This window comes from Streptomyces sp. NPDC059897 (assembly GCF_042730865.1).
Taxonomy (GTDB): domain Bacteria; phylum Actinomycetota; class Actinomycetes; order Streptomycetales; family Streptomycetaceae; genus Streptomyces.
Genome location: NZ_JBHWKQ010000005.1, coordinates 55348 through 166309 on the forward strand (window position 1 = coordinate 55348; position 110962 = coordinate 166309).

Below are 110962 nucleotides of genomic sequence, written 5' to 3' on the forward strand. Positions count from 1 at the left end.
CACGCTGCACGCGGCGGGCCTGGAGGACCACGTGGTCGCGCTCGTCGGGAAGTCGCCGCTGGCCGCGAAGGCGTGGGGCGGCAAGCTCGGGCTCGTCTTCATCGACGGCGGGCACACCGACGAGCACGCCACCGCCGACTACGAGGGCTGGGCCCCGCACGTCGCCGAGGGCGGCCTCCTCGTCATCCACGACGTCTTCCCGGTGAAGCACGACGAGTGGACGGGGCAGGCGCCGTACCGCGTGTACCAGCGGGCACTCGCGTCCGGCGCGTTCACCGAGGTCTCCGAGTGCGACTCGCTGCGCGTCCTGCGTCGAAGTGGCGCCGGGATCTGAGCGCGCGGTTAAGGTCGGAAACGTGTCGTATGTAGGTCCGGAACCCGATGGCTTCGATCCCGATGGGTGGGACGGCCGGGGCGGGGCGCCAAGCCGCCGCTTCGGCGGGCGTCCCATCCTCGTCACCTTCGCCGCGCTGGTGCCCACGGCGCTCGCGGCGTGGCTGGTGTGGCAGGTCGTGAGCGGTCCGGGTGACAGCGAACCGCCGAAGGTGCTGCCCGCGCCCGGCCAGTCCTCGACCGGCTCGCCGTCGCAGGACGGCTCACAGGACGGCTCACAGGACGCGAAGGCGTCGGGCGCGGCCCCGTCGAAGTCCGAGGGGTCGAAGTCCCCGGAGCGGTCCGCCTCCCCGTCGAAGTCGAAGGCGGAGAAGGCCTCCCCGAAGCCCGCCGGCGGCTCGGGCCCCCTCAAGGGCAAGGTCGTCGTCATCGACCCCGGCCACAACCCGGGCAACTTCAAGCACACCACCGAGATCAACCGTTCCGTGAACGTGGGCAACGGCTCCAAGGAGTGCGACACCACGGGTACGTCGACGAACGCCGGCTACACCGAGGCCCGGTTCACGCTGGACGTCGCGAAGCGCATGCGGACGGTCCTCGAACGCCAGGGCGCGACCGTGCAATTGACCCAGAGCGGCGACCGCGCCTGGGGCCCCTGCGTCGACGAGCGCGCGGAGATCGGCAACACCGCGAAGGCCGACGCCGTCGTCTCCGTGCACGCGGACGGCTCGGGCGAGGGCAACCGCGGCTTCCATGTGATCCTTCCCGCATCCGTGCGCGCCGGAGCCGCCGACACCACCCCGATCGTGAAGCCCTCGCGGGACCTCGGTGAGCGGATCGCGGGCAACTACCTGAAGGCCACGGGCCAGGCCCCGTCGAACTACGTCGGCGGCGGCACGGGCCTCGACACCCGCAGTGACCTGGGCGGACTCAACCTTTCCAAGGTTCCGAAGGTCTTCGTCGAGTGTGGCAACATGCGGGACTCGCAGGACGTCGAGCGACTGACCTCGGACGCCTGGCGACAGAAGGCGGCGCAGGGCATCTCCGAGGGAATCGTGAGTTTCCTCGACGGGTAAATGTCACCCTGTGGATCTCGGCAGACACTCCCCGGACCCGGGCGATAGTGTCCTCCGTAGGATGTGGGGCCACCCCTGCGCATTGCGCCGCCTCCACCGATGACCTGACGACTGACGAAGGACTTGAAGTGAATATCCGCTCCCTCACTCGAGGCGACGGCGTGGTGATCGGAGCAGCGGTATTGCTGTTGATCGCCTCGTTCCTCGACATCTACTCCGTCGACGGGGCGCCCGACAGCGTCGAGTTCCCGAACTCCTGGGAGAGCGGCCCGGTTCTCATGAGCGTGGTGCTCGCGGGCATCATCGGCGCCGCGCTCATCGTGGTCGGCCGTGGTACGCCACAGCCCCGCAAGGTCGCGGGCATCGACCTCGGCCAGTTCGGCATCGCGGCCACGGTGCTGGCGGCGTGGGCGGCGCTCGGCAACATCTTCGACCCGGCCGGCGGCATCGACAACGTCGGCAGCGGCGCCTCCGCCTCCGACGGCCCGACCGCCGGCATCGGCCTCATCCTGGCCCTCGTCGCCACGCTGGTCATGGCCGTCGCCGCCATCGCCACGCCCCTGGTCCCGGCCCTCAAGGGCGCCCTCCTCGGTGCCCCGCGCCCGCAGCAGCCGCAGCCCTACGGTGGCCAGCCGCAGCAGGGTTACGGCTACCCCGGCGCCCAGCAGCAGCCCGGTGGCCCCGGCCAGCAGCAGCCCTACGGCGCGCAGCAGCCCGGTGGCCCGGGTCAGCAGCAGCCGTACGGCGGCCAGCCGCAGCAGCAGGGCGCTCCGGCGCCGCAGGCCGCCGCGCAGCCGCCGGCCGCGGACTTCTCGCCGTTCTGGTTCGCCGTGCCGGTGCCGCGTCCGCTCTTCGCGGAGGACGGCTCGCAGGCCCAGATCGCGGAACTGGCGCCCGGTACCTGGTACTTGGCGGTCGAGCAGCGGGGCCCCGGCCTCGTCGCCCAGACGCAGGACGGCCGCCGCGGCGTCCTCCAGGACACCTCGGGGATCCAGCGCGGCTGACCCACCCGCTGCACGGGGATCAAGCAGCTCAAGGCCCCTCGCCCGTCTTCCGGGCGAGGGGCCTTTCGCGTACAGTCGCGCACCGGAAGCTGAACTGACGGGTCATCAGTTACGTCGTCGTCGGTTACGTCATCGGTTATGGGGGCGCGCATGCGGCTCGGAATCGCACTCGGCTACTGGGGTCGCGGGCCGAACCCCGATCACCTTCAACTCGTTCGGGATGCCGAGGAGTTGGGCTACGACTCGGTGTGGACGGCGGAGTCCTGGGGCAGCGACGCGTTCACCCCGCTCACCTGGTTCGCCGCGCACACCTCGCGGATCCGGCTCGGCACGGCCATCGCGCAGATGGCCGCCCGCTCCCCCACCACGACCGCGATGCACGCGCTCACCCTGGACCATCTCTCGGGCGGCCGGATGATGCTCGGCATGGGGCTCTCCGGGCCGCAGGTCGTGGAGGGCTGGTACGGGCGCCCGTTCCCCCGCTCCCCGCTCACGGCCACCCGCGAGTATGTGGACGTCGTACGGCAGGTGCTGCGGCGCGAGGGGCCCGTCGAGGTCGACGGGCGGTTCCACGCGCATCCGTACCGGGGCGAGGACGGCACCGGGCTCGGCAAGGCGCTGAAGCCCATCACGCACCCCTTGCGCTCCGACCTTCCCATCCTGCTCGGCGCGGAGGGCCCGAAGAACATCGCGCAGACCACGCGGATCGCGGACGGCTGGCTGCCGCTGTACTGGTCGCCGACGCGGACGGACGTGTACGAGGCGTCGCTGACCGACCTGCCGGAAGGCTTCACCATCGCGCCCATGGCCCGCGCGAAGGTCTGCGACGACGTCGCCGAGGGACTGCTCCCGGTGAAGGCGATGCTCGGCTTCTACATCGGCGGCATGGGCCACGCGACCCGCAACTTCCACGCCGACCTCATGGCGCGCATGGGGTACGAGGCCGAGGCCCGGCACATCCAGGACCTGTTCGCCGAGGGGCGCAGGGAGGAGGCCGTGCTCGCCGTGCCGGACGCGTTCGCCGACGAGATCTCGCTCGTGGGGCCGCGTGAGCGGATCGCGGAGCGCCTGGAGCTGTGGCGCAAGGGCCCGGTGACCGACCTGCTGGTCCTGTCCCCTGACCCGCACACGATGCGCGTCCTCGCGGAGCTGAACTCGTAGACCCCTACGACCCCTTGGTGAGCTGTGAGGCCGACGGGACCTTGTTCGTCACCTCGGCGCCCGCGCTCTTGCCCGCGTCCTTGACGCCGTTGATGACGTCGTCGAAGGAGGAGGTCACGTCGCCGAGGCCCTCGCCCTTGCGGAGCTTGGTCGACAGGCCCTTCAGCGACGCGATGCCGGCCGTCAGCGGCCCGACCGCCTTCGAGAGGGTCGGGTCGCCCTTGGCGTTCTTGGTCGCGGCGTTCAAGCGGTTGTACGTGAACGCGCCCGCGAGGCCCGCCTTGATCAGCGCGAACTTGCGGCCGTCCGCGCCCGCCTTGAACTTGCCCGCACGGTACGGCTTCACGATCCACTGGTAGGTGGCCCCCGCCGCGAGCCCCGCGTTCGCCGCGAACCGGGTCTTGGCGAACTTCTGCTTCTCGGCCTTCGTGGTGGCGCTCGCCGAGGCGCTCGACGACGCCTTGGTCGCGGACGCCGAGTCGCTGTCGGAGCCGCACGCGGTCGTGCCCGCGAGCAGCGCGCCGCACAGCAGCACGGCCGTGAGCATGCGTCGTACGGGAAGAAGAGAGGAACGGGTTACCACCGACTGCCTCCGTGTCTCGAGTGGCACTCGTGGCAGCGTCACCCGGCCGCTGCGCATGCGCCACTTGAGGGAGCCCGTACGGGTTTCACCAGGGCCGTGGCGGCAACCCGGAAGGACATGTCTGCGAATCGGCATTACCGAGGGACCAACGAGGCCGCCCGGATCGTGGCGATCGTCGCCGATGTCCTGGCACTGATCCTGGGCCTGTGGATCGTGATGTACCTGTTCGACGCCAATCGCGGCAACGACCTGGTGCAGATCGTCCACGACGCGTCCGCGTGGCTGGCCGGCTGGTCCCATGACCTGTTCACGTTCGACGCGGCCTGGGCCCGTGTGGTCGCCGGCTACGGCCTCGCGGCCGTCGTCTACCTGTTCGTCGGCCACGCGGTGGCGAACCGGCTCCGCCGCTACTAGCAGCAGTCCGGTTCGACGCCCGTAGGCAGCAGCTGGCCGCCGAACACGGAGCAGGTGGCCTCGTCGCCGCCGAGGGCCGCCACCGCGAGCAGCACCGAGCCCGCGGTCCACGTGGTCAGTTCCTCCGGCCAGATCGCCTGGTCGTCGAACACGTAGCCCGTCCAGTACAGGCCGGTCTTCGGGTCGCGCAGGTGCTGGATGTCCTGGAGGATCTCCAGCGCCCAGTCGGACTCGCCCATCGCCCAGAGCGCGAGGGCGAGTTCGGCGCTCTCGCCGCCCGTCACCCACGGGTTGGGGTCCACGCAGCGCACACCGAGGCCGGGGACGACGAAGGTGTCCCAGGACTCCTGGATGCGGGCCTTCGCCTCGGCGCCGCGCAGGGCGCCGCCGAGGACCGGGTAGTACCAGTCCATCGAGTAGCGGCTCTTGTCGAGGAACCGCTCGGGGTGGCTGCGGATGGCGTGCCCGAGCGCGCCGAGCGCCAACTCCCAGTCGGGCTGCGGCTCTTCGCGCTGCTCGGCGATGGCGAGCGCGCAGCGCAGGGCGTGATGGACGGACGAACTGCCGGTCAGGAGCGCGTCGTTGACGGGCGTGCCGTCGTCCTCGCGCTTCCAGCCGATCTGGCCGCCGGGCTGCTGGAGGCGGAGCACGAACTCCGTCGCCGCGCACACGGCGGGCCACATGCGGTCGAGGAAGGCGTCGTCACCGGTGGACAGGTAGTGGTGCCAGACGCCGACGGCGAGGTAGGCCACGAAGTTGGACTCGCGGCCGCGGTCCGTCACGTCGTCCGGGTCGCCGTCGCGGTAGGCGGCGTACCAGGAGCCGTCCTCGCGCTGGTGCCTGGCCAGCCACGCGTAGGCCCGCTCGGCGGCCTCGTGCTCGCCGGCCACGTCGAGCGCCATGGCGGCCTCGGTGTGGTCCCACGGGTCGAGGTGGTGCCCGCGGAACCACGGGATGGCCCCGTCGGCGCGCTGCACGGCGAGTATCCCGGCGACGGTCTGCGCGGCCTGATCCGCCGTCAGCACGCCGGGCAGTACGAGGAGTTCGGTCCGCTCCGGGCTGCTCACTCAGCGGCCCCGTCGGCCTTCGGCAGGTGCGGCTTCGTGGCGTACGCGACGAAGCTCTTGCCGACGACGGGGTTGAGGAGCCCTTCGGCGACCCGCGTGAGCGCGGGCTTCTTCATGATGTCCCAGACCAGGAGCTTGTGGTACGCCTTCACCGGCAGCGCCTTGTCGTTGTCGACGCCGAACGCGCACTTGAGCCACCAGTACGGGGCGTGCAGCGCGTGCGCGTGGTGCGTGCCGTACGGCTTGAGCCCGGCCTCGCGCATCTTGCCGAGGAGTTCGTCGGCCTTGTAGATGCGGATGTGGCCGCCCTCGACCTCGTGGTACTCGTCGGAGAGCGCCCAGCAGACCTTCTCGGGGCCGTAGCGCGGCACGGTGACCGCGATCCGGCCGCCCGGCTTCAGCACCCGCACCATCTCGGCGAGCACACCCTTGTCGTCGGGGATGTGCTCCATGACCTCGCTGATGATGACGACGTCGAACGACTCGTCGGGGAAGGGGAGTTGGAGCGCGTCACCCTCCATGGCCGTCGCGGTGGCGCCCGCGGGGGCCTCGCCGGCCTCCTTCATCGCGGCGAACCACTTGGCGACCTCGGCGATCTCTTCCTTGTTCTGGTCCAGCGCCACGACCTGCGCCCCGCGCCGGTAGCACTCGAACGCGTGCCGTCCGGCCCCGCACCCGAGATCGAGGACGCGGTCGCCCGCGGCGAGCGGGAAACGGGTGAAGTCGACGGTCAGCACGTGGCCCTGCTTTCCTGGGGGGTTTCGGTGACAACTTCGGTGCGTGCGGGCCCGGTCGGCCGCGGCGCGGCCCCCATCGCCTCGCGGTAGAGCTCTGCGGTGCCCTGCGCGGCACGGGCCCAGGTGAAGCGTTCCAGGACGCGGGCGCGGCCGTCGGCGCCGAGCCGGGCGCGCAGTTCACGGTCGCCGAGCAGCCGGGCGAGGGCCCCGGCGAGCGCCCCCGCGTCGCCGGTCGGCACGGCCAGGCAGGTCTCGCCGTCACGGCCCGCGACCTCGGGGATCGCGCCGCCGGTGGTGGCGACGAGCGGGGTGCCTGTGGCCATGGCCTCTGCGGCGGGCAGCGAGAAACCCTCGTAGAGGGAGGGCACGCAGGCGACCTGCGCCGAGCGGACGAGGTCGACCAGTTCCTGGTCGGTGATGCCCTTGACGAACTCGACGGCGCCTTCGAGCCCGTAACGCGCGATGGCCTGCGCGACCGGGCCCTCCTCGGGGCGCTTGCCGACGACGACGAGGTGCGCGTCCGGCTGCTCGGCCCGCACCTTGGCGAGCGCCTCGACGAGGAAGACGAGGCCCTTGAGCGGGACGTCGGCGCTGGAGGTCGTCACGATCCGGCCCGGCACCTCGGGCACCGCCGGATTCGGCGAGAACAGGTCGGTGTCGGCGCCGATGTGCACGACGTTGATCCGCCCGGGACGCACGCCCAGGTGCTGGACGATCTCGTCGCGGGACGTACCGGAGACCGTGACCACGGACGGCAGGCGGCGCGCGACCCGCTTCTGCATGCGCGTGAACGCATACCAGCGGCGCTTGGACATCCGCTGTCGCCAGTTCTCGGCGGCGTCCAGCTCCAGCTGCCGGTCCACGGTGATCGGGTGGTGGATGGTGGTGACGAGCGGGCCGCCGATGTCCCCCAACAGGCCGTACCCGAGCGTCTGGTTGTCGTGCACGACGTCGAACTCGCCGCGTCTGGCCCGCAGATGGCGGCGGGCGCGCAGCGAGAACGTCAGCGGCTCCGGAAAGCCGCCGGTCCACATGGTGCCGACCTCGAGGGCGTCGACCCAGTCGCGGTACTCGTCGCGCTTGGGTGTACGAAAGGGGTCGGGGCTGCGGTACAGGTCGAGACTCGGCAGCTCGGTGAGCGAGAGCCCCTCCAGGTCCTCACCCTCGTCGAGCACGGGGTACGGCTGGGAGCCGATGACCTCGACGCGGTGCCCGAGCCGGACCAGCTCCCGCGAGAGGTGCCGGACGTACACGCCCTGACCACCGCAGAACGGGTTGCCTTTGTACGTGAGGAGAGCGATACGCAACGACTCCGCGGTCACTCCAGGCCACCCTTCTTCCTGCTTGCCCGTGGACACTACGTGGGGACGCTAATCTAGAACAAGTTTCAGACTTGATCGTTCAAGAGCATCGAATCTACCGGCTGGTAGCCGGGCCGTAAGGGGTGGATCAGGTGATTCACGCCACGGCCGGCCCCACGGGACACGGAAAGCTTTCTGATGACAGCTCCGGACGCGAGAACCACCACCCGCACGACCCCCGCGCTCACCGAGCGTCAGGAGGCCAGGCGCCGCCGCATCCTGCACGCGAGCGCGCAGCTCGCGGCGCGCGGCGGCTTCGACGCGGTGCAGATGCGGGAGGTCGCCGAGTCGTCCCAGGTCGCGCTCGGCACGCTGTACCGCTACTTCCCGAGCAAGGTGCACCTCCTGGTCGCCACCATGCAGGACCAGCTCCAGCACATGCACACGACGGTCCGCAAGCGGCCGCCGTCCGGCGACAGCCCCTCCGAGCGGGTCGCCGAGACGCTGATGCGCGCCTTCCGCGCGCTCCAGCGTGAGCCGCATCTGGCCGACGCCATGGTGCGGGCGCTGACCTTCGCGGACCGCAGCGTGAGCCCCGAGGTCGACCAGGTGTCCCGGCAGACCACGGCGATCATCCTCGACGCGATGGGGCTCGACGACCCGACCCCGGAGCAGCTGTCCGCGGTGCGGGTCATCGAGCACACGTGGCACTCCGCACTGATCACGTGGCTCTCCGGCCGCGCCTCCATCGCCCAGGTCAAGATCGACATCGAGATGGTGTGCCGGTTGATCGATCTGTCCGCTCCCCGCCAGCCCTGACCCGCACCGTGGTTGCGGCCGCGGGGCTCCGCCCCGGACCCCGCGCCTCAATCGCCGGCGGGGCTTGATTTACTCAACCGCCGCCGACAGCGGTTGATATTTCAGGCCCCGGCGGCGGTCTGTATTTCAAGCCCCTGCGGCGATTGAGCAGCGGGGTCCGGGGCGGAGCCCCGAGACGTCAACCACGGTGCGGGTCGCGATTCAGTCCTCCGGAGGGAAGACGACCTCCCCCGTGTCGGCCAGAGCCACCGTGATCGCCTCTACGGGGCACCCCTCCGCCGCCGCGAGGACCCGCTCGTTCGCGTCGCCGTCCGCCTCCACGGGGTGGGACTGCCGCGCGCTGTCGAGGCGGAATCCGTCCGGCGCCGTGTTCACGCACATCGCGGAGCCGATGCACACGCTCCGGTCGACCTCCACATGCCACCGGTCACCCATGCTCAGTTCGCCTCCGGCTCGTACCCCGCGGGCAGGTGGATCATCTTGTGCTCGAAGTACTCCCCGTACCCCTCGGGCCCGAACTCGCGGCCCAGGCCGGAGTTCTTGTAGCCGCCGAACGGCCCGAGCATGTCGAGGCTGAACGTGTTCACGCTGTACGTGCCCGTGCGCACCTGGCGCGCGATGTCGACGCCGTGCGCGGTGTCGGCGGTCCAGACGCTGCCGCTGAGGCCGTAGTCCGAGTCGTTGGCGATCTTGACGGCCTCGGCCTCGTCCCCGTACGGGAGCAGGCAGATGACCGGGCCGAAGATCTCCTCGCGGGCGATGCGCATGGAATTGTCGACGTCGCCGAAGAGGGTCGGCTCGACGTACCAGCCCTGCTCGAAGCCCTTCGGGACGCCGCCGCCGGTGAGGATCTTGGCGCCCTCGTCCTGGCCGATGCGGATGTAGTCGAGGGAGCGCTGCTGCTGGCGCTTCGCGACGAGCGGGCCGAGTTCGGTCGCCGGGTCGAGCGGGTCGCCGACCTTGAGCGCGGAGGCCGCGCCGGCGAAGGCGTCGGCGAACTCGTCGTAGCGCGAGCGCGGGACGAGGATGCGGGTCTGCGCCACACAGGCCTGCCCGTTGATCATCCAGGCGAAGGGGACGATGCCGGAGACCGCGGCGCTCGCGTCGGCGTCCTCCAGGATCACGGCCGCGGACTTGCCGCCGAGTTCGAGGGTGACGCGGGTGAGGTTGCGGGACGCGACCTCCATGACGCGCTTGCCCGCGGCGACGGACCCGGTGAAGGAGACCTTGTCGACGCCGGGGTGCCCGACCAGGTACTCGCTGACCTCGCGGTCGGCGGGCAGGATCGACAGCACGCCCTCCGGGAGCCCGGCCTCCGTGGCTATCTCGGCGAGGAGATACGCGTCGAGCGGGGTCTCCGGCGAGGTCTTGAGGATCACCGGGTTGCCGGCGAGCAGCGCGGGCGCGAGCTTCGCGGCGGCGGTGAACTGCGGGACGTTCCACGGCACGATCGCCGCGACGACGCCGACGGGCTCGCGGCGCACGAGGAGCTTGCCGAGGGCGCCGTCGCGCGTCTCCTCGTACGTGAAGTTCCGGGCGACGTTGATCGCGGAGTCCCAGACCATCATCGCGGCGAGCGCCTGCACCATGACGCCCGAGGTGTACGGGGTGCCGTTCTCGCTGCTGATGACGCGGGCGATCTCCTCGTGCCGGACCGCGAACGCGTCCTTGATCTTCGTGATGACCTCGATGCGCTCGTCGAGGCTCATCCGCGGCCAGGGGCCCTCCTCGAAGGCGCGGCGGGCGACGGCTACGGCCCGGTCGACATCGGCGGGCGCGGCGTGCGGCACCCGCCCGAAGACCTCGCCGGTGTGCGGCGAGACGACCTCGATGACCTCCTTGCCGAGCGGGTCGGTCAACTCCCCGCCGATGAACAGTTGCCCGTACTCAAAGAGCTCGGTCATGGCTGACATCCTCACGCACGACATTTCTGACGGTGTTTCAGAACTGATACCAGTTCTAGTTGCGATCCGGAAGGGTGGTGCGCACCCTGAAGGTGGTGTGCTCGGGCGACCATTGAAACGAGTTCTACAAGTTCCCGTACAGTGGCGGCAGTTCGGCTGGAGCGGCGGAGGGTGTCCGATGGCAGAGGCGACGCAGGTGACCGACCACAGCGGGGGCGTGCACAGCATGCGCGTACCGATCCCCGACAACCCGCTCGGCTACACCCTCGTCTACCTGGTCGACACCGACGCGGGCCCCGTCCTCATCGACACGGGCTGGGACGACCCGACGTCCTGGGACGCGCTGACGGCGGGCCTGACCGCCTGCGGCACGCGCGTCGAGGACCTCACCGGCGTCCTGATCACCCATCACCACCCCGACCACCACGGCCTGTCGGCGAAGGTGCGGGAGGCGTCCGGGGCCTGGATCGCGATGCACGAGGCGGACGTGGCGGTGGTCCGGCGCACTCGGGAGAACAAGCCGGCGCGCTGGTACGCGTACATGGTGGCCAAGCTGGTCGCGGCCGGTGCGCCCGAGGAGCACATCGCCCCGCTGATCGCGGCCCGCGACTCCGGGAAGCCCCGCCAACTGCCGGGCTTCTCCCCCGCGTTGCCGGACCGCACCATCACCCCCGGCGACCTCCTCGACCTGCCGGGCCGCAGGCTGCGCGCGATCTGGACGCCCGGCCACACCCCCGGGCACGTATGCCTGCATCTGGAGGAGGACCACCCCTCGGGCCGCGCGGGCAACGGCCGCCTCTTCTCCGGCGACCACATGCTGCCCGGCATCACCCCGCACATCGGCCTGTACGAGGACCCGGACGACGCCACCGTCACCGACCCGCTCGGCGACTACCTCGACTCGCTGGAGCGGGTGGGGCGGCTCGACCCGGCGGAGGTCCTCCCGGCGCACCAGCACACGTTCACCGACGCCCCGGCGCGGGTACGGGAGCTGCTCGACCACCACGAGGAACGCCTGACCGGCCTGCTCACCCTCCTCGCCGCCCCCCTCACCCCGTGGCAGCTCGCCGAACGCATGGAGTGGAACCGCCCGTGGGCCCAGATCCCGTACGGGTCGAGGACCATCGCGGTGTCGGAGGCGGAGGCCCACCTGCGCCGCCTCCAGAAGTCGGGCCGCGTGGAGCAGGTCCCGGGCAGCGATCCGGTGACGTATGTGGCGGCCCCGTGATTCGTTCGAATTAGCGTTCGATCATTGCCGGTGGGGATCGAAATCGCTCCGGGTACAGTAAGGACGTCGTCAGTACGTACGTACGAGGGGAAGCCGGTGCAAATCCGGCGCTGACCCGCAGCCGTGACAGCCGGAACGCCTCGTACGCACCTGCTCGGCTCAGGACCGTCGAGGAATACGGAGCCGGAGCCGCCCGGTACCTCCGTGTGCCGCGCCGCCCCGCTCCCCGCAGGGAGAGGCACCCGCCCCACCATGAACATTCGCCGTAGCGCCGCGCTCGTCGCCGCGACCGTCGCGATCGGCGCCGTGGGCGCGCAGGCCGCGAGCGCGGACGACGCCGTCAGTGCCTCCCCCTCGCCGAAGACGGCTCTCCCGTCGGGCCTCTACGGCAAGGGCGACCCCACGTACGACGGGGTGTGGCGGCAGTCCCTCGCGCTCGTCGCGCAGGACACGGTGGGTGTGAAGCCCGCGAAGAAGGCCGTCGAGTGGCTGGCCGGGCAGCAGTGCGAGGACGGCGGGTTCGCCGCCTTCCGCGCCGAGCCGGGCAAGGCCTGCGACAAGAAGACCAAGATCGACAGCAATGCCACCGCGGCCGCCGTCCAGGCGCTCGCCGCGGTCGGCGGCCGGGACGGCGAGGTCGCCTCCGCCGTCGCCCTGCTGAAGAAGAACCAGAACGCGGACGGCGGCTGGGGCTACAGCCTCGGCATGGACAGCGACGCGAACTCGACGTCCGTCGTGCTCGGCGCGCTCGCCGCGGCCGGCGAGGAGCCGTCCGAGGTGAAGTCCAGCAAGGGGAAGACCGGCGCCGACGCCCTCGCCGCGCTCGCCCTCCCCTGCTCCAAGGGCAAGGAGGGCGGCGCCCTCGCCTACCAGCCCGACAAGAAGGGCGAGCTCGCCGCGAACGCCGACGCCAGCGCCGCCGGTGTGCTCGGCGCCCTCGGCACCGGCTTCGCGCCCGGCAAGGGCAAGGCCCCGGACACGTACACCTGCGAGGACGGCAAGAGCACCGAGGCCGTGGCGCACAACGCCGCCGTCTACCTCCAGAACCAGCTCGACACCCACCTCTACCTGAAGTCCCAGCTGGCCGGCTCCACCGATCAGCCCGACTACGGCAACACCGCCGACGCGGTCACCGCCGTCGCCGCGGCCGAGGGCGTCAAGGCCACGAAGGACTCGTACGCCTGGCTGGAGAAGAACGCGGAGGACTGGGCCGCGCAGACCGGGCCCGCCGCCTACGCCGAGCTGATCTTCGCCGCGCACGCGACCGGCAACGACCCGCGCGACTTCGGCGGGACGGACCTGGTGAGCGCCCTCAACAAGACGGGCCCGGAGCCCGCCTCCGCCAAGTCCTCCGCTTCGGACTCCGACTCGGACTCGGACTCGGACGAGAAGAAGGACGACGGTGGCGGCGCCAACTGGTGGATCATCGGCGTGATGTTCATCGCCGCCGTGGGCGCCGGTTTCCTGCTCAGCGGCCGCAAGAAGCAGCAGCCGTGACCGCCCGCAGGTCGGCCGGGCCCGTCGGGCTCGTCCTCGCGCTGCTCGGCGCGCTGCTCGCCATGACCGTCGCCCCCGCGCAGGCGGCCGGATACCGGTACTGGTCGTTCTGGGAGCGGGACGGCAAGCAGGAGTGGACGTACGCGACGGCGGGCCCCTCGCAGACCAAGCCGGAGGACGGCGACGTACAGGGCTTCCGGTTCGCGGTGAGCGCGGACTCGAAGGACGCGAAGCAGCCGCGCAGCAGCGCCGGTTTCGACGCGATCTGCGAGGACACCCCCGCCGCCGACGGCAAGAAGCGCGTCGCGCTCGTCATCGACTTCGGCACGGGGGCCGACGCCCCGTCGGCGGAGACCCCGCCGAAGCCGCGCACCGCGTGCGCGCAGGTCGCCGAGGACGCGACCAGCGCCGACGCGCTCGCCGCCGTCGCGAAACCGCTGCGCTACGACAGCAGCGCGATGCTGTGCGCGATCTCGGGCTACCCGAAGTCGGGCTGCGGCGAGCAGGTCTCCAAGGAGACGTCCGGCAAGACGCCCTCGACGCCGTTCGCCTCGGACTCCGCCTCGCAGTCCGACGGCGACGACGACGGCGGCCCCTCGGTCGGACTCGTCGCGGGCATCGCCGTGGTCGTCGTGCTCGGTGTCGCGGCGGGCGTGCAGGCCCGACGCCGCCGCGGCTGACCCCGATGTCCGGTCGTACGCTGCGCGCCCCTCGGGCCCACCGCTCCAACTCGCTGCACCCGGGCGCCTGGTGGATCTGGGCGCTCGGCCTCGGCACGGCCGCGTCCCGCACCACGAACCCGCTGCTGCTCGCGCTGCTCATCGGCGTCGCCGGGTACGTGGTGGCGGCGCGCCGCACCGAGGCGCCGTGGGCGCGTTCGTACGGGGCGTTCGTGAAGCTGGCGCTCGCCGTGCTCGGCATCCGCCTCGTCTTCGCGACGCTGCTCGGCTCGGCGATCCCGGGCACCCACCTCCTGTTCACGCTCCCCGAAGTCCCGCTGCCGGACTGGGCGCAGGGCGTCCGGATCGGCGGCCCGGTCACCCTCGAAGGCCTCGTCTTCGCGCTCTACGACGGCCTGAAACTGGCCACCCTCCTCATCTGCGTGGGCGCCGCGAACGCGCTCGCCTCCCCGTCCCGGCTGCTCAAATCGCTGCCGGGCGCGCTGTACGAGGCGGGGGTCGCGGTCGTCGTGGCGATGACGTTCGCCCCGAACCTGGTCGCGGACGTCCGCAGGCTGCGGGCGGCCAGGCGCCTTCGCGGCCGCCCGGACCGCGGTCTGCGCGGGCTGCTCCAGGTCGGCCTGCCGGTCCTGGAGGGCGCGCTGGAACGCTCGGTCGCCCTGGCCGCCGCCATGGACGCGCGCGGCTACGGCCGCACCGCCGAGGTGCCGCCCGCCGTCCGCCGCGCGACGGCCGCGCTCACGCTGGGCGGCCTCATCGGGGTGTGCGCGGGAACGTACGGGCTGCTGGCGGCGTCCGGCTCCGGGTACGGCCTTCCGGTGCTCCTCGCGGGGGTGGCCGCCGCGCTCGGCGGGCTGTGGCTCGGCGGGCGGCGCACGGTCCGCACCCGCTACCGGCCCGATGTGTGGGGCGTCCGGGCCTGGCTCGTCGCGGCGTCAGGGGCGACGGCCGCGGCGACGATGATCTGGGCCGGAACACAGAACCCGGCGGCGCTGCAACCCCCCGTGGTCCCGCTCGCGGCGCCGGAGCTGCCGCTGTGGCCGGCGGCCGGCATCCTGCTCGGCCTGCTCCCGGCCTTCCTCGCACCCGTTCCGGACAAGCCCGTTCCCGACAAGCCGACGGAGGCGTCGTCGTCATGATCCGCTTCGAGGACGTCTCCGTGACGTACGACGGCGCGCAGGCGCCCACCGTCCACGGCATCCACCTCCACGTGCCCGAGGGCGAGTTGATGCTGCTCGCCGGCCCGTCCGGCGTCGGCAAGTCCACCCTCCTCGGAGCGGTGAGCGGTCTGGTCCCGCACTTCACCGGGGGCACGCTGGCCGGTCGCGTCACCGTGGCCGGCCGGGACACCCGTACGCACAAGCCGCGCGAACTCGCCGACGTCGTCGGCACGGTGGGCCAGGACCCGCTCGCGCACTTCGTGACGGACACGGTCGAGGACGAACTCGCGTACGGCATGGAGTCGTTGGGCCTCACGCCGCCGGTCATGCGCCGCCGTGTGGAGGAGACCCTCGACCTCCTCGGCCTCGCCGACCTGCGCGACCGCCCGATCTCCACGCTCTCGGGCGGCCAGCAGCAACGCGTCGCGATCGGCTCCGTCCTCACCCCGCACCCCCAGGTCCTCGTCCTCGACGAACCGACGTCCGCCCTCGACCCGGCAGCGGCGGAGGAGGTCCTCTCGGTCCTGCAACGCCTGGTCCACGACCTCGGCACGACGGTCCTGATGGCCGAACACCGCCTGGAACGGGTCATCCAGTACGCGGACCAGGTGGCGCTGCTGCCGGGCCCGGGCGAGCCGCTGCGGGTGGGCACCCCGTCCGAGATCATGGCGATCTCCCCTGTGTACCCCCCGGTGGTGGGCCTCGGCCGCTTGGCAGGCTGGGACCCGCTGCCTCTGACGGTGAGGAATGCACGCAGGGCAGCGGGGGCTCTCAAGGAACGGCTCCGACAAGGCCAGGTCCGGCAAATTCAAGCCCCTGCGGCGATTGAGCAGCGGGGCCCGGGGCAGAGCCCTGCGACCGCAACCACTCTGGCCGCAACGAAAAACCTCGGCGTAAGAAGAGGCCGCATCGAAGCCCTCCGCCACACAACCCTCCAGGTCACCACCGGCGAGGTGCTCGCCCTGATGGGCCGCAACGGCGCCGGAAAATCCACCCTCCTCTCGACCCTGGTCGGAATGATCAAGCCGACCTCCGGCACGGTCACGGTCGGCGGAGCCACCCCGCACAGGACCACCCCCCGCGACCTCATCCGCAAGGTCGGCCTCGTCCCCCAGGAACCCCGCGACCTGCTCTGCGCGGACACGGTGGCGGCGGAGTGCACCGCGGCGGACAAGGACGCGGACGCGGCGCCCGGCACCTGCCGCGCCCTGCTCACCGACCTGCTCCCGGGGATCGCCGACGACACCCACCCCCGCGATCTCTCGGAGGGCCAGCGCCTCACCCTGGCCCTGGCGATCGTGCTGACGGCGGCCCCGCCGCTGCTCCTCCTCGACGAACCGACGCGCGGCCTCGACTACGCGGCGAAGTCCCGGCTCGTCGCGATCCTGCGGAACCTCGCGGCCGAGGGCCATGCCATCGTCATGGCGACGCACGACGTGGAACTGGCGGCGGAGCTGACCCACCGCGTGGCGATCCTCGCGGACGGCGAGATCGTGGCGGACGGCCCCACCCCCGACATCGTCACGTCGTCCCCGTCCTTCGCCCCGCAGGTCGCGAAGATCCTGGCGCCGCAGCGCTGGCTCACGGTCTCCGAGGTACGGGAGGCGCTGGCATGACGACGGCCACGGGCCGCGCGAACCCCGTACGGCTCGGCCCCCGCTCCATCGCCGCGCTCCTCCTGGTCAGCGCGGTCGGCGTGGTCGGCATCGGCTGGCCGCTGATCACCGGCCCGGGGTCCGAGGTGAACGCGCACGCGGCGGACGCCCCGTGGCTGTTCGCGGCGCTGCTCGTGCTGCTGGTCGCCGTGGTCGCGGCGACGATCTCGGAGTCCGGGATGGGCCCCAAGGCGGTGGCGATGCTCGGCGTGCTGGCCGCCGCGGGGGCGGCGCTGCGGCCCATCGGCGCGGGGACGGCCGGCCTGGAGCCGATGTTCTTCCTGATGGTCCTGAGCGGCCGGGTCCTCGGTCCCGGCTTCGGCTTCGTCCTGGGTTCCCTCAGCATGTTCACCTCGGCGCTGCTGACCGGGGGCGTAGGGCCCTGGATGCCGTTCCAGATGCTGTCGATGGGCTGGTTCACGATGGGCGCGGGGCTGCTGCCGGGCGTCTGGTCGCTGCGCGGGCGGGCCGAGCGGGTCATGCTCGCCGCCTACGGCTTCCTGGCGGCGTTCGCGTACGGAACGATCATGAATCTGGCGGGCTGGCCGTTCATGAACGCGCTGGCCTCCTCCGTGGCGTACCAGCCGGACGCCGCGCTGCACGAGAACCTGGCCCGCTTCCTCGCCTACTGCGCGGCCACCTCGCTCGGCTGGGACCTGGGGCGGGCGGCACTCACCGTCGTCCTGACGCTGGTCGCCGGCGGCGCCGTCCTCAAGGCGCTGCGCCGGGCCACGCGGCGGGCGGCCTTCGAGGCCCAGGTCACATTCGAGGGCCCGCGGGCGTGAAGCCCCCCACATGACCCACGTCACGTACTAAGCGGGACCGTAGTCCCGTGGGGCGCCTCCCCTTGGTCACACAACGGACATTTACCCCACGCTGCACTACATCCGACTTTCCTTAGTAAACGGCGACATTGCTTACGCCCCCCGGTGTTTGTTTCTGTGGAGCAACCGCAAGGCACCAAGCCCTGCACCCCCCTGCCTCCCACGGAAGGTTCCGTTTTGACCGCCACGCTCCTGCGCCGCATCGCCACTCCGAAGAAGGCCATCGCCGGCGTCACCCTCGCCGCCGCCACGACCGGTTTCCTCTTCGCATCGGCCCCGGCCCAGGCCGCGTCGACGTCGGGTTCGGCGAAGGCCATCGCCCAGCAGAAGATCTCGAACTCGGCGGAGTTCAGCTGCTTCGACAAGATCGTGTCCCACGAGAGCGGCTGGAACCCGAACGCGACGAACGCCTCCACCGGCGCGTACGGCCTGGTCCAGGCGCTTCCGGCCAACAAGATGGCGTCCTCCGGCTCCGACTGGAAGACGAACCCGGAGACCCAGATCGACTGGGGCGTCAAGTACATGAACGACCGCTACGGCAGCGCGTGCGGCGCGTGGGCCCACTGGCAGTCCAACGGTTGGTACTGATCGCCTCCGGCGTTCTACCGGTTGCATCCGCTGCGGCGGTTTACATCAAGCCCCTGCGGCGATTGGGCAGGCGGAGTCGTGGTTGAGCCCTCGGGGCTCCGCCCCGGACCCCGCTCCTCAATCGCCGGAGGGGCTTGATTTGCTCACCCGCACCGGAGGAGCTTGATTTGCTCAGCCGGCCAGAGGCACCCGAAGGATCACAGCCGCTGGATGATCGTGCCCGTCGAGAGCGCTCCGCCCGCGCACATCGTGATCAGTGCGAACTCCTTGTCCCTGCGCTCCAGTTCATGCAGCGCCGACGTGATCAGCCGCGCCCCCGTCGCCCCCACGGGGTGACCGAGGGCGATCGCCCCGCCGTTCACGTTGACCTTCTCCAGGTCCTGCTCGAAGACCTGCGCCCAGCTCAACACCACTGACGCGAACGCCTCGTTGATCTCGACGACGTCGATGTCCTTCAAGGTCATCCCCGCCTTGCCGAGCACCGCCCGCGTCGCGTCGACCGGCCCGTCCAGGTGGTAGTGCGGGTCCGCTCCCACCAGCGCCTGCGCGACGATCCGCGCCCTGGGCCGCAGCTTCAGCGCCCGCGCCATCCGCTTCGACGCCCACATGATCGCGGACGCCCCGTCGGAGATCTGCGAGGAGTTGCCCGCCGTGTGCACGGCCGTCGGCATCACGGGCTTGAGCTTCGCGAGGCCCTCCATGCTCGTGTCGCGCAGCCCCTCGTCACGGTCGACGAGCCGCCACATGCCCTGCCCCGCGGCCTGCTCCTCCTCCGTGGTGGGCACCTGCACCGCGAACGTCTCGCGCTTGAACCGCTCCTCGGCCCACGCGGTGGCGGCCCGCTCCTGGGATATGAGGCCGAGCGAGTCCACGTTCTCCCGGGTCAACTCCCGCCTGCGCGCGATGCGTTCGGCCGCCTCGAACTGGTTGGGAAGGTCCACGTTCCACTCGTCGGGGAACGGCTTGCCGGGACCGTGCTTCGACCCCGACCCGAGCGGCACCCGTGACATCGCCTCGACGCCACAGCTGATCCCCACGTCGATGACGCCCGCCGCGATCATGTTGGCCGTCATGTGCGAGGCCTGCTGCGAGGAGCCGCACTGGCAGTCGACCGTCGTCGCGGCCGTCTCGTACGGCAGGCCCATCGTGAGCCACGCCGTGCGCGCCGGGTTCATCGACTGCTCGCCCGCGTGCGTGACCGTGCCGCCCACGATCTGCTCGACGCAGTCCGGCTGGATGGCGGTGCGGCCGAGGAGTTCCCGGTACGTCTCGCCCAGCAGGTAGGCGGGATGCAGATTGGCCAGCGCGCCGCCGCGCTTGCCGATCGGGGTGCGTACGGCTTCGACGATGACGGGCTCGGCTGCCATGACCTACGTCCTCTCCAGGATTCCCGGACCAGCGCGACCAGAACTGGACGAACCGCACGACGGACCCCGTGCGCACGAAACTAGAACGCGTACCAGTTCTGCTTGCAGTCTCATGGCCCTTACCCCCGGTACGCAAGGGGCGTGCACGCACAACGCACCGAACCGACACGACCGGGGGCCTTGCTACTTCTAGAACCCGTTATTACCTTCACAGCCACAACTGACGGATCGTCAGACCACCACGGGAGTGACTCCATGCCGTGCCCCGCGCTGCCCGACGGGTTCGACTTCACCGATCCCGACCTCCTCCAACACCGCATACCGCACCCGGAGTTCGCCGAGCTCAGGCAGGCCGAACCGGTCCGCTGGATCGAGCAGGAACACGGCATCTCCGGCTTCGACGACTCCGGCTACTGGGCCGTGACCCGACACGCGGACGTCAAATACGTCTCCACTCACCCGGAGATCTACTCGTCGAACATCAACACCGCCGTGATCCGCTTCAATTCGTCGATCGAGCGCGACCAGATCGACGTACAGAAGATGATCATGCTCAATATGGACCCGCCCGAGCACACCCGGGTGCGCCAGATAGTGCAGCGCGGGTTCACGCCGCGCGCCATCCGGTCCCTGGAGGAGAAGCTCCGCAACCGGGCCGGCGACATCGTCGCCAAGGCGGTCCAACAGGCGGGCCCCGACGGCTCGTTCGACTTCGTCACCAATGTCGCCGTCGAACTGCCGCTGCAGGCCATCGCCGAGCTCATCGGCATCGAGCAGAAGGACCGCTCCAAGGTCTTCGACTGGTCCAACAAGATGGTGGCGTACGACGACCCGGAGTACGCGATCACCGAGGAGATCGGCGCCGAGGCCGCCATGGAGATCGTCGGCTACGCGATGAACCTCGCGGCCGACCGCAAGAAGTGCCCGGCCAAGGACATCGTGACCCAGCTGGTCGCGGCCGAGGACGAGGGCAACCTGTCCTCCGACGAGTTCGGCTTCTTCGTGATCCTGCTCGCCGTCGCCGGCAACGAGACGACCCGCAACGCCATCACCCACGGCATGCACGCCTTCCTCACCCACCCCGACCAGTGGGAGCTCTACAAGCGGGAGCGGCCGAGCACCACGGCCGAGGAGATCGTGCGCTGGGCGACCCCTGTCGTCTCCTTCCAGCGGACCGCCACGCAGGACACCGAACTCGGCGGCCAGAAGATCAAGGCGGGCGACCGGGTCGGCCTCTTCTACTCCTCCGCCAATCACGACCCCGAGGTCTTCGAGAACCCGGACACCTTCGACATCACCCGCGACCCCAACCCGCACCTCGGCTTCGGGGGCGGCGGCCCGCACTTCTGCCTCGGGAAGTCCCTGGCCATCCTGGAGATCGACCTGATCTTCAACGCGCTGGCGGACGCGGTGCCGGATCTGCGTCTCGCGGGTGATCCGCGACGCCTGCGCGCGGCGTGGCTGAACGGAGTGAAGGAACTTCAGGTCGCCGCTGCCGGGGCCCCGACAGCACGTACGTGAGGCCGAACCCGGCCCCCACCACGACCGCCCCGCCCACCGCGTCGAGCACCCAGTGGTTCCCCGTCGCCACGATCGCGGACAGCGTGAACAAGGGGTGGAGAAGGCCGAGCGCCTTCATCCACCCCCTCGGCGCGAGGGCCACGATGACGACGCCGCACCACAGGGACCAGCCGAAGTGCAGCGAGGGCATCGCCGCGTACTGGTTGGTGACCGCGGTCAGCGTCCCGTAGTCCGGCTGGGAGAAGTCCTGCACGCCGTGGACCGTGTCGATGAAGCCCAGCGTGGGCATCAGGCGCGGCGGCGCGAGCGGGTACAGCCAGAAGCCGACGAGGGCCAGGACCGTCGCGAAACCGAGGGAGGCGCGCGCCCAGCGGAAGTCCGTGGGGCGGCGCACGTAGAGGACCGCGAGGACGGTCAGCGGCACCACAAAGTGAAAGGACGTGTAGTAAAAATCGAAGAAATCGCGGAGCCATCCGACCGATACGACCGCATGGTTCGCCCAGCGCTCGACGTCGATGTGCAGGAACCGCTCCAGTGAGTACACCTGCGCCCCGTGCTCCTCGGCTCGCTCCCTGCTGCCCGCCGCGACGATCCTGACCTGCTGGTACGCGAAGTATCCGACGCGGATCAGGAGCAGTTCGAGCAGCAGGTTGGGGCGGGAGAGCGCGCGCCGCCACACCGGCAGCAGGGGCACCCACGCCCAGCGCGCGGGGACCGGCTCCGGATAGGCGGTGGGACGCGCGGCGCCGAAGGCCGGGTCGGTGCGCCGCAGGAAGGGCACGGCGCAGGCCGCGGCGAGCACGGCGACCAGGACGAGGTTGTCCCGCAGCGGGGCGAGCACCGGCAGCTTCGGCAGGATCGCGGAGGCCGGGAGCGTCATCACCAGCACCACGGCGACCGGCCACACCGCCCGGTCGGCGGTCTTGGCCCCCATGCGGCCGACGACCGCGAACAGCACCCACAGGAGCTGGTGCTGCCAGGTCGTCGGGGACACCGCGACCGCGACACAGCCGGTGACCGCGACGGCGAGCAGCAGCTGCCCGTCGCGGGCGTACGCGATGGAACGGCGCAGGCCGAGCACGGCCACGGCGGCGCCGAGAGCCAGGAAGAGGGCGATCTCCAGCGGCCCCGACAGGCCCAGGCGCAGCAGCATGCCGTGCAGCGACTGGTTGGCGACGGCGGCCGGATCGGCGGCGAGCCCGGCGCCCGCCACATGATGCACCCAGTACGTCCACGAGTCCTGCGGCATCGCGAGCCACGCGACGCCGGTGCCCGCCGCGAAGGCGGCCCCCGTCGCGGCGGCGGCCCGTCTGCGGCCCGTGAACCAGAGGAGCGGGGCGAACAGCAGCACCGTCGGCTGGAGCGCGGCGGCGACGCCGATCAGGGCGCCGGACACCGCCTGCCCGCGCACCGCGAAGCAGCCGAGCAGCACGAGCAGGACCGGGAGGATGCTGGTCTGGCCGAGCGTGAAGGCGTTGCGCACCGGCAGCGACAGCATGAGCAGGCTGATCGCGACGGGCGCCGCGAACTGCGCGGTGCGCCGGGACACCGGCCGCGGCAGGGCGTGCGCGGCGACCACGCCGAGCGCGACGACCAGGGCCAGCGAGCCGAACGTCCAGCCCCAGCCCAGCGCTTGCTCCGCCGCGCGCGCGAGCGGCTTGAGGACGAGCCCCGCGAACGGGGGCCCGGTGAACCGGTCGGGCGCGTCGTACAGCGAGCCGCTGACGTGCAGCACCCCTTCGGGGCCGATCCAGGTCTCCAGATCGGTGAGGCGCTCGTCCGGAGGTGCGCTCAGCACCGCCACGAGTTGACGCGCGCCGAGCACGGCCGCGATCAGCCACAGGCCGGCGCGCAGCACGCCGAGCCGCCCCGTCACCGGATCCGTGGATCCCGGCGCCACTCCTCCGCGCTCCGCGTTCGCCACGCCTTTCGGACCTCCCGCTCAATCGGCCGGTTCACCGACATACACCGCACTCCCGGTAAGACGCAGGCAACTGCTCCTTCACCTGTCTGTCCACCGGGATTTGACGGATAGGCAGTGTCTTCGGCCACTTTGTCCCAGCCTTCACACGTGCGGTTCCGCGACATAGATCACAAGAATTTGCATCAGCACCGTGCGAAGGCTTCGACGTTTCCCCAGGCCGGAGGGGGTTTCCTCGCGTAGAGGAGTTAACTGAACACTACCCGTTACGGGCGAGGGCGCCCCTATGGTCGATGCGTCGGCCGTTCCGCGTGAACGGCCGTTGCTCTTGTCCCCGACGAAAGGAAGGCGAAGGACCCGTGTCCAGCGCTACTTCCATCGCCCCCGATACCAGCGGGTCCTTCGCCGCCACGAAGGACCGCACCTCATCCGAGCCCACCACCACCGACCCCGCGCTGGTCAAGCGCGCGGTCAAGGCGGCAGCCCTCGGCAACGCGATGGAGTGGTTCGACTTCGGCGTCTACGGCTATCTGACCGCGACGCTCGGGCACGTCTTCTTCCCCGCGGCATCGAGCACGGCCCAGGTCCTGTCGACGCTGGGCACCTTCGCCGCCGCCTTCCTCGTGCGCCCCATCGGCGGCGCCTTCTTCGGCCCGCTCGGCGACCGCATCGGCCGTCAGCGCGTCCTCGCCATCACCATGATCATGATGTCGGCGGGCACCTTCGCGATCGGCCTGATTCCGTCGCACGGCGCCATCGGCATCTGGGCGCCGGTGCTGCTGATCGTGGCGCGCATGGTGCAGGGCTTCTCGGCCGGTGGTGAGTACGGCGGCGCCTGCACGTTCATCGCCGAGTACGCGCCCGACAAGCGCCGCGGCTTCTTCGGCTCGTTCCTCGAGCTCGGCACCAACGCCGGTTACGTCGCCGGTGCCGCGCTCGCGACGGTGCTCACGACGACGATGGCCACCGACGACCTCTACAGCTGGGGCTGGCGCCTCCCGTTCCTGATCGCGGGCCCGCTCGGCCTGGTCGGTCTGTACGTCCGGATGAAGCTCGAGGAGACCCCGGCGTTCAAGAAGCTGGCGGACGAGGCCGAGGCGAAGGAGAAGTCCAACCCGAAGCCGAAGCTGAAGGAGATGTTCGTCGGCAACGCGAAGCCGATGTTCCTGTGCATCGCGCTGGTCCTGGTCTTCAACGTGACCGACTACATGCTGCTCTCCTACATGCCGACGTTCCTGAGCGAGGAACTGCACTACGACGCCACGCACGGCACGCTGATCCTCATCGGCGTGATGCTGCTGATGATGGCCGTGCAGCTCCCGATGGGCCTCGCCAACGACCGCTTCGGCCACCGCTGGGTGATCGGCATCGGCTGCGCCGGCTTCCTCGCGCTGTCAGTCCCCGCCCTCCTGCTGATCCAGCAGGGCTCCACGTGGGCGATCGCGCTCGGCCTGGCCGCGCTCGGTCTGCTGCTCGTCTCCTTCACCTCGTCGATGCCCTCGACGCTGCCCGCCCTGTTCGACACGAAGGTCCGCTACGGCTCGCTCGCCGTCAGCTTCAACCTGTCCGTCTCGATCTTCGGTGGTACGACGCCGCTGGTCGTGGCCTCGCTCATCGCGGCCACGGGCAACCTGATGATCCCGGCGTACTACATGATGGCCGCGGCCGTCATCGGCGGTATCGCGGTGTGGCGCATGAAGGAGTCGGCGGGCAAGCCGCTGCCGGGCTCGCCGCCGGCGGTGTGACGCACGCGTAGTCCTTGAAGAGCGGGCGGGTCCGGAGCGGTGAACATCCCTCCGGACCCGCCCGCTTTCGCGTTCCCGCTGCCTACGCTGACGGCCATGACGACTCAACCGGCACACCCTGAGCCCGAGTCCGCGGCCGCCGTCGACGCCTACCTCGCAGACCTCCTCGCCCCCGCCGACGAGGCCCTGGCCGGGGCCCTCGCCGACAGCGAGGCGGCGGGGCTGCCCGGCATCAACGTCTCGGCCACCAACGGAAAACTGCTGCACCTGATCGCCCGCGTCCAGGGCGCCCGCCGGATCCTGGAGATCGGCACGCTCGGCGGCTACAGCACGATCTGGCTGGCCCGCGCGCTGCCCGCCGACGGGACGCTGATCACCCTGGAGCACAGCGACCGGCACGCCGAGGTGGCCCGCGCCAACATCGCCCGCGCGGGCCTGGACAAGGTGGTCGAGGTCCGGGTCGGCGCGGCGCTCGACTCACTGCCCGGCCTCGCCTCCGAGGGCCGGGACTTCGACCTCGTCTTCATCGACGCGGACAAGGTCAACAACCCGCACTACCTGGAGTGGGCGCTGCGGATGACGCATCCGGGCAGCGTGATCGTCGTCGACAACGTGGTGCGTGGCGGGCGCGTGACGAACGCCGGCTCCACGGAGGGCGACGTCGTCGGCACCCGCGCCGCGCTCCAGTTCCTGGCGGACCATCCGAGGCTGGAGGCGACGGCGATCCAGACGGTGGGCGCCAAGGGACACGACGGCTTCGCGCTGGCCTACGTGAGTTCGTGACAGAAACCGACGTGCACGCTGCGCGGCCCGCTCCGGTCGGCCACGAGCACCTCGCCGGAGGAGCCGCGCGGCAGCGCCAGCACGCCCCCGTACGAGACGGCTTGTCCCATCTCCTGCTGCCCCCGGCCCTGCGGACCGAACCGGACCCGTACCTCGGACGCGGGGTCGTCCTGCGAGCCGCGCAGCCAGAACAGGACCCAGTCGCCCTCCGGGCCGCACCGGAACTCCAGGTGCACCCGCGACACGAACAGCCAGTCCTCGGGCGTGACGAGGCGGCACACGCCCGCGTCGCGGCCGACCCGCAGCACCTCGCCCGGCTCGCTGCGGGCCTCGGCCATGGCCATCGCGGCCGTCGCCCCCGAGTCGTCACCGGCCATGGTGGCCATGGTCAGTTCGAGCACCGCACTCCCCCCACCACCGTCGTGCCTACGTGGCTCGCAGCCTAGAGCGCCGCGAACCGCTCTGGGACACTTGGTTCATGACCGAACGCAAACCGCCCGGAGTCGGCTTCGAGTCATTCGTGGACAAGCAGATCCGCGACGCGGAACGACGCGGCGACTTCTCCTCGCTGCCCGGCGCGGGCAGGCCGCTCGATGCCTCGGCCGACTCCACGTACGACGAGAACTGGTGGATCAAGGGAAAGCTGGCCCGTGAGGGCTTCTCCGTCCTGCCGCCCTCGCTCGCGCTGCGCAAGGAGGCCGAGGACACCCTGGCGGCGCTGCCGAAGGCGCCGTCGGAACGGATCGTGCGCGACAGGCTCGCGGAGCTCAACGACAAGATCCGCGACATGATGTTCAAGCCGCCGCCGGGTCCGCCGCTCGGCCTGAAGCCGTACACGGCCGACGAGGTCGAGGAACTCGTGCGGGAGTGGCGGTCGGCGCGGTCGGGGCGCGAGTCGGCCTGAGAGGTCGCTGAGGCACGATGGACGCATGAGCATCGTGAAGATCAACGCACTCACCGTCCCGGACGAGCAGCGGGAGGTCCTCGAGAAGCGCTTCGGCGCGCGGGCCGGAGCCGTCGAGAGCTCCGACGGCTTCGAGTGGTTCGAGCTGCTGCGCCCGATCGAGGGCACCGACCAGTACCTCGTCTACACCCGCTGGCGCGACGAGGCCGCCTTCCAGGCCTGGATGGAGGGCCCCATGAAGGCGGCCCACCAGGGCCCGCAGGACGGCGACCGCCCGAAGCCGGCCGCGAGCGCCTCCACGGTCTGGTCCTTCGAGGTGGTCCAGCAGGCGGCCCCGAAGCGGTAGCACCTCCGGCGCCCTCACCCGGCCCGTGCTGCGGCCCCGTCGTCCCGACGCGGCGTCCCGACGCGGCGTCCCGACGCGGCGTTGGGAGCCCGGAGCCCGGAGCCCGGAGCCCGGAGCCCGGAGCCCGGAGCCCGGAGCCCGGAGCCCGGAGCCCGGAGCCCGGAGCCCGCGAGGAGCGTCGCCCACTTCCCACCCACCCGCCCCCTCCGGGGGCTCCCGCCCCAGCGGGGGCGGGGTCCCGGCGGGGGCGGGGTCCCAGCGGGGGCGGGGTCCCGGCGGGGGCGTCCCGAAGCGCGAGTCCCGGCGGGCGGGGTCCCGGCGGGGCCCTATGGGGGGCGGGCCCCCATAGGTAGAAGCCCAGAAGACCTCCAGAACCGGGGCATGCCCCCGGAAACATGCGTGCTCCCGGGAGCAGGACACGGCCCGCCGGGCGTGAGCCCAGAACAAGAGGGGCCCGCCAGGCGCGGAACGCCGAACCGCCAGACCACCAGCCGCTCAGGGCGCCGAACCTCCAGCCCACGGAGTCGGCCGCCAGGCGCACCGCATCCGCCCGCCGAGCGCCCGGCGTCCGCCGGTCATGGGCACGGCGACACCGGCCCGAGGCCCGGCAACCACCGCCACGGAACCAGCGACCACCCACCCGCAGCCCGGCAACCACCCGACGCACGCACAGCGTCCACCCACCCGAGGCCCGGCAACCACCCGCCACGGACACAGCGTCCACCCGCCCCCGCCGAACACACGGCACCCGCCCGCCGCGCACACGGCACCGCCCGCCGCCCGGCGGCCGGCCGCGCCACCGGGCACCCCGCAGCGGTACGCCGCGAGGTGCCCGGTGGGGGTGGCTCAGAGCTTCAGCAGGCGTTCCGCCGTCTCCCGGTAGTCCCGGAGGGCCAGGCGGAGGCGTTCCGTGTCCTCCGTCGAGCCCTGCCAGGACGTGCGCAGGGTGCGGCGGTGGCTCGCGAGGGTTTCGGTGAGGCGGGCCGTCAGGTCCTCCAGGACGTGGTCGGCCTCCTCCACCGAGGCGCGCGGCTCGTCGACGAAGCCGGAGAGCGCGTGCCGCAGCCGGCCTTCGAGTTCCTGGCGCTCGCCCGTGGGGACGAGGTCGCCGCGCCGTTCGCGCGCGATCCCCTGGTCGGCCGCGGCCGCACTGCCGGGATCCGGTCCGATCCCCTTGTCCGCCCCGGTCGGCCTCTCCGGGTGCAACGCGACCCCCTCGTCGTCCGCGACCCGCCTCGTGGGGGCCGCCGACCTCTCCGGGTCCACCGCGATCCCCTTGTCGACGCCGTCCGCCGCGGCGCGTTCGATGTCCGTCATGGGACTCAACTCCCCTTCGCCAGGCGGCCCTTGAACGCGCCGGGCCGCTTGTGTGTCGGGCGGGGCGCGGTGCGGGCGCGGGCCGTCGCGCGGTCCGGGCCGACCAGTTCGTCGAAGAGTGGCCGCGCCTCGACCATGGCCTCGCGCAGCTCCTCCGTCCCGGTCCCGCTGTCCTGCGTGTGGCCGGTACGGGCGTGCGCCGCGCGGTGCACGCGCCGGTACCCGTGGACGTGCGGCCCGTGGTGGACGGAGAGCGCGTCGAGCTGCTCGTCGTAGTGGGCGCCGTCCGGGAAGCCGCGTTCGTGCGCCAGGTCGCCGAGGAGCAGATCGGCCTCGGCGACGGCTTCGTCCGGGGACTCGACGAAGCGTTCCTGGGCGTCGGCCCAGCGCGCCAGATAGCGCTCGCGGGCGACGGGTTCCAGCGGCCGCTCGCGCAGCGCACCGTGCCGCTTCACGCGCTCGGCCAGCTCCCGCTCCGCCGCCCTGGCGTCACCGTCGTGCCGCGCCACGGTCCGCTCGTACTCGGGCCCGAAGCGGCGCCGCAGGCCGCGCCCGCCACGGGGCCCGGTCCGCGCGACGAAGATCCCCGCCGCGACCACGACGACGAGCCCCACCACGATCAGAGCGATGATCAAGCCTGTGGACATGACTGCCTTCCCTCAACTGTGGCTGTTCCACGCCGGGTTGCCCCGCCCGACGGGCTGAAACAGATCCGAACCGGCCACAGCGAAACCCGGTTGCGTCCGCCCGCCCCACCGGCCCCACCATGTCCCATGAACACCACGTCCTGGACCGTCTCCCCCGAGCCGTACGACTCCCCCGCGGCGACCGCGCTCTGGCGCGCGTACTACACGGAGATGAGCGACCGCTGGTACCTGCTGCACGAGGGGCACGTCACGGACCCGGTCGAGCTGGAGCGGGAGATCGCCGCCGAGTCAGGGAGCGAACTGGCGCCGCCGAGCGGCCGGTTGCTGCTCGCCCGGTACGCGGGGGAGCCCGCGGGGACGGCCGGCGTTCGGCTCGTGGCCGCGGACACCGCCGAGCTCACGCGCGTCTACGTACGCGAGGAGCTGCGCGGCAAGGGCGGCGCCGCGCTCCTCGTCGCCGCGGCCGAGGACGCCGCCCGCGCGCTCGGCGCCAGCGCGATCCGCCTCGACACCCGCGGCGACCTGGTGGAGGCCCGGGCCCTGTACGCGCGGCTCGGTTACGCGGAGACGGCGCCGCACAACGCCGACACGTACGCCGAGCACTGGTTCAGGAAGCCGCTGGCGCCGTCCCGGCCCGCGCGTGCGGCCGCTCCGCGTCCGAGCCGCACATCTCCGCGTTGAGGTCGGCGACCAGCTCGACGAGGTCGCGGGGCCGGTCCGGGCCCCACCAGTCGCCGAGCAGTTCGGCGAGGGACTCCTCGCGGGCCCGCCCGAGGCGTTCGGCGACCACCCGGCCCTCGTCGGTGAGGATCAGGTCGGGGCCCTCGCGCACGGCGAGGTGGCGCTCCTCGACCTGCCGGGCCGCGTCGAGGATCACGGGCAGCGGGATCGCCGTGTACTCGGCGAGGACGCCCGGCTCGGCCCACCCGTTGCGATGGGTGCGCAGGACCAGCCAGCTCGCCGCGGGCAGCAGGTCGTAGCCGGCCCTCGCGGTGATCTTCTCGTACACCTCGCGGCGCCCCTCGCGGCTGCCGAGCGTGGACAGGGCGCGCACCGCCTCGTCGTAGGAGGAGCGCTCGACGGGGTTGCTGGCGAGCGTCTCGGTGACGTCGGGCGCGGTGACCGAGCCGCGCAGCGGGTCCTCGTGCAGCAGCAGCGCGAGCGCGAAGGCGAGCAGCGTGACCGGGACGGCGTACAGGAAGACGTCCGTGATGGACGTGGAGTAGGCGTGGATCACCGGTGCCTGCAGATCCGGTGGCAGGGAGGCGATGCCGCGCGGGTCGGCGCCGAGCGAGTCCGGGGTGACGCCGGGTGGCAGCTGCCGGCCTGCGAGGGCGTCGCCGAGCTTGCTCGCGAGCTGGTTCGCGAAGATCGTGCCGAAGATCGCCACACCGAACGAGGCGCCGATGGACCGGAAGAACGTGGCGCCCGATGTGGCCACGCCCAGGTCCTCGTACGGGACGGCGTTCTGCACGATCAGGACCAGGACCTGCATGACGAGGCCGAGGCCCGCGCCGAAGACGAAGAAGTACAGGCTCATGATGCCGGTGGCCGTGTGCTCGTCCATGTTGTGCAGGAGCAGCAGCCCGATCATGGTGATGGCGGTGCCGGCGACCGGGAAGACCTTCCAGCGCCCGGTGCGGCTGACGACCTGCCCGGACAGCGTGGTCGACAGCAGGATGCCGAGGACCATCGGCAGCATGTGCACACCGGACATGGTCGGCGTGACGCCCTGCACGACCTGCAGGAACGTCGGCAGGTACGTCATCGCGCCGAACATCGCGAAGCCGATGACGAAGCTGATGACCGCCGACAGGGTGAAGGTGCGGACCCGGAACAGGCGCATCGGCAGGACCGGTTCCGCCGCCCTGAACTCGACGAACACGAAGGCGACTCCGAGGAGCACACCCAGGATCGCGAGCCCGATGATCTGCGGCGAGCCCCACGCCCACGTCGTGCCGCCGAGCGAGGCGACCAGGACGAGGCAGGTGGCGACGGACGCAACGAGGAACGTGCCGAGGTAGTCGATGCGGTGCTTGCGGGCGTGGACCGGGATGTGCAGGGCCGCGGCGATCACGAGGAGCGCGACGACGCCGATCGGCAGGTTGACGTAGAAGACCCAGCGCCAGCTGAGGTGCTCGGTGAACAGGCCGCCGAGCAGCGGCCCGAGGACGCTCGTCGCGCCGAAGACCGCACCGAACAGGCCCTGGTACTTGCCGCGTTCACGCGGCGAGACGATGTCGCCGACGATCGCCATGGACAGCACCATCAGGCCGCCGCCGCCGAGTCCCTGCAGCGCACGGAAGCCGATCAACTGCCCCATGTCCTGCGCGAGTCCGCACAGCGCCGAGCCCACCAGGAAGATGACGATGGCGAGTTGGAACAGCTTCTTGCGCCCGTACTGGTCGCCGAGTTTCCCCCACAGCGGGGTCGCCGCCGTCGCGGCGAGCATGTACGCGGTGACGACCCAGGACAGATGTTCCAGGCCGCCCAGATCGCTGACGATGGTCGGCAGGGCCGTCGACACGATCGTCTGGTCGAGCGAGGCCAGCAGCATGCCGAGCAGCAGTGCGCCGATCGACACGAGGACGCCGCCGGACTTGGCGTTCTCCTTGGGCGCGGCGGGCGCTCCACGACCGCTGTCTCCGGGCCCCACGGCGTCGATGTCCTGGCTGCTCATGGCCACCTCCGAAGCCGGCCCGGCGTGGACTGAGCCGGGTGCTTGGTACTTCCCATCCTGGTAGGTGTGACCAGGTTTGGCCTGTTGAGTCATGCGGCGCACGAAGTTTTGCGCGACGATCTCCGGTCACCGTGTGCACACGGGTGACGACAAGCGTTTATGGGACCGGCGCTGCGGCAGGGGCCCGCGGGTCTGCATAATGCGCTGCAACGACCGGGCGGGGGGCTCGGGCGTCCTGCAGGGGGGTATCGAGCAGTGAGCGATGAACGTCGTACGTGTCCGGAGTGCGGGACCGAGGAGGGGCCCGACGGCGCGGCGTCCTGCGCCTGCGAGCCGGAAGCTTTCGCTCCGCTCCGTGTCCGCCCCTACGTTTCGCTCTCAGAGCCCTCCCAGCCGCCCCCGCCACGGGTCGCGGACCCGTACGCGTATCCGCCGCCGCCCCCGCACACCGGGGACGACGCCGACGACGACGGGCGGGCGCAGGACGAGCCGCCCAGGCACGGCCGGATGCTGCTGCTGTCCGCGGTCACGGGCGTGCTGAGCGTGGCGACCTTGGTGACGGTGCTGATCACGTCTCCGGGCGACGACGGCGCGTCCGCCTCGGACAACACGGCGGCGACGGCGACGGCGCTGCCGTCCGCCCCGTCCCGCCCGGCGACCCCCACCACGCGCTCCGCGTCCCCTTCGGCGAAGCCCTCACCGTCCGCGTCGCCCACACCGACCCGCTCGCATACGGTCAGCGCCTCCCCCACACCGACCAGGAAGAAGCCCGACACGGACTCCAGGAAGCACGAACGGAGCCCGTCCCCTTCGCCCTCCCGCACGACGTCGCGGCCCTCGGCGGACGCGACGACCCTGCGCAGGGGCGACAGCGGTCGCGAGGTCGCCGAACTCCAGTGGCGCCTGAGGCAGTTGAACCTCTACGTCGGCGACATCACCGGCGACTTCGACGGCCCCACGGAATCCGCGCTCAGCACCTACCAGCTCTCCCGCGGCATCACCGACGACACCCGCGGCGAATACGGCCCAGCGACACGCACAGCTCTGGAACGCGAAACCGGAAACCAACGGAGCCGCTGGCATTAGGGGCGCGGGGAACTGCGCGCCCAGCCACTACAGGCCGAAACCCGCGACGCCCCAAAACCTCTATGGCCCAGGGCAAAACCCGTCACCCCACGCGCAGCGCAACCCCACCACCGGCCAAACCCTCAACCCGCACACCCGAAAGATCCGGAACACACACGGTCGCCCCATGCGCCAGGGCGCGCGGCCCAACCCCCACAACCCGCATCCCCGCGGAGCGCCCCGCCGAGATTCCCGCCCCCGAGTCCTCGAACACCACACAGTCCGCCGGATCGACCCCCAGCTCGGCGGCCCCCTTCAGGAACCCCTCGGGATCGGGCTTGCTGGCCCCCACGTTCTCCGCGGTCACCCGAACCGCCGGATACGCGAGCCCCGCCGCCCCCATCCGCGCGGTGGACAGCGCGAGGTCGGCCGAGGTGACGAGGGCGTACGGAACGCCGCTGGCCGCGACCGCGTCGAGGAAGCGGGCCGCGCCGGGGATCTCGACGACGCCCTCCACGTCGGAGGTCTCCTCGGCGAGCATCCGCGCGTTGTCCGCGTAGTTCTCCGCCATCGGCCGCTCGGGCAGCAGCTCGGCGAGCGTGGCGTGGGCCTGGCGGCCGTGCGCGACGGAGAGGACGTGCTCGGCGTCGAATCCGTGGGCGGCGGCCCAGCGGCGCCAGATCCGCTCGACGACGGCGTCGGAGTTGACGAGGGTGCCGTCCATGTCGAGGAGGAGGGCGCGCGCCTTGAGAACAGTGGGCACCGTGGGCGAGGCCGGCATCGGCGGGCTCCAGACCTGTGGAGGCGTGAGAGGGACAAGGCGGCCCCGCCCGCTGGTCAGGGTTGAACGGGCGGGTGCCACTTTGTTTCTCCACGATACAAAAACTCCCCCGAAGATCGCCACCCGCCCCCCACGAACCGCACCCCACCCCTCCCCACAGCCCTTCACCCCGCCGCTCAGCCCGTCGTCGTCGGCGGCGACGACGGGAACGTCTTCGTATACGGATTCGACAGCCCCGGCGGCGCGATCAGGGCGACCTGCGGCGCACCGGGCTGCGGCGCCGGCGGCGTCATCTGCGACTTCGGGACCCGCGGCGGCCCGGTCTGCTCGGCGAGGGCCTGGTCCATGTTGACGAGCCCGGTCTTCTCCAGGACCTCCATGTGGTCGCGCACCACGTCGTTGGCCTCGTTCGCGAGCCGCCGTATCTCGGAGTTCTGCGTGGTCGCCCGGATGTTGCTGACGGCGGGGAAGATCTGCCCGTGCGTCACGCGCATGATGTTCGACGCCGTGGAGTCGAACTCGGTGCCGCGCTTGGACACCACGGTCGCCACGAACTGCTGCTGCTGCGCCGTGGGTTGATTGGGCAGGGTGATGCCCATGTCCTGGGAGATCTTGCGGCAGCTGGCGTCCAGAAGCGCGTGCCCGACGACGAGATGCCGACCGGCCGTCTTCATCTCCGGCGTCGTCCCGCGCTTCAGCACCTCCTGCCCCAGGGGGAATTCCCACAGGCCGGCCGATCTGACCTTGACCACGAAGTCCCGGTCGGCCTCGGTGAGCGGACCCCAGCGGGTGCTGGCGACGACGCGTGTCTGGGTCGTGGTCGTGTTCTGCACGCCGAGCATCGCCGGATAGGCCAGGGCCGAGACGGTCACGATCAACGCGCCGATCACGAAGAGGTTTCCGGCCGTGGAGCGCGAGAGTCGCATGGTGCCTCCAGTCACGTACGAGGGTCACCGGAGAGTACGGACGCGGGCCCCGCACTGATCAGCGCCCGGCGAAATCCCCTCGTTCTTTTTCACGCCCACCCCCGGCCAACTCCCGTTTCGTGGGGCCCACTTGTGATCGACCGCCCGGCCCGCCACCATATTGACGCGCCCCTGCCACACGCGGCACCCCACAGCACGCCGCACGACAGACCCCCGTAACTCCACCCCACATCCAGGGAGTTCACATGCGCCGCACCTCACGCTCGCACCGCGCCCGCCGGTTCTACGCGCGTCGAATATCGATCGCCGGAGCCGCCGCAGGCACCACCGCGCTCGCCCTGCTGCTGACCACCCAGTCCGCGCAGGCCTCCCCGCCCACCCCCATCAGCGGGGCCACCGCCCGTACCTACCTCGGCGAGCTGACCGAGAAGGCGGAAGGTTCCTCCGACGGCTACAGCCGCGAGAAGTTCCCGCACTGGATCACCCAGTCCGGCTCGTGCAACACCCGCGAGGAAGTCCTCAAACGCGACGGCAAGGACGTCCAGACGGGGTCCGACTGTGCGGCGACATCCGGGAGTTGGTACTCGGAGTACGACGGCGAGACCTGGACGGCCGCGTCCGACGTCGACATCGACCACATCGTCCCGCTGTCCGAGGCGTGGAAGTCGGGCGCGAGCGCCTGGACCAACGACGAGCGCCAGGGCTTCGCCAACGACCTCACGCGCCCGCAGCTCATCGCGGTCACCGACAACGTCAACCAGTCCAAGGGCGACCAGGACCCGGCCGAGTGGATGCCCTCGCGCACCGAGTACACCTGCACGTATCTGCGGATGTGGGTCCAGGTGAAGCACCACTACGCGCTCAGCGTCGACCCGGCGGAGAAGTCGGCGATCCAGTCGGGGCTCAGCGGCTGCTGAGGCCCCCGGCCAGGTCGTTCGGGTATTGCCGGAACCGTCCCGCCCGCCGCCGACGTTCCGTACCGTACGGGACCGGAACGTCGGGGACACGAGCGGAGGCGATCACGTGGCGAGGCTGCGCCTTGGACCACTGCTGCGGTATGTGGACGAGGAGACGGCGACGGTGTGGGTCGAGGCGAGCCGGCCCTGCGTCGCCGAGGTGCGCTGCGCGGACGGCGCGTCGGGCAGCGCACCCACGTTCCAGGTCGACGGGCACCACTACGCGCTGGTCCCGGTGACCGGGCTCACTCCCGGCACGGAGACCGCGTACGAGGTGATCCTCGACGGCGGCGGGGTCTGGCCGCTGCCCGACTCCCCGTTCCCGGCCAGCACCATCCGCACCCCGGCGTACGACGCGGACACCCCGGTCCGCGTCACGTTCGGCTCCTGCCGCTGGGCGGCGCCGCCGGCAATGGGGTCTCCCCTGCTCGAGCATGTTCGAGAGCTTGGGGAAGAGCACGACCCGGTGGGCCCCGACGCCCTCGACACCCTGGCCGCCCGCATCGCCGCGGACCCGGACGGCGAGCGCCCCGACGTCCTCGTGCTCCTCGGCGACCAGGTCTACGCGGACGAGACCTCCCCGGCGACGCAAGCGTGGCTCGCCCGCCGCCGCGACCTGTCGGAGCCGCCCGGCACGGAGGTCGCGGACTACCAGGAGTACACACACCTCTACTACGAGTCGTGGCTCGACCCGGAGGTCCGCTGGCTCCTGTCGACGGTCCCGAGCGCGATGATCTTCGACGACCACGACCTGATAGACGACTGGAACACCAGCGCCGCCTGGCTCGCGGACATGCGCAAGGTGCCGTGGTGGCGCGAGCGACTGCTGAGCGGCCTGATGTCCTACTGGGTGCACCAGCACATCGGCAACCTCTCGCCCGCCGCCCTCGCCACCGACCCGGTCTACGCGGCGGTGCGCGCGACCCCCGACGGCACGGACGCGCTGCGGGAGTTCGCGGCCCGCGCGGACGCCGATCCCGCCTCGGTCCGCTGGAGCTACCGCCGCGACTTCGGCCGCGTACGGCTGCTGATGCTGGACACGCGGGCGGCCCGCGTCCTCGACGAACAGAACCGGGCGATGCTCGCGCCCAGCGAGGCCAAGTGGGTGCGCGAACAGGCCCTCGCGGACCACGGCACGTACGACCACCTCCTCATCGGCACGTCGCTGCCCTGGCTGCTCCCGCACCTCATCCACGACGCGGAGGGCTGGAACGCGGCGCTGTGCCGGGGCGAACGGGGGCCGCGCTGGGCGCGGTTCGGGGAGGATCTGCGGCGCAGGGCGGACCTGGAGCACTGGGCGGCGTTCCCGGCGTCGTTCATGATGCTCGCCGACCTGATCGCGGAAGCAGGCTCAGGCTCCTCCGCACCGGCGACCATCTCGGTCCTCTCCGGCGACGTCCACCACGCGTACGTCGCCGAGCCGACCTGGCCCGCGGGCACCGAGGCGCCGAGCGCCCGCGTCCTGCAACTCACCTGCTCCCCGGTCCACAACTCCGTCCCGGCGTCCATCCGCGTCGGCTTCCGCTTCGGCTGGAGCCGCTTCGGCCGCATCCTCGGCCGCCGCTTCGCCCGCCACGCCCGCGCGGGCACCCCGCACATCTCCTGGACCCGAACGGGCGGCCCCTGGTTCGGCAACCAACTGATGACCCTGACCCTGCGCGGCCGCGCGGCCTCCCTAACCCTGGACCAGGCAACCGCATCCCACGGCCTGCTCCGAGCGGAGGAGCGTTCGCTTTCGGGCCCTTGAGGCCGGGGGGGGCACTTTATTCAAGCTCCTGAGGCCCTTGAGGCGGGGGACGGGCAACTCAAGCCCCTGCGGCCCTTGAGGCGGAGGACGGGCAACTCAAGCCCCTGCGGCGATTGAGCAGCGGGGTCCGGGGCAGAGCCCCGCGTCGTGGGGCAATCGAGGCACGAGGCCGGTTCGGCGGGCAACTCCAGCCCCGCCGGCGATTGAGGCGCGGGGCCCGGGGCAGAGCCCCGCGACGTAGGGCGATCGCGGCGCAAGATCCGGTCCGGCGCACAAACTCCAGCCCCGCCGGCGATTGAGGCGCGGGGCCCGGGGCAGAGCCCCGCGACGTAGGGCAATCGCGGCGCAAGGCCCGGCCCGGCGCACAAACTCCAGCCCCGCCGGCGATTGAGGCGCGGGGCCCGGGGCAGAGCCCCGCGACGTGGGAGGACACTCCCAGCCACCAACACCCACCAGAACCGGGTGACCCCGCCCACACCCCCACCACTCCCCGAAGGGAACCGGCATGATGACCCCGTCCCCCGCTTCCCAGCAGCCCCACATGCCACGGGAGTCACACCTTGCCCGTCCCCCACCCCGAGCCCGCCGTCGCCATCGTCGGCGCGGGACCACGCGGCACCAGCGTCCTGGAACGGCTCACCGCGTCGGCGGACGAGCTCCTGCCGCCCGGCGCCCGGCTCACGGTCCACCTGATCGACCCGCACCCACCGGGCGCGGGCGCGGTCTGGCGCACGGACCAGGCGCCGGAGCTCCTGATGAACACGGTCGCCTCGCAGGTCACCCTGTTCACCGACGACAGCGTCGACTGCTCGGGCCCGGTCCGCCCGGGACCGAGCCTGTACGAGTGGGCCGCGCGGCACGACGTACCGGTGGACCCCGACGCGTATCCGACCCGCGCCCAGTACGGCCGCTACCTGCGCTGGGTGTTCGCGGAGACGGTCGCCGCCGCCCCCGCCTCCGTGGAGGTCGTCGCGCACGCCACCCGCGCCGTCCGCCTCGACGACGCCGAGGACGGCCTGCAGACCCTCACCCTCGCCGACGGCCGCCGCCTCACCGGCCTGCACGCGGTCGTCCTCGCCCAGGGCCACCTGCCCGCCGTCGCCGCCCCGGCCGAGCGCGACCTCACCGAGTACGCCCGGCGGCACGGCCTGCGCCACGTCCCGCCCGCCAACCCGGCCGACCTCGACCTGAGCGGCCTCGCCCCCGGCGAACCGGTGCTGCTGCGCGGCCTCGGCCTCAACTTCTTCGACCACATGGCCCTCTTGACGGAGGGCCGCGGCGGCCGCCACGTACGCACGGCGGACGGCGGCCTGCGCTACATACCCTCAGGCAACGAGCCCCGCCTGTACGCCGGTTCGCGCCGCGGCATACCGCACCAGGCACGCGGCGACAACGCCAAGGGCGCGTACGGCCGCCACCAACCCGCCGTACTCACACCGAAGTTGATAGCCGGATTCCGCAAACGTGCCGACTCCGGCGACGCCCCCGACTTCCTCGCCGACATCTGGCCGCTGGTCGCGAAGGAGGTCGAAACGGTCTACTACGAGACGCTCCTACGGACCTCCCAGGCCCGACCGCCCCGCACCTACAAAAAATTCCGCGAACGCTTCCTCTCCACACCCCACCGCTCCCCCCAAGAGGCCGCCGTCCTCCGGGAGTTCGAGGTACCCCAGAACCGGCTCTGGTCCTGGGACCACGTCGCCCGCCCCGCCTCGGGCCGCACGTACACCTCCCCCGCCACATGGCGCGCCTGGCTTCTCGGCCATCTTCGCGAGGACGCCGCGCACGCCGCGCTCGGCAACGTCGACGGACCCGTGAAAGCCGCCCTCGACGTGCTGCGCGACCTCCGCAACGAACTGCGTCTCGTCGTCGACCACGGCGGCCTGACCGGACCGTCGCGCCGCGACCACCTCGACCGGTGGTACACCCCGCTCAACGCGTTCCTGTCGATCGGTCCGCCCCGGCGCCGCATCGAGGAACTGACCGCGCTGATCGAGGCCGGCGCCCTGACCGTGGTGGGTCCGCGCATGGAGGTGGCGGCGCGGGACGGCCGTTTCATCGCACACTCACCCGATGTGCCCGGTTCGACCGTGAGGGTCACCACACTCGTCGAGGCCCGACTGCCCGAGCCGGACCTCCGCAGGACCGCCGACGACCTGCTCGAACAGCTCCTGAAGACCGGCGGCGCCCGCCCGCACCGAGTCGAAGGACACGAGACCGGAGGCCTCGACGTCACGCCCCGCCCGTATCACCTGATCGACCGTCAGGGTCGTTCGCACGCACGGCGGTTCGCCTTCGGCGTGCCCACCGAGGGAGTGCACTGGGTGACCGCCGCGGGAGCCCGCCCGGGCGTCGACTCGGTCACCCTCTCCGACGCCGACGCAGTGGCCCGCGCGGCCCTGGCCACCACTGGTACAGCGACCGAAGCGGAGGCCGATCATGGCCGGATGTTGAACTTGCAAGCACTAATTAGGTTCCCCTAATCTGTGGCGCCCCACACCGGTGGCGGCAGCGGCGATGAAGGCGCTCCTCGCGCCGGTGCTCTCGGTTTCGTCCCCACCGACCGAAGGAGCCCCACCATGACTGGACGTCTGAACAGCGCCCAGCCCTACGCTCTCGGCCTCTTCCGCATCGTCATAGGCCTGCTCTTCACCTGCCACGGCGCCTCCTCGCTCTTCGGCGTCCTCGGCGGCGCCATGGGCAACGGCGGCACGGTCCCGACCGGCACCTGGCCCGGCTGGTACGCGGCCGTGATCCAGCTCGTCGGCGGCGCCCTCGTGCTGCTCGGCCTCGGCACCCGCTTCGCCGCCTTCATCGCGTCCGGCTCGATGGCCTACGCGTACTTCAAGGTCCACCAGCCCGAGGCCCTGTGGCCGCTCCAGAACGGCGGCGAGCCCTCCGTGATGTTCTGCTGGGCGATGCTGCTGCTCGTCTTCACCGGCTCCGGCGCCCTCGGCCTCGACCGCCTCTTCGCCGGACGCGGCGAGCGGACCGAGGAGCCGGCCCCGGCCGGCGAGGCCGTCCCGGCCTGATCCCCCGCGCGCACGACGGCGACCCGCTCCCCACGTGAACTCGTGGAGGGCGGGCCGCCGTCGTACGCGCGAGGACCCAGAGAGGCCCCAGGGAGACCTCAGAAGGATCTCAGAAAGACCTCAGGAAACCGAGGTGAACGGCACCGAGAAGCACGCCACCCGCTCCCCCGACGAGCCCGGCTTGTCGTGGATCACGACGGAGCCCGCACCACCCGGCCGCAGCCCCCACTTCTTGTGGACCTTCGCCCCGCCGTCGCCGTCCTCGTCGGCGGTGAAGTCGAGCCAGAGCTCGTTCTCCTCGGTCACCCGCTCCGGGTCCACCACGTTCTGGTAGTGCCCGCCCGCCGCCTCGGGGTCGGCGCCGCACGCCTTCTGGTGCACGTGCGCGCCGTACTCGTGACCTGGGACGAGCCCTCGCACCCGCAGGCTCACCGTCATGCCGGAGTCGGTGCCGTGCTGCGCCACCTGGATCGCCGACGCCGGTGGCACGAGGGCCTTGTCGTACGTGAGCGCCGACGACGCGACGAACGCGTTCGGCGGCGAGAAGTGCCCCGCCGCCCGCACCCAGTAACTCGTCGTCGCGCCGGCGGTGCCGCTGCTCACCGCGAGCAGGGCCGCGGCGAGTGCACCCGTCACGATTTTTGCCTTCATTCCCGTTTCCTCCGTTCACCCGGGGTCACCAGACCCGTCCTCTTGGTGAGTTTTTGGTACGGCACGTGACCGACCCATCACGGCAGGAACACGCGGGAACGTGAGATCCGGAACAACTGTGTCCCTTTCGTCACTTCAGCCACTTCCGAGGCGTACGCTGTACAGCTGTCATGTCAGCCGCTCCTGTCGGGAGGGAACGGCCGGAGAACAGCCGGTTGGCACCGGAACGGTCCGTACGGGAGTAGGCGAACAGTGCTGCAGAACGTCCTGGGGTCACTGACCGACAGCTCGTGGATCTACGCGATCGTGGCGCTCTCCGTCGTCTTCGACGTGTTCGTGCCCGTGCTGCCCAGCGGCTTCCTCGTGATCGCCGCGGCCACCGCGACCGCGGGCGGCGCCGCCGCCACCGGCGGCGTGCCGCACCCCAACCTTCCGGACCTGCTCGCCCTCACGCTCTGCGCGGCGACCGCCTCGGTCCTCGGCGACCTGGTCGCCTACCGGATCGCCTGGCGCGGCGGCGAACGCCTGGACCGCGCCCTCGCCCGCTCCCGGCGCCTGAGCACCGCGCAGGAACGTCTCGGCGGGGCGCTCGCGCGCTCCAGCGGCGGGCTGCTGGTGATCATCGCCCGGTTCGCGCCCGCGGGCCGCTCGGTCGTCTCCTTCGCGGCCGGCACGGCGCACCGGCGGGTCCGCGAGTTCCTGCCGTGGTCCGCGGCGGCGGGCGTCGCCTGGGCCGCGTACAGCGTGGCGCTCGGCTATTTCGGCGCGCAGTGGCTGGGCGCGAGCTGGCTCTCCACCGTCGTCTCCGTCCTCGCCCTGGTGGGCGCTGGCGCGGTGGCGGCGTACGTGATGCGGCGGCCGGTACCGGCGGCTCAGGAGGCCTGAGCGGGCTCCGGGGGCCGCTTCGACTGCGCGGACGCGGACCCGCGTACCTCCAGGCCGTCGAGCAGTTCGGCGGTCGCGCGGGCGATGTCGTCCACCGCCCGTTCGAACACCTCGCGATTGTGCGCGGCCGGCGCACGGAAGCCGGACACCTTCCGCACGTACTGCAGGGCCGCGGCCCTGATCTCGTCCTCGGTGGCCTCCTCGGGGAGCACGGGCGGGCGGAGGGTCTGGATGCTGCGGCACATGCCTCCAGTCTGCCGCTGCGGGGCGCCCCGCACCCGGCGATCGACCCACGGGCCGGAAACGCGGGCCGGAGAAGCGGGCCGGAGATGCGGTCGACCACACGTTCGCGTGAACTGCCCGCCGAAGTGGCCGAAGTTGCTCGCACCCCGAATTCGAACAGACGTACCATTGCCGGGTGGCAGCGATCGATGATTCCGACTTCGACTTCCCCGGCGACCTCCTCGCCGGCCAGGCCGAGCTGCATCAGATCAGGGCCGAGCTCCTGGCCCTGCTCAAGCGGCTCCCCTGGTCGGTGGAGCCCCACGAGGCCGTCATGGACACGCACGGGTGGCGCAAGATGGAGCGCGCGGCCTCGCCCGGCTGGAGCGAGGACGATCAGGCGGAGGTCGAGAAACTCCGCAGGCGCGAGCTGGAACTGGCCGTCTTCGTGACGTGCCACCGGTACTGGTCCGAGCTGACGGGCGGCGACGCGGTGCGGGCCCGCGCCCGCCTCAAGCACGTGCACGACGAGCCCGACCCCGAGCCCGAACACGAGCAGCCCGCCCCAGAGGGCTCCGGACACGACGAAGGCCCCCGGGCCTGATCGCCGGAGGGCCTTCCATCACGGTGGGCGCGGACGGTTTCGAACCGCCGACATTCTGCTTGTAAGGCAGACGCTCTACCCCTGAGCTACGCGCCCGTGATCCCGGCGCGCGGCCAGGACGAGTCGACAGCCTACCTTGCCGATGCCCATGCTCGGCAATCAGGCGATCCCCGGCGAATCTCCGGCGAAAGTCACCCGCCGAACCGCGAACTAATGGACCCGTGTGTTCGTCATTAACCGATGGGAGAATGGACCGGGCAGGGCTGATGACGGCACGGACAGCGCGGGAGAGGTTAGTGACGGCGACGACGACCACGAGGAACCCGCGTCAGTCGTCCGCCCCCGATACCCGACGGCCCGCGGCGTCCTTCGGAAGCGCCCTCAAGGACACCCTGACGCTCGCCGCCCTCCCGCTCCCCCTCCTGGCGGCCACGCTCACGGGCGCGTTCAACACGGGAGGGACCCGACGCTGGTTCGGGGGCCGCGCGGAGTCGCAGCGCGCCCAGGCGCAGACCGCCAAGGACGACGCGGCCGCGGCCTTCTACGAGCTGGACACCGCCCAGCGGGACCTGCGCATCTCGATAGAGACGATCACGGCGGTCGACGACTCGCCGGCGGCCCGCCGCGCCGTCGACGACTTCGCGGGCCTCGGCCGCCGGATCGACGAGGTGAGCGGGCAGTACATCACCGCGGTCGACGCGCACGACCTGGACCGGGACGACCTGGAGGCCTCCGCCGCCTCCCGCGCCCATGCCGAACTGACCCAGGCGAAGCAGCAGTTGACCCAGGTCAAGCAGGACCTGGACCGCTTCGCGCAGGGCATCGGGCCGCTGCTCGGCAAGGCGGAGACCCAGCTGGCGCGGGTCGCCCCGTCCGTGGAGCGCGCGCGGCAGGCGCTGCTGGCCGCGACGACCGCGCTCGACTCCGTGCGGCAGGCGGGCCTGAAGGCCGACGACCTGGCGGCCCGGCTCGCCTCCCTCGGCCCCGAGCTGACCAGGCTCAACCAGGGCGCGGGGCAGCACGGCGTACCGGAGACGCTGGAGCGCGCCGAGCGGGTCGCGCGGAGCGCCGAGTCCGTGCGGGCCGAGGCCGAGCGGCTGCCCGAGCGGGCGGCCGAGATCGACCGCAGGCTCGTCTCGCTGCGGACCCGCGCCCAGGCGCTCCAGACGCGGGCGGGGCAGGTCGAGCCGGTGCTCAGCGAGCTGCGGCGGCGGTTCACGGCCGCGTGCTGGCAGGACCTGCAGTCCGTGCCGGACACCGCCGCGGAGAACGTGCGGCAGGCCGAGTCCAAGATCGCCGAAGCGCGCGCGGCCCGCGAAAGCCAGGACTGGCCGAACGCGACGGCGCTGCTGTCCACGGTGCGGGCACTGCTGAACGCGACGGACGAGTCGGTGTCGGCCGCCTCCGACCGCCTGCGGCGGCTGAACGCGGTGGCGAAGGACCCGCGGGCGGAGATCGACCGCACCCGCTTCGCGATCCGGGACGCGCAGCGCCTCGCCATGGCGGGCCGCTCCACGCCCGACCCGCGGCACGCCCGCCCGCTCGACGAGTCGGTGGCCCGCCTGGACCGCGCCGTCGCGGGCCTGGAGGGCCGGCACCCCGACTACTGGCACTTCCTGACGGAGACGGAGGGCGTGCGGCGGACGGTGGCCCGCGTCGTCACCCAGATCCGGGAGGACCGGGGCGGCGGCGTCTGAGGTTGGCGTTCGCCGGGTGACGGGCGGACCCTTGAGGTACGTGAGTCACGTACGTGAGTCACGTACGTACGTCAGGCGCACACGTGCCGCGTCGTGCAAGGAGGCGAGGCGATCATGTCCACGCACGTACTCCATCCCAGGCCCGGGCGCCATGTCCGGCTCGACGAGCATCTGCCCCTCGACCACCGGCTCAGCAAGGTGTACCGCACCGGAGCAGGCCTGATGGGGCTCGTCCTGCTCGCCTTCGGCATCCTCGGCCTCATCGACAAGATCGGCTTCTTCGACACCCGCGGGGACACCGTCGCGGGCCTGAGCACCAACGGCGCGCTGAGCGTCCTGTCCATCTGCGTCGGCCTGCTGCTCTTCGTCGGCATGCTGATCGGCGGCAACTTCGCGTCCACGCTCAACATGACGCTGGGCATCCTGTTCATCCTCAGCGGCTTCGTGAACCTGGCGCTGCTGGACACCGACCTCAACTTCCTGGCGTTCCGCCTCCAGAACGTGCTGTTCAGCTTTGTCGTCGGCCTGCTGCTGATGTGCTTCGGGATGTACGGGCGGGTCAGCGGAACGCTGCCGCACGACAATCCGTACTGGCAGGCCAGACACGCCCCGGCCGACCGGGCCTGACCGTACTCTTGGCGCATGCCACGCTACGAGTACCGCTGCCGCAGCTGCGCCACGACGTTCGAACTCTCCCGCCCCATGTCCGCCTCCTCGGCCCCGGCCACATGCCCCAAGGGCCACGAGGACACGACCAAGCTGCTCTCCACGGTGTCGGTGGCGGGCACGGCACCGTCTCCGGCCCCGAGCGGTGGAGGCGGCGGCGGATGCTGCGGAGGCGGCTGCTGCGGCTGAGCCGGGGCTGGACGGCCGACACCGGCGTCACGCCTCGGGGCTCCGCCCCGGACCCCGCTGCTCAATCGCCGCAGGGGCTTAATGATCCGGTCCCGCCTTGGGCAATCTGCCGCGAGGCCGGCTCCCCACCCGTGGCGCAGTCCCGGCGCCGCCCGGCCACGGGCAACCCGCCGCCGTCCGGTGCCGCCCGCCATCGCCTTGGGCAATCTGCCGCCTCATGGGGTCTCCCCTGCTCGGAGCTTGTCGGAGAGCTTGGGGAAGGCAGGGTGGGCAAGGCGGCACCCCGGTGCCGCGCACCCATGACGACGGGCGCCGACCCCGGCACCCGCCCCAAAACCCCGGCGCCGCGCAAACCTCACAGCGAGCCGAGGAACCCCCGCAACACCGCCTCCCCCGCCGAAACCCCACGTTCAGCCAGCACCGTCACCCCGGGCGACACCCAGCCCACATCCGCCAACTCCCCGTGCCCGGGCCGCCACCCCCGATCCACCACGCGGAGCAGATCCGCGTCCAGCAACGAATCCCCCGCCCCCAACGTCTGCCCCGCCCCAACCCTCCGCGCGACCTCGGAGACCGCCGCCCCCTTGGTCAACGGCTTCGGCACGGCATACACCTTCCGCCCCTGAAGCGACACACCCCAACCGACCCCGTCGGCCCACTCCCCGAGCTCCTTGACCCACCCCTCGGGCAACGCCGCCCGGTCGACGACCAGATACGCGAACAGCTCCTCCGCGACCCGCTCCTTGAGCAGCCACGCCGGATCCGCCGCGCCGACCATCCGCTCCCGCACCTCCGCGAGCGGCGCGCACTCCGACTCGATCCGCTCCCCGACGGCCCGCCGCCACTCCGGATCCGACACCCCGTCGACCAGCAGGTGCCCCCCGTTCGCACAGATCGCATACTTCGGCGCCGCCCCCGGCAGCCGCACCCGCCCGTACTGCTCCCGCGTCCGCGTGGTCGTCGGCACGAACACCGCGCGCCGCCCCAGCTCGATCAGCAACTCCGCCGCGTCCTCGGTGACGTACGACAGGGGTCTGCCCTCGTACACCTCGACGCAGAGCAGCCGCGGCGCCTCGGCGTCCGGCACGGTCAGGCCGAGCGCGCCGGCGGAGTAGATGAGCGTACGGTCGAGATCGCTCGCGACGACGGTGGTGATGGTGGTGGTGGTGGTCACTTGGCCGCCACCGCCTTGCCGTCCGTCCCCGTCGCCCCACGCGTGAACTTCGGGTGGATCAACCCGACGCAGGTGTACGGGAGTTCACCGACCACCTCGACCGGCACCCCGCGCTGCTCCGCCAGCAGACGCACATGGTCGAGGTCCGCCCCGGCGTCCTCGCGCGCCAGGATCTTCCACGGCACCCGCCGCAACAGCACCCGCGTCGTCTCGCCGACCCCGGGCTTCACCAGGTTCACGTCGTGGATCCCGTACTCCTCGCTGATCCGCTCGACGGCCGCCCACCCTTCCCACGTGGGTGTGCGGTCGGTCCCCTGCAACTCCTTGACCTCGGCGTCGACCGCGTCCGCGACCTCCGCGAACCGCTCCTCCACCGCGTCGAGGAACCGCCCGGAGACGTCCGAACCGGCCAGCTCGGAGTAGAACTTCGCACCGTGGAAGTCGTCGGGCCCGACCAGGTCGGAGCGCAGCACCGTACGCGAAATCAGCCCGGACACCGTGGAGTTGAGGCAGGCCGAGGGTATGAGGAAGTCCTCCCGCGTCCCGTACGTGCGCACGCACGACCCCGGGTCGGCGAGCACGGCGATCTCCGGGTCGAATCCCTCGAACTCGGCGACGGCCGCCGCGAGTTCCCGCGTGATGGCACCCTTTCCGGTCCACCCGTCGACGAACACGACATCCGCCGGATCGTGGTGCTCGGCGAGCCAGCGCAGCGCGTTCGCGTCGATCCCCCGGCCGCGCACGATGGACACCGCGTAGTGCGGCAGCTCCAGGCCGTGCCTCCGCTGCGCCCAGCGCCGCATCAGCACGCCCACCGGCGTCCCCGCGCGGGCGAGCGACACGAGGACGGGGCGCGGCGAACGCTCGGCCAGCACCGTCTCGGTGACCACGCCCACCGCGTGGGCTATGCGCCCCGCCGACGCCTCGAGAGCCGCGTGGAACAGCTCCTGGTACTGCGCGCTGGGCTGGTACTCGACCGGCAGCGACTCCGCGTAGTGCGCGCCGCCGCCCTGGATGGCCTCCTCGCGCTCCTCCGTCGGCGCCTCCAACTGCACGTCCGAGAGGTCCTGGAGCAGCCACCCCACCTCGTCCGGCGCGTACGAGGAGAACGCGGGACCGCGCAGCGGCTCGGGCAGCGGCATGGGGGACCTTTCCTGAGGTACGTACGAGGGCACGACGGCCACGACCACGCGCGCCGCGTGCTCGGCGACCCGCTCCAACAGCCCGCCGGGCCCTTCGAGTTCGGCCGTGTCGCCCACCGAGTCGAGCACGACGACGACCGTGTCGAAGCCGCCCCCCGCGACGTTGTACGCGAACCGCTCCCCCGGCCCGTCCGCCGGGGCGTCGTGTGCCGGGAAGACGAGGCGGCTGCGGATCGCGTAGCCGGGGTCGTCGACGGCGAGGACGGGCGAGCGGGTCGTGGTGGAGTACGCGACGTCGGCGCCCGCCGCCTCCAGCTCGGTGGCGAGGCGCAGCGGCGCGTACATCAGCTCTTCGTTGCCGAGGACGAGTACGCGGCCCCCGCCCAGGTGCGGCGCGAGACGTGCGGCCATGCCGGGCAGTGCCGCTTCGAGGCGCTCCCGGTGCTCGGGCGTGAACCCGTGCCGCCCGCCGTCCGGCACGCCCCGCGGCCAGCCGAGGTCGTCGAGACGGATGAGCTCGGCGCGCTCCCGGCGGGGCGCGGGCAACTGCCCGCCCTCGTGCGCGGCGACGAGCGCCTGCCCCTTCTCGAGCACCCCGTCCGGCAGCTGCACCGTCCCGCGCGCCGCGACCACGAGGTCGACCCGCGCCCCTATCTCGCGCGCGAACTCCTCGAGCCGCCCCTGGTCGCCCGGCGAGCGCATGTCGACGAGCGCGACGATCACGTAGTGGCCGCGTGCGTGCAGTTCGTGCAGCGCGCGGATGGTGTTCAGGACCGTGTTCCCCGTGGAGAACTCGTCGTCGACGAGGACCAGCGGGCCGTCCCCCGCGAGCAGCCGCGGGTCCTCGGGCAGCAGCAGGTGCGAGGTGGCGTGCGAGTGGGACTCCTCGAAGCCACCCGCGCGGGCCACGCCCTCGACGGGCCTGCGCGTGGAGTGCAGATAGGGCGCGAGGGCCAGGCCGTCGGCCACCGAGTGCCCGAGCCCCGTCGCCGTCTCCGCGTAGCCGAGGACGACCGCGCGGCGCGCCGCCTCGTCGCCCAGCAACTCCCTCACCCGTACGCCGAGTTCGCGGCCCGCGCCCCACACCACCGAGGGGCGCTGCGGGACGTGCTTGCCCAGCACGTTCGACACCAGCAGGTGCGCTCTCTTGGGGTTGCGCCGCAGCGCGAGCCCCAGCAGCCCGGGCAGCTCCCGGTCACCTGTCAGCCCGACCCCGAGCCGCTCGGCGACCCACTCCCCTGACCACACCACGTTCCCGCTGCCTCTCATCTCCGCACCCTGCCCGGAAGCCGGGCCCACCTCTGCACGCACCCCGAAGGCGCTCATCCCGGCAACCCTGCCGTCAGCAGCTCCACGAACCCCACGTCCTCCCGCGCCACCCCGAACGCCTCCGCGCGCCGCAGCGTCCGCTCGGCCCACGCGCGGTGCGGCTTCACCTCGTTCATCTTGTTCGTGTACGCCGACCGGAGCACACCACCGCCGCCCCGCTCGGGCCGCAGTATGTCGCAGGCGTCGCTGTACTCCTCGTGGCTGACCACGGAGAGCGCGTGCACGGGCAGGACGTGCGTGGGGTGGATGCAGGTCTTGCCGAGCAGGCCGTTGGCCCGGTCCATCTCGATCTCGCGGAGCAGCCCGTCCATGTCGTGCTGGATGAGCGCCTGGCGCAGGTCGTCGGCCCGGCCCTCCAGGAAGGGGCTGCGGCGCAGCTGCGGCTTGAACATGCGCTCCTGGTGGCGGAAGTACTCCCAGACGGGCCCGGTCACGGTGAACCCCGTACCGTCCGCCCTCCCCAGCAGGTTGACCACGTCCCCGATGACGGAGGCCACGATCTGGACGTCGTACGCCGTCATGTCCGCCGGCCTGCGCAGCCCGTACGCCGAGCAGAAGTCGGTGACGCCGAGGCGCAGCGCGAGGACGCGGTCGCGGTACTTGTCGACGGTTCGGGCGATGCCGGCCAGGGTGTCGCCGCGCGTCTCCAGGTACAGCAGGTCGGGGGACTCCAGGACGGGCATGGCGAAAAGCCGCCGCCCGGAGGCCGCCTCGGCGGCGGTGAGGGCCTCCAGGAACGGAACACCCCGCTCCTCGGTGAACTTCGGCAGCACGAATCCGGACAGCAGGTCCACGGAGCTGCCGAGCCGCGCGACGAGATCGGTGATCTGCTCCGGCTCCCGTACCCGGATGAAGAGCAGGGGCAGCTCGGCGCCCTCGGCGGCCCTGCGCTCGAGGTCGGCGAACTGGCGCACGAGGTTCTCCTCGGCGCCCGGCACCTCGCCGTCGTGTATCGAGTCCTCCAGGCACAGGACCATGGAGACGACGCCGCGTCCGGCCTGCTTGAGCACGTCGTCCGCCAGCTGGGGGCGGGTCGCCGGACTGTAGAGCGTCGCCCCGAGGGCCGCCGCGAGCATGCGGGGCGGGGAGTCCGCGGTGAAGTCCCGCGGCTCCTCGTGGAACAGGCGCTCCCGCACCTCAGGGGCGATGTGCCCGAAATGACGCATAAGATTCCCCCGTACCGCTGGGCCACCCGAAATGATGTGGCCGGTAATAGTACGTACAAGGGTGTGTCAAAGGTTCCCGTCCGCAATGAAATTCTGGTAACTGGCGCATGTCGTGCGCTGTTTTCCGGCCGCGCCGCACGGCGGGCCCTGCCTGCGCACAGAGATGTCGATCTTTGCACCCCGCGTTGTCCCGGCCAGGAGCGGGGAGGCAGGATGACCGCATGACGCACGCGATGCTCAAGGGGGCGAACGTCCCGCTCGAATCCACAGCGGTGCGCGCCGTGCTCCACTGGTCTCCGGGGCAGGGCGTGTCGGCCGTCGACGCTTCGGCGCTGTTGCTCACCGCCGAGGGGCGGGTCCGTTCCGACGAGGACTTCGTCTTCTACAACCAGCCGCGCCACCCCGACGGCGCGGTCTGGAGGCTCGGCCAGAAGCGCGTGGCCGACGGCATGACGGACACCGTCCAGGCGGACCTCTCGGGCGTCTCCGCGGAGATCACGCGGATCCTCGTGACGGCCTCCACCGACCCGGACGCCACCCCCTTCGAGAACGTGCGGTCGCTGCGGCTGTCCGTCCACGACGCCGGGTCCGAGGCCGCCGAGCCGCTCGCGTACTTCGACATCAAGCCGGAGACCGGCGCCGAGACCGCGCTGATCTGCGGCGAGCTGTACCGGCGCGGCGACGGCTGGCGGCTGCGCGCGGTCGGCGAGGGCTACTCCGACGGCCTGGTGGGCCTCGCCACGGACTTCGGCATCTCGGTCGACGAGTCCGCCGAGCCCGAGGGCGAACCGGTCACCGAGCCAGTCCCCGAGCCGGGCACCGAGCCCGAGGCCGAGACCGCCTTGGTCACGCGCGCTCCCGTCGCGCCCGCCCCGGCAGCCGAGCCCGCGCCGCCGCTCGCGGCCCCCGGCCCGATGCCCGAGGCGGCGCCGGTCGCGGCGTCCTCGTTCCCGCTGCCGCCCCAGCAGCCGCCCTCGTACGGCTATCCGCCCGCGGCCGCCACCCAGCAGCAGCCGCCCGCCTACGGGTACCCGCAGCCGGTGTCGGCGTGGCCCGACCCGGCCTTCAGGCTGCCGCCGCAGGGGCCGCAGTTCATCGGCCAGTGACGGACTTGTAGCCGCGGCCCCACTGCAGGCCCCAGCCGTACAGCCGGTCGAGCTCGGCCTGGAACCCGTACACGAAGCGCACCTCGCGTCGCACGACGAAGTCGCCCTTGACGTTCTCGATGGAGACCACGGCGCACGAACGGGCCTGCGGCGCCCGCTCGTCGAGGCTGATCTCGATGCGGGGGCCGTTGCTCGGGTAGAGCGTCACATGGGCGTGCGTACGGTCGAACGCCGGCGTCTGGTCGTAGATGTAGACGAACACCAGCAGGCGCTTGATGGAGTCCCGGTGATCGAGATTGACGTAGACCGTCTCGCCGGACGCCGAGCCGAACCGGTCGTCACCGCTGAGCTTGACGTACGGCGCCTCGTTGAGCGCCCCGAAGAAGCTGCCGAGCGGCTGCACGACGCCCTTCTGGCCGTCCTTCAGCTCGTACAGGCAGCCGAGGTCGAGGTCCACATTGACCATCGACTGGGTGTGGGCCTGCACCACATCGGGCTTGAACATGCTGAACGGATGCCGCATCAGGCTGTTCCGCTTCGGACCGCCGATGTCCGAAGTGCGCATCCGCCACGACAGGTTGATCCGCAGATTGCCGGTGGCCGCGCCCTGTTTGGAGAGCGAGACGACCGGATGTCGCTTGGTGAGTTCGATGGCGTTGGTCGCCGCGCTGCCCGAATCGAACTCGAACTGCGCGGAGTTGCCGCGCCATACCCTGTCCCAGAAGGACATACCGCCCCCAAGTGCCGCCGTACATGCCGACGGGGCGGCCGCTGAGGACTTGTCCTCGTACAGCCGCCCCGCTCACAGCGTTCCAGGAATGACCCAGGGGTCAAACCCGGGAATCAGACTCCTGATGACACCTCGGTCTTGTCCGAACTCCCGGAGTCTCCCTCGGCCGCGGCGATCCGCTTGTTGCGCCGCACCGAGGACAGGAAGGACCAGGCGATCAGGAAGACGCCGATCAGGCCCGTGATGAGCTCGTTGACCTCGTACTGGATGGTGATCAGGAGGATCGCGGCGAGCGCACCGATCGCGTAGTGCGCGCCGTGCTCCAGGTACACGTAGTCGTCCAGGGTGCCCTGGCGGACCAGGTAGACCGTGAGCGAACGGACGTACATGGCACCGATACCGAGGCCGAGCGCCATCATCACGATGTCGTTGGTGATGGCGAAGGCGCTGATCACGCCGTCGAAGGAGAAGGACGCGTCCAGGACCTCGAGGTAGAGGAACATGAAGAACGCGGCCTTGCCGGCGAGCAGCACCGCGGACTTCGGCTTGCCCTCGCGCTCGGCCCGCTCCTCCGCCTCGTGCTCACGCTCCTCCTCTTCCTCGATGCGGTGCTCGAAGAAGCTGGAGAGACCATTGACGACGAGGTACGTGACGAGACCGGCGACCCCCGCGAGCAGGACGGTCGCCTGCTTGTCCACATGGACGCCGCCATGTTGATGCGCGTTGAGCGCGACGGTCAGGGAGGCGACGAGCAGGACGATCAGGGCGATGCAGACCGACAGCATGTCGACCTTGCCGAGCTTGGCCAGCGGGCGCTCGATCCAGCCGAGCCACTTGATCTCGCGCTCCTCGAAAATGAAGTCGAGGAAGATCATCAGCAGGAACATTCCGCCGAAGGCAGCGATGGACGGATGCGCGTCCGTGACCAGCTGCTGGTAGCGGTCGGGCTGGTTGAAGGCGAGGTCGACCGCCTCGATCGGCCCCAGCTTGGCGCTGACGGCGACGATCACGACAGGGAAGATGAGCCGCATACCGAAGACGGCGATGACCACGCCGATCGTGAGGAAGATCTTCTGCCAGAAGGCGTTCATCTTCTTCAGGATTCCGGCGTTGACCACGGCGTTGTCGAAGGATAGCGACACTTCCATGATCGCCAGAATCAGGACGACCCCGAAAGCCTGCCATCCTCCGTAGAAGATTGCGGCGATCAAGCCGAGCACGGTGATCGCGAACGACCAGCCGAAGGTTTTCAGAACCACTGGCTACCCCATCATGTGAACGGGTTTCCCCGTGCTGGTTGTACGGGGCTCCCCCGCTCCGCGCACGGCTTTACGAAACATTGACCCCGAAGTCTAGAGCGATGCCCCGGAGGCCGGACGCGTACCCCTGGCCGACCGCCCGGAACTTCCACTCTCCTCCGTATCGGTACACCTCGCCAAAGATCATGGCAGTTTCGGTGGAGGCATCCTCAGAGAGGTCATAACGGGCGAGCTCCTGGCCGTCCGCCTGGTTCACGACGCGGATGAACGCGTTGCTGACCTGGCCGAAGGTCTGGCTCCGGTTGTCCGCGTCATGGATCGAGACCGGGAAAATGATCTTGTCGCAGCCGGCCGGCACCTTGGAGAGGTCGACCAGGACCGACTCGTCGTCGCCGTCCCCCTCGCCGGTGAGGTTGTCCCCGGTGTGCTCGACCGAACCGTCGGGGCTCTTGAGCTGGTTGTAGAAGATGAACCACTCGTCGCCCATGACCCGGCCACCGCTGCACAGCAGCGCGCTGGCATCGAGGTCGAAGTCGGCTCCGGTCGTGGAGCGCACGTCCCATCCGAGCCCGACCAGGATCTGGGTGAGGTTCGGTGCGGCCTTGGAGAGGGAGACATTGCCTCCCTTGGCGAGTGTGACGCCCATGATCGTGGTCCTCCCCGAGGTGTGGCGGTGCTGTGGTCGAGCGCGTCCGGCGCCGCACTGGGAGTGCGGCGCCGGACGGGATGAAACGTGCTGCGGTGCTTCGGCTCAGACGTTGACGCCGAAGTCCTGCGCGATGCCGCGCAGGCCCGAGGCGTAGCCCTGGCCGACGGCGCGGAACTTCCACTCCGCCCCGTTGCGGTACAGCTCACCGAAGACCATGGCGGTCTCGGTGGAGGCGTCCTCGGAGAGGTCGTAACGGGCGATCTCCGCGCCGCCCGCCTGGTTCACGACACGGATGAACGCGTTGCGCACCTGGCCGAAGGACTGCTGACGGCTCTCGGCGTCGTAGATCGAAACCGGGAACACGATCTTGTCGACATCGGCAGGAACCGATGCGAGGTCGACCTTGACCTGCTCGTCGTCGCCCTCGCCCTCACCGGTGGTGTTGTCACCGGTGTGCTCGACCGAGCCGTCCGCGCTCTTCAGGTTGTTGAAGAACACGAAGTCCTGGTCGTTGCGGACCTTGCCCTCGGCGTTCGTCAGGATGGCGCTGGCGTCGAGGTCGAAGTCCGTACCCGTGGTGGTACGCACGTCCCACCCGAGGCCCACGACCACGGCCGTGAGGCCAGGGGCCTCCTTGCTCAGCGATACGTTGCCGCCCTTGCTGAGGCTGACTCCCACGAATCCTCCCTATGGTCTCTAGGGGCGGGGAGCCCCCGTACTGCTCTGGTATCGGATCAACGTCTGGATCCTAGTAACGGGTTCCCGCCCCGGCGAGGGATCCCGCAGGGTGTCGTCCGTCGGAGGATCGCTTACAGGGCGTCGATCGCCTTGACGTACTCGTTCAGGTCACGCGCGTCCGGCAGACCGTTGACGACGGTCCAGCGGACCACGCCCTCCTTGTCGATGATGAAGGTGCCGCGCACCGCGCAGCCCTTCTCCTCGTCGAAGACGCCGTACGCGCGCGAGGCCTCGCCGTGCGGCCAGAAGTCGCTCAGGAGCGGGTACTCCAGGCCCTCCTGCTCGGCGAAGACGCGCAGCGAGAACGGGGAGTCGTTCGATACGGCGAGCAGCTGCACGTCGTCGTTGACGAACTTCGGCAACTCGTCCCGCAGCGCGCACAGTTCCCCGGTGCACACGCCGGTGAAGGCGAACGGGTAGAAGAGCAGCACCACGTTCTTCTCGCCCCGGAAGTCCGAGAGCCTCACGGTCTCACCGTGCTGGTTCTTGAGCTCGATCTCCGGAGCCTTGGTGCCGGCCTCGATCGCCATGGTGAAGCTTCCCTTCCGTGGGGCTGTTCGGGTGGCTTCAGCCTAGTTGGCCGTGTACGGGCACCGGCGCGCAGGTGGGTGCCGGGCGCCCGGTCATGCGTGAGGGCCCCCGCGGGCGCTGTGGCGCACCTGCGAGGGCCCCTCCTACGGTTCTCGTTCCGCTGCGGCTGCTATCGCTTCTTGGCGGCCGCCTTCGGCGTGGCCAGACGGCTTGCGGTCCAGTCCTTACCCGCGCTGACGCTCTTGCTCGCGGTCAGGCCCGCCGTGGTGGCGGCCTCGCCGATCTCGCTGGCCTCGACGTACCCGTCGCGGCCGGTCTTCGGCGTCAGAAGCAGGATGGAGCCGCCCTCCTCCATGTAAGCGATGGCGTCCACCAGCGCATCAGTAAGGTCCCCGTCGTCATCCCGGAACCAGAGCACCACGGCGTCAGCCACGTCGTCGTAGTCCTCGTCGACGAGCTCGGAGCCGATGGCCGCCTCGATGGTCTCTCGGAGCTCCTGATCGACGTCGTCGTCGTAGCCGATCTCCTGGACCACCTGGTCGGTCTGGAAACCAAGCCTTACGGCAAGGTTCGTTTCCGCGTGGTCCGCGGTCGCGCTCACGGATTGCCTCCTGATCGTGTTTACGAAGTTGTCTACAGCCTCGCGTACGCGCGAAGCATTGGCCGTAGTCCACACGTGCGCGACGGATCGCGCAAGTACCCGGCCGTCAAGACCGCCGAAACGGTGACTTTCCAGGCCGTGTCACCGCAACTCCTGTCAAGGATCCCCGCTGGCCAGTGATGTATGCCACAGCGATCTGTCAGCTTTGCCCGTCACTGCCCGAGCACCCAGCGCGACCGGGCCCCACAGGGCCCAAGGAACACGTGAGCGAAATCGGCGTATCGTGGCGGTTTGAGCGCGACGGCTGGTGGGATGCGTACCGGACCTCGAATTACCTCTCGGTAGAGATGACGATTCCGAATTCGAGGTACACGATGGACAACGGCGCACCCGACAGTGGAACAGTGGCATCACCGACAGTGAAGGAACAGCGTGGTTTCCGGATCCGATCGCAACCCGATCATCATTGGCGGTCTCCCCAGCCAGGTCCCGGACTTCGATCCCGAAGAGACCCAGGAGTGGCTCGACTCCCTTGACGCCGCAATCGACGAGCGCGGCCGCGAGCGGGCCCGGTACCTGATGCTCCGGCTGATCGAGCGGGCCCGCGAGAAGCGCGTGGCCGTGCCCGAGATGCGCAGCACGGACTACATCAACACGATCGCCACCAAGGACGAGCCGTTCTTCCCCGGCAACGAGGACATCGAGCGCAAGGTCCTCAACGCGACGCGGTGGAACGCGGCGGTGATGGTCTCCCGCGCCCAGCGGCCCGGCATCGGCGTCGGCGGCCACATCGCCACCTTCGCCTCCTCCGCGTCCCTGTACGACGTGGGGTTCAACCACTTCTTCCGCGGCAAGGACGAGGGCGACGGCGGCGACCAGATCTTCTTCCAGGGCCACGCCTCGCCGGGCATCTACGCCCGCGCCTATCTGCTCGACCGGCTCAGCGAGGAGCAGCTCGACGGCTTCCGCCAGGAGAAGTCGAAGGCGCCGAACGGCCTCTCCTCGTACCCGCACCCGCGCCTCATGCCGGACTTCTGGGAGTTCCCCACGGTCTCCATGGGCCTCGGCCCGCTCGGCGCGATCTTCCAGGCCCGGATGAACCGCTACATGGAGGCGCGCGGCATCGCCGACACCTCCAAGTCGCAGGTGTGGGCCTTCCTCGGTGACGGCGAGATGGACGAGCCCGAGTCCCTCGGCCAGCTCTCCATCGCCGCCCGCGAGGGCCTCGACAACCTCACCTTCGTCGTCAACTGCAACCTGCAGCGACTGGACGGCCCGGTGCGCGGCAACGGCAAGATCATCCAGGAGCTCGAGTCCCAGTTCCGCGGCGCCGGCTGGAACGTCATCAAGCTGGTCTGGGACCGCAGTTGGGACCCGCTGCTCGCCCAGGACCGCGACGGCGTCCTGGTCAACCGGCTGAACACGACGCCCGACGGCCAGTTCCAGACGTACGCCACGGAGACCGGCGACTACATCCGAAAGCACTTCTTCGGCGACGACCACCGCCTGCGCGCGATGGTCGAGAACATGTCCGACAAGGAGATCCAGCACCTGGGCCGCGGCGGCCACGACCACAAGAAGATCTACGCCGCGTTCCAGGCGGCCCGGGAGCACAAGGGCCAGCCGACGGTGATCCTGGCGCAGACGGTCAAGGGCTGGACCCTCGGCCCGAACTTCGAGGGCCGCAACGCCACGCACCAGATGAAGAAGCTGACGGTCGACGACCTCAAGGGCTTCCGCGACCGGCTGCACATCCCGATCACCGACGCCCAGCTGGAGAGCGGCGCCCCGCCGTACTACCACCCCGGCCGGGACTCCGAGGAGATCCAGTACATGCACGACCGCCGCAAGGCGCTGGACGGGTACGTCCCGACCCGTGTCGTGCGCGCGAAGCCGCTTCAGCTGCCGGACGACAAGGCGTACGCGGGCGTCAAGAAGGGCTCCGGGCAGCAGTCGATCGCCACCACGATGGCCTTCGTCCGGCTGCTCAAGGACCTGATGCGGGACAAGGAGATCGGCAAGCGCTTCGTGCTGATCGCCCCCGACGAGTACCGCACCTTCGGCATGGACTCCTTCTTCCCGAGCGCGAAGATCTACAACCCGCTCGGCCAGCAGTACGAGTCCGTCGACCGTGAACTCCTGCTCGCCTACAAGGAGTCGGCGACCGGCCAGATGCTGCACGACGGCATCTCGGAGGCGGGCTGCACGGCCTCTCTGATCGCCGCCGGCTCCGCCTACGCGACGCACGGCGAGCCGCTGATCCCGGTCTACGTCTTCTACTCGATGTTCGGTTTCCAGCGCACCGGCGACCAGTTCTGGCAGATGGGCGACCAGCTGGCGCGCGGCTTCGTCCTCGGTGCGACCGCAGGCCGCACGACGCTGACCGGCGAAGGCCTCCAGCACGCGGACGGGCACTCGCAGCTGCTCGCCTCGACCAACCCCGCCTGTGTCGCCTACGACCCGGCGTACGCCTACGAGATCGCGTACATCGTCAAGGAGGGCCTGCGCCGGATGTACGGCCCGACGGCCGACGGCCAGGCGGGCGAGGACGTCTTCTACTACCTCACCGTCTACAACGAGCCGATCCAGCACCCCGCCGAACCGGCCGATGTCGACGTCGAGGGCATCCTCAAGGGCATCCACCGCATCAGCACCGGGAACGCGGGCTCGATCCCCGCCCAGATCCTGGCCTCGGGCGTCGGCGTCCCGTGGGCGTTGGAGGCCCAGCAGATCCTCGCCGACGAGTGGAACGTACGGGCCGACGTCTGGTCCGCGACGTCGTGGAACGAGCTGCGCCGCGATGCGGTGGAGGTGGAGCGCCACAACCTGCTGCACCCGGACGAGGAGCAGCGCACCCCCTACGTCACGCAGAAGCTGTCCGGGGCGGAGGGTCCGTTCGTCGCGGTCTCCGACTGGATGCGCTCCGTCCCCGACCAGATCGCGCGCTGGGTGCCCGGCACGTACCAGTCGCTGGGTGCGGACGGTTTCGGTTTCGCGGACACCCGGGGCGCCGCGCGTCGTTTCTTCCACATCGACGCCCAATCGGTGGTGGTCGGCGTGCTCACGGAGCTGGCGCGGGAGGGCAAGATCGACCGCTCGGTCCTCAAGCAGGCGATCGACCGCTACCAACTGCTCGATGTCTCGGCCGCCGATCCCGGTGCGGCCGGGGGCGACGCCTGAGCGGTATCCGCCTGGTCGATGACTGAGCGGAGGGCGGCGAGAGCTTCGGCCTCGCCGCCCTCCGGCATGTCGTGTGGTGCGCTCAGAACGCTCCGCCCGCGAGCGGACCGGCCGCCGAGGCCAGCCAGACCATCGCGAGCAGCGTGTCGATCGCGCCGAGCACGACCGCGACGAGTGCCGGAACCGACTGTGTGCCGGTCCAGCGCCGGCCCATGGCCAGCCAACCGCAGACGACGGCGGCCGGTCCGAGCACGATCCCCAAGGTGAAGAAGCCGACGATCGCGCAGATGAGGCCGATGATTCCGAGCGACGCGCGGTCCGGCCCGGTCCGTGACCCTGTGCGGCCACGTGAGCGGGGGTGCTTGCGCGTGGTGTGTCCGAAGCCCGCCATCATCACTCCCTGAGTTCTTCCGGGTTGTTCCGGACTCGGGCGATGCTTCGGGTACCCCCGCTTTCCGTGGTCTATCGCGCGCGCCGCTCCGCGGTCCCCCGCCGGGGTCTACTGCTCCCAGACCTTGAACGCCCGCGCCCGGTAGGGAGATTCGGGCTCCCACGTCCCGCTGCCGGGGTACGTCTGGAACTCGCCCGTCTCCGCGCACACCGCGGACTGGTACGTGGTGACGGGACGGCCGGTGCGATTGGCGAGGGACACCGCGCTGCTCCCCTCCGGCAGCGCGATGCAGCTCTCGATGTCGATGCCGGCCAGTTCATAGGCGTGCCGAGGCCCCTTGAACCCGGTCTTGCCCCAGAGGCAGAGCTCTCCCGCCGAGCAGTCGCCCAGGGATGGTGGCGCCGCCGCGGTGGCGAGGCCCGGAGTGAGTGCCGCCGCGGCGAGTGCGGTGGCGGCGGCAGCCGTGGTCATGAACGTACGCATGTGCTTCAACCCCCGTGTCGTGTCGACCAGTTGCGTTCGCGACTGATCGCGTGCAGCCACTCTCGCCCGGAGGATCCGGTTCCGGGAAGGGCTGCCGAGGGACGTCACCCTGATAAGCGAAAGCCCCCGGAGAGTTCCCGGGGGCTTCCCTCTCACGAGCGGTTTCGCGCGGCACAAGGGCGGTTTCGCGCGATCCGGGCCGGTGCCCGGCCGTCAGATGTGCGCCGCACCCGCGCCCGCCTCCGCGTTCGCCCCGCGCTTGGTCAGCAGCGCGACGAGGATGGCGACGACCGCGACACCCGCGGCGACCAGGCAGGCCATGCTCATGCCCGCCATGAAGGTGTCCTGGGCGACGCCGGTGATCTTCTCGGCGAGCGCCGGCGGGGCGCCCGGGGGCACCGGCGCGACACCGACCTGGACCGCCTCCGAGGCCTGGCCCAGCTGATCGTGCGTCAGCGGCGGGAGCCCGGCACCCGTCCAGTTCCCGGCGAGATCGCTGTCGACCTTGGACGCCATGACGGCTCCGAGCACGGCGGTGCCGAGGCTTCCACCGATCTGCATCGCGGCCTGCTGGAGACCGCCGGCCACGCCGGAGAGCTCCAACGGGGCGTTGCCCACGATGACTTCCGTTGCTCCGACCATCACGGGGGCCAGGCCGAGGCCGAGCAGGGCGAACCAGAGGGACATGATCCCGCTGCCCGTGCCCGGTTCCAGCGTGGACATCCCGTACATGGCGGCGGCGGTGAGCGTCATGCCGCCGGCCAGCGGTATTCGGGGACCGACCTTCGTGATCATCGCGCCCGCCAGCGGGGAGCCGACGATCATCATTCCGGTCAGCGGAAGCAGGTGCATACCGCTCTCGACCGGGCTCATGCCGTGCACGTTCTGCAGGTAGAACGTGACGAAGAACAGGCCGCCCATGAACGCGATGGCCATGAGCACCATCAGCACCACACCGGCCGACAGCGGCACGGAACGGAACAGGGCGAGCGGGATGAGCGGTTCGGCGACGCGGGTCTCCCAGAGCGCGAACACCGCGAAGCACAGCACGGAAACGGCTATGAACGTCCAGGTCATACCGTCGCCCCAGCCCCAGGTCGGCGCCTTGATGAGCGCCCAGACCAGGCAGAACATCGCGCCGGACAGCAGCACGATGCCGAGGACGTCGAAGGACCGCGGCGCGTTCTCGGCACGGTGGTCCAGGAGGATGAAGAGCCCCAGGGCGAGGGCGAGAACGCCGATGGGGACGTTGATGAAGAACACCGACTGCCAGCTGACGTGTTCGACGAGCAGTCCGCCGACGATCGGGCCGCCGGCGGTCGAGGCGCCGATGACCATGCCCCAGATACCGATCGCCATGTTCAGCTTCTCGGCGGGGAACGTGGCGCGCAGCAGGCCGAGCGCGGCGGGCATCAGGAGCGCCCCGAACAGGCCCTGGAGCACGCGGAACGTGATGACAAGGGCGATGCTGTCGGACAGGCCGATGGCCGCCGACGCGGCGGCGAAGCCGACGACACCGATGAGGAAGGTCTGCCGGTGGCCGAATCGGTCACCGAGCTTGCCCGCGGTGATCAGCGTGACCGCGAGGGCGAGGAAGTAGCCGTTGGTGATCCACTGGACGTCGGCGAAGGTCGCACCGAGGTCCTGCTTGATGGTCGGGTTGGCGATGGCGACGATGGTGCCGTCCAGGGCGACCATCATGACGCCGATCGCGACGGAGAAAAGTGTCAACCAGGGGTGACCGCGCAGCCCCTTGGCCGGTGTCGGGACGTGCTCGGGCTCCGGAACCCGGTCCGCCTTGTCGACAGTGGTCTGACTAGTCATGCGTTCGAGGCTAATGACAGCCACTGACAGTTGACGAAGCATTTAACAAGTCAGTGACTGTCACTTCGCTCACACTATGGTGAGCTGCACAAACGGCAAGAATGAGGACCATGACGGATCGAATCAACCTGCGTGAACTCAAGAAGCAACGCACGCGAAACGCCTTGTTGCGCACCGCACTTGAGCTGTTCACGACTCAGGGGTTCGACCGGACGACGGTCGACGAGATCGCCGAGATCTGCGAGGTGTCCCAGCGCACGTTCTTCCGGTACTTCGCGAGCAAGGAGGACGTCGCGCTCGCGGTGCAGCAGACGGTGGAGAAGCGCTTCGTCGCCGCGCTGCGCGAACGACCTTCGGGGGAAAGCCCGTTCGAGGCGCTACGGCGGACCGTGCTCGGCACCTGGGACGCGATGAGCCGCGTCGTGGAAGAGCTCATCCCGCTCGAACTCCACATGCGCACCTACCAGATGATCGAGTCCACCCCCTCCCTGCTCGCCGTCCATCTGCGCCGCTCCATCGAGTTGGAAGAGGAACTCGCGCGCGTAGTCGCCGAACGCGAGGGACTCGACGTGGACGACGATCCGCGCCCGCGCGTGGCCGTCGCCGCGTTCGGTGGCGTCATGCGGATGACCGGACGCCTGTGGGGCGCGGGAGCGGACGCGAGCATCGAGTCGATCCGCGCGCTCACCGAGTCGTATCTCGACCACTTGCGACCTTCCCTGGCCGGCCAATGGCGCCACGACCAGGGCTGATCGGCTCGAGTGCGACACAGTGAGCTGGGTCGCATCCACGCGCGCGGGAGGCACTTATTACCCCTACGTAGCGTGAGACCACCGCTGCAGTGGTGTCCGGTTCTACCCAAATACACCACGGGAAACGTGATCCGCCTCACCTCATTCACGGTGCCGCGGGCGCTTCTCCTAGGGTGTTCCGCAGTGACTTCCTTCGATACCTCTCCCCAACTCAACGTCTGGCGCGCACTGCTTGCGCTGGTCGTCGTGTTCGTCATGCTGGCCACCACCGGCTGGACCGCGGTGCGTCATCAGCGAGGCGTCACATCGCCGCTCCAGACCGCGCTCACCGCTTGGGAGCACGGCCGGATAAACGGACATGCCCTCCCCGCGCACGACGGCTCCCCCAACCGCCTCGCGCACTTCTTCGACTCGCTGAGCGCACACCAGCGCGGTGAGCTCGCCGCCCGGTATCCGCTCGCGGTCGGCAACATGAACGGCGCTCCTGTAGAGCTGCGCTATCGCGCCAACCGCGTCGCGCTCGACCAGGCCCGTCAGGACGAGCACAGACGCATGTACGACAAGCGGCTGTCGTCCGTCGGACACGCCGACGCGAAGAAGCGCATGAACAGGTTCGCGTCGCTCGCGAAGCCCGACCGCAAGATCCTCTCGTTCGACCCCCTGGGCGCCGGCCGGGTCGCCGAGGTCTTCGGTGACCTCGACAAGGCCCAGCGGGTGTCCGTCGTGGTGCCCGGTGTCGACACGAACGTGCTCACCTTCGAGCGCACGTCCCGCCAGTACTCGGCGCCCGTGGGCATGGCGCGCTCCCTGTACGGCGCCGAGCGCGAAGCCAGCCCGCACACGCGTACCGCGGTCGTCGCGTGGGCCGACTACACCGCGCCTGCCGGCCTGGGGGTGGACGCCGCCACGGCGATGCGCGCCGAGGACGGGGCGGTGCGGCTCAACGCCATGCTGCGCGGCCTGCCCGGCCAGTCCTCCGTCGCCGTGTACTGCCACAGCTACGGCTCGGTGGTGTGCGGCGTCGCGGCGCACCGCATGCCGGAGCGGGTCAGCGACATCGCGGTGGCGGGCAGCCCCGGCATGCGTGCCCAGAGCGCGGCGGGACTCGACACGCACGCGCGCGTGTGGGCCACCCGTGACCGGGACGACTGGATCCAGGACATTCCCTACATGGAGGTGGGCGGCCTCGGTCACGGAGCCGACCCCGTTTCCTCCGCGTTCGGCGCGCGCGTCATGGCGGCAGAGGACTCCAAGGGCCACACCGGCTACTTCGTGCCCGGCACCGAGAGCCTCGCCAACTTCGCCGACATCGGCACCGGTGGCTACAAGACAGTGCACTGCGCCGGCGGAGGTCAGGGCTGCCTGGACGGATTTTCCGGGAACGTCTCCGCCTGACGCGCGTAGAAAGTGGTGAAACCGCGGTCTGCCGCGACAGGCGACGGAGACGCGCGCTCCGCCTACGATGAGCCACATGGGTGACGTACTGGCCGGATTTCATGCCGCCTGGGAGTTCGAGTCCGACTCCGTGCTCATCCGCTTCGAACGGGGGATCCGCACGCCGAAGCTCTTTCAGGCGCTTGGCGAACGCCGCATCCCTCTGGAAGCGGTCGCGGCGGTGTCCCTGACGCCTGGCAAACGCGGGACCGTCGTGCTGCACGCGGTCCCGCGGCCGGGCGCCGACCCCTTGATGGACGCTGCCGCGGGCCAGCTCAAGGAGGGCAGCGACCCGTACCGTCTCGTGCTGCCCGCCGAGCGGGAGATGCTCGGCGAGTACTACGCGGACGAGCTGCGGGCGAAGCTCTCCGACCATGAGGACGTGCGTCCGGAGAGCTATCTGGTGGCTCCGCCCGAGGCGCCCCGCCAGTTCAAGGCCTACGACGGGAAGGCCACCTTCGACGGGGACTCGGTGGCCTTCCGCTGGTTCTGGACCGGAGCGTCCTCCGCGAAGTGGAAGGCCGGGGACAAGACGTTCCCGGTGTCGGACCTGAGCGGCGTCGAATGGCGCTCGCCCGAACTCTTCGAGGGCCATCTGCGCCTGCTGCCCCGTGACGCCTCCGGGGAGCAGCCGGGCCAGGCCGACCAGGATCCGAGCGCGGTCGTCTTCGGCCTCGGCTACGGGCCGGTGCACGAGTCGCTGCCGTTCGCCGCCTCGGTCCTGGCGGCCGTGCGCGCCTCCGGGCCCGCGCCGCCGCAGGGTGGCGCCTTGTGCACCGAGTCGGCGGGCCCCGGAAGGCGCGACCCCGCGGACATCGCCGACCGCATCCGGCACCTGGGCGAGCTGCACCAGGCGGGTCTGGTGACCGATGCGGAGTTCACGTCGAAGAAGGCCGAGCTGCTCGCCGAGCTGTGACCTCATACCTGGGTAGGGGGTGCGGTTGAGCACTCCGGTATGACGGCGCGATTGGGCCCTGATGTCTACGCTGAACTGGCCATGAGCACTGCACCGACATCCCCCGAGAAACCGCCCCGCCCGCCGGACGACGGCTCCGGCCGGGTGGGCTCTCGGCGTATGACCACGGCGGTGCGACGGCTGGGCGACCGGCTGGCCTCGGCCGGGGCGACGCTGACCACGGCCCTGGGCGACGACCGGTCGGAGCCCCTGCTGGCGCACGCGCCCCGCCGTTGGATGCGGCTGCTGCCCTATCTGATCGCCTTTGGCTTCACCGCGTCGCTGATCCCGGTCACGACCCAGGTCCTGGCGAACGACTACGGGGTGGGCGGTGGTCTCGCCGCGGCGATCGGCGTGGCGCAGTCCGCTCCCCTGATCCTCGCGGTGAGCCGGCCGCTGGCCGCCTGGTACATCATGATCACCGCGGCCGTGCTGGGCACGATCCCGGTCTTCCAGGGGGACGCGCACCGTGCCTCCCCGTGGACGGCCATGGTGATCGTCGGGTATCTGGTGCTGTGCATCGCGCTGGCCCTGCGGGAGAGCCGTCGCACTCTCATCAAGATCTGGCTGGTCACCGTCGTCGCCAGCATCGTGTTCGGCATCTTCCGCGACAGCACCAGCCAGGACACGGGAGTGCTCCTCATCGTCCTGAGCGGTGGGGTGCTGCTCCTGGGCGCGCTGCTGCGCGAGCGCGGCGAGACGAGACGCAAGCTCGTCGCGCAGGAGACGATCAGCGAGGCCGAGCGGACCCGCAGGACGCTGCTCGAGGAGCGGGCCCGAATCGCGCGCGAACTGCACGATGTCGTCGCCCACCACATGTCGGTGATCACCGTGCAGGCCGATTCCGCGCCCTATCGTCTGCAAGGCCTGCCCCGCGAGGCGGGCAAGGAGTTCGAGTCGATCGCCGCGGGCGCGCGGGCGTCGCTGACCGAGATGCGGCGGCTGCTCGCGGTCCTGCGCAGCGAGGAATCGCGGAGCGATCTGGTTCCGCAGCCCGGCCTCACCCACCTGCCCCAGCTGGTCGAGGCGACCGTACGCGGTGGGGTGCCGGCCCACCTGTCCTATCCGGAGCTGGCGCTCGTCGGGGAACTGGCCCAGGTGCCCCCGGCGGTGGACCTCTCCGCGTACCGCATCGTGCAGGAGGCGCTGTCGAACGTGGTGCGGCACGCCCCGGGCGCACTGACACAGGTCTCGATCAGCCTCGACGACGACGCCCTGCTGGTGGTCGTGGTCAACGGTCCGGCCGCGGAGCCGCGGTCGCCCGTCGAATCGACCGTCGGCACCGGACACGGGCTGATAGGGATGAACGAGCGCGTACGGTTGGTCGGCGGCACGCTGGACGTGGGCCCGCTGCCCGATGGAGGTTTCCGCGTCGCGGCCCGGCTCCCGTTGACCGTGCCCGACTCCCCGACGGCATAAAGGAATTCGACACGCATGACCATCCGCGTGATCATCGTCGACGACCAGAGCATGGTGCGGGCGGGTTTCGCCGCGCTGCTGAACGCGCAGAGCGACATCGACGTCGTGGGCGAGGCCCCGGACGGCAGGGAGGGCGTCCAGGTGAGCCGCTCCACGCATCCCGATGTCGTCCTCATGGATGTGCGGATGCCCGAGATGGACGGGCTGGCCGCCGCTCAGGAACTGCTGACCCCACCGCCCGGCGTGGTGCACCGGCCTAAGGTGCTGATGCTCACCACGTTCGACGTCGACGACTATGTGTACGCCGCGCTGCGGGCGGGCGCGTCCGGGTTTCTGCTCAAGGACGCGCCACCGGCCGATCTGATCGCGGCGGTGCGCGTGATCGCGTCGGGTGAGGCGCTGCTCGCTCCGACGGTCACGAAGCGGCTCATCGAGGACTTCGTCAAGACCCGCCCCGCGCACCGCAAGAGCCACTCTCCGCTGCTGAAGAGCCTGACACCGCGGGAGGTCGAGGTCCTCGAGCTGATCGCGCGGGGACTGTCCAACCAGGAGATCGCGAAGAAGTTGGTGCTGGCCGAGCAGACCGTGAAGACCCATATCGGCCGGGTGCTGGCGAAATTGGACCTGCGCGACCGGGCGCAGGCAGTGATCTTCGCGTACGAATCGGGTCTCGTCGCGCCCGGCGGGCAGTGATTCGCCGCTCCTGAGGCGGCCGACCCCCTACTGCGGTATCAGTCGGAGTACCCAGGTATCAACGGCTAGTTGGCTCCGCAGTGTGACGTCCCGGCCGCGTCCGTCCTCCTACCTTCCCCTCGTCACACCACTGGACGAAGGGGAGACGGGCGATGGGCCTGAGGTCTTGGAAACAACGCGGCCGTCGCGCCGCGGCAGCCGCCGCGCTCACGGCGATCGCCGTGTCCGGCACGGCGGGTTGGGCATCGGGCCAGGAACAGCGCCCGCTCACGGGCCCTCCCCCGGGCACCGCTTCGTGGCGTGCGGACGGGTCGCTGGGGAGCGGGCTGCCTGACCCGGAGACGGCGAAGCCCTCTCAAGTCGCCTCCTTCTTCGACGGGTTGAGCGGGGCGGAGCGGCATGACCTGGCCGCGCGGCACCCATCCGTCGTCGGCAATCTGGACGGCGCCCCGGTCTCTCTGCGGTACGAGGCGAACGCGTTGTCGCTGCGGGCCGAGCAGGCCGGGGCCCGTGCCGACGCCAAGGACCGAGCGCTTACCGAGCGGCAGCGTTCCTCGGCGCGTGCGCTGGCCGACCGCTGTGCCCAACTGCTCGCGCAGGACCGCCGGATACTCGCCTTCGACCCTCGCGGACGTGGCCAGATCGCGGAGGTCTACGGGGACTTGGAGACGGCTCGGCATGTCTCCGTGATCGTGCCGGGCTCCGACATCGACCTGAGCACGTTCGACCGGACCAGGGACGTGTACGGGACACCGACGGGGATGGCGCGCTCGCTGCACCAAGCGGCAGGCGGGCGGACAGCCGTGGTGGCCTGGGTCGGATACACCACTCCGGTGGGCCTCGGCCCGGACGCGGCCACGGGCCGGCTGGCCGAGGCGGGAGCCCCCAGGCTGGCCCGCTTCGCGCAGGGCCTCACCGCGGCGGGCGCCCCGAAGCCGACCGTCTTCTGCCACAGCTACGGGTCGGTGGTGTGCGGGCTCGCCGCGCCCCGGCTTCCCGCAGCGGACCTCGTGGCCCTCGGCTCGCCCGGGCTGCACGCCGACACGGTGGCCGACCTGCGCACCCGCGCCAGGGTGTGGGCGGCCAGGAACGACAGCGACTGGATCGGCAAGGTGCCGAACGTCGAACTGTTCGGCCTTGGGCACGGCACCGACCCGACAGACCCGTCCTTCGGAGCCCGGCGGGTGCCCGCCGAGCGAGCACAGGGACACACGGGCTACTTCGCGCCGGGCACGGACTCGCTGCGCGCCTTCGCCGACATCGCCACCGGAGCTGCGTCATGACCGCCACCTCCCTCCGCGCTTCCCTGTCCTCGGCCATCACCTCGATCGACGCGAAGACCCCGGCCCACCGGGACCGGGCGGTGGACGGGCTGCGGGCGTTGGCCCTGCTCGCCGTGCCGACCGGACACTGGCTGCTCGCCGGCTTCACGCTCGACCCGCAGAGCGCCCTGCACAATGCGAGTCCGCTGAGCAGCTTCGGCTTCTTCGCGCCCCTCAGTTGGGTGTTGCAGATGCTCGGCGTCTTCTTCCTCGTCGGCGGATACGCCTCGGTCCTGTCGTTCCGGCGGGCACGGGAGCGGGGCACGTCGACGGCCGGCTGGCTGCGCGGCAGGCTTGCCCGGCTGGGTCGGCCGGTGCTCGGCGTGACCGCGGTGTGGGCCGTGATGGCCCCCTTGCTGTACGGCCTCGGGGTGCCGATGGCGACGCTGCGCACAGCTTCCACCCTGGTGATACAGCCCTTGTGGTTCGTCGGCATCTACACGGTGATCACCGCGCTCACACCGTGGTGCGTCAAGGCGGCGCGGCGGTTCGGCGCCTGGTCCGCGGTCCCACTGATCGGATCGGTCGCCGTCGTCGACTTCCTCCGGTACGGCCCCTTCTCCTCGGCCGTGCCGTCGTGGCTGAGCCTGCTCAATCTTCTTCCGGGCTGGATGTTCGCGTATCAACTGGGCGTCTGCTGGGGCGAGAAGAGGCTCGGGAAGCGGGGCGCCTGGGCGCTGCTCGTCGGTGGAACGGCCCTGTTCGCGGCCCTGCTGCTGCTCTTCCACTACCCGGCGTCGATGGTCGGGGTGCCGGGCGAGGCGCGGACGAACTCGCACCCGCCGTCGCTGCTGGTCCTCGCCCTGGCCGCCGCACAGAGCGGCGCGGCGATACTGGTGCGGGACCGTCTCGGCAGGCTGCTGCGCCGCCCGGCCCTGTGGGCACCGGTCGTGGTCATCAACCTGTCGGCGATGACCATCCTGTGCTGGCACCAGACGGCGCTGCTCGCTGCGGCGATACCCGGCTCCTTCGCCGGCGCGGTACCGGGCCTCACGACGGCCCCGGACACGCTCGCCTGGATAGCGATCCGTCTCGCGTGGCTACCGCTGTTCGCGACGCTGCTCGTCCTGATAGGCCGCTATGCGCGGGGCTTCGAGTCGCCGTGGGAGCGGGTGAGCCGGGGGCGCCGGGCGGTGGCGGGGCTGCTCGCAGCCGGGTTCGCGGTGTTCGCGCTGGGGCTGGCGTGAGGTGCGCGGGGCCCGCCGGTCGGGACCATCCGCCGCGGGCGGCCCCGGCTACTCGCGGCCGGCCGAGGTGGCGGTCATGTCCGCGTACCGGTCCCCCGAGACCTTGGCCGCGATCGGCTCGAGGAGTTCCCGCTCCTCGTCGGTGAGCACGATGCGGGTCGCCTCGGTGTTCTCCTCGACGCGCGTGCGCTTGCGGGTGCCGGGGATCGGGACGACGGCGAGGCCGAAGGCCCCCGCCTGCTGCTGCACCCAGGCCAGGGCGACCTGGCCGAGTGAGGCGCCGTGGGCGTCGGCGATCTGCCGGACCGGGTCCAGCAGGGCCGCGTTGGCGGCGGCGTTGTCGCCGGTGAACCGGGGCTGTTGGCGGCGGAAGTCGTCATCGGCGAGTTCCTTGTCGGCGGAGACGAAGGCGCCGGTGAGGAAGCCGCGGCCGAGCGGGGAGTACGGGACGAGCGCGACGCCGAGTTCCGCGGCGGCCGGTACGACCGAGCGTTCGATGTCTCGGCTGAACAGCGACCACTCGGACTGGACGGCCGCGATCGGATGGACGGTGTGGGCGGCGCGCAGTTCGGCGGCGGTGACCTCGCTGAGACCGAGGTGCTTGACCTTGCCGGCGTCGACGAGTTCGGCCATCGCTCCGACCGACTCCTCGATCGGCACCTTCGGGTCGCGGCGGTGCATGTAGTACAGGTCGACCGAGTCGACGCCCAGGCGCTGGAGGCTGGCGTCGATGCAGGTCCTGATGTAGGCGGGGTCGTTGCGGATGACGCGCTTGGTCGGGTCGCCCGGATCGGACCCGATGGCGAACTTGGTCGCCAGGACGATCTCGTCCCGGTGCGCCTTGACGAAAGGAGAGAGGAACTTCTCGTTCTCACCGGCACCGTAGACGTCGGCGGTGTCGTACAAGGTGACGCCGAGTTCAAGGGCCCGCTCCAGGGTGGCCCTGGCCTCGTCGCTGTCCGTCGGTCCATAGGCCCAGCTCATCCCCATGCAGCCGAGGCCCTGAATGCCCACCACGGGCCCGTTGTTTCCCAACTCAACAGTGGGAATGCGCCGCTGATCGCCGACCCGCGGCGTCCGCTCGGTGCTGCTCATGCGGTTCACGCCCTCTCCGGCGCCGGTCGGGCGCCCGCATAGAAGTCGATCTTGTAGTCCAGCACGGCCAAGGTGTCCTGAAGCTCCGCCACCCGGTTCAGGACATCGCGGCGGGTCGCTTCGAGCAGCTCCCTGCGTTCGTCGAAGGTCTGCTCGCCCCGGCGCACGAGTTCGGCGTAGCGCACCATGTCGGCCACCGGCATCCCGGTGAGCCGGAGCTTGCCGACGAGTGCCAGCCAGTCCAGGTCCCGGTTGCTGTAGCGGCGCTGCCCGGTGTGCGAGCGGTCGACGTCGGGCATCAGGCCGATCCGCTCGTACCAGCGCAAGGTGTGGGCGGTCAGTCCGGTGAGGGCGACGACCTCGCTGATGGTGTAGTGGTCCTGCCCCTCGGGGCGGGGGTGCGGGGGTGGCGCCGAGGCACAGTTGTCGGTCTTCCGGGTCGCCGCGCGGGACCGGGGCGTGGTCTCCATCACCGTCATGGACCCCACGCTAGAACCTTGGAGTGCACTCCAAGCAAGCGCGGCACTGGAACACGGTCCGGGAAATCGGCACGACACTCCGAAGACGGCCCGGTTACGGTGCGGGCCATGACTGCCGTACGCCGTGCCACACCTGCCGACGCCGCGGAACTGGTCCGCCTGCGCAAGATCATGCTGGATGCGATGAGACCGAGTGACGACGTGGCGTGGCAGCCGTACACGGAGAAGACGCTGAGGTTCCATCTGGCCGACGTGGAAGGCCCGTTGTCGGTGTTCGTGGTCGAGGCCCCGGACGCTCCGGGGACGCTCGCGGCCTGCGCGACGGGGACGATCGACCTCAGCCTGGGCGGTCCCGGGAACCCGGAAGGCACGGCGGGGCACGTCTTCAATGTCTGCACCGATCCCGCGTACCGGCGCCGCGGCTACTCACGGGCCTGCATGGATGCGCTGCTGGCCTGGTTCAAGGAGCGGGACGTGCGCCGCGTCGATCTGCACGCCTCCGCCGAGGGCGAGCCCCTGTACTCCTCCCTCGGCTTCGCCCGCACGCCCGCTCCCGCGATGAGGCTGACTCTCTGACGTCTTCGGTGAGGAATTAGGCTCGTAGGCATGCAGAGCCTCGCGTTGATCGAGAACTGGCCGGTACCGACCGCCGCAGCAGCCGTCGTCCGTGCGGACGGCACGGTACTGGGCTCCCAGGGACCCACGGCCCACCGTTTTCCGCTGGCCTCGGTCACCAAGCCGCTCGCCGCCTACGCGGCGCTGGTCGCGTACGAGGAAGGGGCGATCGAGCTCGAGGAGCCGGCGGGCCCCGAGGGCGCGACGGTCCGGCATCTGCTGGCCCACACCAGCGGACTCGCCTTCGACGAGCACCGGACGACGTCGGAGCCGGGCACCCGGCGGCTGTACTCGAACGCGGGCTTCGAGGTGCTCGGGGACCACATCGCGAAGGCGACGGACATCCCCTTCGGTGAGTACCTGCGCCAGGCCGTGCTCGAACCGCTGGGCATGACGGCGACGACCCTCGACGGTTCGCCGGCCAAGGACGGTGTGTCGACGGTGGACGACCTGGTGCGGTTCGCCGCCGAGGTGCAGGCGCCCCGGCTGCTCGACCCGCGGACGGTGGCCGAGGCGATGACCGTGCAGTACCCGGGCACGAAGGGCGTGCTTCCGGGGTACGGGCACCAGAACCCGAACGACTGGGGTCTCGGCTTCGAGATCCGGGACCACAAGTCGCCGCACTGGACGGGCGGTTCGTCCTCGCCGCGTACGTTCGGGCACTTCGGGCAGTCGGGCACGTTCCTGTGGGTGGACCCTGATGCGGGGGTGGCCTGTGTGGCACTGACGGACCGGGCGTTCGGGCCGTGGGCGGCCGAGGTGTGGCCCCCGTTCACGGACGCGGTGCTCGCGGAGCTCTGACAGGGGGCCGGGCGGGGTGGCCCGGTTCAGCCGCCCATCTCCCAGATCAGCAGCTGCGCCTCCGTCGCCGCCAGCATCTCGAGGCCGGTCTCCGCGGTGATGCGGGCGGCGTCCCCGTCGGCCAACTCCGTGTCGGCGAGGCGCACTTCGCCCCGCACCACGTGCACGTACACATGCGGGGCGGTCGGCAGCTCGCCGCGCTCGCCGGCCGCCAGCCGCCGGACGTGCAGCATGGCGCCCGCCGCGGGGACGTCGTACGGAGTGGAGTCCGCGATGCCGTGCACCACCTCGTACGCCGGGTCACCTCCGGGGTCGAGGGGGGCCAGCCACATCTGGACGAAGGTGAGGGGCTCGGCGCCGTCGTTGCGTTCGACGTGGCGGACGCCGCCGCCGGAGCTGAGGCGCTGCACGTCGCCGGGGCGAACCACCGACTCGTGGCCGGTGGAGTCGCGATGGGTGAGCTCACCGGTGACGACCCAGGTGACGATCTCCGTGTGGCTGTGCGGATGTTCGTCGAAGCCGGCGCCGGGTGCGAGGCGCTCCTCGTTGCAGGCGAGGAGCGCGCCGAAGCGCAGGTTGTCCGGGTCGTAGTGCGGGCCGAAGGAGAACGCGTGGAGGGATTCGATCCCCTCCGCGGGTTCGCCGCCGGGATAACGGTCGCCGGAGCGGCGTACATCAATCACGCGGTACACGGTAGCCCTCGTATCCGGCCGTTCGGCGGGCTCACCTCGGACCCTCCACTCCGCGGGGGCGTTCCGATAAGGCAGTCTTGTCCCCGTGCCCCAATCGGAATCAGAGCAGCCCTCAGCGAACGAACCAGCGGCCCGTCAAGGCGGCCCCGCGGAGCCTCACCCGCACTCGGCGACCCTGAAACGCCTGGAGAAGTCGTCCGGGGCACTCGCCGCGCAGGCGATTACGCGCATGGACGAGACCTTGCCCTGGTACCGGGCGATGCCTCCGGAGAACCGGTCCTGGATCGGTCTGGTGGCGCAGGCGGGCATCGCCGCGTTCACCGAGTGGTTCCGGCAGCCGGACGCACCGCAGGCCATCTCGACAGATGTGTTCGGGACCGCGCCCCGGGAGCTGACCCGGGCGATCACCCTGCGCCAGACCGTGGAGATGGTACGGACGACCATCGAGGTCATGGAGTCCGCCATCGACGAGGTGGCGGCGCCCGGCGACGAGAGCGTGCTGCGGGAGGCGCTGCTCGTGTACGCGCGGGAGATCGCGTTCGCGACCGCCCAGGTGTACGCGCAGGCGGCGGAGGCGCGGGGCGCCTGGGACGCGCGGCTCGAGTCGCTCGTGGTGAACGCCGTGCTGTCCGGCGAGGCCGACGAGGGCGCGGTCAGCCGGGCCGCGGCGCTCGGCTGGAACTCGCCCGAGCACGTGTGCGTGGTGCTCGGCACGGCGCCCGACGGGGACAGCGAGCTGACGGTGGAGGCGATCCGGCGGGCCTCGCGCCACGCCAAGCTGCAGGTCCTCACCGGAGTGCTCGGGAACCGGCTCGTCGTGATCGCGGGCGGCAGTGACAATCCGCTGGCGGTGGCGAAGTCGCTGATCGGGCCGTTCGCGGCGGGTCCCGTGGTCGCCGGGCCCGTGGTGCCGGACCTGCTGGCCGCCACGCGGTCCGCGCAGGCCGCGGCCGCCGGGCTCAAGGCGTGCGGCGCCTGGCAGGACGCTCCGCGCCCCGTGCTGGCGGACGATCTGCTTCCGGAGCGGGCGATCGCGGGAGACCCCGCCGCGCGGGACCAGTTGGTGGAGGAGATCTACAGACCGCTCGAGGAGGCGGGCTCGGCGCTCCTCGAGACGCTCAGCGTCTACCTGGAACAGGCAAGCAGTCTGGAGGGCGCGGCCCGGATGCTCTTCGTGCATCCGAACACCGTCCGCTACCGGCTTCGACGTGTGACCGACGTCACCGGCTGGTCACCCTCCGATGTCCGCTCGGCGTTCACGTTGCGGATCGCCCTCATCCTGGGGCGTCTGGCCGAGGCCGATCCCCAGTCGTAGGCTTTTGTCGGGGGCCTACAATTCCCCCTTCGGTTCTTCGTCCCTGTCCCCACCGGCGGCCCGACCCGTCCCCAAGAGAGAGTGTGAGAGTGCTCGTACTCGTCGCTCCCGGCCAAGGCGCCCAGACGCCCGGCTTCCTGACTCCCTGGCTCGAACTCCCCGGTGCCGCGGACCGCCTTGCCGCGTGGTCCGACGCCATCGGCCTCGACCTTGCCCACTACGGCACGCAGGCCGACGCGGACGCGATCCGTGACACGGCCGTCGCCCAGCCGCTCCTTGTCGCGGCCGGGCTGCTCTCGGCCGCCGCGCTCGGCGATGTCGCGCCGGGCGCCGTGGCGGGGCACAGCGTCGGTGAGATCACCGCCGCGGCGTTCGCGGGGGTGCTCGACGAGGCCACCGCGCTGAAGCTCGTGCGCACGCGCGGTCTGGCCATGGCCGAGGCCGCGGCGATCACGGGGACCGGGATGTCGGCGCTGCTCGGCGGCGACCCCGAGGTCACCGTCCCGCACCTGGAGAAGCTGGGCCTGACTCCGGCGAATGTGAACGGCGCGGGCCAGATCGTGGCCGCCGGCACGCTGGAGGAGCTGGCCGCCCTGGAGGCCGACAAGCCCGAGGGAGTGCGTCGCGTGGTGCCGCTGAAGGTGGCGGGCGCGTTCCACACCCGGCACATGGCGCCTGCCGTGGCGAAGCTGGAGGAGGCCGCCAAGGAGCTGGCCCCTGCCGACCCCACGGTCACGTACGTCTCGAACAAGGACGGCAAGGCCGTCGCGACGGGCTCCGAGGTGGTTTCCCGTCTGGTCGGTCAGGTCGCGAACCCCGTCCGCTGGGATCTGTGCATGGAGACGTTCAAGGAGCGCGGCGTGACCGCGCTCATCGAGGTGTGCCCGGGCGGCACCCTCACCGGGATCGCCAAGCGCGCGCTGCCCGGCGTCAAGACCCTCGCCCTGAAGACCCCCGACGACCTCGACGCAGCCCGCGCCCTGATCGCCGAACACGCCACGACGGCCTGACAAGGAGATCCGAGCAGCATGTCGAAGATCAAGCCCAGCAAGGGTGCCCCGTACGCGCGCATCCTCGGTGTCGGTGGGTACCGTCCGACCCGGGTCGTGCCGAACGAGGTGATCCTCGAGACGATCGACTCGTCCGACGAGTGGATCCGCTCGCGCTCCGGCATCGCCACCCGGCACTGGGCCAGTGACGAGGAGACCGTGGCGATGATGTCGGTCGAGGCGTCCGGCAAGGCCATCGCCGACGCGGGCATTCGCCCGGAGCAGATCGGCTCCGTGGTCGTGTCGACCGTCTCGCACTTCGCGCAGACGCCCGCCATCGCGACGGAGATCGCGGACAGGCTCGGTACGGACAAGGCCGCCGCGTTCGACATCTCCGCGGGCTGCGCCGGCTTCGGCTACGGCCTCACGCTCGCCAAGGGCATGATCGTCGAGGGCAGTGCCGAGTACGTACTTGTGATCGGCGTGGAGCGGCTGTCCGACCTGACCGACCTGGAGGACCGCGCGACGGCCTTCCTGTTCGGTGACGGCGCCGGTGCCGTGATCGTCGGCCCGTCCCAGGAGCCCGAGATCGGCCCGACCGTGTGGGGCTCCGAGGGCGACAAGGCCGGCACGATCAAGCAGACGATGCCGTGGGACGAGTTCCACAGCACGGATGCCGCGCAACTGCCCGTGGACTCCCAGGGCAACGTCAAGTTCCCTGCGATCACGCAGGAGGGCCAGGCGGTCTTCCGCTGGGCCGTGTTCGAGATGGCGAAGGTCGCCCAGCAGGCGCTGGACGCGGCCGGGATCAGCCCGGACGACCTCGATGTCTTCATTCCGCACCAGGCCAACGAGCGGATCATCGACTCGATGGTGAAGACTCTGAAACTGCCGGAGCACGTCACGGTCGCCCGTGACATCCGCACCACCGGCAACACGTCGGCCGCCTCGATTCCGCTCGCGATGGAGCGGCTTCTGGCGACCGGCGAGGCGAAGAGCGGCGACACCGCGCTCGTCATCGGCTTCGGGGCGGGTCTCGTGTACGCCGCCACGGTCGTTACCCTCCCCTAGGCAACTCGTCCGGATCTTCGGATCCGTACGACTGCAAACAACCTGCCGCTGCCGCGGCGGGCGCCACACCCTCTGGATACACACCGAAGGAGCGCCACAATGGCCGCCACTCAGGAAGAGATCGTCGCCGGTCTCGCCGAGATCGTTAACGAGATCGCCGGGATCCCCGTTGAGGACGTCCAGACGGACAAGTCCTTCACCGATGACCTGGACGTCGACTCGCTGTCCATGGTCGAGGTCGTCGTCGCCGCCGAAGAGCGCTTCGACGTCAAGATCCCGGACGACGACGTCAAGAACCTCAAGACCGTCGGCGACGCCACGAAGTACATCCTCGACCACCAGAGCTGAGCCACAGCCTCAGCCCCCGGTCAGTCGCTCCGCCACCCGGCGGTGGCGCCGCTGAATCCCTCGGATCCGTTGGAGAAAGAATTCCTGTGAGCTCGACCAATCGCACCGTGGTCGTCACCGGTATCGGCGCAACCACACCGCTGGGTGGCGACGCGACATCCACCTGGGAGGGACTGGTCGCCGGACGTTCCGGCGTCAAGCCCCTCGAGCAGGAGTGGGCCGCCGACCAGGCGGTCCGCATCGCGGCGCCGGTGGCCGTGGAGCCGGGCGAGGTCATCCCCCGCCCGCAGGCCCGCAAGCTGGACCGCTCGGCGCAGTTCGCGCTGATCGCGGCCAAGGAGGCCTGGGCGGACGCCGGTTTCACCGACAAGGCGGGTGACGACGCGAGCGTCGACCCCGACCGTCTGGGCGCCGTCATCGCGTCCGGCATCGGCGGCGTGACCACGCTCCTCGACCAGTACGACGTGCTGAAGGAGAAGGGCGTACGCCGCGTCTCCCCGCACACCGTGCCGATGCTGATGCCCAACGGCCCCTCGGCCAACGTGGGCCTGGCCGTGAACGCCCGCGCGGGTGTGCACACGCCGGTCTCCGCGTGCGCCTCCGGCGCCGAGGCCATCGGCTACGGCATCGAGATGATCCGCACCGGCCGCGCCGACGTCGTCGTCTGCGGTGGCACGGAGGCGGCCATCCACCCGCTGCCCATCGCCGCGTTCGGCAACATGATGGCGATGTCCAAGAACAACGAGGACCCGCAGGGTGCCTCGCGCCCCTACGACACCGGCCGGGACGGCTTCGTCCTCGGTGAGGGCGCCGGCGTCATCGTCCTGGAGTCGGCTGAGCACGCCGCCAAGCGCGGCGCCCGCGTCTACGCGGAGGCGGTCGGCCAGGGCATCTCCGCCGACAGCCACGACATCGTGCAGCCGGAGCCGGAGGGCCGCGGCATCGCGCACGCCCTGCAGAACCTGCTGGACAGCACCGACCTGGACCCGGCCGAGATCGTCCACGTCAACGCGCACGCGACGTCGACGCCCGCCGGTGACATCGCCGAGCTGAAGGCGCTGCGCAAGGTGTTCGGCGACGACACCGACCACTTCGCCGTCTCCGGCACCAAGTCGATGACCGGGCATCTGCTCGGCGGCGCCGGTGGTGTCGAGTCCGTGGCGTCGGTGCTCGCGCTGTACCACCGGATGGCCCCGCCGACCATCAACGTCGAGAACCTCGACCCCGAGGCCGAGGGCACCGCCGACGTCGTCCGCGGTGAGGCGCGCAAGCTGCCGGTCGACGGCCGGATCGCCGCGCTGAACGACTCGTTCGGCTTCGGTGGCCACAACGTGGTGCTGGCGTTCCGCACGGTCTGAGACACGCAGACGCTCCGCTGAACGTGGGAGTGGGCCCGCCCCGGGTGTCCGGGGTGGGCCCACTTGCCATTTGCGCTCGCACGGCCCTCGCAGGACCTCACACCACCTGGTGCAGCCACCTCACCGGGGCGCCCTCTCCGGCGTAGCGGAAAGGCTCCAGTTCGTCGTCCCAGGGCTTGCCGAGGAGCCTCGCCAGTTCGGCCTCCAGGTCAGTCTCGCCGGCCTTGGAGCGGGTCAGTGCGGCGCGCAGCCGGTCCTCAGGGATGAGGATGTCGCCGTGGATGCCGGTGATGGCGTGGAAGATGCCGAGTTCGGGGGTGGCGCTGTAGCGCTCGCCCTCGGCGGCGGCGCAGGGTTCGGCCGTCACCTCGAAGCGCAGCAGCTGCCAGCCGCGCAGCGCGGAGGCCAGCTTGGCCGCGGTGCCCGCCTCGGCCCGCCAGGAGAACTCTGATCTCCAGGTGCCCGGCGCCGCGGGCTGCCTGATCCAGTCGAGGCTGACGCGCGCGCCGAGTACGCCCGCGACCGCCCATTCGACGTGCGGGCACAGCGCGCGCGGAGCGGAGTGCACGTACAGAACTCCACGTGTCGTCACCGGGACCTCCAGTGTGGGTCGAGGTTCGCCTTCCCCAGCGGCCTCGCGCCCGTGCCGAGCCTTCTTCCCATTGCCCGGAACGACAAGGTCCAGACAAAAAGGGACACATCTGACGTGTTGTAATTTAGCGGAACCGGTACAGCGGGACCCCAGTGGGTCGACCGGGGATCCCGGGGCGAGGCTATCGCGCAGCAGCGCAAGGAGTGTGACGTACTGTCGGTCCCGGGGCTCACAAACACCGACCTTTCACCCGGCGGGACGCAACCCCGCCCCCGCGTACGACGTCAGACGGGTCGGGATCGGTGACGGCGAGCGAGAGGGCAGGAGGGCCGATGCGCAAGCGCAGCGAGCGGTCGTTCGCCGTTCGGGCCGCCGTCGCCGCCGCCACGGCGGCCGTCCTCGCGGGCGCCTCGCTCGCCGCGTGCGATGCCACGGGCGACAACTCCCCCGGCCCTTCCGGCTCCCCGAGCTCCGCGAAACCGTCGCCCAAGCCCACTCCCACGTGGGACACGAAGCCCCGGTCGGTTGCCGCGGTGGGTGACTCGATCACACGTGGCTTCGACGCGTGCTCGGTGCTGTCGGACTGCCCCAAGGTGTCGTGGGCGACGGGGACGGACAGGTCGGTCAAGAGTCTGGCCGTGCGCCTGCTCGGTGAGAGCCGCGCCAAGACGCACAGTTGGAACCACGCGCGGACCGGGGCGCGGATGGCGGACCTCCCCGAGCAGATGAACCGGGCGGCGGCCCGCAAGCCGGATCTCGTGACGGTCATGGCCGGTTCGAACGACGCGTGCCGGCCCTCGGTCGCCGGAATGACGCCTGTCGCGGAGTTCCGGGCCGACTTCCAGGAGTCCCTGCGGCAGTTGCGGCAGACGGCGCCCAAGGCGCAGGTGTACGTGCTGAGCGTGCCGGACCTCAAGCGGCTCTGGTCGCAGGGGCGGGCGAATCCGGTGGGCAAGCAGGTGTGGAAGCTCGGCATCTGCGCGTCGATGCTGGCCGATCCGGACGACCTGAACTCCGCGGCCACCGCGCGGCGGGACTCCGTGCAGGCGCGCGTGGTGGCGTACAACGACGTGCTGCGCGAGGTCTGCGCGAAGGACAAGAAGTGCCGGTACGACGGCGGGGCCGTGTTCGGGTACAAGTTCGGGCAGGCGCAGTTGAGCGAGTGGGACTGGTTCCACCCGAGCATCGACGGGCAGGCCAGGCTCGCCGCGCTCGCGTACCGCGGGGTGACCGCGAGGTAGCCGGGGAGGAGGCCGGGCGTAAGGTCGCGATCATGAGCAGCGAACTCTTCGGCGCCCTGCCCGACTCCGACCGCACGCCCGTCCACCGCTGGACCCTGGAGCGGGACGGGGTGCGGGTACGCGTTCTGACGTACGGCGGGATCCTGCAGTCGGTGGAGGTGCCCGACCGGGACGGTGCCGTCGCGGACGTGGTGCTCGGGTTCGCCGACCTGGACGGGTATCTGAAGCACCCGGAGCCGTACCTGGGGGCGGTGGTCGGGCGGTACGCGAGCCGGATCGCCGGCGGCCGGTTCACGCTGGACGAGCGGATCCACCACCTCGCGCAGAACAACGGGCCGAACGCGCTGCACGGCGGCGAGCGCGGCTTCGACAAGCGGGTGTGGGACGCGCGGGCCCTCGGGGAGCACGGGGTGCGGCTGAGCCGGGTGTCTCCGCACGGCGAGGAGGGGTACCCCGGGCGGGTCGAGGTCTCGGTGACGTACGCACTGGAGGCGGGCGGTGTGCTGCGGATCGCGTACGAGGCCGTGACCGACGCGCCGACGCCGGTGAACCTGACCAATCACACGTACTGGAATCTCGGCGGGGCGCTCTCCGGGAGCGCGGTGGGCGGTCATGAGCTGCGGATCGACGGTGGGCGTGTGACGGCCGTCGACGAGGGGCTCATTCCGACCGGTGAGCTGGTGGACGTGACCGGGACGCGGTTCGACTTCCGGGAGAGCCGGAAGGTGGGGGCCGGGTACGACCACAACTATGTGCTCGACAAGGGGGTGAGCGGCGAGGCCGTGGAGGTGGCGGAGCTGCACGATCCGGCGTCGGGGCGGGTGCTGGGCGTTGCCACGACCGAGCCGGGTGTGCAGCTGTATACGGCGGACGGGTTCGACGAGTCGCTGCCGTTCGCCGCCGGCGATGGGGTGGCGTTGGAGACGCAGCACTTTCCGGACTCGCCGAACCGGGTGGAGTTTCCGTCGACCGTGGTGCGGCCGGGGGACGTGTATCGGTCGGAGACGGTGTACCGGTTCGGGATCCGGGGCTGACGTCTCGGGGCGCTGCCCCGGACCCCGCGGGCTCTCGTCCTAGAGCGGGCTCGATACGCGGGACCGCACCCGGGTGTCCGTGAGGGAGCGGCCCGCCGCCACCTCGTACGGGCCCGGTACGGAGGACCACGCGTGCGTCGTCTCGTCCCAGACCTCGAAGGCGCGGCGCGGTAGGTCGATCGTGGCCGACACGCTCTCGCCGGGCGCCGCCGTCACGTTTGCGAAGCCCGCGAGCCAGCGGGGCGGCCGCGTCTCGTCGGGCTCGGTCGGCGAGACGTACACCTGGACGACCTCGCGTCCGGTCCGCTCCCCCGTGTTGCGCACGCGGACCGTCGCCGTGGCGCCGTGGACCTCGATCGACTCGTACGTCCAGTCGGTGTAGCCGAGGCCGTGGCCGAAGGGGTAGGCGGGGGCCGTGCCCGCCCTGTCCCAGGCGCGGTAGCCGATGAAGACGCCCTCGCTGTACGGGAGTTCGCCGTCCACCGGTGTCACTTGGGTGACCGGGGCGTCGGCCAGTGGGCCCCATGTGGTGGGCAGGCGGCCGCCCGGTTCCTCGGCACCGGTGAGGACGTCGGCGAGGGCGGCGCCGCCCTCCTGGCCGGGGAACCACGACAGCAGCACCGCGGCCACGTCCTCGCGCCACGGCAGCTCCACCGGGGAGCCGGAGTTGACGACCACCACGGTGTTCGGGTTGGCGGCGGCGACCGCGCGGACGAGGTCGTCCTGGCGGCCCGGGAGCCGGAGGTCGGCGCGGTCGAAGCCCTCGGACTCCACGCGGTCCGTCGTGGCGACCACGACGACGGCGACCTCCGCGTCGCGCGCGGCGGCGACGGCCTCGGCGAGCAGCACGTCCTCGTCCCGGCGCGGGTCGAGGTGCACCAGGCTGAACAGCACGGCGGGCAGCGGCATGGCGAGGGACTTGTCGAGGGTGTGCAGGAGGGAGACCTCGACCGGGCGGCCCTCCGTCAGGGCAACCGTGCCGCGTTCGACGGGCGCGCCGAAGAACGCCTCGAAGGGGTCGGATTCCGCGCCCATGGCCTGGACGCCCTCGTACAGGACGGTGCCGTCGACGGTGAGGGTGAAGGCGCCGAGGCCGCGGGTGCCGAAGGCGTGGTCGCCGCTCTCGCGCGGGGTGAAGGTGCCCTTGATCTCGATGCTGTGCAGCGCCTCGTGGGTGACACCGGCCGGCAGGTCGGCGCCGAGCCACTGGACCTGGCCGTTGGGGAGCGTGCCCGCGCCGAGGACGGTGCCTTCGGCGTCGCGGCAGACGGCGCGGAGCGTGAACCCCTTGTCGGCGACGGCGAGTTCGTCGCTCGGGTCGGCGCCGACGCTGTAGGTCAGGGACGGAAGCGCGGCGCTCAGGCCGTCGAGCGGCGAGACGATCCGGGACGGGAAGACGGTGGCGGAGCCGCCGCCGAGGACGCGGGCGTCGCGCGCGGCTGCCCCGATGAGGGCGACCCGCGCGTCCGAACGCAGCGGCAGCACACCGGAGTTGCGGACGAGAACGAAGGCGCGGTGGGCCAGTTCGCGGGCCAGCGCCTCGCCGTCGATCTCCGCCGGAAGGTCCGTGACGGCGGGCTCGGCCCCCTCCAGCGCGCCGACCCGCGCCGCGAGCCGCAGCACATTGCGTACGGCCGCGTCGACCTCGGACTCGTCGACCTCGCCGGAGCGGACGGCCGCGACAAGCGCCGGTCCGTACACCGTCTGCGGGCCGGGCATCGCGACGTCCAGGCCGCCCTTGATGTCGCCAACGGTGGAGCGGGCGGCCATCCAGTCCGAGACGTTGAAGCCATCGAAGCCCCATTCGCCGCGCAGGATCTCGTTGACCAGGTAGCGGTGCTCGGTCATGGAGGTGCCGTTGACCGAGTTGTAGGCGGTCATGACGCCCCACGGGTGGGCGTTCCGTGTGATCGCCTCGAAGGGGGCCAAGTACAGCTCGCGCAGAGCCCGTTCGGAGACCAGGTTGTTCACCGTGAAGCGGTCCGTCTCGGCGTCGTTCGCCACGTAGTGCTTCATGGTGGTGCCGACGCCGCCGGACTGCACGCCCTGGACGTAGCCGGTGCCCATGAGCCCGGCGAGGTACGGGTCCTCGCTGTACGTCTCGAAGTGGCGGCCGCCGAGCGGTGAGCGGTGCAGGTTCACGGTCGGGGCAAGCAGCACGTGGACGCCCTTGCGGCGGGCCTCCTGGGCGAGCAGCGCACCCGCGCGACGCGCGAGCGAAGGGTCCCAGGTGGCGCCGAGCGCGGTCGGGGACGGCAGCGCGATCGACGGGTCGTCGGCGCTCCAGCGCACGCCGCGCACGCCGATGGGGCCGTCGGACATGACGAGGGACCTCAGGCCGATGTCCGGGACCGCGGGCAGCGACCACATGTCCTGGCCGGCGAGCATGCGGGCCTTGGTGTCCAGGTCGAGCTTGCCGAGCGCGGCCTCGACCACCGCCTCGCGGGCCCGCTCGGACCGTTCCCTGCCGTCGTCCGCCTGCTGCGCCATGCCGGCACCTCCTCGTAGAAGTCTGGCTCGTCGAAGTCTGGCTCGCCGAAGTCGGGCTCGTCGAAGTCCGGCTCGCCGAAGTCCGGGTGCCTCCATCCTGCACCCGCCACCTGTAGAGCGGTAGGTTTCGTTATCTTGTCGTTACCTAGAGGGTGAGGGGGTGCCATGACCGTGCCGTACGGTGACCGCATGAGCAGCACCAGGACCGCGAGGAGCCAGGAACGTCGGGCCGAGATCCTGCGGGCGGCGCTCGACGTCATCGCCGAGCGCGGATACCGGGGCGCGAGCCTCGCGGCGGTGGCCGAGCGCGTGGGGCTGACCCAGCAGGGGCTGCTGCACCACTTCCCCACCAAGGAGGCGCTGCTCGTCGCCGTCCTTGAGGAGCGCGACCAGTGGGACTCGGTGCCCAGCAGTCAGTGGCGGCTCGATCTGCTCGACACGCTGGTCGAGTACAACGCGATGCGGCCCGGGATCGTACAGACCTTCTCGGCGCTGCTCGGCGAATCGGTGACCGAGGGACATCCGGCGCGGGAGTTCTTCACCACGCGCTACACCGGCGTACGGGAGTCGATGGCCCAGGTGCTGCGCGCCGAGTACGGGGAGCGGCTGCCCGGCGGACTGACGCCCGAGCGGGCCGCGCCGCTGCTCGTCGCGGTGCTCGACGGCCTGCAGTACCAGTGGCTGCTCGACCCGGAGGCCGTGGACATGCCCGGCGCGGTGCGCGACTTCCTGGGACTGCTGGCCGCGGAAAGCTAGTTGGTCCAGCCCTGCGGGGCGCCGCCCGCCATCGTCGTGGGGGCCGCAGGGGCCTCCGTCTCGCCCTCCAGTTCGCGCACCATCAGCGTCGCGCCGGCGACCGCGCCCGGCATCAGGAACACCGCGACGAACGGGACCAGGAACGCGAGAGCGAGCGGCGTACCGAAGCCCCACGCGAGGCCGCGGCGCGAGCGCAACACGGCCAGACGCTCACGGACTTCGCGGTTCCGGCGCTGCCACGCCACCGACGTCAGCTCCTCCGTGAGGAAGTAGCCGGTGACGAAGAAGCCGATGACCGGGATCACGGTCTGCCCGATGAACGGGACGAAGCCGAGGGCGAAGAGGAGGATGCCCCACAGGGCGGCGCGCACGAGCAGCCGCAGGCTGTCGCGAGCGGAGATCCACAGTTCCCGCATGAGCGAGAGGCCGGACTCCGGCGCGTGGCCGCCGCTCTCGGAGCGGTCGACCTCCTCGGACAGCGACTCGTAGAAGGGCTGGCCGACCAGGAGGGTCACCGCGGTGAAGGTGAGCACCGCGAGGAGCAGGGCGAGGGCGAAGAGGACCGCCGTGAGGAAGCCGCGGAACAGGCCCTGCCAGGGGGACGTCCAGTCGTCGGCGAACGGCGTGGACCACGAGACGAAGTCGCCGCCCCAGACGCCGAGGCAGACCAGCGCCGCCGCGTACAGCACGAGGGTGATCAACCCCGGCAGCAGGCCCCAGCCGTACTGCTTTCCGTGCTGGGCAACCCAACGCTGCCCCTTCATCAAATAGCCGAAGCCCGCCCCGAGATCACGCATGGCGCAACCCTACGGGACGGGCCCGACCGCACATCAAGCTCAGACGGAGAGCGTGACCGTGATGTTGCCGCGGGTCGCCTTGGAGTACGGGCAGACCTGGTGGGCCTTCTCGACCAGGGACTTGGCGGTGGCCGCGTCCACGTTCGGGATGGCGGCGGAGATCTCGACGATGATGCCGAAGCCGTCGTCGTTCTTGCCGATGCCGACGTTGGCCGTGACGGTCGAGCCCGACACGTCCGCACCCTCCTGGCGGGCCACGACGGCGAGCGCGCCCTGGAAGCAGGCGCTGTAGCCGGCCGCGAAGAGCTGCTCGGGGTTGGTGCCCTCGCCGGAGCCGCCCTGCTCCTTGGGCGGGTTGACGACGAGGTCGAGCTTGCCGTCGCTGGTGGAGACGCGGCCGTCGCGGCCGTTCTCCGCGGTGGCGGTGGCGGTGTAGACGACGTCGGACTGCGTGATGGCCATGACCGGCTCCCTCGTTCGCGCGGGTGATTCTTTCGGTTAGCGGAACGAGGTTACCGAATCATGGAATCAACGGGTGTGGCCGGGGTCACTCAGGGAGTGATCAGAGCTTCGCGACCATCTTTCCGGTGTTGTCGCCGCGCAGTACCCCGAGGAACGCCTCCAGGTTGTTCTCGATGCCCTCGACGACCGTCTCGCGGTACTTCAGCTCGCCCGAGCGCACCCACGCGCCGACCTCCTGCACGAACTGCGGCTGCAGGTCGTAGTGGTCGCCGACGAGGAAGCCCTCGATGCGGCCGCGGGTCTGGATCAGGCGGGCGAGGTTGCGCGGGCCGGGGGCCGGCTCCGTGTTGTTGTAGACGGAGATCGCGCCGCAGATGGCGATGCGGCCGTCGCGGTTCAGGCGGCCGATGGCGGCCTCCAGGTGGTCACCGCCGACGTTGTCGAAGTAGGCGTCGACGCCGTCGGGAGCGGCCTCCTTGAGCAGCGTGTGCACGTCACCCGTCTTGTAGTTGAAGGCGGCGTCGAAGCCGTACTCCTCCAGGAGCAGCTTGACCTTCTCGTCGGAGCCGGCCGAGCCGATGACCCGCGAGGCACCCTTGAGCTTGGCGATCTGGCCGACCTGGCCGCCGACCGCGCCCGCCGCGCCGGACACGAAGACGCTGTCGCCCTCCTTGAAGTCCAGCGTGCGCAGCAGGCCCGCGTAGGCGGTGAGGCCCGTCATGCCGAGGACACCGAGGTACGTGGACAGCGGCGCGGCGTCCGGGTCGACCTTCACGGCCTGCTTCGCGTCGAACGTCGCGTACTCGCGCCAGCCGAAGAAGTGCAGCACGTGGTCACCGACGGACACACCCTCGTCGTTCGAGGCCAGGACGACGCCGACGGCGCCGGCCTGCATCGGCTTGCCCAGCTCGTACGGGGCGACGTAGGACTTCGCGGCGCTCATGCGACCGCGCATGTACGGGTCCACGGACACGTAGAGGTTCTTGACGAGGACCTGGCCGGGGCCCGGCTCGGCCACCGGGGCCTCGCGCAGCTCGAAGTCCTCGGGCTTCGGCCAGCCGACGGGGCGGCTGAGCAGGACCCACTCGCGGCCGGTGGCGGGGATCTGGGGGGTGTCGGCGGTCATGCGCTGATCCTTTGTCGAGGGGGCGGAAGCACGTGGGCCGAAGCATGCGAAAAATACTTCAGTACCTGAAACAACAATGCTCCTGAATATTTCAGGATGTCAAGCAACTGGGTACTCTGGTCCACATGGCCGCAACGAGTTCCCCCCGCACGGACCCCCTCACGCTCGAGGTCGTCGAGCTCATCGGGGAGATCGTGGCGCGCTACCACCAGGAGTACGAGGAGGCCGCCTCGCGGCACGGGCTGACCGGGGCGCAGGCGCGCGTGCTCGGCCTTCTGTCCATGGAGCCGCTGCCGATGCGGCAGGTGGCGACGCGGCTGAAGTGCGAGCCCTCGAACGTGACGGGGATCGTGGACCGCCTGGAGGCCCGCGGCCTCGTGGAGCGGCAGCCCTCCCCGGGCGACCGCCGGGTGAAGGTGGCCGCCGTCACCGCGGAGGGGCGGCGGATCGCGCGGACCCTGCGCGAGACGCTCGACTTCGCGCGGGAGCCCCTGTCAGGCCTTTCGCAGGAGGAGCGGGTGGCGTTCCGGGACATGCTGCGGCGGATGCTCGGCGCCGGCTGAGCCTGCCTCCGGGTCCACTCCAGCCCTACGTGCACCACCACAGGAACCGCTCGCACGTGGCCGACGGGTTCGGCTCGGCGGTGGGCGTGGCCGAGGACGAGCGGGAGGCAGAGGGCGCGGGACCGGAGCTCGCCGAGGAGCGGGGCTCGGACGTGGTCGGGGCGGGGCGGGTCGCCCGGTGCGTCGTCTCGGCGTCCGCCGGGCCCGAGGTCCGGGTGCGCTCCGGTCGCGGCGGCGTCGAGGCGGGGGCCGACGACGTGCGCGAGGCGCGGGAGGCGGGCGGGGTGGAGCGTTCGGCCGTGACCGACGGGGACACGGTGGCGGCGTCCCGCGTGGCGGTGGCGGACGTGTCGGGAGCCGCCTGGGTGCGGGAGCCGTCGTCCGCCGGCCCCTCGTTCAGCTGAGCGACGCCGAGGCCGACGCCGCCCGCGACGAGCGCGATGCCCGCCGTGGCGAGCAGGACGCGACCGCGTCGCCTGGAGCGCGCGGAGCGGCCCGTCGAGCGGTGCGCGCGGCGCCCGCCCCGCGTCCGGACCGGGGCGGCGTCCCGGCCCCGCCCCTCGTCGGCCGTCCCCTCCTGAGCGGCGACCCACTCCCCGTACGCGCGCACGGCGTCGGCCGGTGTGCCGCACCCCGGGCATGCCAGGGCGCCGTTGAGGTGTCTGCGGCAGGGCTGGCAGTAGTCGTCCATGACCAACGGAGGCTAGGCGCAGGGCCGGTGAGGGAAAAAGTCCGTGCTGTGAATCTTCTGCACGGAACGCGACCGCGGCCGACCGGCCGCCGACCGATGCGGACCGGCCCCCGGGCCTGCGAGAACCATTGACACCCCGGGGAGGCCGACTTACTGTCTCGCCAGCATTTCGAACGTGTGACGAAATTTCGAACAGCACAGGGGGCAACTGCCTTGCGGATCACGGGAATCAGCACGCACGTGGTCGGGACTCCGTGGCGGAACCTGACCTACGTACAGGTGCACACCGACGAAGGAGTCACCGGTGTCGGCGAGACCCGGATGCTGGGCCACACCGACGCGCTCATCGGTTACTTGCACGAGGCCCAGGCCAACCACATTGTCGGCTCCGACCCGTTCGCCGTCGAGGACCTCGTCCGCCGGATGAAGTACGGCGACTACGGCCGGGCCGGGGAGATCGTCATGTCCGGCATCGCCGTGATCGAGATGGCCTGCTGGGACATCAAGGGCAAGGCCCTCGGCGCGCCGGTCTGGCAGCTGCTCGGCGGCAAGGTGACCGACAAGGTCAAGGCGTACGCCAACGGCTGGTACACCACCGAGCGCACCCCGGAGGCGTACCACAAGGCCGCGCAGGCGGTGATGGAGCGCGGGTACAAGGCGCTGAAGATCGACCCGTTCGGCACCGGGCACTTCGAGCTGGACCACGAACAGTCCCTGTACGCCGTGTCGTTGATCGAGGCCGTGCGCGACGCCATCGGCCCGGACGCCGAGCTGATGCTGGAGATGCACGGGCGGTTCTCCCCCGCCACGGCGATCCGGCTCGCCCGCGACCTGGCGCCGTTCAACCCGGCGTGGCTGGAGGAGCCGGTGCCGCCGGAGAACCTCAAGGCGCTGGAGAAGGTGGCCGCGAAGGTGGACATGCCGGTGGCGACCGGCGAGCGGATCCACGACCGGATCGAGTTCCGGGAGCTGTTCGAGAGCCAGGCCGTCGACATCCTGCAGCCGGACGTGGGCCACATCGGCGGCATCTGGGAGACGCGGAAGCTGGCCGCCACGGCGGAGACCCACTACATGCTGGTGGCTCCGCACAATGTGGGCGGGCCCGTGCTCACCGCCGCCTCCCTCCAAGTCGGCTTCACCTCGCCCAACTTCAAGATCCTGGAGCACTTCAACGACTTCGCGGACGCCGAGATCAAGAAGGTCGTGAAGGGCGCGCCGCAGGTCGTCGACGGCTACTTCGAGCTGTCCCACGAGCCGGGCCTCGGCGTCGAGCTGGACGTCGACGCGGCGGCCGAGTTCCCGCAGCAGCAGGCCCGGTTCGACCTGTGGGCCGAGGGCTGGGAGAAGCGCGACCCGAAGGCCGCGTCGTGAGCTCCGCCGTCGTCGTCGAGGCACCGGGCAAGCACCAGGTCGTACCGCACGAGCCCGCCGCACCGGGCCCGGGCGAGGCGCGGGTGCGGGTGCACGCCGTGGGCATCTGCGGCAGCGACCGCGAGGTGTACCAGGGCAACCGGCCCGAGGGGTACGTGCGTTACCCGCTGACGCCCGGGCACGAGTGGTCCGGCGTCGTCGACGCGGTGGGCGACGGGGTGCCGGGCGGCCTTGTCGGGCGCAAGGCCGTCGGCGAGGGCTTCCGCAACTGCCAGGTGTGCGAGCGGTGCCACGCGGGTGAGACGACGCTGTGCACCGACGGCTACGAGGAGACCGGGTTCACTCAACCAGGCGCCATGGCCACGACGTTGGTGCTTCCCGCACGGCTGCTGCACGTGCTGCCCGACGACGCCGACCTCACCGCCGCCGCGCTGCTCGAACCGGCCGCGTGCATCGCCGCCGCCGCACTCAAGGCGCGGGCGCTGCCCGGTCAGCGGGTGGGCGTGGTCGGGACCGGGACGCTCGGGATGTTCGCCGTGCAGTTCCTCGCGGCTGCCTCGCCGGCGGAGCTGGTGGTGGTCGGCACGCGGAACGACCGGGCCGCTCTGGCGCGGCAGTTCGGCGGCACCGACTTCCGGCTGCGTACGGACGAGCTGCCGGACGACCTCGACGTCGTGATCGAGACGGCCGGGTCCGCGTCCGCGGCGCGTACGGCGGCGTCCTTGCTGCGGCGGGGCGGGCGGCTCGTGCTGACCGGGATCCCGGCGGCGGGGGCGGCGGAAGGGCTCGACCCGACGGATCTCGTGGTGCGGCAGCTGGACGTGCAGGCCGTGTTCGGGGCCGCGCCGGACGCGTGGGCGCATGCGGTGCGGATGTTCGGGGCGGGGTTGCTGGATCCGTTGCCGCTCGTCACGCACCAGGTGCCGTTGGAGCGGTTCGCCGAGGCCATCGAGTGGGTGGGGGCGGGTGACCCTGCGGTGGGGAAGGTGCTGTTGCGGCCTTAGCCGTGTGCGGCTGCGCCTGCGGCGGGCCTTCTTCCCCAATCCCGCCCCTTCCCGAAACGGCGCTTCGCGCCCCGTGGCCGAGGTCTCGGGGCTCCGCCCCGGACCCCGCGGGCTCTCGTACAAGAGCGGGGCTGGATTCATCCGAACCTCGTCCGAAACTTCGAACAACTGAAAAGGACCACCGTGACCGACACCCCCCGCCGCCCCGGCGAACCCGCGCTCTCCGAACTCGGGCTGAGCGCCCCCGACCGCTCCCCCGCCGACACCTCGCCGCACACCTTCCCCGACGGCGGCACCTGGCGCACCGAGATTCCCTCGGTCGAAGGGCCGGAGGCCCTCGCCACCGTGCTCAAGGAGTCCTCGCGGCTCGACGTGCCCATCCACCGGATCAGCCAGGGCAGCGGCATCTGGATGCTGCGGGACGCCGAGATCCAGGAGATGGTCGAGGCGACCGCCGAACGCGACATCGAGCTCTGCCTGTTCACCGGCCCGCGCGGCTCCTGGGACACCGGCGCCTCCGTGCGCACCGACTCGGGCGGCGCGGGGCTGCGGGCCCGTGGCCACGACGCCGTCGCCGGATGCGTCGAGGACGCCGTACGGGCGACGGAGCTGGGCGTGAAGTGCCTGCTCGTCGCCGACGAGGGCGTGCTGTGGACGCTGCACCGGGCGCGGGAGCAGGGCGTCGTCCCGGGCGACACCACCCTCAAGGTGTCCGCGCTCGTCGGGCCCGTGAACCCCGCCTCGTACGCCGTGTACGAGCGGCTCGGGGCCGACTCGCTGAACGTGCCGAGCGACCTCACGCTCGCGCACCTCACCGAGATCCGGCGGGTCTCCGCCGCTCCCATGGACATGTACGTCGAGGCGCCCGACGACCTCGGCGGCTATGTCCGGATGTACGAGATCGCCGAACTGGTGCGCCGCGGCGCCCCGTTGTACCTGAAGTTCGGCCTGGCCAAGGCCCCGGCCATCTACCCGTACGGGGCCCAGTTGCGCGATGTCACCCTCGACACCGCCCGCGAGCGGGTGCGCCGGGGCCGGCTCGCGCTCGATCTGCTGGAGCGGCACGGGGCAGGCGGCGGGATGTCGCCGCTGGGTTCGAGGCTGCCGGGAGCGCTGAGCCGGTTCGACACGGGCGAATAACGTTCCGGGCGCGCAACTTCCCAGAACTGGACAGGGCCGCGCAGAATCCAACGCATCTACACGCTCCATTCGGTCAACCCCAGCTCCGCGCAAGGGACTTCGCACCGCCCAGCACCACCGAGCTCCGCCCCGCAGCTGTGCACTCACACATCAAGGATGATGACCATGCGAAACCGCCGAGCCGTTCTCACCGCGATAGCCGCGTCCGCCTCCCTCGCGCTCACCCTGTCCGCCTGCGGACAGAGCAGCGAGGGCGGCAGCAAGGACGAGAAGAAGAGCGCGAAGGGCTCCACCGTCGGCATCGCGATGCCGACCAAGTCCTCCGAGCGGTGGATCGCCGACGGCAATAACGTTGTCAAGTCGCTGAAGGCGAAGGGCTACAAGACCAAGCTGGCGTTCGGTGAGGACGACCCCGACCAGCAGGTCTCGCAGATCGAGAACATGATCACCCAGGGCGTCTCGGCGCTGATCATCGCCTCGATCGACAACAAGTCGCTGACCAACGTGCTCCAGGAGGCGAAGGACGCGAACATCCCGGTGATCGCGTACGACCGCCTGATCCTGGACTCGAAGAACGTCGACTACTACGCGACGTTCGACAACGAGAAGGTCGGCGAGCTGCAGGCCGGCGCCCTCGTCAAGAAGCTGGGCCTCGACAGCGGCAAGAAGGGCCCGTTCAACCTGGAGCTGTTCGCCGGTTCCAACGACGACAACAACACCAAGTACTTCTTCAACGGCGCGATGTCGGTGCTCAAGCCCTACATCGACAAGAAGCAGCTCGTCGTGAAGTCCGGGCAGACGAAGCTCAACCAGGTCACGACGCTGCGCTGGGACGGCGCCACCGCGCAGAAGCGCATGGACGACATCCTGACCTCGACGTACAAGAGCGAGAAGGTCGACGCGGTGCTCTCGCCGTACGACGGCATCTCCATCGGCATCCTGTCCGCCCTGAAGTCCGACGACTACGGCACGAAGGCCAAGCCGCTGCCGGTGGTCTCCGGTCAGGACGCCGAGGTCGCCTCCGTGAAGTCGATCATCGCGGGCCAGCAGTACGCGACGGTCTACAAGGACACCCGCAAGCTCGCCGAGGTCTCCGTGGACATGGTCGACGACGTGCTCAACGACAAGAAGCCCAAGGTCAACGACACGGAGACGTACGACAACGGCGCCAAGGTCGTGCCGTCCTACCTGCTCACCCCGGTCAGCGTCGACAAGACCAACTACGAGAAGACGCTCGTCGACAGCGGCTACTACACCAAGTCCGACCTGGGCCTGAAGTAGCCCGCACAGGTCACAGGACACATCTCAGAGAAGGGCACGACCATGGCGGGACCCGTCCTGGAAATGCGCTCGATCGTCAAGACCTTTCCCGGCGTCAAGGCGCTGTCGGACGTCTCCCTGAGCGTCCGTCCCGGCGAGGTCCACGCCATCTGCGGGGAGAACGGCGCCGGAAAGTCCACCCTCATGAAGGTGCTCTCCGGCGTCCACCCGCACGGGAGTTACGAAGGGGACATCCTCTTCGACGGAGAGCACTGCGAGTTCAAGGACATCAACGCGTCCGAGAAGCGCGGCATCGTGATCATCCACCAGGAGCTGGCGCTCGTGCCGTTCCTGTCGATCGCCGAGAACATGTTCCTCGGCAACGAGCACGCGAGCCGCGGCTTCATCAACTGGCACGAGACGCTGGGCCACGCGACGCGGCAGCTGCGCCGCGTCGGCCTGAACGAGAACCCGAACACCCGCGTCGCCGACATCGGGGTGGGCAAGCAGCAGCTCGTGGAGATCGCCAAGGCGCTCGCCAAGGAGGTGAAGCTGCTGATCCTCGACGAGCCGACGGCCTCGCTCAACGACGAGGACTCGGACACGCTCCTCGATCTGATCCTGGAGCTGAAGGACCAGGGCATCACCTCGATCATCATCTCGCACAAGCTGAACGAGATCCGCAAGGTCGCCGACTCGGTGACGATCCTGCGCGACGGCCGCACCGTCGAGACCCTCGATGTGCGGGCCCCGGAGACCACCGAGGACCGGATCATCTCCGGCATGGTCGGCCGCGACCTGGACCACCGCTTCCCCGACCGCACCCCGCACCAGCCGGAGGCGGGCGCCGCCCCGGCCATGGAGATCCGCAACTGGACGGTGCGCCACCCCATCGACCGCGACCGCAAGGTCGTCGACGACGTCTCGCTCACCGTGCGCCGCGGCGAGATCGTCGGCATCGCGGGCCTGATGGGCGCGGGCCGCACCGAACTGGCGATGAACGTCTTCGGGCGTACGTACGGCAGGTACGCGGGCGGGGTCGTCCTGAAGGACGGCGACGAGATCAGCACGCGGCACGTCTCCGACGCCGTCGGCCACGGGATCGCGTACGTCACCGAGGACCGCAAGCACTACGGCCTCAACCTCATCGACACCATCGGCCGCAACATCACGATGAGCGCCCTGGGCAAGGTCGCCAAGCGCGGAGTCGTGAACGAGCACGAGGAGCGGCAGGTCGCCGAGGGCTACCGCAAGTCGATGAACATCAAGGCCCCGACGGTGTTCGAACCGGCGGGGAAGCTGTCGGGCGGCAACCAGCAGAAGGTCGTCCTCAGCAAGTGGATCTTCGCCGGGCCCGATGTGCTGATCCTCGACGAGCCGACGCGCGGCATCGACGTCGGCGCCAAGTACGAGATCTACACGGTCATCGACAAGCTCGCGGCCGAGGGCAAGGCGGTCGTCTTCATCTCCTCCGAGCTTCCCGAGCTGCTCGGCATGTGCGACCGCATCTACACGATGGCCGCGGGCCGCCTGACCGGCGAGGTGCCGCGTGCCGAGGCGACGCAGGAATCGCTGATGCGCCTGATGACGAAGGACAAAGAGGTAGCGCGATGAGCACGAACGTGACGGACAAGATCCCGGCGGCCGCGCCGCCACCGCCGCCGCGCAAGTCGGGCGGGGCGGCCGGGGGCGGCCTGCTCCAGCTGGTCGTCGCCGGCATGCGCCGCAACATGCGCCAGTACGGGATGCTGATCGCGCTCGGCCTCCTTGTCGCCGTGTTCGCCGTGTGGACCGACGGCGACCTGATCCTGCCGCGCAACGTCTCCAACCTGGTCCTCCAGAACAGCTACATCCTGATCCTCGCGATCGGCATGATGCTGGTGATCATCGCGGGCCATATCGACCTGTCCGTCGGCTCGTTGACGGCGTTCGTCGGCTCGATGGCCGCGGTCCTCACGGTCAGCCACGACCTCTCCTGGCCCGTCGCCGTCATCCTCTGCCTGGTGATGGGCGGCGTGGCCGGTTCCATCCAGGGCTGGCTCATCGCGTACGGCGGCATACCGTCGTTCATCGTGACGCTGGCGGGCATGCTGGTGTGGCGCGGGCTCACCGAGATCCTGCTCAAGGGGCAGACGCTCGGCCCGTTCCCCGACGGCCTGCAGAAGATCGGCAACGGCTTCCTGCCGGCGGTCGGACCGAACACGAACTACCACAACCTCACGCTGCTGCTCGGTGTCCTGCTCGCCGCCGCCGTGGTCTGGCAGGAGATGCGGGACCGGCGCCGGCAGCGCGAGTTCTCGCTCGACGTGGTCCCGTACAACCTGTTCATGCTGAAGCTCGTCGCGATCGTCGCGGCCATCGCCGTCGTGACGCTGCTGCTCGCCAGCTACAAGGGCACCCCGATCGTCCTGATCATCCTCGGCGTCCTGGTGGTCGGCTACGGCTATGTGATGCGCAACTCGATCTTCGGCCGGCACATCTACGCGATCGGCGGCAACCTGCCGGCCGCGCGGCTCTCCGGCGTGAAGAACAAGAAGGTCACCTTCTACGTCTTCCTGAACATGGGCGTGCTCGCGGCCCTGGCCGGCCTGGTCGTCGCGGCCCGCCTGAACGCGGCCTCGCCGAAGGCGGGGCTCAACTTCGAACTCGAGGCGATCGCCGCGTCGTTCATCGGCGGCGCGTCCATGAGCGGCGGCGTCGGCACCATCCTCGGCGCGATCATCGGCGGTCTCGTCCTCGGCGTGCTGAACAACGGCATGAACCTGCTCGGCGTCGGCTCCGACTGGCAGTCGGTGATCAAGGGCCTGGCCCTGCTCGCCGCGGTCGGCTTCGACGTGTGGAACAAGCGCAAGTCCGGTTCGTAAGTCCGGTTTCACATCTTCGTAAGTCTGGTTTCCCATCACACTCTTGGAGCCGCACAGATGGAACTGAGCAGACGTACGGTCATGGCCTCCGCCGCGGCGGCCGGTGTCGCCGCCACCGCACTCGGCGGCACGGCGCACGCGTCGCCCACCGCCTCCGGAAGCAGGAAGCCCGTGAAGGAGCCCTTCGGCAAGCTCGCCGACGGCACGAAGATCTACCGCTGGTCGCTGGAGAACGGCGGCACGCGCATGAAGGTCCTGAACTACGGCGGCATCGTCCAGTCGCTCGAACTCCCGGACCGCCGCGGCAAGTACGTGAACGTCTCCCTCGGCTACGACACCATCGAGGAGTACGTCGCGGGCACCACGTTCTTCGGCGCCACCATCGGCCGCTACGGCAACCGCATCGCCAAGGGGAAGTTCACCCTCGACGGCAAGGCGTACCAGGTCTCCGTCAACGACGGCGAGAACTCGCTGCACGGCGGCGCCAAGGGCTTCGACAAGCGCGTCTGGGACATCGAGCCGTTCGCCTCCGGCTCCGATGTCGGCCTGCACATGTACTACACGTCGGTCGACGGCGAGATGGGCTACCCCGGCACGCTCAAGACCAAGGTCACGTACACGCTCACGGCGCGCGGCGACTGGCGCATCGACTACGAGGCGACGACGGACAAGGCGACCGTCGTGAACCTCACCAACCACACCTATTACAACCTCGCGGGCGAGGGCAGCGGCACGATCTACGACCACGAGCTGACGCTGGCCGCCTCCCGCTACACGCCCACCGACGCGGGGCTCATCCCGACCGGTGAACTGGCGAAGGTCGCGGGCACCCCGTTCGACTTCCGCAAGGCGAAGCCCATCGGCCGCGACATCCGCGACGCCCACCCGCAGCAGATCCTCGCCAAGGGCTTCGACCACAACTGGGTGATGGACAAGGGCATCACCGCCAAGCCCGTCCTCGTGGCGACGCTGCGCGACCCGGTGTCGGGCCGCGGCCTGAAGATCGCCACGGACCAGCCGGGCCTGCAGTTCTACTCGGGCAACTTCCTCGACGGCACGCTCGTCGGCCAGTCGGGGCGCACCTACCGGCAGGGCGACGGCCTGGCCCTGGAGACCCAGCACTTCCCGGACTCCCCGAACCAGCCGTCGTTCCCTTCGACGGTGCTGCGTCCGGGCGAGACGTACCGGACGACGACGGTGCACTCGTTCGGGACATGAGCGCCATGAGCGCCACGAGTATCAGGAGTTGAACACCGCCCCGCCCGTATCCGTATGACATGCCACCACGGATACGGGCGGAGGCATGTGATGACCGGAAGCGTCGTCTCGCTGTTCCAGGGTTCGACGGCCCACTCCCCCTCCTACGGCCAGCTGACGCGGGCCGGGGCGGGCGGCGCCGGCGGCGAGGTCGTCGACTTCTGCATCCCCTGCAACCCCTACTTCCCCACCCCGGCGATGCTGGAGACGCTCCGCGCCCGGCTGCCCGAGATCCTGACGTACTACCCGAGCAGCGCCGAGCACATCACCGCCGAGCTGTGCCAGGTCCTCGGCCTCAACCCGGGGACCGTGGCGATGGGCAACGGCTCGACCGAGCTCATCACCTGGATCGACCATCTGCTGGTCCGCGAGTCCCTGGCGGTGCCGGTGCCGACGTTCGGGCGGTGGACGGACCAGCCGATGGAGACGGGCAAGCGGGTCGACATGTTCCCGCTGCCCGAGCGCGACGGGTTCGCGCTCGACCCGGCGGCGTACGCGGAGTTCATCCACGCGCGCGGCGCGCGGGCCGCCGTCGTCTGCAACCCGAACAACCCCGACGGCGGCCTGCTCCCCCGCCGCGCCCTGCTGACCCTCATCGACGAACTCCGGCACCTCGACCTGATCGTCATCGACGAGTCCTTCCTCGACTTCGCCGACACCGAGGGCGGCCCGGACCCCAGCCTCGTACAGGAGGCGGTGCTGCGCCCGAACGTGATCGTGCTGCGCAGCCTCGGCAAGAACTTCGGCCTGCACGGGGTGCGCTTCGGCTACCTGGTCGCGAATCCGGGCCTGGCGGGGAAGGTCCGCTCGATGCTCCCGAAGTGGAACCTCAACTCCTTCGCCGAGACGGTCGTCTTCATGCTCCGCGAGCACCGCCAGGAGTACGCCGACAGCATCCGCCAGGTGTGCCGCGACCGCCACGACATGCGCTGGCACCTGTCCCGCCTGCGCCCGCTCACCGTCTACCCCTCCCAGGGCAACTTCCTCTACGTGCGGCTGCCGGACGGGGTCGACGGCGTGACGGTGCGGGACCGGCTGCTCTCCGAGCACGGCGTCCTGGTGCGGGAGTGCGGCAACAAGATCGGATCGTCCAGCAGTTTCCTGCGCCTCGTGGTGCGACCCCAACCGGACGTCCTGCGCCTGGTGGCCGGTCTGGAGTCGCTCATGGGGAGCGGGAACGGCGCCGCCGTGCCCGAGCGATACGGAGGGACCACCTACAGCTCGGGCACGGCGGCGGTCGACCGCCTCATCCGGTCCACGGGGGCGTGAGCCCTACGTGAGGCTCACGGGTTGCGCCAGGCGGCGGGGTCCTCGGCCAGCTCCTTCACCGGCTCGGGCAGCCGGTCGTGCGCGAGGTCGGAGAGCGTGACGCCCTCCAGGATCTTGCGCACGTTGGCCCGCAGCGCCACCCACAGCGGGAGCAGCGGTTCGGCGGGACCGGTGTAACTGAGCGCGTTCGGCCGCTCACCACGGACCGAGACGATGGGCCCCTCGACCGCGCGCACGACGTCGGCGACGGTGATCTCGGCGGCGGGCCGGGCGAGCAGATAGCCGCCGTTGCCGCCCCGCTTGCTCACGACGATGCAGCCGCGCCGCAGGTCGCTGAGGATCCCCTCCAGGAACTTGTGGGGAATCTCCTGTGCCGCGGCGACTGCCTCGGCCTTGATCGGCACGCCGTCCCCCTCGGCATGGACGGCGATTTCCAGGCAGGCACGTACGGCGTAGTCGGCGCGGGCGGAGATCCTCATGCGGCCATTGTCGTGGACACCGGTGGATCTTCCAGCATCTGGGACGGACTCGCTTCCACCATCTGGGACACCCGCCCCATCCCTACCTTTCCCATAGGGATGGTGCGTACAGTCGCCGTCATGGACTTCTCCTGGGCGATAGTCGTGGCCGGTGCCCTCGTCGGTCTCGCGGTGGGCCTGACCGGCATGGGCGGCGGCGCGCTGATGACGCCGATCATGGTGATGCTGTTCGGCGTCAACCCGACCGCCGCGATCGGCAGCGACCTGGCCACGTCCGTGTTCATGAAGCCCTTCGGGGCGGCGGTGCATCAGCGTGCGGGGACCGTGCGCTGGGACATCGTGCGCTGGCTGCTGCCGACGGCGATGCCGGCGGCGGTGCTGGGCGCGCTCTGCCTGGGGCTGCTCGGCGACGGGGATCAGCTCCAGGAGCGCGTGAAGTACGTCATCGGGGGCGCGCTCGTCCTGGCGGTCGTGGGGATGCTGGCCCGGATGTGGCTGGACGCGCGGCGGGGCACGGGCGCGGAGGAGGCGGAGGACGCACACGTGGCGGTCCGCCCGCTGGCCACCCTCGCCATCGGCCTCATCGGCGGCTTCATCGTCGGCATGACGTCCGTCGGCTCCGGCTCACTGATCATCGTCATGCTGATGCTCGCGCACCCGCGCCTGAAGGCGAACCACCTCGTCGGCACCGACCTCGTCCAGGCCATCCCCGTCGTCGCGGCGGCGGCCCTCGGCCACGTGATCTTCGGCGACGTCTCCTTCGGCATGGCGGGCACCCTGCTGATCGGCGCGATCCCGGGCGTGGTGGCCGGCGCCCTCCTCTCCACCCGCATCTCCGGCCCGTCCCTGCGCTGGGCCCTGGTGACGCTGCTGGCGGGCTCGGGCCTGGCGATGTGGGGGGTCTCGGGTGTACCTCTGCTTCTGGTGTGCGGGGTGTTCGCGGCGGCGGGGGTCACGGTGACGCTGCGGGGGCGGCGCGGCCGCTCCCTGGTGGTGGCAGGGGACGCCCGTCACGCACCGGAGCCCGCTCCCGAGTCCCCTGCTGTGACGCGGTGAGCGGGCTCCCGCTGTCACGCCAGGCGGATCACGTTCCAGGACAGCGGGGCGAGTGAAGCGTTCAGGGTGGTGGCTTCCACGGTCGTGTCGGACACCGTGTGCGGCACCACCCGCTCCGGCTCCGCGAGCGTATTGCGGGCCTCCGGGTCGGGGTCGGAGAGCACGGTGTGTTCCACGACGCGGGTCAGGTCCAGTCCGTTCAGGGCGACTTCCAGCGGCAGCGCCTCCGTCTGGCTGCGGTTCACCGCGAACACCGTGACCGTGCCGTCCTCCGCGCGGACCGCCGTCGCGTGCAGGAGGTCGGCCGTGCCGTGGCGCTTCGTGTCGTGCGTGGGGCCCGAGACGCGGACGTCCAGGACCTCGCCGCGGCCGTACTTCGACGCCGCCGCGAACGGGTAGAACGTCGTCTGGCGCCAGGCCGGGCCGCCCGGTTCGGTCATGATCGGGGCGATGACGTTGACGAGTTGGGCGAGGCACGCCACCGTCACCCGGTCCGCGTGGCGGAGCAGGGCGATGAGGAGTGAGCCGAAGACGACCGCGTCGGTGACCGAGTAGACGTCCTCCAGCAGGCGCGGGGCCTCCGGCCAGTCGAGGGCCGCGACCTCGGCCTGGGAGCGCGACTGGTACCAGACGTTCCACTCGTCGAAGGAGAGGTTGATCTTCTTCGGGGACTTGAGGCGCGCGCCGACGTGGTCGCAGGTCGCGACGACGTTCTCGATGAACGACTCCATGTCCACCGCGGAGGCGAGGAACGAGTCCCGGTCGCCGTCGTGCTCCTGGTAGTAGGCGTGCAGGGAGACGAAGTCGACCAGCTCGTACGTCTCGGCGAGGACCGTCGCCTCCCACTCGGCGAACGTCGGCATCGCCTGGCTGGAGCTGCCGCACGCGACGAGTTCCACGTCCGGGTCGATCTGGCGCATCGCGCGCGCCGTCTCCGCCGCGACCCGCCCGTACTCCTCGGCCGTCTTGTGGCCGGTCTGCCAGGGGCCGTCCATCTCGTTGCCGAGACACCACAGGCGGATGCCGAAGGGGTCCTTGTCGCCGTGCTCGATGCGGAGGTCGGACAGGGCGGTGCCGGCGGGGTGGTTGGCGTACTCCTGGAGTTCTATCGCCTCGGCCACGCCGCGCGTGCCGAGGTTCAGCGCCATCATCGGCTCGGACTGCGGGCCGAGCTTGCGCAGGAACGCGATGTACTCGGACAGGCCGAAGCGGTTCGGCTCCGTGGTGCGCCAGGCCAGGTCGAGGCGGGCCGGGCGGTCCTCGACGGGGCCGACCGAGTCCTCCCACTTGTAGCCGGAGACGAAGTTGCCGCCGGGGTAGCGGATGGTCGTGACGCCCAACTCCCGTACGAGGTCCAGGACATCGGTGCGCAGGCCCGCCTCGTCCGCGTGCTCGTGGCCCGGCTCGTGGATGCCGGTGTAGACGCAGCGGCCGAGGTGCTCCACGAACGAGCCGAAGAGCCGGGGGTTGACGGTGCCGACGGTGAAGGCGGGGTCGAGGGTGAAGCGTGCGGTACGCAAGGGGGTCCTTTCGGTGGGGGAGGTCGAGGAGGTCGTCACATTCACAGGGCCGGCCAGCCGGACTTCGTCCAACTGAGCGTGTTCAGGCCCAACTTCGGCGTGCCCGCGTCCTGCGCGTCGTAGTAGTGGTACGCGAGGACGTAGCGGCCCCGGTCGCGGAAGACGGACTCGCCGCCGGTGCCGAGGTAGCGGCCGTGGCCCGCGAGGAGGAGCGTGCCGCCCCCGTCGAGCAGCGGCTTGCCGTCCTTGTCGACGTAGGGCCCGGTCACCGAGGCCGAGCGGCCGACGCGGATCTTGTACGTGGAGTTCACGCCCTGGCAGCACGCGTCGTACGAGGCGAAGAGGTAGAAGTACCGGCCGTGCTTCACGACCGCCGGGCCCTCGACCGCGTGCGGGGCGTCGGGGCGGGTGGCGAGGTGGTGGACCTTCGCGCCGGGGACCGCCCTGCCCGTGGCCGGGTCCAGTTCGACCATGCGGATGCCGGACCAGTACGAGCCGAAGCTCATCCAGAGTTTGCCGTCCGCCTCGATCACGTTCGGGTCGATGGCGTTCCAGGTGTCCGTGGTCTCCGACGAGAAGACCTTGCCGTGGTCCGTCCAGGTGCCGGGGAGGCCGGACTTCGACGTCGCGACGCCGATCGCCGAGTGGTTGGTGCCCCAGGACGAGACGGCGTAGTACAGCCAGTACCTGCCGTCCCGGTACGAGATGTCGGGGGCCCACGGGTCGCCCGTGTCGTTGTACTGGAGCCACCAACTCGGCGGCTCGGCGAAGGCGTTGCCCTCGTCCGTCCAGTCGACCCGGTCCGAGGACAGGCGTGCGCCGATCACCCCGCCGGTGGAGTACGCGACGTAGCGGCCGTCCTTGAGCTTGATGACGGTCGGGTCGTGGATGATCCGCTGGCCGGTGATGGCCTGCGGGTCGGGGTAACTCTGCGCAGCCTGCGCCGCGTTGGGGAGGAGCGCCAGGAGGGCCGCGGCCGTCGTCGCCGCGAAGGCTCTTCGTACGGACGTCACTGTCCCGCCAATCCGGTGTGGGCCACGCCGGCCACGATCTGCCGCTGGAAGAAGACGAAGACGATGATCAGGGGCAGGCCCGCCATGAGGCCGCCGGCCATCAGCTGGGCCCACTGGATGCCGTAGGAGTTCATGATGGTGGCGATGCCGTTGGGCATGGTCATCAGGTCGGGGTTGTGGGTGACCATGTACGGCCACAGGAAGTTGTTCCACGAGCTGATGAACGTGAAGATGCCGACCGCGGCGAGCGAGGGCCGCGACAGCGGCAGGATGACGGTGAAGAAGATCCGCCAGCGGCCCGCGCCGTCGATGGCCGCGGCCTCCTCCAGTTCGCGCGGGACGCCCTGGAAGAACTTGTAGAGGATGTAGACCATCGACGCGTGCGCGCACTGCGGCAGGATCATGCCCCAGTACGTGTCGACCATCCCCATCTGCTGGACCGTCGTGAACAGCGGGACGCCGAGCACGGCGGGCGAGACCATCAGGCCCGCCATGACCAGGCCCATCAGGGCGGACCTGCCCCTGAACTCGGTGCGCGCGAAGCCGTATCCGGCGAGCGCGCTGGTCGTCACCACGACGGCCGTGACGCACACGGACACGACCACCGAGTTGACGAACCAGTTGGTGATGTTGCCGGTCTCGAAGATGGCGGACCAGGCCTGCCCGGTCCAGTTCTCCGGCAGCCAGTGCGTCGGCGAGGCGACCGCCTCGGTCTCCGACTTCAGCGACGTGAACAGGGCCCAGGCCAGCGGCGAGAGGAACACCGCGGACACGACCACCCCGAGGGCGGTGAGCACGATCTGGCTCGGGGTCCACCCGCGGCGGCTCTTGACGCGGATCTGCGGGGCGGGGATCTGCGGGGCGGTGGTGGTCATCGGGCGCCCTCCTCACGGTTGCGCAGCAGCCACATCCGCGCGAGCGCGACGGACGCGATGATCACGAAGAAGATGATGGAGGCGGCGGAGGCGTAGCCCACGCGGTAGGCGGTGAAGCCCTCTTCGAGGGTGAACTGCACGTACGTGCGCGTGGCGCCCTCGGGCCCTGGCTCGAAGTCGAACATCACGACGGCCTGGTCGAAGACCTGGAGCGAGGCGAGGACCTGGAGCGTGATGACGAGTCCGGTGATGTTGCGCAGCATCGGCAGCGTGATGTGGACCATGCGGTGCCAGGCGTTCGCGCCGTCCAGCTTGGCGGCCTCGTACAAATGCGAAGGGATGCCCTGGAGGGCGGCCAGGTAGAGCAGGAAGCTGAAGCCGACCGTCCACCACAGCGTGCAGACGACGACGGTGAGCATCGCGTACGAGGAGTCCGCGAGCCACGCCGTGTTCAGGCCGAAGACGTGGTTGATCATGCCCGCGGTGGGGTTGAACAGCCATTCCCACAGATTGCCCGCGACGGTGGAAGGCAGCAGGAACGGCATGAAGAAGCAGAGCCGCCACAGCCACTTCCCGCGCTCGATGTGGTGGGCCAGCATCGCGAGCAGGAACGCCATGAGGGTGATGCAGGGCACGACCAGGAGCGTGAAGTACGCGCTGTGGCCGAGGGAGTCCCACAGCAGGTCGTCCTTGAGGGCCTCGCGGTAGTTGTCGAGGCCGATGAAGCTCGCGCCCTCGCCGGAGATGTTGGCGTCGGTGAACGAGAGGTACAGGCCGCGCACCACCGGCCAGATCACGAAGAGGCCGAACAGCGCCAGGAACGGCGCCACGAACCATCCGCCGTGCTGGAAGCCCTGCTTGCGGCGGACGGTGCCGGTCCTGGTGGCGGCCTTCGCGGTCGCCGGGGCCAGGACGGGCTGCGCGCTGGTCGTGGTCATGAGGCCGCACCTTCCTGGGCGGCGGTCCTGCCGTCCATCGGGTTCTTCGATGCGAGGAGCTGGGTGAGGACGCCCTTGAGGCGGCGGGCCGCGGCCTCGGGGCGCGCGGAGCCGGCGGACGCGGCCATCACGACCGGCCCGGTGCGCTGCCCGAGCAGCCCGGTGGAGCCGGCGAACCAGGCCTTCGGCTCGGTCGCCATGTGGTTCATCGCGGACACGTACTCGCTCTGCGGCCGCATCTTTTGGTACGCGGCCGACGACAGGGTCGGCGTGTACGCGGGGATGTGGCCGCCGAGGGCCCACTTGCGGGCGTGCTTGACGACGTACGCGGCGAGCTGGTGTGCGCCCTCGTTGGAGGCGCCGCCGCGCTCGGCCTGGTGCGGGAGGACGAAGGCGTGGGACTCGGCGTGGGTGGCCTGCTTGCCGAAGACCGGCGGCAGCGGCGTCGCCCCGTACGGCACCTTGGCGGTGTCGAAGACGGGCACCGACCAGTTGCCCTCCCAGGTGAACGGGGCGCCGTTGACGAACTGTTCGGCGCCGATGGAACCCTCGACGGAGTAGCCGTCGGTGACGTGCCTGCGCAGGAACTCCAGGACCTGGGTGGCCTTGTCGGTGTCGAAGGTGACCTCGGTGCGCTCGTCGTTGAACCAGGTGCCGCCGAGCTGCGTGTAGAAGGCGACGAACATCCACCACTGGATGTTCATGTCCTCCGCGTTCAGGCCGAGGGTCTGCACGCCCTTCCTGGCGGCCTTCTTGGCCTCCTTCAGCACGCCGAACCAGTCGTCGGTGGAGGTGACCTCGGCCATCCGCCCGTCGGCGTCGAGCAGCCCCGCCTTCTTCAGCACGTCCTTGCGGTAGAAGCAGAGCTGTACGTGGATGTCGAGCGGCAGGCCGTAGAGCTTGCCGTCGACCACCGCGCGCTTCCACAGGACCTGGTTGAAGTCCTCCTGCCGCACGCCGTACTTGGCGAGCAGTCCGACGTCCCACGCGTCGAGGAGGGTGCCGGGGGCGAAGCCGGGGATCCTGCCGAGGTGCATCACGGCGAGGTCGGGGGCGCGGTCGCCCGACGCGGTCATCGCGAGCTTGGAGTAGTACGGATTGCCCCACTGGAGCGTGGAGTCCTTCACGTCGACGTCCGGATGCGAACGACGGAAGTCGTTCAGCATCGAGATCATGTTGTACCCGTCGCCGCCGCTGAAGAGGTTCCAGTAGCGCACGCGGGTGTCCGCGCCCGAGGCGAGCGCGTCGGCGCCCGTCCCCATGGCCGCGAAGCCCAGGCTTCCCGCGACCGCCAACCCACCCGCACCGGCGATGAGTTGTCTGCGGTTCAGGCCAGGTCGTCCCACAACCGGCCCCTCCCTACGTCCGATATTTCGAATGCCGCTCGTAACTTCGAACGGGACCGTAAAATCGAAGCGCTTGCGCGTCAATGGGTCGCGCGGGAATCGCGGGAAAAAAGGTGCGGGGCGCACGACGCGAACGCCGCACGCCCCGCAGGGGATCACCGGGCCGCGGCCCGAACTCTCAGCCTCCGAAGGCCGCTTGCGCCAGCCCTTGACCGGCCCCCGGCACCACCAGCAGCGACCCCGCCAGCGGCTCAGGGCCTTCGAGGCCGACCCATGCCGTCGACACGTACAGGTCCCTCAGGTCCGCGCCACCGAAGGCGCAGGCCGTGGGGCGGCTCACCGGCAGCGGCAGCACCCGGTCGAGCCTCCCCTCGGGCGTGTAGCGGCGGACGGCGGCGCCGTCCCACAGGGCCACCCACACGCAGCCGTCCGCGTCGACGGTGAGCCCGTCGGGAGAACCGGCACCGTCCTCAATGGCCGCCAACTCCCGCCTGTTGCCGACCCGTTCGCCGTCCACGTCGAAGACGTCGATGCGGCCGGTCGGGGTGTCGACGTAGTACATGCGCGTGCCGTCGGGGCTCCAGCCGGTGCCGTTGGAGATCGTGACGTCGTCGAGGACCTCGGTCACCGTCCCGTCGGGCGCGACGCGGATCAGGTTGCCGCCGCCGGGCGTCTCGTCGTACGGCATCGAGCCCGCCCACAGCGCACCGTCGGGGGCCACCGCCGCGTCGTTGCCGCGCCGACCGGGGACGGGCTCGCGGTGCAGCCACGCGAAGGCGTTGTCGGTGCCGTAACTCCCCACGCCGTCACGGAGGTTGACGACCAGGCCGCCGCCGACGCGCGGCTTGGCGGCGCCCACGTGCTGCTCCGTGGTCATGACGGTGCGGCGGCCGCTGCCCGGCTCGTAGGTGTGCACGCGGGAGTTCAGGATGTCCACCCAGATCACGCGGCCCGCGGCCGGGTCCCAGGTCGGGCCCTCGCCCAGCTCCGCCGAGGCCCGCACGGCCTCCTCGACGCGGACCCTCATCGCGCCACCCCCCGGTGACCGAGGCGCTCGGAGAGGTCCGCGGCACCCTTCGCGGCGAGCCCCGCCAGCTCCTCCTCGCGCGCGTCGCTCCAGCGGATCATCGGTACGGAGATCGAGAGCGCGGCGACGACCCGGTTGGTGCGGTCGCGCACGGGCGCGGCGACGCACGACACGTCCGTGTTCGACTCCCGGCTCTCCACGGCGATGCCCCGGTCGCGCACGCCCACCAGGTGCGCGCGCAGGGCCGCCGGGTCGGTGATCGAGTTCTCGGTCATCGCGACGAGGTCCGCGTCGTCCGGGAGCCGCGCGCTCAGCTCCGCCTCGGGCAGCGACGCGAGCAGCATCTTGCCGACGGAGGTGCAGTGCGCGGGGAGGCGGCGGCCCGCGGCGGACACCATGCGCACGGCGTGCGTGGAGTCGACCTTCGCGATGTAGATGACGTCGGTGCCTTCGAGGATCGCCACGTGGACGGTCTCGTCGCAGGTCTCCGCCACGTCGCGGGCGACGTGCTGCCCCTCGGCGGCGAGGTCGAGCTGCTCGGCGTACCGGCTGCCCAGCTGATAGGGGCGCACGCCGAGGCGGTAGCGGCCCGGCTGGCCGGGGACCTGCACGATGTACTGGCGGGCGGCGAGCGTGGTGACCAGTTCGTGGACCGTGGTCCGCGGAAGCTGTAGCTTGCGGACGATGTCGGGGGCGGACAGCGTGCCGTCCCCGTCCAGGAACAGCTCGAGTATGTCCAGAGCACGGGTCACGGCTGGTACGAGACGTCCCACAACCGACCCCTCCCTATGTTCGGTATTTCAACAGACGGTCGGTATCGCGAACATAGGCTAAGCACAGGGACATTGACCGGGCAATGGGCGGTCCGGTGCCGTGTACACGGTCTACACAGGGCCGAGTTCTCCCCGGAGCCGCCGGGCGCGGAGCACCAGTTCCAGTTCGAAGCGGCGGTCCGGGTCGTCGACCTCGTCGCCCCACAGCTCGCGGATCTGGCGCAGGCGGTAGCGGACGGTCTGCGGGTGGACGCCGAGCCGGGCCGCGACCTCGGGGGCGCCGCCGCGGGTCTCCAGCCAGGCGAGCAGGGTCTCGGCGAGCCGCCGCGCGTGCGTGGGCCCGCAGCGGGTGAGGGGTTCGAGGGCGCGCCGCGCGAGGTCGTCGACGAGTTCCTCGGGCTGGAGCAGGACGAGGGCCTGGGTGTGCTGGGTGCAGTGCAGCACTTCGGCGTCGGGCAGCAGTCCGCGCTCCATGAGGGCGACGGCGGCCTCCGCCCAGCGCAGCGACTTCGCCGCGTCGCCGGGCGCGACGGGCGGACCGATCGCCCCGGTCCAGCCGGTCAGGGCGCGGCGCAGCAGGTCGGCGCGGCCCGCGGCGTCGGGGTCCGACAGGACGAGCCGGGGCCGCTCCGGCTCCATGTCGAGCAGCACGTCGGCACCGACGGCGGGGGCCACCGCGTCCCGGGCGGGGCGCAGCAGCACGCCGACCGCGACGTGGGCCGGCACCTGCCAGCCGACGCGCGCCGCCCGTTCGGTGAGCGCCTGCACGGGGTCGTGGGGCGCCGCGGCGCCCCCGTCGAGGAGCAGGTCCATGAGTTTGCGCTGCTGGCGCAGCCGCTCCCCCGCCTGCCGGGCGGCGGCCTCCGCGTAGCCGCGGACCGACTGGTCGACGAGGCCGTCGAGGTATTCGTAGCCGGCCTCCGCGAGTTCGTACATCGCCGGGGGCGGGATGTGCAGCCGCTGTCCGATGTCGGCGAGGCGGCGCCAGGCCATCTTCACGCCGAGCCGGTACATGGCCTGGAGCGAGTCGAGGCTGCGGCCGTGCAGGGACTGGCCGCGCCCGAACTCCTGGAAGAGGGCGGGGGCATGGCCCTCCGGGAGGCCGTCGGCGGACCCGTCGGCGAAGCCCCGCACGAAGTCCTCGACGGCGCGCCGGATGCCGACGAGGGCGACGGCCTCGCCCGACTCGTCGAGCACGACGGGCAGTTGGGGGAATTCGCGGTGGATCTCGTCGAGGATGTCCCGGGTGAGCCGGGGCGCCTCTTCGAGGGCGAGCGCCACGAACTGCTTGGCCTGGAGCCGCGGCACGTCGCACCACGCGGAGCGAGTGGTGGCCGGCACGGGTCAGCGCCCTTGGCCGGGCGTCTCGTAGGTCACCAGGGGGGTGTTGGGCTGGTCCGGCCGCGCGTTGAGCAACGCGAGCACGCCGAAGGCGGCCGCGAGGGCGAGCGCGGCTCCCGTGGCCGCGGACAGCGCGGCGGCGAGCAGTCGGTTCATCGCAGGGTCAGCCTCTCGTCCGTGCCCGACCGGTGGTCCACCGGCCGGGGTATCGAGGTCACCAGAGGTCGTTCCCCACCCGTGCGATTGCGACGTACGGCAAACCGTTCGTCTCAAGTGCCCAGTCTCCACAGGACATTGACACTTCGTCAAGGGTACGTCTACGGTTCCCGGCCCAAAGGACCCTTCTGACGGATCCTGCCGGTGAGCGGGGTCTGGCACGCACATCTGCGGCGTTGTCGTCGGTTGCCAACGCTCCGCGTTGACGCCCTCCTCCGCCTTGCAGCTGCACGCACCAGACCCCGCTCACCGGCACCGCACGTGGACGCCGTCCGCATCCAGCCTGATCCGTCAGAAGGGTCCTCACCGGCCGACCGCGAACAGAGCGCGGATGCCCTTCCTCCCAGGAGTGCCGGATGCGCCGTACAGCCTCACCGTTCTCGCTGGTCGCAACAGGTCTCGGCACGTTTCTGCTCGTCCTGGCGGGACTGCTCGCCTGGTACGTGACGCCGCGCGCCGAGCGCACCAGCATCGACGTCGATGTGACGACCGTGTTCACCGGAACCGGCAGCTATTTCGACACCGACAAGATCAAGACCGTGCGCGATCGCAAGCTGACCATCACCCGGCAGGCCCGCGGCGACGTGGCCGAGAGCGAACGCAGCGGCAACGCGGTGTGGGACGTGGCGACGTCCGTCGACACCGCGAAGTCGCTCCCGGCGTCCGACCCGCACGACGCGCTCCAGTGGACCCTGGAACGCTGGGTCGTCGACCGGAGCACCAATGAGCCCCAGCACTGCTGCGGCGAGCAGCCCGCCTTCAGCGGCGAGGCCTACCTGAAGTTCCCCTTCCATGTGGAGAAGCGCACCTACACCTGGTGGGACAACACCCTCGGCGCGACGGTCCCGCTCCGCTTCGGCGGCGTGACCAAGGTGCAGGGCTACGAGGGCTACCGGTTCACCGGCACCGTCTCCCCCGCCAGGACCGGTTCCCGGCTCGTGCCGGGCCGGCTCGTGGGGCAGCCCGAGAAGAGCCAGGTGCTCGCCGAGGAGTGGTACGCCAACCACGGCGTCGAGCTCGTCGTCGACCAGCGCACGGGCCGGGTCCTGTACGCGGCCATCGGCCCCCGCAAGACGCTGCGCGCGCCCGGCACCGACAAGGACGCGGCGGTGCTCCTGGACAGCCGGAAGATCGCCTTCACCCCGGCCACACAGCGCGGGCAGGTGGCGCTCGCGAAGGACGACAACGACCGGCTCTCCCTGCTCGGCACGACGGTGCCGCTGGTGGCGGGCGGTCTGGGGGTGCTGCTCGTGGCGGCCGGACTGGTGCTGGTCGTACGGGGCAGGGGTGGCAGGCCGGAGCCGGAAGGGTCGGAGCGTCCGAATCCCGATACGTCCCCGACGACCCTGGAAACGTCCACGATGTGACGGTACGTCAGCCGAATTCGGACCGAAACTTGTCACGCGGGTGAGTAGCCGCATCGAACAGCGGGGCGAAAACTGTCCCTCCCCACCCCGTGCACAGCCCCCGCACAGCCTCGGCACCGTACCTGCCAGTACGCCCAGGTACGCCTGAACACCGGCGTACGCCCGACGAGTTGGAGCACCCATGCCCCAGCACGTGCCCCTCCCGCTGCGCGCCACGTCCCCACACGGCGCGCGGCATCCGCAACACGACCCCCCACACCCGCGCCGCATCGTGTTCCTCGCCCACCGCGACCTCGGCAACCCGGCCGCGGGCGGCTCCGAGCTCCTGGTCGACCGGCTCGCCGAAGGGCTGACCCGCCAGGGCCACCAGGTGACGCTGCTGTGCGGCGGCCCCGCGGCCTTCCGCGACTACCGGGTCGTCTCGGCCGGCGGCGAGCACGCCCACTACCTGCGGGCACGCTCGGCCTTCGCCCGCCAGGTCGGCGACTGCGACCTGCTCGTCGAGGTCTGCAACGGGATGCCGTACCTGGCCCCGCTGTGGCACCGCGGCCCCACGCTCTGCCTGGTCAACCACGTGCACACGGACCTGTGGCGGATGCGGCTGCGCGGACCGCTCGCGCCCGCCGCCCACCTCGGCCGAAGACTCGAACACTGGGCGCTCTCCGGGGCGCAGCGCCGCAATCTGCTCGTGGCCGTCTCGCCGTCGACGGCGCACGCGCTGCACGCCATCGGCGTCGACCAGGACCGGATCCGCCTCGTGCCGAACGGCGTCGAGGAGCCGGGCCCCGCCGCCGACCGCTCCCCCGACCCGCTGTTCCTGGCGATGGGCCGGCTCGTCGAGTACAAGCGGATCGACCTGCTGCTCCGCCTGTGGGAACGGGTGCGTCCGGTGACGGGCGGCCGGCTCGTCATCGTCGGCGACGGCCCCGAGGGGCCCCGCCTGCGCCAACTGGCGGGCGAGGGCGTCGAGTTCACTGGTCATGTCTCCGAGGCGGAGAAGCACCGGCTGCTCTGCGAGGCCTGGCTGCTTCTGCATCCCTCGGCCGTCGAGGGCTGGGGCCTGGTCATCACCGAGGCGGCGGCGCGCGGCACCCCGGCGGTCGGCTTCGACGTGCCGGGCGTGCGCGACTCCGTCGAGGACGGCGCCACCGGCCTGCTCGCCCACGGCGAATCGGCCTTCGCGGCGGCCTGGTGCACGCTCGCCCTGTCCGGGCACCGCCGCGAACTGATGGGCAAGGCCGCCCAGGAGCGTGCCGCGGGCTACCGATGGGCGCACACCGTGCGGCAGTTCGGCGCGGTGGCGGCGGAGGCGGTGCGGGGCTGGACGCCATGACGGCGACCACGGGGGTCGACGACGGGCAGGCCGGGTTCAGGGATCCGTCCCCGGCCCGCTCGCTCGCGCTGTTCCGGGCGTTTCTGCGCGAGCAGCAGGACCCCGAGACGTGCTACGCGCTGCTCGCCCGGGACGCCGCCGACCAGGTGGAGGCGTACGGGAAGGTGGCCGGGAAGGTCGTCGTGGACGTGGGCGGCGGCAGCGGGCACTTCACCCGCGAGTTCCGCGCGCGCGGCGCGCAGGCCCTCCT

106 protein-coding genes, 1 tRNA gene, 2 pseudogenes and 1 riboswitch (2 of these 110 running past the window's edge) are annotated in these 110962 nt (G+C 70.8%); of the genes and pseudogenes, 61 read left to right on the plus strand and 48 right to left on the minus strand.

The annotated features are described in order from the left end of the window. From ACFV9W_RS07795 to ACFV9W_RS07810, 4 genes are all read left to right on the plus strand, one after another. On the plus strand, nucleotides 1-334 hold the 3' portion of the coding sequence (locus ACFV9W_RS07795) for a class I SAM-dependent methyltransferase (protein ID WP_385756657.1). Its footprint begins 332 nt before the window's first position; only the last 334 of its 666 coding nucleotides appear in the window; its start codon lies beyond the left edge, outside the window; its stop codon occupies nucleotides 332-334. A gap of 22 nt (nucleotides 335-356) precedes the next feature. Next, the gene (locus tag ACFV9W_RS07800) at nucleotides 357-1409 is read left to right on the plus strand and encodes an N-acetylmuramoyl-L-alanine amidase (RefSeq protein ID WP_385756659.1); all 1053 of its coding nucleotides are present in this window, start codon (nucleotides 357-359) and stop codon (nucleotides 1407-1409) included. Nucleotides 1410-1537: 128 nt separating this feature from the next. Continuing rightward, complete coding sequence (locus tag ACFV9W_RS07805; protein ID WP_385756661.1) at nucleotides 1538-2413, plus strand: hypothetical protein; 876 nt, start codon at nucleotides 1538-1540, stop codon at nucleotides 2411-2413. 150 nt (nucleotides 2414-2563) lie between these two features. Continuing rightward, nucleotides 2564-3574, plus strand: a complete 1011-nt coding sequence (locus tag ACFV9W_RS07810) for an LLM class F420-dependent oxidoreductase (RefSeq protein ID WP_385756663.1) — start codon at nucleotides 2564-2566, stop codon at nucleotides 3572-3574. Between the two features lie 4 nt (nucleotides 3575-3578). Here ACFV9W_RS07810 and ACFV9W_RS07815 read toward each other — a convergent pair whose 3' ends face one another. Further along, a complete protein-coding gene (locus tag ACFV9W_RS07815; protein WP_385756665.1) occupies nucleotides 3579-4121 on the minus strand; it encodes a hypothetical protein in 543 nt (180 codons plus the stop codon). A 153-nt stretch (nucleotides 4122-4274) separates the two neighbouring features. Between ACFV9W_RS07815 and ACFV9W_RS07820 the strand changes: the two genes are divergently transcribed. Continuing rightward, complete coding sequence (locus tag ACFV9W_RS07820; protein WP_385756667.1) at nucleotides 4275-4571, plus strand: hypothetical protein; 297 nt, start codon at nucleotides 4275-4277, stop codon at nucleotides 4569-4571. Here ACFV9W_RS07820 and ACFV9W_RS07825 read toward each other — a convergent pair. Genes ACFV9W_RS07825 through ACFV9W_RS07835 form a run of 3 tightly spaced genes read right to left on the minus strand, consistent with a single transcriptional unit; the run spans nucleotide 4568 to nucleotide 7697 of the window. Continuing rightward, nucleotides 4568-5638, minus strand: coding sequence for a prenyltransferase (locus ACFV9W_RS07825; RefSeq protein WP_385756668.1), 1071 nt, complete (start codon nucleotides 5636-5638; stop codon nucleotides 4568-4570). The genes ACFV9W_RS07820 and ACFV9W_RS07825 overlap by 4 nt on opposite strands. Beyond that, on the minus strand, nucleotides 5635-6375 hold the full coding sequence (locus ACFV9W_RS07830; protein ID WP_385756670.1) for a methyltransferase domain-containing protein: 741 nt from the start codon (nucleotides 6373-6375) through the stop codon (nucleotides 5635-5637). The genes ACFV9W_RS07825 and ACFV9W_RS07830 overlap by 4 nt, the downstream gene beginning before the upstream one ends. After that, nucleotides 6369-7697: a glycosyltransferase family 4 protein gene (locus ACFV9W_RS07835; RefSeq protein WP_385756672.1), complete on the minus strand. Its 1329-nt coding sequence runs from the start codon at nucleotides 7695-7697 to the stop codon at nucleotides 6369-6371. Before ACFV9W_RS07835 ends, ACFV9W_RS07830 begins: the two co-directional genes overlap by 7 nt. A 177-nt stretch (nucleotides 7698-7874) precedes the next feature. Here ACFV9W_RS07835 and ACFV9W_RS07840 point away from each other — a divergent pair, with 177 nt between their 5' ends. Continuing rightward, a complete protein-coding gene (locus ACFV9W_RS07840; RefSeq protein ID WP_385756673.1) occupies nucleotides 7875-8495 on the plus strand; it encodes a TetR family transcriptional regulator in 621 nt (206 codons plus the stop codon). Between the two features lie 201 nt (nucleotides 8496-8696). Here ACFV9W_RS07840 and ACFV9W_RS07845 read toward each other — a convergent pair whose 3' ends face one another. Next, nucleotides 8697-8930 (minus strand): ferredoxin, encoded by a 234-nt coding sequence (locus ACFV9W_RS07845; RefSeq protein WP_385756674.1) that lies wholly within the window; start codon nucleotides 8928-8930, stop codon nucleotides 8697-8699. Between the two features lie 2 nt (nucleotides 8931-8932). After that, nucleotides 8933-10399, minus strand: a complete 1467-nt coding sequence (locus ACFV9W_RS07850) for an aldehyde dehydrogenase (protein WP_385756675.1) — start codon at nucleotides 10397-10399, stop codon at nucleotides 8933-8935. Between the two features lie 178 nt (nucleotides 10400-10577). Here ACFV9W_RS07850 and ACFV9W_RS07855 point away from each other — a divergent pair, with 178 nt between their 5' ends. The 7 genes from ACFV9W_RS07855 (at nucleotide 10578) to ACFV9W_RS07885 (ending at nucleotide 18031) form a co-directional block, all read left to right on the plus strand. Then, the gene (locus ACFV9W_RS07855) at nucleotides 10578-11627 is read left to right on the plus strand and encodes an MBL fold metallo-hydrolase (RefSeq protein ID WP_385756677.1); all 1050 of its coding nucleotides are present in this window, start codon (nucleotides 10578-10580) and stop codon (nucleotides 11625-11627) included. Nucleotides 11628-11660: 33 nt separating this feature from the next. After that, nucleotides 11661-11839, plus strand: a riboswitch (cobalamin riboswitch). A gap of 40 nt (nucleotides 11840-11879) precedes the next feature. Then, nucleotides 11880-13124 (plus strand): prenyltransferase/squalene oxidase repeat-containing protein, encoded by a 1245-nt coding sequence (locus tag ACFV9W_RS07860; RefSeq protein ID WP_385756679.1) that lies wholly within the window; start codon nucleotides 11880-11882, stop codon nucleotides 13122-13124. Further along, nucleotides 13121-13804 (plus strand): SCO2322 family protein, encoded by a 684-nt coding sequence (locus tag ACFV9W_RS07865; protein WP_385756681.1) that lies wholly within the window; start codon nucleotides 13121-13123, stop codon nucleotides 13802-13804. Before ACFV9W_RS07860 ends, ACFV9W_RS07865 begins: the two co-directional genes overlap by 4 nt. Before the next feature lie 5 nt (nucleotides 13805-13809). Next, nucleotides 13810-14943, plus strand: a complete 1134-nt coding sequence (locus ACFV9W_RS07870; RefSeq protein ID WP_385756683.1) for an energy-coupling factor transporter transmembrane component T — start codon at nucleotides 13810-13812, stop codon at nucleotides 14941-14943. Further along, nucleotides 14940-16580: an ABC transporter ATP-binding protein gene (locus tag ACFV9W_RS07875; protein WP_385756685.1), complete on the plus strand. Its 1641-nt coding sequence runs from the start codon at nucleotides 14940-14942 to the stop codon at nucleotides 16578-16580. Before ACFV9W_RS07870 ends, ACFV9W_RS07875 begins: the two co-directional genes overlap by 4 nt. Further along, nucleotides 16577-17404: an ECF transporter S component gene (locus ACFV9W_RS07880; protein ID WP_385756686.1), complete on the plus strand. Its 828-nt coding sequence runs from the start codon at nucleotides 16577-16579 to the stop codon at nucleotides 17402-17404. Before ACFV9W_RS07875 ends, ACFV9W_RS07880 begins: the two co-directional genes overlap by 4 nt. Before the next feature lie 216 nt (nucleotides 17405-17620). Next, on the plus strand, nucleotides 17621-18031 hold the full coding sequence (locus ACFV9W_RS07885) for a transglycosylase SLT domain-containing protein (protein WP_385756688.1): 411 nt from the start codon (nucleotides 17621-17623) through the stop codon (nucleotides 18029-18031). 197 nt (nucleotides 18032-18228) lie between these two features. On the opposite strand, the gene ACFV9W_RS07890 is transcribed toward ACFV9W_RS07885, so the two are convergent. Next, on the minus strand, nucleotides 18229-19398 hold the full coding sequence (locus tag ACFV9W_RS07890) for a steroid 3-ketoacyl-CoA thiolase (RefSeq protein ID WP_385756690.1): 1170 nt from the start codon (nucleotides 19396-19398) through the stop codon (nucleotides 18229-18231). A 255-nt stretch (nucleotides 19399-19653) separates the two neighbouring features. Between ACFV9W_RS07890 and ACFV9W_RS07895 the strand changes: the two genes are divergently transcribed. Next, a complete protein-coding gene (locus tag ACFV9W_RS07895) occupies nucleotides 19654-20919 on the plus strand; it encodes a cytochrome P450 (protein ID WP_385756691.1) in 1266 nt (421 codons plus the stop codon). Between the two features lie 13 nt (nucleotides 20920-20932). Here the strand turns inward: ACFV9W_RS07895 and ACFV9W_RS07900 are convergent. After that, nucleotides 20933-22843, minus strand: a pseudogene (locus ACFV9W_RS07900) (bifunctional glycosyltransferase 87/phosphatase PAP2 family protein); the annotation flags it as partial. A 356-nt stretch (nucleotides 22844-23199) separates the two neighbouring features. On the opposite strand from ACFV9W_RS07900, the gene ACFV9W_RS07905 reads away from it, so the two are divergent. Together ACFV9W_RS07905 and ACFV9W_RS07910 are read left to right on the plus strand one after the other, a co-directional pair. After that, nucleotides 23200-24585, plus strand: coding sequence for an MFS transporter (locus ACFV9W_RS07905; protein WP_385756693.1), 1386 nt, complete (start codon nucleotides 23200-23202; stop codon nucleotides 24583-24585). A 96-nt stretch (nucleotides 24586-24681) separates the two neighbouring features. Continuing rightward, complete coding sequence (locus tag ACFV9W_RS07910; RefSeq protein ID WP_385756695.1) at nucleotides 24682-25368, plus strand: O-methyltransferase; 687 nt, start codon at nucleotides 24682-24684, stop codon at nucleotides 25366-25368. Here ACFV9W_RS07910 and ACFV9W_RS07915 read toward each other — a convergent pair. Then, a complete protein-coding gene (locus tag ACFV9W_RS07915; RefSeq protein ID WP_385756697.1) occupies nucleotides 25353-25769 on the minus strand; it encodes a hypothetical protein in 417 nt (138 codons plus the stop codon). The genes ACFV9W_RS07910 and ACFV9W_RS07915 overlap by 16 nt on opposite strands. 77 nt (nucleotides 25770-25846) lie before the next feature. Between ACFV9W_RS07915 and ACFV9W_RS07920 the strand changes: the two genes are divergently transcribed. Next, complete coding sequence (locus tag ACFV9W_RS07920) at nucleotides 25847-26272, plus strand: DUF1992 domain-containing protein (RefSeq protein ID WP_385756699.1); 426 nt, start codon at nucleotides 25847-25849, stop codon at nucleotides 26270-26272. Nucleotides 26273-26297: 25 nt separating this feature from the next. After that, nucleotides 26298-26618 carry an antibiotic biosynthesis monooxygenase family protein gene (locus tag ACFV9W_RS07925; RefSeq protein WP_385756701.1) on the plus strand — a complete coding sequence of 107 codons (321 nt, stop codon included), beginning with the start codon at nucleotides 26298-26300 and terminating at the stop codon, nucleotides 26616-26618. A gap of 846 nt (nucleotides 26619-27464) precedes the next feature. Here ACFV9W_RS07925 and ACFV9W_RS07930 read toward each other — a convergent pair. Together ACFV9W_RS07930 and ACFV9W_RS07935 are read right to left on the minus strand one after the other, a co-directional pair. Further along, nucleotides 27465-27935 (minus strand): hypothetical protein, encoded by a 471-nt coding sequence (locus ACFV9W_RS07930; RefSeq protein ID WP_385756703.1) that lies wholly within the window; start codon nucleotides 27933-27935, stop codon nucleotides 27465-27467. A 5-nt stretch (nucleotides 27936-27940) separates the two neighbouring features. Next, nucleotides 27941-28582: a hypothetical protein gene (locus tag ACFV9W_RS07935; protein WP_385756704.1), complete on the minus strand. Its 642-nt coding sequence runs from the start codon at nucleotides 28580-28582 to the stop codon at nucleotides 27941-27943. Between the two features lie 126 nt (nucleotides 28583-28708). On the opposite strand from ACFV9W_RS07935, the gene ACFV9W_RS07940 reads away from it, so the two are divergent. Next, nucleotides 28709-29263 carry a GNAT family N-acetyltransferase gene (locus ACFV9W_RS07940; RefSeq protein ID WP_385756706.1) on the plus strand — a complete coding sequence of 185 codons (555 nt, stop codon included), beginning with the start codon at nucleotides 28709-28711 and terminating at the stop codon, nucleotides 29261-29263. Here ACFV9W_RS07940 and ACFV9W_RS07945 read toward each other — a convergent pair. Then, entirely contained in the window at nucleotides 29190-31262 is a 2073-nt protein-coding gene (locus ACFV9W_RS07945; protein ID WP_385756708.1) for a DHA2 family efflux MFS transporter permease subunit, read from the minus strand. The genes ACFV9W_RS07940 and ACFV9W_RS07945 overlap by 74 nt on opposite strands. Before the next feature lie 255 nt (nucleotides 31263-31517). On the opposite strand from ACFV9W_RS07945, the gene ACFV9W_RS07950 reads away from it, so the two are divergent. After that, on the plus strand, nucleotides 31518-32348 hold the full coding sequence (locus ACFV9W_RS07950) for a peptidoglycan-binding protein (RefSeq protein ID WP_385756710.1): 831 nt from the start codon (nucleotides 31518-31520) through the stop codon (nucleotides 32346-32348). 82 nt (nucleotides 32349-32430) lie between these two features. On the opposite strand, the gene ACFV9W_RS07955 is transcribed toward ACFV9W_RS07950, so the two are convergent. Together ACFV9W_RS07955 and ACFV9W_RS07960 are read right to left on the minus strand one after the other, a co-directional pair. Next, the gene (locus ACFV9W_RS07955; protein WP_385756712.1) at nucleotides 32431-33108 is read right to left on the minus strand and encodes an HAD family hydrolase; all 678 of its coding nucleotides are present in this window, start codon (nucleotides 33106-33108) and stop codon (nucleotides 32431-32433) included. A 176-nt stretch (nucleotides 33109-33284) separates the two neighbouring features. After that, entirely contained in the window at nucleotides 33285-34034 is a 750-nt protein-coding gene (locus ACFV9W_RS07960; RefSeq protein WP_385756713.1) for a DUF4142 domain-containing protein, read from the minus strand. 245 nt (nucleotides 34035-34279) lie between these two features. Between ACFV9W_RS07960 and ACFV9W_RS07965 the strand changes: the two genes are divergently transcribed. The 4 genes from ACFV9W_RS07965 (at nucleotide 34280) to ACFV9W_RS07980 (ending at nucleotide 39769) form a co-directional block, all read left to right on the plus strand. Then, nucleotides 34280-34951 (plus strand): HNH endonuclease family protein, encoded by a 672-nt coding sequence (locus ACFV9W_RS07965; protein ID WP_385756715.1) that lies wholly within the window; start codon nucleotides 34280-34282, stop codon nucleotides 34949-34951. Between the two features lie 106 nt (nucleotides 34952-35057). Then, nucleotides 35058-36737, plus strand: a complete 1680-nt coding sequence (locus ACFV9W_RS07970; protein ID WP_385756717.1) for an alkaline phosphatase D family protein — start codon at nucleotides 35058-35060, stop codon at nucleotides 36735-36737. Nucleotides 36738-37297: 560 nt separating this feature from the next. Further along, nucleotides 37298-39220: an FAD/NAD(P)-binding protein gene (locus tag ACFV9W_RS07975; protein WP_385756719.1), complete on the plus strand. Its 1923-nt coding sequence runs from the start codon at nucleotides 37298-37300 to the stop codon at nucleotides 39218-39220. A 96-nt stretch (nucleotides 39221-39316) separates the two neighbouring features. Continuing rightward, nucleotides 39317-39769: a DoxX family protein gene (locus ACFV9W_RS07980; RefSeq protein WP_385756720.1), complete on the plus strand. Its 453-nt coding sequence runs from the start codon at nucleotides 39317-39319 to the stop codon at nucleotides 39767-39769. 120 nt (nucleotides 39770-39889) lie between these two features. On the opposite strand, the gene ACFV9W_RS07985 is transcribed toward ACFV9W_RS07980, so the two are convergent. Then, nucleotides 39890-40405, minus strand: a complete 516-nt coding sequence (locus tag ACFV9W_RS07985; RefSeq protein WP_385756721.1) for a superoxide dismutase family protein — start codon at nucleotides 40403-40405, stop codon at nucleotides 39890-39892. A 267-nt stretch (nucleotides 40406-40672) separates the two neighbouring features. Here ACFV9W_RS07985 and ACFV9W_RS07990 point away from each other — a divergent pair, with 267 nt between their 5' ends. Beyond that, a complete protein-coding gene (locus ACFV9W_RS07990) occupies nucleotides 40673-41305 on the plus strand; it encodes a DedA family protein (protein WP_385756723.1) in 633 nt (210 codons plus the stop codon). Here the strand turns inward: ACFV9W_RS07990 and ACFV9W_RS07995 are convergent. Next, a complete protein-coding gene (locus tag ACFV9W_RS07995; protein ID WP_385756724.1) occupies nucleotides 41293-41550 on the minus strand; it encodes a DUF2277 domain-containing protein in 258 nt (85 codons plus the stop codon). The two genes, ACFV9W_RS07990 and ACFV9W_RS07995, sit on opposite strands and share 13 nt — an antisense overlap. 182 nt (nucleotides 41551-41732) lie before the next feature. Here ACFV9W_RS07995 and ACFV9W_RS08000 point away from each other — a divergent pair, with 182 nt between their 5' ends. Continuing rightward, complete coding sequence (locus tag ACFV9W_RS08000; RefSeq protein WP_385757058.1) at nucleotides 41733-42131, plus strand: hypothetical protein; 399 nt, start codon at nucleotides 41733-41735, stop codon at nucleotides 42129-42131. A 24-nt stretch (nucleotides 42132-42155) separates the two neighbouring features. Here ACFV9W_RS08000 and ACFV9W_RS08005 read toward each other — a convergent pair. Continuing rightward, nucleotides 42156-42227: transfer RNA gene (locus tag ACFV9W_RS08005), tRNA-Val, on the minus strand. A 170-nt stretch (nucleotides 42228-42397) separates the two neighbouring features. On the opposite strand from ACFV9W_RS08005, the gene ACFV9W_RS08010 reads away from it, so the two are divergent. The 3 genes from ACFV9W_RS08010 to ACFV9W_RS08020 all read left to right on the plus strand — a co-directional run bounded on the left by ACFV9W_RS08010 (nucleotide 42398) and on the right by ACFV9W_RS08020 (nucleotide 44683). Continuing rightward, nucleotides 42398-43828: a hypothetical protein gene (locus ACFV9W_RS08010; RefSeq protein WP_385756725.1), complete on the plus strand. Its 1431-nt coding sequence runs from the start codon at nucleotides 42398-42400 to the stop codon at nucleotides 43826-43828. A 114-nt stretch (nucleotides 43829-43942) separates the two neighbouring features. Then, a complete protein-coding gene (locus tag ACFV9W_RS08015; RefSeq protein WP_385756727.1) occupies nucleotides 43943-44455 on the plus strand; it encodes a DUF4383 domain-containing protein in 513 nt (170 codons plus the stop codon). A 15-nt stretch (nucleotides 44456-44470) separates the two neighbouring features. Further along, nucleotides 44471-44683: a zinc ribbon domain-containing protein gene (locus tag ACFV9W_RS08020; protein WP_385756729.1), complete on the plus strand. Its 213-nt coding sequence runs from the start codon at nucleotides 44471-44473 to the stop codon at nucleotides 44681-44683. 355 nt (nucleotides 44684-45038) lie between these two features. Here ACFV9W_RS08020 and ACFV9W_RS08025 read toward each other — a convergent pair whose 3' ends face one another. Genes ACFV9W_RS08025 through ACFV9W_RS08035 form a run of 3 tightly spaced genes read right to left on the minus strand, consistent with a single transcriptional unit; the run spans nucleotide 45039 to nucleotide 49494 of the window. After that, entirely contained in the window at nucleotides 45039-45839 is an 801-nt protein-coding gene (locus ACFV9W_RS08025; RefSeq protein WP_385757060.1) for an HAD family hydrolase, read from the minus strand. A gap of 14 nt (nucleotides 45840-45853) precedes the next feature. After that, complete coding sequence (locus ACFV9W_RS08030; RefSeq protein ID WP_385756731.1) at nucleotides 45854-48268, minus strand: phosphoribosyltransferase; 2415 nt, start codon at nucleotides 48266-48268, stop codon at nucleotides 45854-45856. Between the two features lie 53 nt (nucleotides 48269-48321). Then, complete coding sequence (locus tag ACFV9W_RS08035) at nucleotides 48322-49494, minus strand: HpcH/HpaI aldolase/citrate lyase family protein (RefSeq protein ID WP_385756732.1); 1173 nt, start codon at nucleotides 49492-49494, stop codon at nucleotides 48322-48324. A 221-nt stretch (nucleotides 49495-49715) separates the two neighbouring features. On the opposite strand from ACFV9W_RS08035, the gene ACFV9W_RS08040 reads away from it, so the two are divergent. Then, nucleotides 49716-50600 carry a TerD family protein gene (locus ACFV9W_RS08040; RefSeq protein ID WP_385756734.1) on the plus strand — a complete coding sequence of 295 codons (885 nt, stop codon included), beginning with the start codon at nucleotides 49716-49718 and terminating at the stop codon, nucleotides 50598-50600. Here ACFV9W_RS08040 and ACFV9W_RS08045 read toward each other — a convergent pair. The 6 genes from ACFV9W_RS08045 to ACFV9W_RS08070 all read right to left on the minus strand — a co-directional run bounded on the left by ACFV9W_RS08045 (nucleotide 50587) and on the right by ACFV9W_RS08070 (nucleotide 55108). Continuing rightward, the gene (locus ACFV9W_RS08045; protein WP_385756736.1) at nucleotides 50587-51330 is read right to left on the minus strand and encodes a Tellurium resistance; all 744 of its coding nucleotides are present in this window, start codon (nucleotides 51328-51330) and stop codon (nucleotides 50587-50589) included. The two genes, ACFV9W_RS08040 and ACFV9W_RS08045, sit on opposite strands and share 14 nt — an antisense overlap. A gap of 113 nt (nucleotides 51331-51443) precedes the next feature. After that, the gene (locus tag ACFV9W_RS08050; RefSeq protein ID WP_385756738.1) at nucleotides 51444-52589 is read right to left on the minus strand and encodes a DUF475 domain-containing protein; all 1146 of its coding nucleotides are present in this window, start codon (nucleotides 52587-52589) and stop codon (nucleotides 51444-51446) included. Between the two features lie 70 nt (nucleotides 52590-52659). Next, on the minus strand, nucleotides 52660-53235 hold the full coding sequence (locus tag ACFV9W_RS08055) for a TerD family protein (RefSeq protein ID WP_385756740.1): 576 nt from the start codon (nucleotides 53233-53235) through the stop codon (nucleotides 52660-52662). A 105-nt stretch (nucleotides 53236-53340) separates the two neighbouring features. Beyond that, the gene (locus tag ACFV9W_RS08060) at nucleotides 53341-53916 is read right to left on the minus strand and encodes a TerD family protein (protein ID WP_385756742.1); all 576 of its coding nucleotides are present in this window, start codon (nucleotides 53914-53916) and stop codon (nucleotides 53341-53343) included. A 131-nt stretch (nucleotides 53917-54047) separates the two neighbouring features. Next, entirely contained in the window at nucleotides 54048-54506 is a 459-nt protein-coding gene (locus tag ACFV9W_RS08065; protein ID WP_385756743.1) for a peroxiredoxin, read from the minus strand. Between the two features lie 170 nt (nucleotides 54507-54676). Beyond that, complete coding sequence (locus ACFV9W_RS08070; RefSeq protein ID WP_266720038.1) at nucleotides 54677-55108, minus strand: DUF3052 domain-containing protein; 432 nt, start codon at nucleotides 55106-55108, stop codon at nucleotides 54677-54679. Between the two features lie 432 nt (nucleotides 55109-55540). On the opposite strand from ACFV9W_RS08070, the gene aceE reads away from it, so the two are divergent. After that, on the plus strand, nucleotides 55541-58288 hold the full coding sequence (gene aceE, locus ACFV9W_RS08075; protein WP_385756745.1) for a pyruvate dehydrogenase (acetyl-transferring), homodimeric type: 2748 nt from the start codon (nucleotides 55541-55543) through the stop codon (nucleotides 58286-58288). Nucleotides 58289-58370: 82 nt separating this feature from the next. Here aceE and ACFV9W_RS08080 read toward each other — a convergent pair whose 3' ends face one another. The 3 genes from ACFV9W_RS08080 to ACFV9W_RS08090 all read right to left on the minus strand — a co-directional run bounded on the left by ACFV9W_RS08080 (nucleotide 58371) and on the right by ACFV9W_RS08090 (nucleotide 60986). Continuing rightward, complete coding sequence (locus ACFV9W_RS08080) at nucleotides 58371-58682, minus strand: small hydrophobic protein (RefSeq protein WP_385756747.1); 312 nt, start codon at nucleotides 58680-58682, stop codon at nucleotides 58371-58373. Nucleotides 58683-58787: 105 nt separating this feature from the next. After that, the gene (locus tag ACFV9W_RS08085) at nucleotides 58788-59162 is read right to left on the minus strand and encodes a peptidase inhibitor family I36 protein (protein ID WP_385756749.1); all 375 of its coding nucleotides are present in this window, start codon (nucleotides 59160-59162) and stop codon (nucleotides 58788-58790) included. A 213-nt stretch (nucleotides 59163-59375) separates the two neighbouring features. Further along, complete coding sequence (locus tag ACFV9W_RS08090; RefSeq protein WP_385756750.1) at nucleotides 59376-60986, minus strand: MFS transporter; 1611 nt, start codon at nucleotides 60984-60986, stop codon at nucleotides 59376-59378. 110 nt (nucleotides 60987-61096) lie between these two features. Here ACFV9W_RS08090 and ACFV9W_RS08095 point away from each other — a divergent pair, with 110 nt between their 5' ends. The 7 genes from ACFV9W_RS08095 to ACFV9W_RS08125 all read left to right on the plus strand — a co-directional run bounded on the left by ACFV9W_RS08095 (nucleotide 61097) and on the right by ACFV9W_RS08125 (nucleotide 68748). Continuing rightward, nucleotides 61097-61738 (plus strand): TetR/AcrR family transcriptional regulator, encoded by a 642-nt coding sequence (locus ACFV9W_RS08095; protein ID WP_385756751.1) that lies wholly within the window; start codon nucleotides 61097-61099, stop codon nucleotides 61736-61738. Between the two features lie 183 nt (nucleotides 61739-61921). Further along, nucleotides 61922-63133, plus strand: a complete 1212-nt coding sequence (locus tag ACFV9W_RS08100) for an alpha/beta hydrolase (protein WP_385756753.1) — start codon at nucleotides 61922-61924, stop codon at nucleotides 63131-63133. A 76-nt stretch (nucleotides 63134-63209) separates the two neighbouring features. Next, nucleotides 63210-64088, plus strand: a complete 879-nt coding sequence (locus tag ACFV9W_RS08105) for a DUF4429 domain-containing protein (protein ID WP_385756755.1) — start codon at nucleotides 63210-63212, stop codon at nucleotides 64086-64088. An 81-nt stretch (nucleotides 64089-64169) separates the two neighbouring features. Next, nucleotides 64170-65546, plus strand: coding sequence for a sensor histidine kinase (locus tag ACFV9W_RS08110; RefSeq protein WP_385756757.1), 1377 nt, complete (start codon nucleotides 64170-64172; stop codon nucleotides 65544-65546). 15 nt (nucleotides 65547-65561) lie between these two features. Then, nucleotides 65562-66239, plus strand: coding sequence for a response regulator (locus ACFV9W_RS08115; protein ID WP_385756759.1), 678 nt, complete (start codon nucleotides 65562-65564; stop codon nucleotides 66237-66239). 152 nt (nucleotides 66240-66391) lie between these two features. Further along, nucleotides 66392-67522: an alpha/beta hydrolase gene (locus ACFV9W_RS08120; protein ID WP_385756761.1), complete on the plus strand. Its 1131-nt coding sequence runs from the start codon at nucleotides 66392-66394 to the stop codon at nucleotides 67520-67522. Beyond that, nucleotides 67519-68748, plus strand: coding sequence for an acyltransferase (locus ACFV9W_RS08125; RefSeq protein WP_385756763.1), 1230 nt, complete (start codon nucleotides 67519-67521; stop codon nucleotides 68746-68748). Before ACFV9W_RS08120 ends, ACFV9W_RS08125 begins: the two co-directional genes overlap by 4 nt. A gap of 48 nt (nucleotides 68749-68796) precedes the next feature. Here the strand turns inward: ACFV9W_RS08125 and ACFV9W_RS08130 are convergent, their stop codons facing one another. After that, nucleotides 68797-69843, minus strand: a complete 1047-nt coding sequence (locus tag ACFV9W_RS08130) for an aldo/keto reductase (protein WP_385756765.1) — start codon at nucleotides 69841-69843, stop codon at nucleotides 68797-68799. A 5-nt stretch (nucleotides 69844-69848) separates the two neighbouring features. Further along, on the minus strand, nucleotides 69849-70322 hold the full coding sequence (locus ACFV9W_RS08135; protein WP_385756766.1) for a MerR family transcriptional regulator: 474 nt from the start codon (nucleotides 70320-70322) through the stop codon (nucleotides 69849-69851). A gap of 108 nt (nucleotides 70323-70430) precedes the next feature. Here ACFV9W_RS08135 and ACFV9W_RS08140 point away from each other — a divergent pair, with 108 nt between their 5' ends. Both ACFV9W_RS08140 and ACFV9W_RS08145 read left to right on the plus strand, forming a co-directional pair. Next, a complete protein-coding gene (locus ACFV9W_RS08140) occupies nucleotides 70431-70898 on the plus strand; it encodes a GNAT family N-acetyltransferase (RefSeq protein WP_385756768.1) in 468 nt (155 codons plus the stop codon). Between the two features lie 30 nt (nucleotides 70899-70928). After that, nucleotides 70929-71738 (plus strand): serine hydrolase domain-containing protein, encoded by an 810-nt coding sequence (locus ACFV9W_RS08145; protein WP_385756769.1) that lies wholly within the window; start codon nucleotides 70929-70931, stop codon nucleotides 71736-71738. A 26-nt stretch (nucleotides 71739-71764) separates the two neighbouring features. Here the strand turns inward: ACFV9W_RS08145 and ACFV9W_RS08150 are convergent, their stop codons facing one another. After that, nucleotides 71765-72430 (minus strand): pirin family protein, encoded by a 666-nt coding sequence (locus ACFV9W_RS08150; RefSeq protein ID WP_385756770.1) that lies wholly within the window; start codon nucleotides 72428-72430, stop codon nucleotides 71765-71767. 85 nt (nucleotides 72431-72515) lie between these two features. On the opposite strand from ACFV9W_RS08150, the gene ACFV9W_RS08155 reads away from it, so the two are divergent. From ACFV9W_RS08155 to ACFV9W_RS08175, 5 genes are all read left to right on the plus strand, one after another. Beyond that, nucleotides 72516-73745 (plus strand): PucR family transcriptional regulator, encoded by a 1230-nt coding sequence (locus ACFV9W_RS08155; RefSeq protein WP_385756772.1) that lies wholly within the window; start codon nucleotides 72516-72518, stop codon nucleotides 73743-73745. An 89-nt stretch (nucleotides 73746-73834) separates the two neighbouring features. Next, complete coding sequence (locus ACFV9W_RS08160) at nucleotides 73835-74755, plus strand: ACP S-malonyltransferase (RefSeq protein ID WP_385756774.1); 921 nt, start codon at nucleotides 73835-73837, stop codon at nucleotides 74753-74755. A gap of 18 nt (nucleotides 74756-74773) precedes the next feature. Continuing rightward, nucleotides 74774-75805 carry a ketoacyl-ACP synthase III gene (locus tag ACFV9W_RS08165; protein ID WP_385756776.1) on the plus strand — a complete coding sequence of 344 codons (1032 nt, stop codon included), beginning with the start codon at nucleotides 74774-74776 and terminating at the stop codon, nucleotides 75803-75805. Between the two features lie 99 nt (nucleotides 75806-75904). Then, a complete protein-coding gene (locus ACFV9W_RS08170) occupies nucleotides 75905-76153 on the plus strand; it encodes an acyl carrier protein (protein WP_385756778.1) in 249 nt (82 codons plus the stop codon). Between the two features lie 86 nt (nucleotides 76154-76239). After that, nucleotides 76240-77511, plus strand: coding sequence for a beta-ketoacyl-[acyl-carrier-protein] synthase family protein (locus tag ACFV9W_RS08175; protein WP_385756780.1), 1272 nt, complete (start codon nucleotides 76240-76242; stop codon nucleotides 77509-77511). A gap of 97 nt (nucleotides 77512-77608) precedes the next feature. Here ACFV9W_RS08175 and ACFV9W_RS08180 read toward each other — a convergent pair whose 3' ends face one another. Next, nucleotides 77609-78103, minus strand: coding sequence for a DUF3145 domain-containing protein (locus ACFV9W_RS08180; RefSeq protein WP_385756782.1), 495 nt, complete (start codon nucleotides 78101-78103; stop codon nucleotides 77609-77611). 332 nt (nucleotides 78104-78435) lie between these two features. Between ACFV9W_RS08180 and ACFV9W_RS08185 the strand changes: the two genes are divergently transcribed. Both ACFV9W_RS08185 and ACFV9W_RS08190 read left to right on the plus strand, forming a co-directional pair. Then, the gene (locus ACFV9W_RS08185; protein ID WP_385756784.1) at nucleotides 78436-79344 is read left to right on the plus strand and encodes an SGNH/GDSL hydrolase family protein; all 909 of its coding nucleotides are present in this window, start codon (nucleotides 78436-78438) and stop codon (nucleotides 79342-79344) included. Nucleotides 79345-79376: 32 nt separating this feature from the next. Then, nucleotides 79377-80378, plus strand: a complete 1002-nt coding sequence (locus ACFV9W_RS08190) for an aldose epimerase family protein (RefSeq protein WP_385756786.1) — start codon at nucleotides 79377-79379, stop codon at nucleotides 80376-80378. A gap of 39 nt (nucleotides 80379-80417) precedes the next feature. Here the strand turns inward: ACFV9W_RS08190 and ACFV9W_RS08195 are convergent, their stop codons facing one another. Continuing rightward, on the minus strand, nucleotides 80418-82868 hold the full coding sequence (locus ACFV9W_RS08195) for a beta-glucosidase (RefSeq protein WP_385756788.1): 2451 nt from the start codon (nucleotides 82866-82868) through the stop codon (nucleotides 80418-80420). A gap of 171 nt (nucleotides 82869-83039) precedes the next feature. On the opposite strand from ACFV9W_RS08195, the gene ACFV9W_RS08200 reads away from it, so the two are divergent. Next, nucleotides 83040-83624: a TetR/AcrR family transcriptional regulator gene (locus tag ACFV9W_RS08200; protein ID WP_385757063.1), complete on the plus strand. Its 585-nt coding sequence runs from the start codon at nucleotides 83040-83042 to the stop codon at nucleotides 83622-83624. On the opposite strand, the gene ACFV9W_RS08205 is transcribed toward ACFV9W_RS08200, so the two are convergent. From ACFV9W_RS08205 to ACFV9W_RS08215, 3 genes are all read right to left on the minus strand, one after another. Beyond that, nucleotides 83621-84421 (minus strand): EI24 domain-containing protein, encoded by an 801-nt coding sequence (locus tag ACFV9W_RS08205; RefSeq protein ID WP_385756790.1) that lies wholly within the window; start codon nucleotides 84419-84421, stop codon nucleotides 83621-83623. The two genes, ACFV9W_RS08200 and ACFV9W_RS08205, sit on opposite strands and share 4 nt — an antisense overlap. A gap of 39 nt (nucleotides 84422-84460) precedes the next feature. Beyond that, on the minus strand, nucleotides 84461-84883 hold the full coding sequence (locus ACFV9W_RS08210) for an organic hydroperoxide resistance protein (protein WP_385756791.1): 423 nt from the start codon (nucleotides 84881-84883) through the stop codon (nucleotides 84461-84463). Between the two features lie 100 nt (nucleotides 84884-84983). Beyond that, nucleotides 84984-86009: an NADP-dependent oxidoreductase gene (locus tag ACFV9W_RS08215; protein WP_385756793.1), complete on the minus strand. Its 1026-nt coding sequence runs from the start codon at nucleotides 86007-86009 to the stop codon at nucleotides 84984-84986. A 125-nt stretch (nucleotides 86010-86134) separates the two neighbouring features. Here ACFV9W_RS08215 and ACFV9W_RS08220 point away from each other — a divergent pair, with 125 nt between their 5' ends. Beyond that, entirely contained in the window at nucleotides 86135-86572 is a 438-nt protein-coding gene (locus ACFV9W_RS08220; protein ID WP_385756795.1) for a MarR family winged helix-turn-helix transcriptional regulator, read from the plus strand. Nucleotides 86573-86597: 25 nt separating this feature from the next. On the opposite strand, the gene ACFV9W_RS08225 is transcribed toward ACFV9W_RS08220, so the two are convergent. Next, nucleotides 86598-87263: a hypothetical protein gene (locus tag ACFV9W_RS08225; protein WP_385756797.1), complete on the minus strand. Its 666-nt coding sequence runs from the start codon at nucleotides 87261-87263 to the stop codon at nucleotides 86598-86600. 213 nt (nucleotides 87264-87476) lie between these two features. Between ACFV9W_RS08225 and ACFV9W_RS08230 the strand changes: the two genes are divergently transcribed. From ACFV9W_RS08230 to ACFV9W_RS08265, 8 genes and pseudogenes are all read left to right on the plus strand, one after another. Next, nucleotides 87477-88634, plus strand: a complete 1158-nt coding sequence (locus ACFV9W_RS08230) for a mandelate racemase/muconate lactonizing enzyme family protein (RefSeq protein WP_385756798.1) — start codon at nucleotides 87477-87479, stop codon at nucleotides 88632-88634. Further along, complete coding sequence (locus tag ACFV9W_RS08235) at nucleotides 88631-89638, plus strand: zinc-binding dehydrogenase (RefSeq protein ID WP_385756800.1); 1008 nt, start codon at nucleotides 88631-88633, stop codon at nucleotides 89636-89638. The genes ACFV9W_RS08230 and ACFV9W_RS08235 overlap by 4 nt, the downstream gene beginning before the upstream one ends. A gap of 183 nt (nucleotides 89639-89821) precedes the next feature. Then, nucleotides 89822-90778 carry a hypothetical protein gene (locus ACFV9W_RS08240; protein WP_385756802.1) on the plus strand — a complete coding sequence of 319 codons (957 nt, stop codon included), beginning with the start codon at nucleotides 89822-89824 and terminating at the stop codon, nucleotides 90776-90778. Nucleotides 90779-90943: 165 nt separating this feature from the next. Next, nucleotides 90944-92059 carry a multiple monosaccharide ABC transporter substrate-binding protein gene (gene chvE, locus ACFV9W_RS08245; protein WP_385756804.1) on the plus strand — a complete coding sequence of 372 codons (1116 nt, stop codon included), beginning with the start codon at nucleotides 90944-90946 and terminating at the stop codon, nucleotides 92057-92059. Between the two features lie 42 nt (nucleotides 92060-92101). Continuing rightward, nucleotides 92102-93652: a multiple monosaccharide ABC transporter ATP-binding protein gene (mmsA, locus tag ACFV9W_RS08250; RefSeq protein ID WP_385756806.1), complete on the plus strand. Its 1551-nt coding sequence runs from the start codon at nucleotides 92102-92104 to the stop codon at nucleotides 93650-93652. Next, nucleotides 93649-94902: a multiple monosaccharide ABC transporter permease gene (gene mmsB, locus ACFV9W_RS08255; RefSeq protein WP_385756808.1), complete on the plus strand. Its 1254-nt coding sequence runs from the start codon at nucleotides 93649-93651 to the stop codon at nucleotides 94900-94902. The genes mmsA and mmsB overlap by 4 nt, the downstream gene beginning before the upstream one ends. Nucleotides 94903-94959: 57 nt before the next feature. Beyond that, nucleotides 94960-96120: an aldose epimerase family protein gene (locus tag ACFV9W_RS08260; protein WP_385756810.1), complete on the plus strand. Its 1161-nt coding sequence runs from the start codon at nucleotides 94960-94962 to the stop codon at nucleotides 96118-96120. A 90-nt stretch (nucleotides 96121-96210) separates the two neighbouring features. Continuing rightward, nucleotides 96211-97419: pseudogene (locus ACFV9W_RS08265) on the plus strand (pyridoxal phosphate-dependent aminotransferase); the annotation flags it as partial. Between the two features lie 23 nt (nucleotides 97420-97442). Here the strand turns inward: ACFV9W_RS08265 and ACFV9W_RS08270 are convergent. Next, nucleotides 97443-97907, minus strand: coding sequence for an RrF2 family transcriptional regulator (locus ACFV9W_RS08270; RefSeq protein ID WP_385756812.1), 465 nt, complete (start codon nucleotides 97905-97907; stop codon nucleotides 97443-97445). 120 nt (nucleotides 97908-98027) lie between these two features. On the opposite strand from ACFV9W_RS08270, the gene ACFV9W_RS08275 reads away from it, so the two are divergent. Then, entirely contained in the window at nucleotides 98028-98963 is a 936-nt protein-coding gene (locus ACFV9W_RS08275) for a sulfite exporter TauE/SafE family protein (protein WP_385756814.1), read from the plus strand. Nucleotides 98964-98977: 14 nt separating this feature from the next. Here the strand turns inward: ACFV9W_RS08275 and ACFV9W_RS08280 are convergent, their stop codons facing one another. From ACFV9W_RS08280 to ACFV9W_RS08320, 9 genes are all read right to left on the minus strand, one after another. Further along, nucleotides 98978-100483, minus strand: coding sequence for an alpha-N-arabinofuranosidase (locus tag ACFV9W_RS08280; RefSeq protein ID WP_385756816.1), 1506 nt, complete (start codon nucleotides 100481-100483; stop codon nucleotides 98978-98980). Nucleotides 100484-100524: 41 nt separating this feature from the next. Further along, complete coding sequence (locus ACFV9W_RS08285) at nucleotides 100525-101496, minus strand: arabinan endo-1,5-alpha-L-arabinosidase (RefSeq protein WP_385756818.1); 972 nt, start codon at nucleotides 101494-101496, stop codon at nucleotides 100525-100527. Then, entirely contained in the window at nucleotides 101493-102371 is an 879-nt protein-coding gene (locus ACFV9W_RS08290; protein WP_385756820.1) for a carbohydrate ABC transporter permease, read from the minus strand. The genes ACFV9W_RS08285 and ACFV9W_RS08290 overlap by 4 nt, the downstream gene beginning before the upstream one ends. Beyond that, nucleotides 102368-103309 carry a carbohydrate ABC transporter permease gene (locus ACFV9W_RS08295; RefSeq protein ID WP_385756822.1) on the minus strand — a complete coding sequence of 314 codons (942 nt, stop codon included), beginning with the start codon at nucleotides 103307-103309 and terminating at the stop codon, nucleotides 102368-102370. The genes ACFV9W_RS08290 and ACFV9W_RS08295 overlap by 4 nt, the downstream gene beginning before the upstream one ends. Then, on the minus strand, nucleotides 103306-104655 hold the full coding sequence (locus ACFV9W_RS08300; RefSeq protein WP_385756825.1) for an extracellular solute-binding protein: 1350 nt from the start codon (nucleotides 104653-104655) through the stop codon (nucleotides 103306-103308). Before ACFV9W_RS08300 ends, ACFV9W_RS08295 begins: the two co-directional genes overlap by 4 nt. A 178-nt stretch (nucleotides 104656-104833) precedes the next feature. Next, on the minus strand, nucleotides 104834-105682 hold the full coding sequence (locus ACFV9W_RS08305; RefSeq protein ID WP_385756827.1) for an SMP-30/gluconolactonase/LRE family protein: 849 nt from the start codon (nucleotides 105680-105682) through the stop codon (nucleotides 104834-104836). Then, nucleotides 105679-106455: an IclR family transcriptional regulator gene (locus ACFV9W_RS08310; protein WP_385756829.1), complete on the minus strand. Its 777-nt coding sequence runs from the start codon at nucleotides 106453-106455 to the stop codon at nucleotides 105679-105681. The genes ACFV9W_RS08305 and ACFV9W_RS08310 overlap by 4 nt, the downstream gene beginning before the upstream one ends. A 111-nt stretch (nucleotides 106456-106566) precedes the next feature. After that, nucleotides 106567-107796, minus strand: coding sequence for a helix-turn-helix domain-containing protein (locus ACFV9W_RS08315; protein ID WP_385756831.1), 1230 nt, complete (start codon nucleotides 107794-107796; stop codon nucleotides 106567-106569). Nucleotides 107797-107799: 3 nt separating this feature from the next. Beyond that, nucleotides 107800-107952, minus strand: a complete 153-nt coding sequence (locus ACFV9W_RS08320) for a hypothetical protein (RefSeq protein ID WP_385756833.1) — start codon at nucleotides 107950-107952, stop codon at nucleotides 107800-107802. A gap of 416 nt (nucleotides 107953-108368) precedes the next feature. Between ACFV9W_RS08320 and ACFV9W_RS08325 the strand changes: the two genes are divergently transcribed. The 3 genes from ACFV9W_RS08325 to ACFV9W_RS08335 all read left to right on the plus strand — a co-directional run. After that, nucleotides 108369-109379 (plus strand): DUF3068 domain-containing protein, encoded by a 1011-nt coding sequence (locus ACFV9W_RS08325; RefSeq protein WP_385756835.1) that lies wholly within the window; start codon nucleotides 108369-108371, stop codon nucleotides 109377-109379. A gap of 181 nt (nucleotides 109380-109560) precedes the next feature. Beyond that, on the plus strand, nucleotides 109561-110712 hold the full coding sequence (locus ACFV9W_RS08330; protein ID WP_385756837.1) for a glycosyltransferase family 4 protein: 1152 nt from the start codon (nucleotides 109561-109563) through the stop codon (nucleotides 110710-110712). Then, on the plus strand, nucleotides 110709-110962 hold the 5' portion of the coding sequence (locus ACFV9W_RS08335; RefSeq protein ID WP_385756839.1) for a class I SAM-dependent methyltransferase. It continues 508 nt past the right edge of the window; the window shows 254 of its 762 coding nt (coding positions 1-254); its start codon is at nucleotides 110709-110711; the stop codon falls past the right edge of the window. The genes ACFV9W_RS08330 and ACFV9W_RS08335 overlap by 4 nt, the downstream gene beginning before the upstream one ends.

What these genes read in the sequence shown, in the direction of transcription:
- ACFV9W_RS08225 (WP_385756797.1), bottom strand. Translation starts at nt 87,263, where the DNA reads ATGGACGACTACTGCCAGCCCTGCCGCAGACACCTCAACGGCGCCCTG.
- ACFV9W_RS08260 (WP_385756810.1), top strand. Translation starts at nt 94,960, where the DNA reads ATGGAACTGAGCAGACGTACGGTCATGGCCTCCGCCGCGGCGGCCGGT.
- ACFV9W_RS07880 (WP_385756686.1), top strand. Translation starts at nt 16,577, where the DNA reads ATGACGACGGCCACGGGCCGCGCGAACCCCGTACGGCTCGGCCCCCGC.
- ACFV9W_RS08190 (WP_385756786.1), top strand. Translation starts at nt 79,377, where the DNA reads ATGAGCAGCGAACTCTTCGGCGCCCTGCCCGACTCCGACCGCACGCCC.
- ACFV9W_RS07980 (WP_385756720.1), top strand. Translation starts at nt 39,317, where the DNA reads ATGACTGGACGTCTGAACAGCGCCCAGCCCTACGCTCTCGGCCTCTTC.
- mmsA (WP_385756806.1), top strand. Translation starts at nt 92,102, where the DNA reads ATGGCGGGACCCGTCCTGGAAATGCGCTCGATCGTCAAGACCTTTCCC.
- ACFV9W_RS08305 (WP_385756827.1), bottom strand. Translation starts at nt 105,682, where the DNA reads ATGAGGGTCCGCGTCGAGGAGGCCGTGCGGGCCTCGGCGGAGCTGGGC.
- chvE (WP_385756804.1), top strand. Translation starts at nt 90,944, where the DNA reads ATGCGAAACCGCCGAGCCGTTCTCACCGCGATAGCCGCGTCCGCCTCC.
- ACFV9W_RS08290 (WP_385756820.1), bottom strand. Translation starts at nt 102,371, where the DNA reads ATGACCACCACCGCCCCGCAGATCCCCGCCCCGCAGATCCGCGTCAAG.
- ACFV9W_RS07860 (WP_385756679.1), top strand. Translation starts at nt 11,880, where the DNA reads ATGAACATTCGCCGTAGCGCCGCGCTCGTCGCCGCGACCGTCGCGATC.
- ACFV9W_RS08125 (WP_385756763.1), top strand. Translation starts at nt 67,519, where the DNA reads ATGACCGCCACCTCCCTCCGCGCTTCCCTGTCCTCGGCCATCACCTCG.
- ACFV9W_RS08115 (WP_385756759.1), top strand. Translation starts at nt 65,562, where the DNA reads ATGACCATCCGCGTGATCATCGTCGACGACCAGAGCATGGTGCGGGCG.
- ACFV9W_RS07940 (WP_385756706.1), top strand. Translation starts at nt 28,709, where the DNA reads ATGAACACCACGTCCTGGACCGTCTCCCCCGAGCCGTACGACTCCCCC.
- ACFV9W_RS07960 (WP_385756713.1), bottom strand. Translation starts at nt 34,034, where the DNA reads ATGCGACTCTCGCGCTCCACGGCCGGAAACCTCTTCGTGATCGGCGCG.
- ACFV9W_RS08135 (WP_385756766.1), bottom strand. Translation starts at nt 70,322, where the DNA reads ATGACGGTGATGGAGACCACGCCCCGGTCCCGCGCGGCGACCCGGAAG.
- ACFV9W_RS08045 (WP_385756736.1), bottom strand. Translation starts at nt 51,330, where the DNA reads ATGTCCTTCTGGGACAGGGTATGGCGCGGCAACTCCGCGCAGTTCGAG.
- ACFV9W_RS08035 (WP_385756732.1), bottom strand. Translation starts at nt 49,494, where the DNA reads ATGCGTCATTTCGGGCACATCGCCCCTGAGGTGCGGGAGCGCCTGTTC.
- ACFV9W_RS08145 (WP_385756769.1), top strand. Translation starts at nt 70,929, where the DNA reads ATGCAGAGCCTCGCGTTGATCGAGAACTGGCCGGTACCGACCGCCGCA.
- ACFV9W_RS07855 (WP_385756677.1), top strand. Translation starts at nt 10,578, where the DNA reads ATGGCAGAGGCGACGCAGGTGACCGACCACAGCGGGGGCGTGCACAGC.
- ACFV9W_RS07845 (WP_385756674.1), bottom strand. Translation starts at nt 8,930, where the DNA reads ATGGGTGACCGGTGGCATGTGGAGGTCGACCGGAGCGTGTGCATCGGC.
- ACFV9W_RS08330 (WP_385756837.1), top strand. Translation starts at nt 109,561, where the DNA reads ATGCCCCAGCACGTGCCCCTCCCGCTGCGCGCCACGTCCCCACACGGC.
- ACFV9W_RS08065 (WP_385756743.1), bottom strand. Translation starts at nt 54,506, where the DNA reads ATGGCGATCGAGGCCGGCACCAAGGCTCCGGAGATCGAGCTCAAGAAC.
- ACFV9W_RS07895 (WP_385756691.1), top strand. Translation starts at nt 19,654, where the DNA reads ATGCCGTGCCCCGCGCTGCCCGACGGGTTCGACTTCACCGATCCCGAC.
- ACFV9W_RS08205 (WP_385756790.1), bottom strand. Translation starts at nt 84,421, where the DNA reads ATGCGTGATCTCGGGGCGGGCTTCGGCTATTTGATGAAGGGGCAGCGT.
- ACFV9W_RS07920 (WP_385756699.1), top strand. Translation starts at nt 25,847, where the DNA reads ATGACCGAACGCAAACCGCCCGGAGTCGGCTTCGAGTCATTCGTGGAC.
- ACFV9W_RS08210 (WP_385756791.1), bottom strand. Translation starts at nt 84,883, where the DNA reads ATGGCCATCACGCAGTCCGACGTCGTCTACACCGCCACCGCCACCGCG.
- ACFV9W_RS08030 (WP_385756731.1), bottom strand. Translation starts at nt 48,268, where the DNA reads ATGAGAGGCAGCGGGAACGTGGTGTGGTCAGGGGAGTGGGTCGCCGAG.
- ACFV9W_RS07930 (WP_385756703.1), bottom strand. Translation starts at nt 27,935, where the DNA reads ATGACGGACATCGAACGCGCCGCGGCGGACGGCGTCGACAAGGGGATC.
- ACFV9W_RS07910 (WP_385756695.1), top strand. Translation starts at nt 24,682, where the DNA reads ATGACGACTCAACCGGCACACCCTGAGCCCGAGTCCGCGGCCGCCGTC.
- ACFV9W_RS08140 (WP_385756768.1), top strand. Translation starts at nt 70,431, where the DNA reads ATGACTGCCGTACGCCGTGCCACACCTGCCGACGCCGCGGAACTGGTC.
- ACFV9W_RS08010 (WP_385756725.1), top strand. Translation starts at nt 42,398, where the DNA reads ATGACGGCACGGACAGCGCGGGAGAGGTTAGTGACGGCGACGACGACC.
- ACFV9W_RS07870 (WP_385756683.1), top strand. Translation starts at nt 13,810, where the DNA reads ATGTCCGGTCGTACGCTGCGCGCCCCTCGGGCCCACCGCTCCAACTCG.
- ACFV9W_RS08085 (WP_385756749.1), bottom strand. Translation starts at nt 59,162, where the DNA reads ATGCGTACGTTCATGACCACGGCTGCCGCCGCCACCGCACTCGCCGCG.
- ACFV9W_RS08295 (WP_385756822.1), bottom strand. Translation starts at nt 103,309, where the DNA reads ATGACCACGACCAGCGCGCAGCCCGTCCTGGCCCCGGCGACCGCGAAG.
- ACFV9W_RS07840 (WP_385756673.1), top strand. Translation starts at nt 7,875, where the DNA reads ATGACAGCTCCGGACGCGAGAACCACCACCCGCACGACCCCCGCGCTC.
- ACFV9W_RS08320 (WP_385756833.1), bottom strand. Translation starts at nt 107,952, where the DNA reads ATGAACCGACTGCTCGCCGCCGCGCTGTCCGCGGCCACGGGAGCCGCG.
- ACFV9W_RS07810 (WP_385756663.1), top strand. Translation starts at nt 2,564, where the DNA reads ATGCGGCTCGGAATCGCACTCGGCTACTGGGGTCGCGGGCCGAACCCC.
- ACFV9W_RS08015 (WP_385756727.1), top strand. Translation starts at nt 43,943, where the DNA reads ATGTCCACGCACGTACTCCATCCCAGGCCCGGGCGCCATGTCCGGCTC.
- ACFV9W_RS08055 (WP_385756740.1), bottom strand. Translation starts at nt 53,235, where the DNA reads ATGGGCGTCACACTCGCCAAGGGAGGCAATGTCTCCCTCTCCAAGGCC.
- ACFV9W_RS08195 (WP_385756788.1), bottom strand. Translation starts at nt 82,868, where the DNA reads ATGGCGCAGCAGGCGGACGACGGCAGGGAACGGTCCGAGCGGGCCCGC.
- ACFV9W_RS08215 (WP_385756793.1), bottom strand. Translation starts at nt 86,009, where the DNA reads ATGACCGCCGACACCCCCCAGATCCCCGCCACCGGCCGCGAGTGGGTC.
- ACFV9W_RS08040 (WP_385756734.1), top strand. Translation starts at nt 49,716, where the DNA reads ATGACGCACGCGATGCTCAAGGGGGCGAACGTCCCGCTCGAATCCACA.
- mmsB (WP_385756808.1), top strand. Translation starts at nt 93,649, where the DNA reads ATGAGCACGAACGTGACGGACAAGATCCCGGCGGCCGCGCCGCCACCG.
- ACFV9W_RS08220 (WP_385756795.1), top strand. Translation starts at nt 86,135, where the DNA reads ATGGCCGCAACGAGTTCCCCCCGCACGGACCCCCTCACGCTCGAGGTC.
- ACFV9W_RS08325 (WP_385756835.1), top strand. Translation starts at nt 108,369, where the DNA reads ATGCGCCGTACAGCCTCACCGTTCTCGCTGGTCGCAACAGGTCTCGGC.
- ACFV9W_RS07955 (WP_385756712.1), bottom strand. Translation starts at nt 33,108, where the DNA reads ATGCCGGCCTCGCCCACGGTGCCCACTGTTCTCAAGGCGCGCGCCCTC.
- ACFV9W_RS07820 (WP_385756667.1), top strand. Translation starts at nt 4,275, where the DNA reads ATGTCTGCGAATCGGCATTACCGAGGGACCAACGAGGCCGCCCGGATC.
- ACFV9W_RS08120 (WP_385756761.1), top strand. Translation starts at nt 66,392, where the DNA reads ATGGGCCTGAGGTCTTGGAAACAACGCGGCCGTCGCGCCGCGGCAGCC.
- ACFV9W_RS07890 (WP_385756690.1), bottom strand. Translation starts at nt 19,398, where the DNA reads ATGGCAGCCGAGCCCGTCATCGTCGAAGCCGTACGCACCCCGATCGGC.
- ACFV9W_RS07850 (WP_385756675.1), bottom strand. Translation starts at nt 10,399, where the DNA reads ATGACCGAGCTCTTTGAGTACGGGCAACTGTTCATCGGCGGGGAGTTG.
- ACFV9W_RS08275 (WP_385756814.1), top strand. Translation starts at nt 98,028, where the DNA reads ATGGACTTCTCCTGGGCGATAGTCGTGGCCGGTGCCCTCGTCGGTCTC.
- ACFV9W_RS07995 (WP_385756724.1), bottom strand. Translation starts at nt 41,550, where the DNA reads ATGTGCCGCAGCATCCAGACCCTCCGCCCGCCCGTGCTCCCCGAGGAG.
- ACFV9W_RS07935 (WP_385756704.1), bottom strand. Translation starts at nt 28,582, where the DNA reads ATGTCCACAGGCTTGATCATCGCTCTGATCGTGGTGGGGCTCGTCGTC.
- ACFV9W_RS08020 (WP_385756729.1), top strand. Translation starts at nt 44,471, where the DNA reads ATGCCACGCTACGAGTACCGCTGCCGCAGCTGCGCCACGACGTTCGAA.
- ACFV9W_RS07815 (WP_385756665.1), bottom strand. Translation starts at nt 4,121, where the DNA reads ATGCTCACGGCCGTGCTGCTGTGCGGCGCGCTGCTCGCGGGCACGACC.
- ACFV9W_RS08110 (WP_385756757.1), top strand. Translation starts at nt 64,170, where the DNA reads ATGAGCACTGCACCGACATCCCCCGAGAAACCGCCCCGCCCGCCGGAC.
- ACFV9W_RS08090 (WP_385756750.1), bottom strand. Translation starts at nt 60,986, where the DNA reads ATGACTAGTCAGACCACTGTCGACAAGGCGGACCGGGTTCCGGAGCCC.
- ACFV9W_RS08095 (WP_385756751.1), top strand. Translation starts at nt 61,097, where the DNA reads ATGACGGATCGAATCAACCTGCGTGAACTCAAGAAGCAACGCACGCGA.
- ACFV9W_RS08080 (WP_385756747.1), bottom strand. Translation starts at nt 58,682, where the DNA reads ATGATGGCGGGCTTCGGACACACCACGCGCAAGCACCCCCGCTCACGT.
- ACFV9W_RS08165 (WP_385756776.1), top strand. Translation starts at nt 74,774, where the DNA reads ATGTCGAAGATCAAGCCCAGCAAGGGTGCCCCGTACGCGCGCATCCTC.
- ACFV9W_RS08130 (WP_385756765.1), bottom strand. Translation starts at nt 69,843, where the DNA reads ATGAGCAGCACCGAGCGGACGCCGCGGGTCGGCGATCAGCGGCGCATT.
- ACFV9W_RS07925 (WP_385756701.1), top strand. Translation starts at nt 26,298, where the DNA reads ATGAGCATCGTGAAGATCAACGCACTCACCGTCCCGGACGAGCAGCGG.
- ACFV9W_RS07875 (WP_385756685.1), top strand. Translation starts at nt 14,940, where the DNA reads ATGATCCGCTTCGAGGACGTCTCCGTGACGTACGACGGCGCGCAGGCG.
- ACFV9W_RS07945 (WP_385756708.1), bottom strand. Translation starts at nt 31,262, where the DNA reads ATGAGCAGCCAGGACATCGACGCCGTGGGGCCCGGAGACAGCGGTCGT.
- ACFV9W_RS07965 (WP_385756715.1), top strand. Translation starts at nt 34,280, where the DNA reads ATGCGCCGCACCTCACGCTCGCACCGCGCCCGCCGGTTCTACGCGCGT.
- ACFV9W_RS08170 (WP_385756778.1), top strand. Translation starts at nt 75,905, where the DNA reads ATGGCCGCCACTCAGGAAGAGATCGTCGCCGGTCTCGCCGAGATCGTT.
- ACFV9W_RS08185 (WP_385756784.1), top strand. Translation starts at nt 78,436, where the DNA reads ATGCGCAAGCGCAGCGAGCGGTCGTTCGCCGTTCGGGCCGCCGTCGCC.
- ACFV9W_RS08270 (WP_385756812.1), bottom strand. Translation starts at nt 97,907, where the DNA reads ATGAGGATCTCCGCCCGCGCCGACTACGCCGTACGTGCCTGCCTGGAA.
- ACFV9W_RS08105 (WP_385756755.1), top strand. Translation starts at nt 63,210, where the DNA reads ATGGGTGACGTACTGGCCGGATTTCATGCCGCCTGGGAGTTCGAGTCC.